Source organism: Sulfodiicoccus acidiphilus, from assembly GCF_003967175.1.
Classification (GTDB): domain Archaea; phylum Thermoproteota; class Thermoprotei_A; order Sulfolobales; family Sulfolobaceae; genus Sulfodiicoccus; species Sulfodiicoccus acidiphilus.
Window position 1 is genome coordinate 1,086,452 of record NZ_AP018553.1, and the last position, 115,343, is coordinate 1,201,794.

Annotated in this window: 98 protein-coding genes and 8 pseudogenes (2 of these 106 running past the window's edge); 55 read left to right on the forward strand and 51 right to left on the reverse strand. The window is 49.5% G+C overall.

The genetic code is table 11. The features are described from left to right. The 3 genes in view from HS1genome_RS05890 to HS1genome_RS05900 are tightly spaced (at most 11 nt apart) and all read left to right on the forward strand, a layout consistent with a single transcriptional unit that may run on beyond the window. A protein-coding gene (locus tag HS1genome_RS05890) for a COG1361 S-layer family protein (RefSeq protein ID WP_126449998.1) crosses the window boundary here: on the forward strand, positions 1-1,404 show its 3' portion. Its footprint begins 312 nt before the window's first position; the window shows 1,404 of its 1,716 coding nt (coding positions 313-1,716); its start codon lies beyond the left edge, outside the window; it ends in the stop codon at positions 1,402-1,404. Positions 1,405-1,415: 11 nt separating this feature from the next. After that, positions 1,416-2,303, forward strand: coding sequence for a COG1361 family protein (locus HS1genome_RS05895; RefSeq protein WP_126449999.1), 888 nt, complete (start codon positions 1,416-1,418; stop codon positions 2,301-2,303). Between the two features lie 5 nt (positions 2,304-2,308). Next, positions 2,309-3,487, forward strand: coding sequence for an ABC transporter permease (locus HS1genome_RS05900; RefSeq protein ID WP_126450000.1), 1,179 nt, complete (start codon positions 2,309-2,311; stop codon positions 3,485-3,487). A 373-nt stretch (positions 3,488-3,860) separates the two neighbouring features. Here HS1genome_RS05900 and HS1genome_RS05905 read toward each other — a convergent pair whose 3' ends face one another. The 6 genes and pseudogenes from HS1genome_RS05905 to HS1genome_RS12600 form a co-directional block, all read right to left on the reverse strand. Further along, positions 3,861-4,820 carry a zinc-binding dehydrogenase gene (locus HS1genome_RS05905; RefSeq protein ID WP_179950434.1) on the reverse strand — a complete coding sequence of 320 codons (960 nt, stop codon included), beginning with the start codon at positions 4,818-4,820 and terminating at the stop codon, positions 3,861-3,863. Positions 4,821-4,963: 143 nt separating this feature from the next. Beyond that, a complete protein-coding gene (locus tag HS1genome_RS05910) occupies positions 4,964-8,077 on the reverse strand; it encodes a S41 family peptidase (RefSeq protein WP_126450001.1) in 3,114 nt (1,037 codons plus the stop codon). Between the two features lie 44 nt (positions 8,078-8,121). Next, positions 8,122-9,777, reverse strand: coding sequence for an oxidoreductase (locus tag HS1genome_RS05915; RefSeq protein ID WP_126450002.1), 1,656 nt, complete (start codon positions 9,775-9,777; stop codon positions 8,122-8,124). Positions 9,778-9,873: 96 nt separating this feature from the next. Beyond that, on the reverse strand, positions 9,874-10,311 hold the full coding sequence (locus HS1genome_RS05920; RefSeq protein ID WP_126450003.1) for a MaoC family dehydratase: 438 nt from the start codon (positions 10,309-10,311) through the stop codon (positions 9,874-9,876). 409 nt (positions 10,312-10,720) lie between these two features. Next, complete coding sequence (locus tag HS1genome_RS12595; protein ID WP_232018802.1) at positions 10,721-11,101, reverse strand: 3-hydroxyacyl-CoA dehydrogenase family protein; 381 nt, start codon at positions 11,099-11,101, stop codon at positions 10,721-10,723. Then, positions 11,075-11,838 (reverse strand): annotated as a pseudogene (locus HS1genome_RS12600) (3-hydroxyacyl-CoA dehydrogenase family protein); the annotation flags it as partial. The pseudogene HS1genome_RS12600 and the gene HS1genome_RS12595, both read right to left, overlap by 27 nt. 49 nt (positions 11,839-11,887) lie before the next feature. On the opposite strand from HS1genome_RS12600, the gene guaA reads away from it, so the two are divergent. Then, a complete protein-coding gene (gene guaA / locus HS1genome_RS05930; protein ID WP_126450004.1) occupies positions 11,888-12,445 on the forward strand; it encodes a glutamine-hydrolyzing GMP synthase in 558 nt (185 codons plus the stop codon). A 520-nt stretch (positions 12,446-12,965) separates the two neighbouring features. Here the strand turns inward: guaA and HS1genome_RS05935 are convergent. Continuing rightward, complete coding sequence (locus HS1genome_RS05935) at positions 12,966-14,318, reverse strand: RuvB-like helicase (protein ID WP_126450005.1); 1,353 nt, start codon at positions 14,316-14,318, stop codon at positions 12,966-12,968. 125 nt (positions 14,319-14,443) lie between these two features. Between HS1genome_RS05935 and HS1genome_RS05940 the strand changes: the two genes are divergently transcribed. Together HS1genome_RS05940 and HS1genome_RS05945 are read left to right on the forward strand one after the other, a co-directional pair. After that, positions 14,444-15,292: a carbohydrate kinase family protein gene (locus HS1genome_RS05940; protein WP_126450006.1), complete on the forward strand. Its 849-nt coding sequence runs from the start codon at positions 14,444-14,446 to the stop codon at positions 15,290-15,292. Continuing rightward, on the forward strand, positions 15,289-16,353 hold the full coding sequence (locus HS1genome_RS05945; protein WP_126451343.1) for a Y-family DNA polymerase: 1,065 nt from the start codon (positions 15,289-15,291) through the stop codon (positions 16,351-16,353). Before HS1genome_RS05940 ends, HS1genome_RS05945 begins: the two co-directional genes overlap by 4 nt. Here the strand turns inward: HS1genome_RS05945 and HS1genome_RS05950 are convergent. Together HS1genome_RS05950 and HS1genome_RS05955 are read right to left on the reverse strand one after the other, a co-directional pair. Continuing rightward, positions 16,321-16,710: a hypothetical protein gene (locus HS1genome_RS05950; RefSeq protein ID WP_126450007.1), complete on the reverse strand. Its 390-nt coding sequence runs from the start codon at positions 16,708-16,710 to the stop codon at positions 16,321-16,323. The two genes, HS1genome_RS05945 and HS1genome_RS05950, sit on opposite strands and share 33 nt — an antisense overlap. Positions 16,711-16,909: 199 nt before the next feature. After that, positions 16,910-18,715 carry a S53 family peptidase gene (locus HS1genome_RS05955; RefSeq protein ID WP_126450008.1) on the reverse strand — a complete coding sequence of 602 codons (1,806 nt, stop codon included), beginning with the start codon at positions 18,713-18,715 and terminating at the stop codon, positions 16,910-16,912. Between the two features lie 667 nt (positions 18,716-19,382). Between HS1genome_RS05955 and HS1genome_RS05960 the strand changes: the two genes are divergently transcribed. From HS1genome_RS05960 to HS1genome_RS05975, 4 genes are all read left to right on the forward strand, one after another. Next, positions 19,383-20,492, forward strand: coding sequence for an amidohydrolase family protein (locus HS1genome_RS05960; RefSeq protein ID WP_126450009.1), 1,110 nt, complete (start codon positions 19,383-19,385; stop codon positions 20,490-20,492). 6 nt (positions 20,493-20,498) lie between these two features. Then, positions 20,499-21,293: a class I SAM-dependent methyltransferase gene (locus HS1genome_RS05965; protein WP_126450010.1), complete on the forward strand. Its 795-nt coding sequence runs from the start codon at positions 20,499-20,501 to the stop codon at positions 21,291-21,293. A 29-nt stretch (positions 21,294-21,322) separates the two neighbouring features. Then, positions 21,323-21,553 (forward strand): hypothetical protein, encoded by a 231-nt coding sequence (locus HS1genome_RS05970; RefSeq protein ID WP_126450011.1) that lies wholly within the window; start codon positions 21,323-21,325, stop codon positions 21,551-21,553. Positions 21,554-21,636: 83 nt separating this feature from the next. Further along, positions 21,637-22,890: a glutamine synthetase family protein gene (locus HS1genome_RS05975; RefSeq protein ID WP_126450012.1), complete on the forward strand. Its 1,254-nt coding sequence runs from the start codon at positions 21,637-21,639 to the stop codon at positions 22,888-22,890. Here HS1genome_RS05975 and HS1genome_RS05980 read toward each other — a convergent pair. Further along, a complete protein-coding gene (locus HS1genome_RS05980; protein WP_126450013.1) occupies positions 22,880-24,262 on the reverse strand; it encodes a cobyric acid synthase in 1,383 nt (460 codons plus the stop codon). The two genes, HS1genome_RS05975 and HS1genome_RS05980, sit on opposite strands and share 11 nt — an antisense overlap. A gap of 39 nt (positions 24,263-24,301) precedes the next feature. Between HS1genome_RS05980 and cobS the strand changes: the two genes are divergently transcribed. Next, entirely contained in the window at positions 24,302-25,027 is a 726-nt protein-coding gene (cobS, locus tag HS1genome_RS05985; protein WP_158613728.1) for an adenosylcobinamide-GDP ribazoletransferase, read from the forward strand. Then, positions 24,997-25,914, forward strand: coding sequence for a cobalamin biosynthesis protein (locus HS1genome_RS05990; RefSeq protein ID WP_126451344.1), 918 nt, complete (start codon positions 24,997-24,999; stop codon positions 25,912-25,914). The genes cobS and HS1genome_RS05990 overlap by 31 nt, the downstream gene beginning before the upstream one ends. Here the strand turns inward: HS1genome_RS05990 and HS1genome_RS05995 are convergent. Continuing rightward, on the reverse strand, positions 25,840-26,838 hold the full coding sequence (locus HS1genome_RS05995) for a zinc-dependent dehydrogenase (RefSeq protein WP_126450015.1): 999 nt from the start codon (positions 26,836-26,838) through the stop codon (positions 25,840-25,842). The two genes, HS1genome_RS05990 and HS1genome_RS05995, sit on opposite strands and share 75 nt — an antisense overlap. Positions 26,839-26,928: 90 nt before the next feature. Here HS1genome_RS05995 and HS1genome_RS06000 point away from each other — a divergent pair, with 90 nt between their 5' ends. The 4 genes from HS1genome_RS06000 (at position 26,929) to HS1genome_RS06015 (ending at position 31,550) form a co-directional block, all read left to right on the forward strand. Further along, positions 26,929-27,516, forward strand: coding sequence for a M48 family metallopeptidase (locus HS1genome_RS06000; RefSeq protein ID WP_126450016.1), 588 nt, complete (start codon positions 26,929-26,931; stop codon positions 27,514-27,516). Between the two features lie 114 nt (positions 27,517-27,630). Then, positions 27,631-29,775 (forward strand): xanthine dehydrogenase family protein molybdopterin-binding subunit, encoded by a 2,145-nt coding sequence (locus HS1genome_RS06005; protein ID WP_126450017.1) that lies wholly within the window; start codon positions 27,631-27,633, stop codon positions 29,773-29,775. A gap of 11 nt (positions 29,776-29,786) precedes the next feature. Further along, complete coding sequence (locus tag HS1genome_RS06010) at positions 29,787-30,245, forward strand: DUF1947 domain-containing protein (protein WP_158613729.1); 459 nt, start codon at positions 29,787-29,789, stop codon at positions 30,243-30,245. A gap of 699 nt (positions 30,246-30,944) precedes the next feature. Then, positions 30,945-31,550 (forward strand): protein-L-isoaspartate O-methyltransferase family protein, encoded by a 606-nt coding sequence (locus HS1genome_RS06015; RefSeq protein WP_229768228.1) that lies wholly within the window; start codon positions 30,945-30,947, stop codon positions 31,548-31,550. A gap of 1,084 nt (positions 31,551-32,634) precedes the next feature. Here the strand turns inward: HS1genome_RS06015 and HS1genome_RS06020 are convergent. Further along, positions 32,635-34,236 (reverse strand): long-chain-fatty-acid--CoA ligase, encoded by a 1,602-nt coding sequence (locus HS1genome_RS06020; RefSeq protein ID WP_126450020.1) that lies wholly within the window; start codon positions 34,234-34,236, stop codon positions 32,635-32,637. Positions 34,237-34,838: 602 nt separating this feature from the next. Between HS1genome_RS06020 and HS1genome_RS12605 the strand changes: the two are divergent. After that, positions 34,839-35,087 (forward strand): annotated as a pseudogene (locus HS1genome_RS12605) (hypothetical protein); the annotation flags it as partial. A gap of 140 nt (positions 35,088-35,227) precedes the next feature. On the opposite strand, the gene HS1genome_RS06030 reads toward HS1genome_RS12605, so the two are convergent. Next, entirely contained in the window at positions 35,228-35,872 is a 645-nt protein-coding gene (locus tag HS1genome_RS06030; protein WP_126450021.1) for a diacylglycerol/polyprenol kinase family protein, read from the reverse strand. On the opposite strand from HS1genome_RS06030, the gene HS1genome_RS06035 reads away from it, so the two are divergent. Together HS1genome_RS06035 and purT are read left to right on the forward strand one after the other, a co-directional pair. Beyond that, positions 35,872-36,543 (forward strand): hypothetical protein, encoded by a 672-nt coding sequence (locus tag HS1genome_RS06035; RefSeq protein ID WP_126450022.1) that lies wholly within the window; start codon positions 35,872-35,874, stop codon positions 36,541-36,543. The two genes, HS1genome_RS06030 and HS1genome_RS06035, sit on opposite strands and share 1 nt — an antisense overlap. Beyond that, on the forward strand, positions 36,506-37,696 hold the full coding sequence (purT, locus tag HS1genome_RS06040) for a formate-dependent phosphoribosylglycinamide formyltransferase (protein ID WP_126450023.1): 1,191 nt from the start codon (positions 36,506-36,508) through the stop codon (positions 37,694-37,696). Before HS1genome_RS06035 ends, purT begins: the two co-directional genes overlap by 38 nt. 16 nt (positions 37,697-37,712) lie before the next feature. Here the strand turns inward: purT and HS1genome_RS13165 are convergent. The 4 genes and pseudogenes from HS1genome_RS13165 to HS1genome_RS06060 form a co-directional block, all read right to left on the reverse strand. Further along, positions 37,713-39,104 (reverse strand): annotated as a pseudogene (locus HS1genome_RS13165) (MFS transporter). A gap of 106 nt (positions 39,105-39,210) precedes the next feature. After that, positions 39,211-40,083: a CoB--CoM heterodisulfide reductase iron-sulfur subunit B family protein gene (locus HS1genome_RS06050; protein ID WP_126450024.1), complete on the reverse strand. Its 873-nt coding sequence runs from the start codon at positions 40,081-40,083 to the stop codon at positions 39,211-39,213. Next, a complete protein-coding gene (locus HS1genome_RS06055) occupies positions 40,080-41,036 on the reverse strand; it encodes a succinate dehydrogenase/fumarate reductase iron-sulfur subunit (protein WP_126450025.1) in 957 nt (318 codons plus the stop codon). The genes HS1genome_RS06050 and HS1genome_RS06055 overlap by 4 nt, the downstream gene beginning before the upstream one ends. Then, the gene (locus tag HS1genome_RS06060) at positions 41,037-42,728 is read right to left on the reverse strand and encodes a succinate dehydrogenase flavoprotein subunit (RefSeq protein ID WP_126450026.1); all 1,692 of its coding nucleotides are present in this window, start codon (positions 42,726-42,728) and stop codon (positions 41,037-41,039) included. It abuts the gene before it with no gap. A 466-nt stretch (positions 42,729-43,194) separates the two neighbouring features. Between HS1genome_RS06060 and HS1genome_RS06065 the strand changes: the two genes are divergently transcribed. Further along, complete coding sequence (locus HS1genome_RS06065; RefSeq protein ID WP_126450027.1) at positions 43,195-44,868, forward strand: cation:proton antiporter; 1,674 nt, start codon at positions 43,195-43,197, stop codon at positions 44,866-44,868. On the opposite strand, the gene HS1genome_RS06070 is transcribed toward HS1genome_RS06065, so the two are convergent. After that, entirely contained in the window at positions 44,813-45,883 is a 1,071-nt protein-coding gene (locus HS1genome_RS06070; RefSeq protein ID WP_126450028.1) for an acetoin utilization protein AcuC, read from the reverse strand. The genes HS1genome_RS06065 and HS1genome_RS06070 overlap by 56 nt on opposite strands. Before the next feature lie 52 nt (positions 45,884-45,935). Between HS1genome_RS06070 and HS1genome_RS06075 the strand changes: the two genes are divergently transcribed. Next, a complete protein-coding gene (locus tag HS1genome_RS06075; protein ID WP_126450029.1) occupies positions 45,936-47,054 on the forward strand; it encodes a CBS domain-containing protein in 1,119 nt (372 codons plus the stop codon). Then, positions 47,051-47,764 (forward strand): carbon-nitrogen hydrolase family protein, encoded by a 714-nt coding sequence (locus HS1genome_RS06080; RefSeq protein ID WP_126450030.1) that lies wholly within the window; start codon positions 47,051-47,053, stop codon positions 47,762-47,764. The genes HS1genome_RS06075 and HS1genome_RS06080 overlap by 4 nt, the downstream gene beginning before the upstream one ends. 2 nt (positions 47,765-47,766) lie before the next feature. Here HS1genome_RS06080 and HS1genome_RS06085 read toward each other — a convergent pair whose 3' ends face one another. Beyond that, positions 47,767-48,567: a gamma-glutamylcyclotransferase family protein gene (locus HS1genome_RS06085; protein ID WP_126450031.1), complete on the reverse strand. Its 801-nt coding sequence runs from the start codon at positions 48,565-48,567 to the stop codon at positions 47,767-47,769. A gap of 94 nt (positions 48,568-48,661) precedes the next feature. On the opposite strand from HS1genome_RS06085, the gene HS1genome_RS06090 reads away from it, so the two are divergent. After that, entirely contained in the window at positions 48,662-49,450 is a 789-nt protein-coding gene (locus tag HS1genome_RS06090; protein ID WP_126450032.1) for a slipin family protein, read from the forward strand. Positions 49,451-49,473: 23 nt separating this feature from the next. Here the strand turns inward: HS1genome_RS06090 and HS1genome_RS06095 are convergent, their stop codons facing one another. After that, positions 49,474-49,752, reverse strand: coding sequence for a hypothetical protein (locus HS1genome_RS06095; protein ID WP_126450033.1), 279 nt, complete (start codon positions 49,750-49,752; stop codon positions 49,474-49,476). 1,212 nt (positions 49,753-50,964) lie between these two features. On the opposite strand from HS1genome_RS06095, the gene HS1genome_RS06105 reads away from it, so the two are divergent. Beyond that, positions 50,965-54,972 carry a protease pro-enzyme activation domain-containing protein gene (locus HS1genome_RS06105; RefSeq protein ID WP_126450034.1) on the forward strand — a complete coding sequence of 1,336 codons (4,008 nt, stop codon included), beginning with the start codon at positions 50,965-50,967 and terminating at the stop codon, positions 54,970-54,972. A 3-nt stretch (positions 54,973-54,975) separates the two neighbouring features. Here HS1genome_RS06105 and HS1genome_RS06110 read toward each other — a convergent pair whose 3' ends face one another. Further along, positions 54,976-56,016 (reverse strand): DEAD/DEAH box helicase, encoded by a 1,041-nt coding sequence (locus tag HS1genome_RS06110; RefSeq protein ID WP_126450035.1) that lies wholly within the window; start codon positions 56,014-56,016, stop codon positions 54,976-54,978. 647 nt (positions 56,017-56,663) lie between these two features. Here HS1genome_RS06110 and HS1genome_RS06115 point away from each other — a divergent pair. After that, positions 56,664-56,924: a hypothetical protein gene (locus tag HS1genome_RS06115; RefSeq protein WP_179950435.1), complete on the forward strand. Its 261-nt coding sequence runs from the start codon at positions 56,664-56,666 to the stop codon at positions 56,922-56,924. A gap of 522 nt (positions 56,925-57,446) precedes the next feature. Beyond that, positions 57,447-57,725: a zinc ribbon domain-containing protein gene (locus HS1genome_RS12625; protein WP_232018795.1), complete on the forward strand. Its 279-nt coding sequence runs from the start codon at positions 57,447-57,449 to the stop codon at positions 57,723-57,725. A 450-nt stretch (positions 57,726-58,175) separates the two neighbouring features. Here the strand turns inward: HS1genome_RS12625 and HS1genome_RS06125 are convergent, their stop codons facing one another. Continuing rightward, a complete protein-coding gene (locus HS1genome_RS06125; protein ID WP_126450036.1) occupies positions 58,176-59,315 on the reverse strand; it encodes an aminotransferase-like domain-containing protein in 1,140 nt (379 codons plus the stop codon). Then, entirely contained in the window at positions 59,288-60,253 is a 966-nt protein-coding gene (locus HS1genome_RS06130; protein WP_158613730.1) for an ornithine cyclodeaminase family protein, read from the reverse strand. Before HS1genome_RS06130 ends, HS1genome_RS06125 begins: the two co-directional genes overlap by 28 nt. A 171-nt stretch (positions 60,254-60,424) precedes the next feature. On the opposite strand from HS1genome_RS06130, the pseudogene HS1genome_RS06135 reads away from it, so the two are divergent. From HS1genome_RS06135 to HS1genome_RS06145, 3 genes and pseudogenes are all read left to right on the forward strand, one after another. Beyond that, positions 60,425-61,599 (forward strand): annotated as a pseudogene (locus HS1genome_RS06135) (thiolase family protein). A gap of 380 nt (positions 61,600-61,979) precedes the next feature. Continuing rightward, entirely contained in the window at positions 61,980-62,303 is a 324-nt protein-coding gene (locus HS1genome_RS06140; protein ID WP_126450038.1) for a translation initiation factor aIF-1A, read from the forward strand. Beyond that, positions 62,300-63,070: a serine protein kinase RIO gene (locus HS1genome_RS06145; RefSeq protein ID WP_126450039.1), complete on the forward strand. Its 771-nt coding sequence runs from the start codon at positions 62,300-62,302 to the stop codon at positions 63,068-63,070. The genes HS1genome_RS06140 and HS1genome_RS06145 overlap by 4 nt, the downstream gene beginning before the upstream one ends. Here HS1genome_RS06145 and HS1genome_RS06150 read toward each other — a convergent pair. The 4 genes and pseudogenes from HS1genome_RS06150 to HS1genome_RS06175 form a co-directional block, all read right to left on the reverse strand. Beyond that, positions 63,060-64,379, reverse strand: a complete 1,320-nt coding sequence (locus tag HS1genome_RS06150) for a glycosyltransferase family 4 protein (protein WP_126450040.1) — start codon at positions 64,377-64,379, stop codon at positions 63,060-63,062. The genes HS1genome_RS06145 and HS1genome_RS06150 overlap by 11 nt on opposite strands. Before the next feature lie 28 nt (positions 64,380-64,407). Continuing rightward, positions 64,408-65,466, reverse strand: coding sequence for a M24 family metallopeptidase (locus HS1genome_RS06155; protein ID WP_126450041.1), 1,059 nt, complete (start codon positions 65,464-65,466; stop codon positions 64,408-64,410). A 790-nt stretch (positions 65,467-66,256) separates the two neighbouring features. After that, positions 66,257-66,970, reverse strand: a pseudogene (cobA, locus tag HS1genome_RS06170) (uroporphyrinogen-III C-methyltransferase); the annotation flags it as partial. A gap of 627 nt (positions 66,971-67,597) precedes the next feature. Next, complete coding sequence (locus tag HS1genome_RS06175) at positions 67,598-68,122, reverse strand: TRASH domain-containing protein (RefSeq protein ID WP_126450042.1); 525 nt, start codon at positions 68,120-68,122, stop codon at positions 67,598-67,600. A 117-nt stretch (positions 68,123-68,239) separates the two neighbouring features. On the opposite strand from HS1genome_RS06175, the gene HS1genome_RS06180 reads away from it, so the two are divergent. Next, a complete protein-coding gene (locus HS1genome_RS06180) occupies positions 68,240-68,407 on the forward strand; it encodes a YHS domain-containing protein (RefSeq protein WP_126450043.1) in 168 nt (55 codons plus the stop codon). A 6-nt stretch (positions 68,408-68,413) separates the two neighbouring features. Beyond that, positions 68,414-70,654 carry a heavy metal translocating P-type ATPase gene (locus HS1genome_RS06185; RefSeq protein ID WP_229768278.1) on the forward strand — a complete coding sequence of 747 codons (2,241 nt, stop codon included), beginning with the start codon at positions 68,414-68,416 and terminating at the stop codon, positions 70,652-70,654. Positions 70,655-70,661: 7 nt separating this feature from the next. Here HS1genome_RS06185 and HS1genome_RS06190 read toward each other — a convergent pair whose 3' ends face one another. After that, positions 70,662-71,195, reverse strand: coding sequence for a MogA/MoaB family molybdenum cofactor biosynthesis protein (locus tag HS1genome_RS06190; protein ID WP_126450044.1), 534 nt, complete (start codon positions 71,193-71,195; stop codon positions 70,662-70,664). A 553-nt stretch (positions 71,196-71,748) separates the two neighbouring features. Then, complete coding sequence (locus HS1genome_RS06195) at positions 71,749-72,612, reverse strand: hypothetical protein (protein WP_126450045.1); 864 nt, start codon at positions 72,610-72,612, stop codon at positions 71,749-71,751. Between the two features lie 298 nt (positions 72,613-72,910). Here HS1genome_RS06195 and HS1genome_RS06200 point away from each other — a divergent pair, with 298 nt between their 5' ends. After that, entirely contained in the window at positions 72,911-74,404 is a 1,494-nt protein-coding gene (locus HS1genome_RS06200; RefSeq protein WP_126450046.1) for an MATE family efflux transporter, read from the forward strand. A 230-nt stretch (positions 74,405-74,634) separates the two neighbouring features. Here the strand turns inward: HS1genome_RS06200 and HS1genome_RS06205 are convergent, their stop codons facing one another. The 5 genes from HS1genome_RS06205 to HS1genome_RS06220 all read right to left on the reverse strand — a co-directional run bounded on the left by HS1genome_RS06205 (position 74,635) and on the right by HS1genome_RS06220 (position 79,424). Then, positions 74,635-75,717 (reverse strand): GMP synthase (glutamine-hydrolyzing), encoded by a 1,083-nt coding sequence (locus tag HS1genome_RS06205; RefSeq protein WP_126450047.1) that lies wholly within the window; start codon positions 75,715-75,717, stop codon positions 74,635-74,637. A 474-nt stretch (positions 75,718-76,191) separates the two neighbouring features. Then, a complete protein-coding gene (locus HS1genome_RS12635) occupies positions 76,192-76,569 on the reverse strand; it encodes an RNA-guided endonuclease TnpB family protein (RefSeq protein ID WP_232018796.1) in 378 nt (125 codons plus the stop codon). Next, positions 76,563-77,297, reverse strand: coding sequence for a hypothetical protein (locus HS1genome_RS12640; protein WP_232018797.1), 735 nt, complete (start codon positions 77,295-77,297; stop codon positions 76,563-76,565). The genes HS1genome_RS12635 and HS1genome_RS12640 overlap by 7 nt, the downstream gene beginning before the upstream one ends. A gap of 1,075 nt (positions 77,298-78,372) precedes the next feature. Beyond that, on the reverse strand, positions 78,373-78,609 hold the full coding sequence (locus tag HS1genome_RS06215; protein ID WP_126450048.1) for a hypothetical protein: 237 nt from the start codon (positions 78,607-78,609) through the stop codon (positions 78,373-78,375). 2 nt (positions 78,610-78,611) lie between these two features. Next, a complete protein-coding gene (locus tag HS1genome_RS06220; RefSeq protein WP_126450049.1) occupies positions 78,612-79,424 on the reverse strand; it encodes a sugar isomerase in 813 nt (270 codons plus the stop codon). A gap of 32 nt (positions 79,425-79,456) precedes the next feature. Here HS1genome_RS06220 and HS1genome_RS06225 point away from each other — a divergent pair, with 32 nt between their 5' ends. Continuing rightward, positions 79,457-79,924: a RecB-family nuclease gene (locus HS1genome_RS06225; RefSeq protein ID WP_229768074.1), complete on the forward strand. Its 468-nt coding sequence runs from the start codon at positions 79,457-79,459 to the stop codon at positions 79,922-79,924. A 271-nt stretch (positions 79,925-80,195) separates the two neighbouring features. Here HS1genome_RS06225 and HS1genome_RS12005 read toward each other — a convergent pair whose 3' ends face one another. Beyond that, entirely contained in the window at positions 80,196-80,372 is a 177-nt protein-coding gene (locus HS1genome_RS12005) for a hypothetical protein (RefSeq protein ID WP_158613731.1), read from the reverse strand. Here HS1genome_RS12005 and HS1genome_RS06230 point away from each other — a divergent pair. Further along, positions 80,356-81,204: an alkaline phosphatase family protein gene (locus tag HS1genome_RS06230; protein ID WP_338067374.1), complete on the forward strand. Its 849-nt coding sequence runs from the start codon at positions 80,356-80,358 to the stop codon at positions 81,202-81,204. The genes HS1genome_RS12005 and HS1genome_RS06230 overlap by 17 nt on opposite strands. Then, positions 81,197-81,748 carry a phosphoribosyltransferase gene (locus HS1genome_RS06235; RefSeq protein WP_126450051.1) on the forward strand — a complete coding sequence of 184 codons (552 nt, stop codon included), beginning with the start codon at positions 81,197-81,199 and terminating at the stop codon, positions 81,746-81,748. The genes HS1genome_RS06230 and HS1genome_RS06235 overlap by 8 nt, the downstream gene beginning before the upstream one ends. A gap of 6 nt (positions 81,749-81,754) precedes the next feature. On the opposite strand, the gene HS1genome_RS06240 is transcribed toward HS1genome_RS06235, so the two are convergent. Then, positions 81,755-83,413 carry an acyl-CoA mutase large subunit family protein gene (locus tag HS1genome_RS06240; protein ID WP_126451347.1) on the reverse strand — a complete coding sequence of 553 codons (1,659 nt, stop codon included), beginning with the start codon at positions 83,411-83,413 and terminating at the stop codon, positions 81,755-81,757. Positions 83,414-83,488: 75 nt separating this feature from the next. Between HS1genome_RS06240 and mce the strand changes: the two genes are divergently transcribed. From mce to hsp20, 3 genes are all read left to right on the forward strand, one after another. Beyond that, the gene (mce, locus tag HS1genome_RS06245) at positions 83,489-83,896 is read left to right on the forward strand and encodes a methylmalonyl-CoA epimerase (protein WP_158613733.1); all 408 of its coding nucleotides are present in this window, start codon (positions 83,489-83,491) and stop codon (positions 83,894-83,896) included. A 242-nt stretch (positions 83,897-84,138) separates the two neighbouring features. Continuing rightward, positions 84,139-84,270 carry a hypothetical protein gene (locus tag HS1genome_RS13005; protein WP_269470938.1) on the forward strand — a complete coding sequence of 44 codons (132 nt, stop codon included), beginning with the start codon at positions 84,139-84,141 and terminating at the stop codon, positions 84,268-84,270. 475 nt (positions 84,271-84,745) lie between these two features. After that, the gene (hsp20, locus tag HS1genome_RS06255) at positions 84,746-85,267 is read left to right on the forward strand and encodes an archaeal heat shock protein Hsp20 (protein WP_126450053.1); all 522 of its coding nucleotides are present in this window, start codon (positions 84,746-84,748) and stop codon (positions 85,265-85,267) included. A gap of 358 nt (positions 85,268-85,625) precedes the next feature. Here the strand turns inward: hsp20 and HS1genome_RS06260 are convergent. Further along, positions 85,626-87,223, reverse strand: a pseudogene (locus HS1genome_RS06260) (GTP-binding protein). A gap of 14 nt (positions 87,224-87,237) precedes the next feature. Between HS1genome_RS06260 and HS1genome_RS06265 the strand changes: the two are divergent. Together HS1genome_RS06265 and HS1genome_RS06270 are read left to right on the forward strand one after the other, a co-directional pair. Next, entirely contained in the window at positions 87,238-87,726 is a 489-nt protein-coding gene (locus HS1genome_RS06265) for a ZPR1 zinc finger domain-containing protein (protein ID WP_126450054.1), read from the forward strand. 2 nt (positions 87,727-87,728) lie between these two features. Continuing rightward, a complete protein-coding gene (locus tag HS1genome_RS06270; protein WP_197721542.1) occupies positions 87,729-88,289 on the forward strand; it encodes a nucleotidyltransferase family protein in 561 nt (186 codons plus the stop codon). Here the strand turns inward: HS1genome_RS06270 and cutC (HS1genome_RS06275) are convergent. From cutC (HS1genome_RS06275) to HS1genome_RS06300, 6 genes are all read right to left on the reverse strand, one after another. Beyond that, entirely contained in the window at positions 88,255-88,746 is a 492-nt protein-coding gene (cutC, locus tag HS1genome_RS06275) for a glyceraldehyde dehydrogenase subunit gamma (RefSeq protein WP_126450055.1), read from the reverse strand. The two genes, HS1genome_RS06270 and cutC (HS1genome_RS06275), sit on opposite strands and share 35 nt — an antisense overlap. Continuing rightward, complete coding sequence (gene cutB, locus HS1genome_RS06280; RefSeq protein ID WP_126450056.1) at positions 88,743-89,582, reverse strand: glyceraldehyde dehydrogenase subunit beta; 840 nt, start codon at positions 89,580-89,582, stop codon at positions 88,743-88,745. The genes cutC (HS1genome_RS06275) and cutB (HS1genome_RS06280) overlap by 4 nt, the downstream gene beginning before the upstream one ends. Positions 89,583-89,606: 24 nt before the next feature. Beyond that, entirely contained in the window at positions 89,607-89,744 is a 138-nt protein-coding gene (locus HS1genome_RS06285) for a YHS domain-containing protein (RefSeq protein ID WP_126450057.1), read from the reverse strand. Between the two features lie 102 nt (positions 89,745-89,846). Next, positions 89,847-90,356, reverse strand: a complete 510-nt coding sequence (locus HS1genome_RS06290) for a DUF3501 family protein (protein ID WP_373286758.1) — start codon at positions 90,354-90,356, stop codon at positions 89,847-89,849. A 43-nt stretch (positions 90,357-90,399) separates the two neighbouring features. Next, entirely contained in the window at positions 90,400-91,587 is a 1,188-nt protein-coding gene (locus HS1genome_RS06295; protein ID WP_126450059.1) for a (Fe-S)-binding protein, read from the reverse strand. 20 nt (positions 91,588-91,607) lie between these two features. Beyond that, positions 91,608-92,036: a rubrerythrin family protein gene (locus HS1genome_RS06300; protein WP_126450060.1), complete on the reverse strand. Its 429-nt coding sequence runs from the start codon at positions 92,034-92,036 to the stop codon at positions 91,608-91,610. 183 nt (positions 92,037-92,219) lie between these two features. Between HS1genome_RS06300 and HS1genome_RS06305 the strand changes: the two genes are divergently transcribed. Next, positions 92,220-92,759 (forward strand): hypothetical protein, encoded by a 540-nt coding sequence (locus HS1genome_RS06305; protein ID WP_229768082.1) that lies wholly within the window; start codon positions 92,220-92,222, stop codon positions 92,757-92,759. Here the strand turns inward: HS1genome_RS06305 and HS1genome_RS06310 are convergent. After that, positions 92,726-93,259, reverse strand: a complete 534-nt coding sequence (locus HS1genome_RS06310) for an RNA-processing protein (protein WP_126450061.1) — start codon at positions 93,257-93,259, stop codon at positions 92,726-92,728. The genes HS1genome_RS06305 and HS1genome_RS06310 overlap by 34 nt on opposite strands. Before the next feature lie 121 nt (positions 93,260-93,380). Between HS1genome_RS06310 and HS1genome_RS06315 the strand changes: the two genes are divergently transcribed. The 7 genes and pseudogenes from HS1genome_RS06315 to HS1genome_RS06345 form a co-directional block, all read left to right on the forward strand. Next, positions 93,381-94,370, forward strand: a complete 990-nt coding sequence (locus HS1genome_RS06315; RefSeq protein ID WP_126450062.1) for an NAD(P)/FAD-dependent oxidoreductase — start codon at positions 93,381-93,383, stop codon at positions 94,368-94,370. Positions 94,371-94,445: 75 nt separating this feature from the next. Further along, positions 94,446-95,618, forward strand: a complete 1,173-nt coding sequence (locus HS1genome_RS06320) for an electron transfer flavoprotein subunit beta/FixA family protein (RefSeq protein WP_126450063.1) — start codon at positions 94,446-94,448, stop codon at positions 95,616-95,618. 1 nt (position 95,619) lies between these two features. Next, positions 95,620-96,231, forward strand: coding sequence for an electron transfer flavoprotein subunit alpha/FixB family protein (locus HS1genome_RS06325; protein ID WP_126450064.1), 612 nt, complete (start codon positions 95,620-95,622; stop codon positions 96,229-96,231). After that, positions 96,228-96,746 carry an electron transfer flavoprotein subunit alpha/FixB family protein gene (locus HS1genome_RS06330; protein ID WP_158613734.1) on the forward strand — a complete coding sequence of 173 codons (519 nt, stop codon included), beginning with the start codon at positions 96,228-96,230 and terminating at the stop codon, positions 96,744-96,746. The genes HS1genome_RS06325 and HS1genome_RS06330 overlap by 4 nt, the downstream gene beginning before the upstream one ends. Position 96,747: 1 nt before the next feature. Beyond that, the gene (locus HS1genome_RS06335; protein WP_126450066.1) at positions 96,748-98,409 is read left to right on the forward strand and encodes an FAD-dependent oxidoreductase; all 1,662 of its coding nucleotides are present in this window, start codon (positions 96,748-96,750) and stop codon (positions 98,407-98,409) included. A 150-nt stretch (positions 98,410-98,559) separates the two neighbouring features. Further along, positions 98,560-99,303, forward strand: a complete 744-nt coding sequence (locus tag HS1genome_RS06340; protein ID WP_126450067.1) for a beta-ketoacyl-ACP reductase — start codon at positions 98,560-98,562, stop codon at positions 99,301-99,303. Between the two features lie 798 nt (positions 99,304-100,101). Further along, a pseudogene (locus tag HS1genome_RS06345) lies at positions 100,102-100,825 on the forward strand (IS200/IS605 family accessory protein TnpB-related protein); the annotation flags it as partial. 666 nt (positions 100,826-101,491) lie between these two features. On the opposite strand, the gene cutA reads toward HS1genome_RS06345, so the two are convergent. From cutA to cutB (HS1genome_RS06360), 3 genes are read right to left on the reverse strand one after another with little or no spacing between them, the layout of a single operon-like run. Next, positions 101,492-103,720: a glyceraldehyde dehydrogenase subunit alpha gene (gene cutA, locus HS1genome_RS06350; protein ID WP_126450068.1), complete on the reverse strand. Its 2,229-nt coding sequence runs from the start codon at positions 103,718-103,720 to the stop codon at positions 101,492-101,494. After that, positions 103,717-104,208 carry a glyceraldehyde dehydrogenase subunit gamma gene (gene cutC, locus HS1genome_RS06355; RefSeq protein ID WP_126450069.1) on the reverse strand — a complete coding sequence of 164 codons (492 nt, stop codon included), beginning with the start codon at positions 104,206-104,208 and terminating at the stop codon, positions 103,717-103,719. Before cutC (HS1genome_RS06355) ends, cutA begins: the two co-directional genes overlap by 4 nt. Further along, positions 104,208-105,050, reverse strand: coding sequence for a glyceraldehyde dehydrogenase subunit beta (cutB, locus tag HS1genome_RS06360; protein WP_126450070.1), 843 nt, complete (start codon positions 105,048-105,050; stop codon positions 104,208-104,210). The genes cutC (HS1genome_RS06355) and cutB (HS1genome_RS06360) overlap by 1 nt, the downstream gene beginning before the upstream one ends. A 163-nt stretch (positions 105,051-105,213) precedes the next feature. Between cutB (HS1genome_RS06360) and HS1genome_RS06365 the strand changes: the two genes are divergently transcribed. Beyond that, the gene (locus HS1genome_RS06365) at positions 105,214-106,125 is read left to right on the forward strand and encodes a hypothetical protein (protein WP_126450071.1); all 912 of its coding nucleotides are present in this window, start codon (positions 105,214-105,216) and stop codon (positions 106,123-106,125) included. 114 nt (positions 106,126-106,239) lie between these two features. Continuing rightward, positions 106,240-107,169: an ABC transporter ATP-binding protein gene (locus HS1genome_RS06370; RefSeq protein ID WP_126450072.1), complete on the forward strand. Its 930-nt coding sequence runs from the start codon at positions 106,240-106,242 to the stop codon at positions 107,167-107,169. On the opposite strand, the gene HS1genome_RS06375 is transcribed toward HS1genome_RS06370, so the two are convergent. Further along, the gene (locus HS1genome_RS06375) at positions 107,156-107,557 is read right to left on the reverse strand and encodes a peroxiredoxin (RefSeq protein WP_126450073.1); all 402 of its coding nucleotides are present in this window, start codon (positions 107,555-107,557) and stop codon (positions 107,156-107,158) included. The two genes, HS1genome_RS06370 and HS1genome_RS06375, sit on opposite strands and share 14 nt — an antisense overlap. 186 nt (positions 107,558-107,743) lie before the next feature. On the opposite strand from HS1genome_RS06375, the pseudogene HS1genome_RS06380 reads away from it, so the two are divergent. The 4 genes and pseudogenes from HS1genome_RS06380 to HS1genome_RS06395 all read left to right on the forward strand — a co-directional run bounded on the left by HS1genome_RS06380 (position 107,744) and on the right by HS1genome_RS06395 (position 111,562). After that, positions 107,744-109,049 (forward strand): annotated as a pseudogene (locus HS1genome_RS06380) (NAD(P)-dependent malic enzyme). Between the two features lie 10 nt (positions 109,050-109,059). Next, complete coding sequence (locus HS1genome_RS06385; protein WP_229768081.1) at positions 109,060-109,518, forward strand: GNAT family N-acetyltransferase; 459 nt, start codon at positions 109,060-109,062, stop codon at positions 109,516-109,518. A gap of 19 nt (positions 109,519-109,537) precedes the next feature. Next, entirely contained in the window at positions 109,538-111,118 is a 1,581-nt protein-coding gene (locus HS1genome_RS06390) for a thiamine pyrophosphate-dependent enzyme (protein WP_126450075.1), read from the forward strand. Positions 111,119-111,166: 48 nt separating this feature from the next. Further along, positions 111,167-111,562 carry an SRPBCC family protein gene (locus HS1genome_RS06395; RefSeq protein WP_126450076.1) on the forward strand — a complete coding sequence of 132 codons (396 nt, stop codon included), beginning with the start codon at positions 111,167-111,169 and terminating at the stop codon, positions 111,560-111,562. Here the strand turns inward: HS1genome_RS06395 and HS1genome_RS06400 are convergent. From HS1genome_RS06400 to HS1genome_RS06410, 3 genes are read right to left on the reverse strand one after another with little or no spacing between them, the layout of a single operon-like run. Then, complete coding sequence (locus HS1genome_RS06400) at positions 111,554-112,111, reverse strand: class I SAM-dependent methyltransferase (protein ID WP_126450077.1); 558 nt, start codon at positions 112,109-112,111, stop codon at positions 111,554-111,556. The genes HS1genome_RS06395 and HS1genome_RS06400 overlap by 9 nt on opposite strands. Before the next feature lie 35 nt (positions 112,112-112,146). Continuing rightward, a complete protein-coding gene (locus HS1genome_RS06405) occupies positions 112,147-113,871 on the reverse strand; it encodes an ATP-binding protein (protein WP_126450078.1) in 1,725 nt (574 codons plus the stop codon). Further along, complete coding sequence (locus HS1genome_RS06410; RefSeq protein ID WP_126450079.1) at positions 113,852-114,556, reverse strand: hypothetical protein; 705 nt, start codon at positions 114,554-114,556, stop codon at positions 113,852-113,854. The genes HS1genome_RS06405 and HS1genome_RS06410 overlap by 20 nt, the downstream gene beginning before the upstream one ends. On the opposite strand from HS1genome_RS06410, the gene HS1genome_RS06415 reads away from it, so the two are divergent. Continuing rightward, positions 114,557-115,343: the 5' portion of a thiamine-phosphate synthase family protein gene (locus HS1genome_RS06415; protein WP_179950419.1), read on the forward strand. It continues 149 nt past the right edge of the window; the window shows 787 of its 936 coding nt (coding positions 1-787); it begins with the start codon at positions 114,557-114,559; its stop codon lies beyond the right edge, outside the window.

A 115,343-nucleotide genomic window follows, 5' to 3' on the forward strand; every position in this document is an offset into this window, starting at 1 on the left:
CAGGTGTCTTCCTCTGCCCACCAGGGTGTCTATAATCTTAAGGTGAGTTCCTCTTTCATCGAAGATTATCAGGGAGTTAACTTCCCGGCATCAGAGTCCTTCACCGTCCCCGTTCAGGTGATAGGAAGTGTTCAACTTTCGGCGACTTCAGTCTGGGGTGTCCCCTCCTCGCAGGTAGAGGTATTCCCTGGGGAATCTGACGTTCCTCTCACTATTCTCATAGAGAACTCAGGTACAGTGTCTGCGACTAACGTTACTTTGTATCTTAGGTCTCACTTTCCAATCTACTTCAATCAGAGTCGGGCGATAGTTGGTATAGTTCCCGCTGGAGGACAGTCCGAGGTTCAGGTGCTTGCTGGCGTTTATCCTAACGCTTCAGTGGGTTCCTATTACGTTCCCCTGCTCGTGCATTTCTTCCAGCAGAACGTTAGCCTTAACGCTACTGTAGTAGTAGGGACTAACGTCAAAGTTGCTGGCTCCGTGTTCGGCCAGCAATGGGCTGATCAGGGAGAAGAAGCTGGACCAAATGAGGCTGGAGTACCGATACAATTTAGCCTAATGTACCTAGGCACTCTCCCTACTTTATACGAGACAGTGAAGGTGTACCTTCCACAAGGCTTTACAAACTCCACCCGAGGAAACTACGTTGTTTTCACAGAACCTTCAATGAGGTCTGGAGAAGTGTTTACCTTAAGCTTTCCAGTAGACATTGGTAGTGTACCCTTGGGTGACTACCAGTTCCCAGTCCAAGTGAGCTGGGTAGTTCCGGAAGGAGAAGGACAAGTAGTGGAAGTAAACCAATCAAGTAGCTTTTCCCTGTTCTTGGAAGGCCAATCCCAAGTGCAGGCCACAGTACTCAATACGTCTCTCCTACCAGGAGGAGTTAACAACCTCACCATTGTACTAGAGAACAGCGGAAGCGGGCCTACGTACAATGTTTCATTAACGATTCAGGCCCCACAGGGACTCAGTGTTCTGGAGCAGCCCGCCGAAATACCCGATATACCAGCCCATACAAACTACTCTATGGAGATCCCACTTTACGTCCCAACCTCGGATGCGGGGGAACCCGTGACCCTGACTATCTCAGGCGATTACGTTGACCCAGCAATGATTCAGTTACCCCTTACCTTGGAAGTCGGGCTCTACGTCCAACAGTCAACCCTCAGACAGGAACCGATCCTCGGTTCAGTAGATGCCCAGTTACAGTCGGGCTCCACTTCCAACGTCACAGTCTCCTTAGTTAACGTAAATCCCTCCCCCCTTTACAATGTAACTTTGGCTTTCTCCTCTAGTGAGGTGGACTGGTTGTCGCCAGCTCAACTTGAGTACCACCTCATCCCCTCTGGAGGCTTAGTTACGTTTAATGCTACAGTTACAGTTCCCCCGGGTGTTCAGGGGTAGTTCCAGTCCAGTTGACGGCCCAGTACTACAATAAACAGGGACAGTCTTTACTCGAAACGACCGAACTTACGCTCTACGTCCAGCCCTCTGTGCAATCTACTTCCCCTATTGTCGCATATCTTCATCCATCTATACTACTAACGGGGGAGCCATCCACAACGCAGCTAGTCTTAATCAACACCGCCAACTCTCCTCTCTACAACCTCTCCGTGACATTATCATCCCCATCTTCCTACCTGAATCAGACGTTGATAACCTCTAGCTTCGTCCCACCAGGTGGTGAATTGTCTATACCACTTCAGGTTTACGTTCCTGTCTCGGGCTCAATCTCCTTCCAGTTCCAGGCTCAATACTACGACCAGCAACGGACGTTGCATGCGGAGAGCGGTAGCGTAGGCGCGCTGGCTACAGGTTCCATTGACATCGTAGAAACTGGTATATCAACTGTCCCCTCAGTTGCTTTGCCGGGTTCACTGGTGTCAGTTACCGCAACGATAGTAAACTACGGGACTGGAACCGCTGATGGTTTGCTAGCTTCGGTCTCTCCCCCTCGTGGATTAACTGTAATAAGTGGCTCTACTTACTACGTGGGGGACGTAGCCCCGTACACTCCTACTACCTTCACGTTCGCCTTCCAAGTGACCAATTTCACAAAACCTGGAACTTATATCATTCCGGTCAACTTGACTTACACCAACTCGCTGGACGAGCTGCAGAACTCCCACCTCAATATCTCACTTACCGTGGCATCTAACGCCACCGCCTTCTTCCACAACTTCCACAGTTTCTCCAGTGGTCACTCCTCGTTGCCCAAGTTCGCACTCTACGTCTCGTTGATAGTTATTGTTATCGTGGTGGTTGGCGTAATCTTAGGTAGGAGGTGGAGTAGACGAACCTAGCGGACATGACTTGGTTGGGGTTGAGGGGATTAACCTCAAGGAAAATGGTGGCAGCTCTAGCGATATTGTCAGTGGCTATAGGAGTCACCAGTGTGGTTTCCCTTGTAGCCTACACGACTGGAGTTAGTGACTCAATAATTTCGGCCATAGAGACCTTAGGCCCAACGACAATCTTGGTACTTCCCAGCCACGGTTCCCTGCTGACCCAAGCTACGGTTACAAGGCTCGAGACCCTTCCATACGTGAAGGTAGTTTACCCTGTGGTAGAAGGTGGCGCAACTGTGAGTCTTGGAGGACAACAGACGTTCGTTTCCGTGGTGGGAGTGGATAACCTAAGTACTGTATTAGGGCAGGTGAATTTACAGTCTGGTAACGTGTACCCAGCGGCGATGGCCCCACTAGCGGTGATAGGTGCAGATGTAGCTAATCCAGGCAACGGAATTAGACTTCAGCCAGGAGACCAGCTGATTCTTCACCTCCAGGATGGAGCTGCTACAGTGGAGATCACTGGAATTCTGCAACCTAGTGGATTCAGTCCAATATCTGACTCCGACACTTCCGTTTTCCTACCACTGCAAGAGGCCATGGTTATTCTTAATAGAACGACCTACAGTATAGTGGCCTTGAAAGTGGACTCCGTCAAGGATGTCCCAATTGTCAGCAACTTAATCACCTATCTTTTCGGGAACAGTGTAACGGTAGCGTCGGTCCAACAGATAATTAACACCGTCTCCACCATAGTGTCAGGGCTCAGTTTCCTGCTCACCGCGGTGGCCTCTATATCTCTTTTAGTGGGTGCCATAGGGATCGCGAGCACTATGATAACCAAGGTGTATCAACGGATCAGAGAAATTGGAATCATGAAAACTGTTGGTATGAAAAATAGAGACGTATTGGGCGTGTTTCTCATGGAGTCTTTGATCGTGGGTGCATCGGGAGGTGCCTTAGGTGTAGTTCTGGGCACCTTCGGATCTATTGCTCTAGCTGCCCTCTTGAGCGGCGGAGCGAGGGCAGGGAGGAGTGCAAGCGGAGGTCTAGTCTCCGGTCATATAACGCCAGTGGTGACGCCTGAACTCCTAGTCGGAGCGGTTGCAATAGGCCTCGTGGTCAGCCTAGTGGCTGGGATATATCCAGCGTGGAGGGCGTCCAGATTGACGCCAGTGGAGGCTATAAGGAGGGAGTAATCCCTTTTTACTCTTCTACCAAGTGAACTACCACGCCCTTAAGGACGTGACTTCCTGCCCTGTGGTCCCAACTCATCAAGGGTAGAGGGTGAAGCTCCACAGGCACTGAGGGTCACCCCCGCATATTTGGATCTGCGCGTGATCCGTCTCACCCCTTTCTGGTTGATGGTTAGAGCATGGGCGTACTTCGCGGACCCTCGCCTCGAGGCGTCTCGGCGACGCTCACTACGTTGGTAACTGTCTCGATATGCCGTCTGGCAACTGTATTTGAGTAGAAGGGGGGCTGTCCCCCTCACGGGTGGTCTTCCCCCTTAACTCCCGTTAAGATAAATTCAATGGACTGTAGCCACACATGAAGCAGCAGTGATACGTTTTAGTGAATGAGTACGGCCCTTCCCACTACTTTTCTCTCCTGAAGTTCCTTATAGGCCTTGTTGACCTCTTCTAGAGGGTACTCTTTAAATACCGCTTTCACATCCTCTTCATGGACCATTTTGACTGCCTCCAGCACTTCTGTTGGCGTATAAGAGGCCGAGCCAAGTAGTGTTATCTCTCTCATCACCAATAACGCTGGCCTCACTATGTTCAGGGGTTCTCCTGTGACGTTACCTACTACGACTATTGTTCCTCTCCTCCTCACAGTCCTCATACTCTCATTAATTGTTGGAGCTCCGACTAACTCGATCACCGAGTCCACACTATCTACAGCCTTAGAGAACTCGCTATCAGTGACGACTTCGTCAGCCCACCTCTTGACGAACTCACTCTTGTTTTCTCCAGTCTGCGCTATTACCTTGGCTCCCATCCTTTTGAGTACTTGGATAGCATGTATGCCTACTCCTCCGCCTGCCCCCGTGACTAGTACACGATCTCCAGTCTTAACTCCTGCCAACTTTCCTGCATGTATGGCTGTGGCTACAGGGCATACAGCACCAGCGTATTTTCCGTATTCCCTATCTGGCAGTTGAAAGACGTTGGGTGTTGGTATTGGTACATCATCGGCATACCCTCCAGGCCTCCCCTCCCCTAGAAGTACCGCTTTCTCGCATAAGTTGGACATCCCTGTCTCACAGTAATGACATGTGCCACAGCTAACGTTGCCCATAACCCCTACCGGCTCTCCTTCCACCTCACCGTAGTTCTCGTGGCCCAAGATGAGAGGGGGTCTCAAGTTCTTGAACCCGCCCTTCCATATTACCAAATCCCTTCCACAGATTCCAGAAGCCTTCACCCTAACTATCGTATCTCCTTCTTTCACGTTAAGTTTTGCCTTCTCTATAGTAAAATCCCTTCCAAACTCCCTTAGTATTGCCACTTGGGTTTGTATTTCCATAAGATCGCGCTTAGTTAACAAGGTAAAAACTACATCTGAGGTTGTCGCGGCTACGAGCGGTACGGAGAATTTTACCTATAGGTAGGTAAAGAGAAGCTCACTGCAAACAGGGAAAGAATCTTACTTCCCAGTGACAGCAAAAACTACCTTCCGCTTGCCACGAGCTTTAACGGATCTTCCTCATCGAGTTCAATTAACTTCATCGCCTCCTCGATGGCTCTGTCCAACTGTGGATCCCTTCCCTTGGCGTAGTCTTGTGGGGTTACTTCTACTTCGATTGTTGGATCCGTACCGTAATTTTCCACTTTCCAACCCACGTCCTTGAACCAGAATGCGAACTGAGGTTGGGTCACTATGGTACCATCCACCAACCTATACCTAGGGTCTATTCCTATTACTCCTCCCCACGTCCTAGTGCCAACAACCGGACCAAGACCCAGTAGTTTGAAAGAGTGAGTGAATATATCACCGTCAGAGCCCGCATGCTCGTTAGTCACCGCGACCAAGGCCCTGGTTGGAGAATATGGAGGATATGGAACCGGCTTGCCTCTCCTAGGCACGTCGACTCCTATTCTCTTTCTAGATAGTTTCTCCAAAATTAGGTGGGAGACGTGACCTCCCCCATTGTACCTCACGTCTACGATCAGGCCATCCCGCTGAACTTCGAGTGGATAGAGCCTGTGGAACTCTGCGAATCCCCGTGGTCCCATATCCGGTATGTGAACGTAACCTAGCCTGCCTCCGCTCTTTTCATGTACATATCTCCTTCTTTCCTCAACCCAGTCCCTATAGATCAGGTACCTCTCGTCCTTCAGAGTTTTTACTGAAACCTTTCTCAATCCTTCTGGGGTCTGAAGTTCTAGAACTACCTGATCCCCGGCTCTATTAACTAGAAGGGACTGTGGAGGAATGTCGGGGGTTAACTTCACCCCGTCAATTGAGATTAGACAGTATCCCTCATCCGCTTCAACTCCAGGAGCTCTGAGAGGAGATCTCTCACCCTCGTTGGAGGGATCTCCCTCGTAAATCTTGGTAATCCTATAGCACTGGCCATCGAACTTGAAGTCGGCACCAAGTCCTCCCACTAGGTACGGTCTATCCAAGTCGTAATCGCCCCCCATCTCATAAGCGTGGGATGTACCTAGCTCCCCCTGCATCTCTTTTATGAGGTCAGAGAGCTCATACCTCGTGTTTATTCTTACTAGTAACTTTTCGTATTTCTCCAGTACCTCTTTCCAATCTACACCTCCCATATCATCTCTCCAGAAGTTCTCTCTCATCAACCTCCACGCCTCCCTTAACATTTGTCTCCACTCTAGCTCAGGCTCTACCGACACTTTCGCCCGGCTAAGGTCGATCACTCCGCTCTTTCTACCTGGCTCAGAGGAGTTTTGCTCCGGTTTCTTATCGGTGCTCACCACCCTGATTTGCGATCCCGCCCTCACCAGTATCCACTTGCCATCCCTTGAAAGTCGGAAGTCGTTGACTCCGGTAAGAAATTGTTCCTTGGTTAGGTTCTCTAGATCGAAGGACTCTATTGTACCATTCGGCTTCGAAGAAGCCGACCAAAGCCACGAGCTCAGGGCACCTTGAACTGGGAACGAGAGGAGGAACACCTTTCCTTTACTCACCTCCACCTTTGCGTAGTTCCCCTCCTCTATAGGGAAAACCTCTACTCTCCTTTGAATTCCTTTCAGATCTATTTCCTTTTCTTCCTGATTGGAGAAAACCTGCCTGTTGAATGGCGAGTCTGCTCCTCTCCTCAAAGTCACTAGATAGGGCTTGGTGGCCTTGGGAAAACTGTAGTCGAAGAACACTTGATCTAACGATGGATCTAAGGTCCTCTTTGAGAGATAGACGAGGTACCTTCCCTCTGGGTCGAAGGCTGGAGAGAAATCCTTAGCGGATGGAGTAGTGACATTTACTACTTCTCCTGTATCGGCATTGGCTAATCTGATCGACTGCACCTGTCGTGCCTCAGGAAAAGCGTAAGCCAAGAATTTCCCCTCAGGATGCCAAACTAAATCGTTAATCACACCATACTCCGATCTGTCCAACAATCTTGTCACTCCAGTCCTGACGTCCACAAGCCAGAGCTCGAACCTGTTGTTAGAAACTGCTACTCTCTCATCAGTTGGGGAAGGAACCAGCTCCTCTATCCTCCCTAGATCTAGGTCTAGCTTCCTTACTGAGTTGGTTCTGAAGTTGTGTACTTCTATCCGTTCCTCTCCACTGGAGTCCGAGACGGTGATCACGTTCTCGCGATCTAGGAAGGTCGTTAGTCTGTACCTAACGCCGTCTCTCTCCCCGATTTGGATAGCAGGACCATCCCAGTTTCTCATCACGAAGGGTTTTCCCCTTACAGTCAAAATCAATGTGTCCCCTATGTCTGAGATTGCGTATCCTCCGAGGTTCTTTTCTACCTCTACGAACTTCCTAGTCCTCTGCTTCCTCGTTATAGGCGCGGAGATCTCGATCTTCTTGAGGTTCTCCTCTTCACTGAAAAGGTATATATCTCCTCCGACCTGCATTACTATGCTCCTACCGTCGGAGCTGGCGTTCCTAGCGTAATATTTCCTGAAGTCCGTATGCTTCCTAAGGTCCTCTCCCCTTAGGTCAACCGAGTAAAGATTTCCTCTTCCCTCGTGATCCGAAAGGAAGTAGAACCTATCCCTAATCCATATGGGAGAGTTGAGGTTCCCATTGAGATTTAGGAATTTCTCGAACCTCCCAGTGTAGTAATCTATCCAGAACATTCCTCTAGTTCCTCCTCTGTACCCCTTCCAGTAAGGCAGGTCTATAGTGTTCCTCCCTATCACTACCGCCTTTTCACTCCACGCGATAGAGTTGGCCGGCCCGTAGGGAAGCCTCTCTGGATCGCCTCCCTTCACATCTATCTCAAACAATTCCCTCCATCTGGAGAATGGTCTGTGAAAGTCGGAGGACACTACTACCTTACCTTCCCTTGACCACCCTACCACCTCTGTGAATGGACTTCCAAAGAAGGTTAGCCTCCTAGGTTGATCACCTTCACTCTTCATAATGTAAGCCTCAGAGACTGTCTGATCCCCTACTTGGACTCTAGTGAAGGCTATCCACTCGCCATCTGGGGAGAACCTTGGTTTCATCACAACTCCGAAGTCTGAAGTGAGCCTGATAGCCTTACCTCCTCTACGATCGACCTTCCACAGGTCGTCCTCAGTAACGAAAATTATCTCGTCCTCGTGGACGTCTGGATGGGAATAGTAACCTAACACGTTCTGCACAGGACTAGAAACGTAAATAAGGGTTGCATCTAGACTTAACTGAAGTCTTGGACATTAGATTCCACGAACTCCGTCACTACTCTCCTACCGGAAGTCATCGCCCTCATTATGTCGTATTGATCCCTCAGTACGAGGGAGAACTTGAAGTTGTAATTGCCGACGAACTTGACACCCTTCGACTCCGCTATCCTCTTGAAGGACTCGGCCCTGCTCCTATCCATGAAGGCCAAGCTCCTCAAGCTCATTATCACCTCTCTCCTCTCAGCTTCCTTCAGCGCCAGATCGTGATACTTGTAAATGTTGGAGTCTATTGAGAGTTGGTCGCTCTGTGGAAGATCGGGGTACACCTCGTCTGGAAGGCAGTATATTCCCTGTCCCCTGTATTTGGTATTTGTGATTACTTCTACTCCTCTCCTCCTGAGGGAGTTTTGATAGAAAGAGATCAGTCTGCTAAACTCCGTCTTTTTCCAAGGATCCACTACTTCAAGCAACTGTCCTCCAACAGACTCCTCTTTCTCATATAGGGTGACCTTTAGACCATAGGACCTAGCAGTCAGTGCAGCCTCCATCCCCTTGATACCCCCTCCCACTATCACTATTTCTCCGCTTAGAGGGAATTTCGGCGTCTTCCTGTTCTCAAACCCCGTATCTGGGTTAACGGTGCATCTAACTTCTCCGTAACTTAGATCTCTACAAGCTTGGTTACACCTTATGCAGGGCCTTATCAGTTCTGGTGCTGTGACAGCCTTCCTCACGAAGTACGGATCAGCCAGAAGGGCCCTCCCCAGTGACACGAAATCTGCCACTTTAAGGACCTCCTCTACGTCGTCTACAGTAGTGACGGATCCAACTATTATGGAAGTCTTATTGGGCCTCCCTGGAAGCTTCCTGAACACATGAATGTGCTCGTAGTAGAAAGGAGCCGAGGATCCTGGAGGTGCGTTCCTTCCTGCCGAGAAATGGACATAGTCAACTCCCGTCAACGAGTTAGCTATTGCCAGTCCGTATTCCGGCCCATATCCATCTTCGTCGTACTCGAAGAGACTGAGCCTTATTCCGAGTACAACACTAACCTCGCTCTTAACGGCTTCGATTATCTCCTTCACGAACCGTAGTCTGTTCTCAAAGGAACCTCCGTACTTATCGGTTCTCTTGTTTGTGGCAGGGCTGAGGAATTGGTGGATGAGGTAACCGTGAGCTCCGTGGAGCTCTATCCCGTCGAAATTTGATGCCTGAGCAAGCTTTGCGGCCTTAACGAAGCTCTCCTGCACGTTTGTGATGTCCTCTACCGTCATCTCTCTAGCCACATGGTTAAAGTACCTCATTGAGCTAGGAGCCATGCTCTCCACACCGTTGATCTCTGGGCTTGCCTTCCCACCTGCGTGAACCAGCTGGACGAACACCGCAGCTCCGTGTCTATGTATACCTTCGGTCAATCTACGTAGTTTAGGGACCATCTTGGTGTCATAGAGGCCGAGCTGATTCCTCGACCCTCTACTATTGAGGTTGTCGATATAGGTATACTCAGTTATCACGATACCTACCCCTCCTGCTGCTCTCTCCTCAAGGTACCTCATGTGCGCCTCATTCGTGGTGCCGTCGGGATTAGCGAGGTTACTTATCATGGGAGCCATGACTACTCTGTTCCTGACTTTAAGATTCCCTATGTATCCAGGCTCCATTAACTTCATGAAGCGAGTCGGCCTCTCATTCGGACTTTAAGCATTTCTTAGATATTGACTAAGGAATAACTTCCCTCAGTTCTTCAACGCCCTAGAGAGGTGTCATTAGCTTCCCTTCTTCTTTGCTAGAATTTCCATCTCCATGCTCATCACTTCCTCCCCTCTTTGGTTTAGGGTAGTAAGAATTAACCTCACTCTCCCTTTATCTCCCTGATCTTCCTTTCCCTGCACTTTCACTCTAGCCCTTATTGAATCACCTATCTTGACAGCCTTTTTAGCTACACCAGAAAACTTATGGAGAGCTATGAAGCCCTCGCCAAAGGGATCCTCCCTTAGCTGATACGCAAGCCCTACAGTCAGTGAGGCCGTGAGCATTCCTGGAGCTATTCTAGAGCCATACCTGGTAGTTTTCCCGTATTCCTCGTCTAAAAATAATGGATTCAATGCTCCTGTCATGGAGGCGAAGACTACAATGTCTGCCTCCGTTACAGTTCTCCCCTTGGATTCCCAGACTTCTCCTTCCTTAAACTCCTCGAAGTACACGCTCGTCCTCTGGTTCGGTTGCTTAAAGAATTAATGAGTCTCCAGGTCATTTACAAGAATGGGGGTTGGGGGTGCGGGGCCTCGCCCTTCAGGGCGATGAGGGATAACCCCCTCATAGAAGTTAGAGTAGTGTAAACTATACTCATTCCTTCGCGGAACTATGATGCCTAACTCTGATTTCCTTCTCAAGTTAGAGTAGGTCTGTGATTCTTCCTTTCGTTATGGACATTCAGTCGTTAACGGTAGGAATGACTAACCATTACGAGGGAACCACTAAGGGGACAAAGTGAGTCGATCCTCAGGCTGATCATAAATAACACATCAAGAAACGAAATTTGTGTAGCTGTTCCCTTGGTGATACCCCTAGTTTTATTTGGTAATTTCTTCAGCCTCCCTTGGTTAAAAGGACCTAGCGCGAGAAGATCCCAACAAGGTTTCCTATCGGCTCATAAGCAGCGAATCCCCTTTTGCTTATCTCTCTTAAGTGCCTTTCGACCTCTGAGAGTCCTAGCTCTCGTCCTATCTGTACCAGTCCTTTAGGAAAGTTGAACCCCAGCCTCATCACTGTATCTACGTCCTCAGTCTTCACCACTCCCGTCGACACCAGCCAGGCTGCTTCGTTTACTGCGAGGGAGATCAATCTGGCGAAGGGAACCTTAGGAGGTGTCTGGATATTGGGCTTAACGAATTTACCTGGGGTGGGATAAGAATAGAAACCTCTGCCGGATTTCACTCCTAGCTCGCCCCTTTTTACCTTGTCGAAGTAAAGGGAGCAAGGAACGTCTGTCATCCCCCTGTCCTTTAGAACCCTCCATATATCGACTATCACGTCTATTCCGGTGTAATCCGCGAGCTCAAACATGCCCATGGGTAGACCTAACGCCCTAGCCGTGGCATCAACCTCTTCTATGGTAGCCTCTCCTGCTTCGACTTCCCTGCACGCCTCCTGAAGTAGTCTTATGAAGACCCTGTTGGAGACGAATCCTGGAACCTCGTATGCAAGCTTAACTGGGACTTTTCCTAGGGACCTAGCGAATGATACTCCCCTCTCCAGCGCGGTCTCCGACGTAAACTTGCTAGGGATGATCTCCACCAGCGGCATTAATGGGGGTGGATTGAAGAAGTGAAGACCAACCACTCTTTCTCTGAACTCAACGGAAGACGCTATCTCGCTTATGGGAATAGAGCTCGTGTTGGTAGAGAGAAGGGCCTCAGGGCCTAGGATCTCTTCCAAATTTCTGAACACTTGGACCTTGAGGTCTAACTTCTCAGGTACTGCCTCAATAGCCACGTTTGCCCCTTCCCAGCACTATAGTCCTTGGAGAAGGTGAGCCTACTAACTACTTCGTTTACTTCCCTCACTTGACCCCTCCTACTCAGCCTATTAAGGGAGTCTAGTATCCGTTCTCTGCCTCTTGCCAGGAACTCTTCGGCCACATCCACCACAACTGTGTCGTAACCGTTCATGGCTGAGACTTGTGCTATTCCAGCCCCCATCGTTCCAGCTCCAACAACCAGGACCTTCATTAAGGGGAAGGAGAGGTACGCTAATTAAACTTAACTGAGAGTTATTTTCGTGAGGGTCGGTCTAGTATACTTTGGAGGACAATACAATCACCTCATAATGAAGGTTCTTGAGTGGATTGGAGTTGAAGTGACGAAGCTAGAACCACACGCTGCTAAGTTCGATGACTTCGACGCGATCGTTTTGAGCGGCGGACCTCAATCTGTTTACGAAGGTGGCCAAAATGTAGAGAGGATTTCCTCCGCGGTGAGGAACTCCTCAGTTCCTCTTTTAGGAATATGCTTTGGACATCAGCTCATAGCTCACGCCTTAGGTGGAAGAGTCAACAGGGCCTCAACTCCAGAGTTCGGACTAGTGAAGGTGAGAGTAATAGAGCAGGATACAATACTGTCTGGGTTCACTGACTTTTCCGCTTGGGAAAGTCATAACGACGAGGTAATAGAAGCCCCTCCAGGCTTCATAGTATTGGCGGAGAGTGACTTCGCCAAAGTTCAGGCTATGGCAGAGCCTAAGTCCATGAAGTTCGGTGTCCAGTTCCACCCAGAGGTGAAGCATACTGAGGGAGGTACTAGACTGTTCGAGAACTTCGTGAGGGCCGTGAGGAAGTGAAGGACCGAAGGACTCGAACTGTTACGGTCCCATATCACTGATGAGAGATTAACAATCGCCTCTGCGATAGAAGTGAAGTTGTGATGTGATATTTGAGTCGACTTCATCTCCGCCCCAAAGGGCTAGGCCTTTCCCCTTAACCCCCCTCTTTTGTAAGCTGAACGAGATAGAAGTCCTGTTCAATGTAAACATTCTTCGCTGCGAAGCAATCGCCAACAGTCTCAACTAGCCCATAGAATTAAATTCTCTAGTTTCGAGAATTAAGAATAAGCACGCTAAACTAGGGTTGACTCTCGAGGAGTTGTAGTGGTAAGGAAATATAAGTGGGTCTCATCAAGAGAACGAGGAACATTTCCAATGGCCGCTGTAAAGCCCGAGACGCGAGAACCGTTATTAAACCCGAATACTACGAAGTCTGAACTCTATTGACAGAATGTAACGATCAGAGTGAGAACTCTCAATATTTCATTAAGATTTGTAAAAATTTAATTATCTATTAGGTCAAAATATCCTTAAACTTTCATTTCAGCAGTAGCGACTCATACTCCTTGGCGAACTTGGTGCTTGTCCTCACGTCCGCGAAGAGCTTAACTGCCTCCTTAATGTCTTCTGGAGTTATCGCTGACCTGCCACTCCTCTCCGCTATAACTTGGAGAGGTTCCAGTAGCTCCGAGATGTACCTCAGGCTCGTGCTCGTACCCAAATTCGTAAGCTCCTCTATACTTTCCTGCGTTAACTCCACGTCTAACTCCTCGGCCCTTATCTTGAGTATCTCTCGTATCTCCTCCTGGTCGTAGGGACGAGTAGGAATTATGAGCAGCCTATCAAGGAGATCTATAGGAATTCCGTGAGGTGATTCTACATCAGTACCTCTGATCTTGGTAATTCCCCTGTTGGTCGCCAGAATCAGTATAGGCGAGAGCTCCGCCTCCAGGGCCTTGGTGAGGAAGGAGAACGCCTCAACGTCCAACATGTGAGCATCATCTATGAAGAGCACTCCAGGGACAAGCTCTGCGCTGTTTTCCTTCAACATCTTACTAACTAGCTTATCCGTCTGCTGTCTGACGTCCTGATTGACTTCACCTCCAAACAGGGAGGATAGTATGCCGAAGCCGATGTTTTGTGCCGCTAAGTTTAGGTCGATGTCACTTAGGGTTAGGGTATTGACTATTTCCTTCTCTTTCTTTACTGGACCGCTGGGTACTTCCACGTACTTTGTGCTCTCTATGTCGTAGTACTTAACTCCCTCCACACCCTTTGCCCTTCCGGTCTTGACAACGTCTCCTGTCTCCGCATCTATCCATATCACATCCCCTTTCTTCACGTTATACTTATAGAGTTGGCTGGCTACTAAGTCCCCGACCTGGATGGTCTTCTGTTCGTCCTTGGTGGCCAGAGTTAACTCTGCCTCCCTCGGTACAACGGCCATTGGGTTAGCCCTGCTCCTCGCTATCTTGACTTTGACGTCCTTAACCACCCCCTCGTAGACCTGTCTCTTCTGTCTGACCCTTATCCCTATGGACTTCCTCACAGCCTGTGTGAGGACTTCAGTCTTCTTGACTTCGGTTGAGTATATTTCTGAGGCGTTTATTGCACTGAATGGCGTGTCCTCTCCCAACTCCTTGGCTATGGCGAAGGCCAGGGCCGTCTTCCCTGTACCGCTAGGACCCACGAAGAGTATGCCTCTTCCACTCATCTTACCTTTCCTGACTAGCTCGACCACTATTCCAGCGGCCTCCCTGGCCTGTACTTGTCCCACTAGACCGTCGGCCACGAGCTTGGCTTTCCCCTTCTCGTCTAGCCCAAGTCCCTTTATGTGGCTGTGTATACTTGCTCTCCTTTCTACCTTCTTTACTTCCCTGATCTCCGCCATGACGATTTCGTGATCACTTATAAGAGGGGCTTATGAATTTTTCACATACGTGGCCGGTGATGAGGACCTTTGGGTGTGAGCTTGTGAAGACACGGCGGCTGCCTGAGGTCGTATGAGGTGAGCGCTTGAGGCACATACACCTATCGGTAGGTAAGCTTAGTGTGGATGTCATAGTCAGGCTAGAGAGAATTCCAGACGAGGAGGAGAACGTCAATACTGACCTGTTAGAGGTGGGTCCTGGAGGGGCGGCCACAAACTACGCTGTGACCGCATCTAAGCTAGGTGACTCCGTTAAGCTCCTAGCAAAGGTTGGGGAGGGGGAGCTCTCCACCATGGTGATGCGTCGGCTAGCATCAATGGGTGTGGGGCTTGATTACGTGGAAGAGGTGGAAGGCCCGCAGAGCGCAGCCCTCATTATATTAGGGAGTGATGGAAAAAGGAGGATAGTTCGAAGACCAGGTGCTGGTAGTTCGTTGAAGAGGGAGGAAGTAGAGAAACTGAGTGGCCTCTTCGATGTAGTCCACTATGCGTCGGTTCCAGCAGGAATAGTGGTAAGGGATCATAGGTCCAAGCTGACAACCTACGATCCAGGACCTTTGGCCCAAGAGGCGAGAGAGTTCGAGGTGGACGTGGTGTTCGTCAATGAGGCAGAGTGGAGAAAGCTGGGGGGCGGTAAATTCAAGTCTGCTGTAATTAAGATGGGTGAGAAGGGAGCCACCACCACCGGAGAATTGGGCGAGTGCAAGGTCGAGGCACTAAAGGTCGAGCCTGTGGACACCACTGGGGCAGGTGACTCCTTCGACGCGGCATTCAACTACGCCCTAACTAAGGGAAGGAGTGTGGAGTGGTCCCTTCAGTTCGCCTCTGTAGTGTCTGGGCTCAAGGTTACTAGAGTAGGGGGGACTAGTTCTCCTACGATGGAAGAGGTGCTGCACCTGATGGCCAGGTCCCCTCCTAGGGTGAAGTGTACTTGATAGTTGCTTTCGTGGACATTGACTACTTCTTTGCCCAGGTGGAGGAGATTCTCAACCCCTCCTTAAGGGGGAAGCCGGTGGTGGTATGTGTTTACTCTGGGCGATCCCTAGACAGTGGGGCAGTGGCGACGGCGAATTATGTGGCTAGGAAGCTCGGTGTAAAGGCTGGTATGCCAATAGTTAAGGCTAAGGAAGTTGCCCCTCAGGCGATCTACTTACCTATGAGAAGGGAACTCTACGAGGAAGTGTCCAGGAGGGTGATGAGCATCCTCAGGAGGGTATCTGCGAGAGTTGAGGTTGCAAGTGTGGATGAGGCTTATATAGATCTCACAGAAGTGGTGGAGGACTTCAATGAAGGGGTGAAAGTGGGAAGGGAACTTAAGGAGGTGATAAAGACCGAGACCGAACTCAGCGTTACGGTGGGTCTTTCTATAAATAAAGTATTCGCCAAGGTCGCAGCCGAGTCTGTCAAGCCTGGCGGTTTTAAAGCGGTGGGGCCAAACGAGGTCGAGAGGCTTATTGAGGAACTTGACGTAAAGGACATCCCTGGAGTTGGGCCAGTAATAGCCGAGAGGCTACAGAAACTCGGAGTGAGGAAGCTCACGGACGTGAGAAGTGCGGTTCGATTCGTGCTCTCCAAGGCCATAGGAAGGGCAAAGACCGAATATTTGCTGGCCCTCGCTGAGAACAGATACTTCCCTCCGGTGGAAGAGAAAGTAAGGAAGACGAGTGGGAGATATCTAACGCTCACCTCCAACACGAGGGACTTCGATGAAATTGTGACAGTCCTGAGGAGATCTGTAGAGGAAGCCTATAGGAAGACGGAGGGGCTCCCTACTAGAGTTGCTGTAGTCGCAATAATGGAAGACTTGGACGTAGTAAGTAGAGAGAGGAGCCTAGAGCACGGTCTTACTCAAGACTCAGCTTTCGAGATAGCGAAGGAATTACTGAAGGAAGTACTCAGAGACGACCAGAGGAAACTGAGAAGAGTGGGGGTGAGACTCGGCAAGTTCGTTAAGCCCGGGGGTCTAGACAAGTTCCTTAACCTCCAGCGAGATTAATCCCTTCACAGCCTTGGTTATCTCTACTAGCTCTTTCACCGATCCCAAAACCTCAACGTTAGTCAATAGTGGGATCTTCCTCTGGGGAGTCACGTAACTTCTCCATATTACTTGGCGTAACTTTTCAAGGTCTTCAGACACGCCTTGAGCTTCCACTAGAACCCTAATCCCTCTAACTAGAGATCCATGATCGCGTGGGACTGACCCAGTTCTGTCTAACAGGGCCACGAAGAACGGAGAACCCTTATTCCCTCTGAAGGAGATGCAAAGGACGTAGTCTCTTCTACTGGCAATGGGAGCCACAGCTAATGTCTCAACACCCGTTCCCTTGGCGACCTTTGGAACCAGAAGAAGCATGCTTCCGAAAAAGAAATTATGGAAAAAAGGGATTCGGTTTAACCTTATAATATAGCTGGGGGCATTATAGCTTTTCATATTTGATATTAACCCTCAGTCATTTGTCTTCCTCAAGGTCGAGCATGAATTCATCATTTTCTTCCCATTACCCAGAGGATCTCAACTCACACGTCTTGACTACAAAATATTCATATATGATCTAGTGGGAACTGTTCACATCTTCGTAGAGCATCAAATCATAGATCATATTATAGGCGTTGTAGGTTCCAGGACCAGTAACGTAGTTCCATCCATAATGAGCTGGTGTTGGGTTAGCTCCTCTTGTTACTGGTATCCAAGCTGGAAGGCCCTCCTCGACACCGTGGGGAGTCTCAACTATTCCGTTGTAGGAGATGTGGTAAAGTACGTAGTTCAGAGCACCTATTCTTTGTCCAGTGAGTGCTACCATGGCCGCAGTCATGGGAGCTGCTCCACTAGTTCCGTACCACAAGTAAAGTTGCCCCTGATATATCAATGGTAGACCAAAGCCGAACTCTGGTATGTCGTATCCTCCCGCTGAGACGAAAGCTATGTCTGGGTACGTTCTCACATCAGTGGGGGTTAAAGGTATCAGAGAGGTGAGTTCGTATGATTGGACTGGGAAGACTAGACTGGAACCCCCCGTACTGTAATCCCAGCCTGAAATGGAGTCCACTGAACCTGAGGCGGAAGCGTTGATGAATATCCCGCCCACCGACGTAACTAGAGGGTCTGACTCTGGGTACCAAATGGTGTTGTAGGTGTCTATGACGAAGTTAGGTGGATGGTGATCTGTCTCGTAGCCCCAGTCTCCTGACGCTGCCAGAACCGACGTGCCTTGTTCTGCGAACTGCACCATCAGGTTGTGTATTGCGTAGAGCATGGCAGGGTAGTAAGCAGCCAAGAAGGACTCGGGAAGTGTAACCGAAATAGAAACCTCGGTGGGATTTATGTAGTTCGCCATTATGTAGTACTCATAGTAGTAATTTAGCAAGTTTCCGACCAAGGCTTGTCCTCCCACATATCCGTCGCTAAACACGAGGACAACGTTGGCGCTTGGCGCGAAAGCACCGGAGTACTCGACATCTAATTCGTTCTCTCCCGACTGTCCGGAGGAGGTGTCGTTACCTAGGGTGAACACACTAAGCGCGCCTGTTCTAGAGGGAGAGAAAAGGCTCCAGAAGTAATAAGCGTCGCTCTCGTTTATGTAAGATTCTGGAACTCCCTCTATGGCTATCACGCTCCCCTCCCCTGTTTTCCCCTTGTCGTAGGCCTCGGTGAAGTTGAAGTACTGCTGCAACGTGTTGGGAAGAACGAGCACCTTGGAGATGAGGCCATTCCCGTTGGGACCTCTGGTAGAGGTGATGTTCAGGTGCCATGGCTGGGAGATGGCTTGGTAGACTTTGGGATCTAGGTTATCTATGCCTATTATTCCTAAGACGTGTTCACCTACTGAGTAGGGCAAAGATGGAGTGACGTTGTTGGTGAAATAGTAGAATGGACCTACATCGACGAACCCCTTCTCACCGAACCAATAGATGTCCTTCAGTGGGTAATAGTAGATGTTTATGTGAGTGTTGAAAGCCCTTTCTATTTGTCCTACAGTTCCGTTAAAGGTGAGGATTAGGCCGTAGTCTCCAGTGAGCCTAATACCGTAAGAACGCAGGTAGTCCTCTAACGACCTCTTGTAGGAATCGGTTGGATAATAATAATGCCTGAACTGGGAAGGTGAGAGATAAGGCGACCTCTCCGAGATAATAGCGTTCAGTTGGAGGTATAGAGAAGAGTAGTTAGTGAAATTCAATATTACCGCAAAGGGGAGATCCTGAGAGGAGGGAAGTGGTTCCACGAACTGAGAATCTGGAAGTACACTGTACTGTGGAGAGGAAGTAGTGATGTAGTAGGTGGTGTTAGCTGACAAGAGGAGTCCAGATCCCAAACCAATTAGAAGAGGTAGAAGGATTAAGGGACTTAGTTCGCGCCTCATTTAACTGAACTGAGTGAGCAAGAATAAATTCTTTGGTTAAGAATCTGCATCTATCTCTACACTAATGTGTGACCGACAATCCGAATTCTAGAATGTCGCCAGACCCGAGTAAACTATCTCATCCTTAAGAACGGGGCTTCTAGGTTTCCGGTGACTTTCACGGTACCCTCATTCCTCATTTGTGGAGCTTACGTACCTAGACCCATGCCTCTCGTTGAGACACGGGCTTCGTTTACGGTTCTCTTACGTTGTTACCTTTACCTCCGCTTTCGGGGTACGTCCGAGTCTTTTGAATGTTAGTTCCTAATTTACAAACTGGGGGTCGAGGGGGCGGAAACCCTCGCCCTTCACGGGGGTGTAGCCCCTCCACCCCTCCGTCTAAATTTCCCTGGTTGGCGCCAACGACGCCCCTCCCCCCAGATCGATCGGGGTTTCGACGAAAACGAGGGAGGGGCGACCCCGTTCTCCCTCAATGGACTTCACGGAGGAAAGTCCCACCTTCGAGTGGGGTCCCTCCCCGATCCACTCTACTGCCCACCAGGGACGTGAACCCGAACAGAGGGTGGGAAAGACGAGCCATAGGAGGGGAACCCCCGCCCTTTAGGGCGGGGAGGAAGTCAGTCAAATCCCCGTAGAGTTAAATTACTCATCGTTGCAATGGGGTAGGATGAAGGTCCTCCTAAAGGGCGAAATGATAGTAGACTCCGACTACACGATAGGTCAGGGATTCGTCGGAATAGATGGGGGACAGGTTTCTTACGTAGGACAGGACCAACCAGAGGCCTTCGATGATGTCGAACTCTTCGTTGGAGGCGAGGGGAGGGTGATCCATCCTGGTCTTGCGGCGTTAGGTGTATATCCCGTCTTCTTTCCGTTTAGGTACAGGGTGCCCACTGGTAAGGTCAACGTTAACGAGGTGATTAGGAGTATGAGCAGATCCGACGCCTACTACTTCTCACTTCTAGCGGGATACAGGTTGATGAAGAAAGGCGTCACCACTGTTCTGATCAATGGTCCTTTCTTAGATCAGGCGGGAAGGGCCATGAAGTCTCTGGGTCTAAGAGTGGTAGTATTAGCTCACATAGGCTGCGACAGGGAAGAGTGGGGAACTTACGGTTCCTTGAGGGAGAGATGGGGCTCAGAAGGTACCTCCCTCGCAATAGATGTATGTGGTAGGGAATCCCTGAAAGAGGCCCTCGAACTAGCGGAGGCAGGTGGTCATACAATATTCGTGGAGAGATGGGTAGATCTGAGCGGACTTAAAAGAGGGGGAAGGAGGGTAGTTGCCATGGGAGGGGGATTCAGATGTGACCTCGACTCGGTTAAGTCCCACGGACTTGGCCTGACTTTTGTTCCCTCCTACGAGGTCTACAAGTTTTCCCTAGGGGAGATGAGGCCTTCCATATCACTAGAGTCGAGTCCGCAGATGAGCGTTATTCATGAGGCAGGGGTGGCAGTCTCTAGGTACCTCCTTAAGGCCGACGAAGCGTTTAGCTCCATCACTAGGTGGCCTCATGAACAGTTAGGTATACAAGGTGGTTCGCTAGAGGTGGGAAAACTGGGTGATGCAGTCGTGCTCAACTTTCACGATTCCTTGACGTACCCAATAGATCCATTGGCTAGCAGAGAAATGGTGATTTTCTCCGAAGCCGAAGCTGAGACCGTTGTAGTAGGTGGAGAGGTAGTATTAGACGGCGGGATTCCTATATCTGGAGACCCAGCGGACTTGGAGAAGGCTGAATCGAAAATCAGGGAATTTGGAAGGGCCTCTGGGTGACCCAGCTTGGGGGTCACAGAGAGAGCAAAGGAGGTGGGCCTCTGGAGGAGAGTCGAGGTGTTGGGAGATGTAGGGATCCTGAGCTTGCCCTTCCGATTCCAGATGGAGTCCGCCAAGGAATTTGCACAGGAAGTAATGATGAGGATGAATCTCAAGTCGGTGTGGGGGAGGTTCAGGGGAGTGAGGAGTGAGTACAGGCTTAGCGAATACGTGCATCTCGCAGGCGAGGAGAGATCCGAGGTCACCTATAGGGAAAACGGCTGCACCTTTAAATTGGACTTCACTAAGGTGTTCTTCTCTCAGACCCTGTCTTTTGAACACCTGAGGGTAGGAAAGGAAGTGAGGAGTGGGGAGGTGGTAGTCAATATGTTTGCTGGCTTTGGACCCTTCTCCGTGATCGCGGCTAAGATAGGACGGCCCAAGGTCGTCTACTCTATTGACCTGAATCCGTACGCCTACTACTACATGCATGTGAACAGAAGCCTCAATGATACACCAGAGGTTGTGCCCATATTTGGCGACGCATTTGAGAGACGAAGAGAGCTGAGGATAGCAGATAGGATCATAGCTCCGCTTCCAGAGAGGTGGAGAGACGTATGGAAGGTCGTTCATAAACATGCGAGATCTGGGACTCAGGTTCATCTTTACGTCCAGGTAGAGGTGAAGAAGCGGGAGAATCCTTTGGCTAAGGCCGAAGAGCTAGTTCCAGAGGGGGAAAGATATAGGGTAGTTAGGAGTCTGAAACCCACCCTATATCATGTAGCTGTGGACCTAGAGGTTACGAGGAGGACCTATCCTTAAAAGCACTACATTGCACATTTACTTTGTAAATGGAGGACGATCCTTTCGAACTGTTGCTAGGGTTCAACGCCTCTCAGAGGAGAAGGATGGAAGTTGGAGTGCACGTCCTAAGATTTAGGAGAAGGAAGTTCAGGGGAGAGTACTTCTACTCTGTTGAACTGAGCAAAGAGGGAAAAGTGGAGACTTTAGGGCTCTTTACCGATTACGCTCCAGCGGTAAGGTACGCCGGCAAACTAGTCAAAGCCATAATGTATGAGTAAGATTAGGAGATCCAACGGGGCTCGATTAATGACCTCGACGGCGTTTTTAACCCTCTAACACGTAAAGCTAAGGAGGATGAAGATTGTCCTCTGAACAGATAATGGAGTTACTGAAGACTGGAAAGATCGATTACGTTAGGGTACTCGTGGTTGACGTTCTAGGGAACGTCAGGAGTAGGTCTCTGCGAAGAATGGAGTTTGAAAAGGCCGTGGACATGGGTGTTAATTACCCAGAGTCTATCCTTTATTTAGACATCTGGGACAGGCCAATTAAACACAACTTCGACGACGTGATCGCCCATCCAGATCTCACCACTTTCATGACTTTCCCTTACTTAGAAAGGACCGGTGTGGTACTCTCCGCACTCACTGACAGTGGTGGAGTCCCATCTCCTCTCTGTGTCAGGACTGTTTTAAGAAAGGCCACCGGCAGGTTGGAGGGTCAGGGGTACAGGATGAGAGTGCTCTTCGAACCGACCTTCTACGTGCTCAGGGGTGATTCTCCTGCCGACAGTAGTAGGGCGTTCTCCTCCGAGGGCCTATTGGTGGAACAAGAGTTCCTGAAGGAGGTGGTGAAGTACTTAGAAGAAATGGAGGAGCCGGTTCAGAGGCTTAACAAGTACTTCGGGCGTGGACAATACGAAATAACGTTCTCCCCAGCCGAGGCATTAAGGTCAGCAGACTTCCTAACCGCTGCCAAGGAGGTCGTAAGGGATGTTGCTCTTCTTCATGGACTTAAAGCCACATTCATGTCCAAGCCCTTCAGCGACTCTCCAGGAAACGTCCTCCATGTTTACTTCTCACTCCTAGATGAAGAGGACAACAACGCGACTCTAGATCAGACGACGGGGCAGCCTTCTAAAATAGCCCGGAACTTCCTCGCCGGACTTCAGGTGCACATAGGTGCGCTTTCGGCTCTGGCCCTGCCTACAGTTAACTCATATAGGAGGTTAAGGGAGGACTTCTCACCAACCGTGGCGGCCGCAGGAAGGGAGAGGAGATTCCTCCTGAGGTTTCCCGCTAACTTCAAGGACACGGGAATGTTGGAGTTCAGGCTCCCTGACACCACAGCTAATCCCTATCTGCTACTTACGGGGATGATATACGCCGGTCTTGAAGGGGTGGAGAGAGGGCTCGAATTGATGGAGGGTATCGAGAGTGAAGAGGTTCCTACGAGCCTTGAGGAGGCGCTGAGGAGGTTGTCTAACGACAGATTGATGAGGGAAGCTCTAGGAGAGGAACTCCTGTCCCTCTATGTAGAGTTGAAGCTTAGGGAAGTGAAGGAGTTTGAACAACAGGTGACCCAATGGGAGAGGGACGTCTATCTTAGGCTCTAGCTGGATTTCCCTGTTCCCATGTTGATCGGATGGCATCGAGGTCTAGTTGACTCCTGAGAGCGCTACTTACGGACTCCACCTGTTTCCTGACCTCCTCGATCAATGAGGAACTATCTACTTTTATTCCAAATAGACTCGCAAAATTCTTGCCGAATTCCGAGTATAGACTACCATGCACGCTTAGTCCAACTACTTGGTCCTGAAGTGCTCCGTCCTCAACGTCACCCAAGTTAATTATTGGACTGCTCCTCCCATAGATCAATCTCCCTCTTCTGATTTCGTAACCCTCGAGCCTTCCGAAGTATCCGTCTCCCCTAGTTAGTCTTACTCTCTTAGTCTTATCGTACCTCACTTCGATATCAAAGAATCCCAACCCCTGAAACTCATTCGCTGGAGACTCTAGCCCAAACGGATCCACCAACCGACGGGCCAACATCTGGAAACCCCCACAGATCGCGTAAACCGGCCTGCGCTTCAGAACGTCTACAAAGCCTGCATCAATCAACCACTTCAGGCTAGCGAACACGCTCTTTGAACCCGGCAGGATCACTAGGTCCGCCTTTAGGGCCTCCTTGGGTCTCCTGACGAACCTGACAGAGACGTTCGAGGAAGCGAGGGCCTGAAATTCATTGAAGTTGCTCATGTATGGGTAGGCGACTACGGCTACCGTTAGTTCCCCGTCACCGAAGTCATTGACGTTCATTGAGTCCTCTGGCATTATTTGAAGGGAGTGAGAAAATTGAATAGTCCCCATATGCTTCATCCCTGTCCTCTCTTCTAACCACTTGATGGCGGGTTCTATGAGCGCGGGATCACCTCTGAACTTATTGATGATAAAGCCCTTTAGGGATCCCCTTACTGAGGAAGGAAGCATGTTATATGCTCCGAACGCAGAGGCGAAGGCTCCACCACGATCCACATCAAGAACAAGAACAATTGGAACCTTGAGCTCCCTCGCAATCAAGAAAGCTGAAAGGTCCCTCTCCATAAAGTTAGGTTCCGCAACACTTCCGGCCCCCTCTATTACTGAGGTCTCCCTCACTAGTTCAGCAATTTTGGGCCAAACTCGGCTTACTGTATCGTAGTAGGCTGATGGCCTGAACACACCGACGCTCTCACCCATTAATACCACCTCTACGCCTAATGGTGATGGTTTGAGGAGAACTGGGTTGTGCGATCTAGATGGTTCAACATCCGCTCCTATTGCCTGATAGGCCTGGATGAACGCTATCTCCCCACCATCAGCTGTAGGATAACTGTTGAGGGACATGTTCTGCGCCTTGAAGGGCGTACCACCGAGTAGCTTCACCAAGGCAGCTGAAATCATCGACTTTCCTGAGTCGCTCATCGTAGAGGCTAAAATGACAGCCACTTCTATCACTATGTGAATGGGGGAAATAAGGCTTGGAAAGTGATCAGCTCTCTGCTCTCGTTCTATAGCACTATACCGGCAGGAGGGGATTTAGATACAGCGGCCTCGTGGAGCTTCATAGCTCCGATCTTAGTAGGTGTGTTGGAAGGGATAGTACTCTTCATCGTCCTCTTTGCAGCATGGAACATTTTCGACGAACCCGCTGCAGGCTTATTGGTTGCTGCAGCTGCGGAAGGACTGAGGGGATTCCATCACCTTGACGGTCTCCTCGACATAGGGGATGCACTAATGGTTAAGGATAAAGAGAAGAGGCTCAGGGCACTAAAGGACTTTCAACTAGGAACTGGAGCCGCTGGAGCTCTCTTGCTCTACCTTTTCCTAATAGTTCCGACTGTAATGTTGTTGAGACCTACGTTCACTGAACTCGGGATCCTCGTTGCGGCCTCAGTTACCTCGCGCTCTGTAGGACTACTTCAACTTGCGCTGGAGCGTCCCATACAGGGAAGTTTCCTAGGCTCTAAGTTTAGCGAGGGGTTGAGCGGTAAGGCTTGGGTGTTGATGGTTGAATCATCTCTCTTCCTCACCTCTCCGTGGGCGGTCACGGCCTTCCTCGGTCTCACTGCCCTTTGGTTGCAGGTAAGCAGAAGGTCCTTAGGGGGTTCCTCTGGAGACGTGGTAGGAGCGGCGATTACCTCTTCCTTCCCTCTGATCTTACTAGCGGAGTTGAAGTGGCCTTGGTTCTGGTTCTTGCACTTGCACTGGTGATGGACCTGGTAGTGGGGGAGCCTCCCCTTCTCTTACATCCAGTTGTCTGGACAGGTAAGCTAGCGGAGAAGTTAAGCAAACCTCATTCTTCTAGACTGCATGGATTTGCCCTCTGGTTTATGTGCGTTCTGCCAGTATTAGTTCCACTTTCCGTCATCAGTTGGCTATCCTTTTCTGTCCCGTTTTTAGGAATAATAGTTGGCGCTGTATTATTGAAGATTTCCTTTTCAATAGGCATGCTTCGTTCTTTGGTTAAGGACTCTTTTCCACTCAGGGAGGACTCAAGGATTTACGTTAGTCAGTTAGTTAGAAGAGACGTCTGGACAATTGATTTGGGACACGTAGCTTCTGCCTCTATAGAGTCGCTCTTCGAAAGCATGGTAGACGGTATAACGTCTCCACTCATCTGGTACCTATTACTTGGTCTCCCTGGGGCCTTACTTCAAAGATTAGCCAACACGATGGACAGCATGGTAGGTTACAAGACAGAGGAGCTTCGAGAGGAGGGGTATTTCTCGGCTAAGATAGACACCTTATTAAACTACGTTCCCGCCAGACTTACCTTCGGTGTCATGATTTTGGCGGGCCTAATATTAGGCATGAATGTAAAGAAGGCAATCAGGACGCTCAAACTGGCTAGAATGGACAGCAAGAACGCCGTTTATCCCATCGCAGCAGCAGCTGGACTCCTTGGAGTGAGGTTGGAGAAATTGGGTGCCTATTCCATAGGTGAGGGGGAGTTGCCAACCTCTGAGGATATTAGGAGGGCATTGAGGCTTTTCGATCTGACTCTAGCAATCTTCGCCATAATGTTAGTTTGCCTCGATTATTACCTTTACGGACTCTCTCTGTTTAGCTACCCTTACGGCCTCGTAAAACTCCTCTAGTCTGAAGCGGTGGGTGATTAGAGGATCGACGTTGACTCTCCGTTCTGTTATTAAGTGCAGCGCTTCCATAGTGTCCTCCTCTACGGCGGCGTTACTGGGAATGATTGATATCTCACTGTTCAATAGCTCGCTAATATCGTAGTCTAGGACTGTGCCCTTGTACGGAACGCCGAAGAGCAGCACTCTACCTCCCTTCCTTGTCAACTTCAATCCCGACACTATGGCCTGAGGAGAACCTGAGGCCACTATAGTGAGATCTGCTCCCCTACCTTCAGTGAACTCACCGATCTCGCCCTTAGGAGGTAAGACAGCGTGGCCTAGTCCTTGAGCGAAGCTCAGGCGAAACTGGCTTACGTCGGTGACAACAACCTTTGCACCCCTCTCTTTAGCTAACGCAGCATGGAGTAACCCCATGGGTCCTGCACCAACCACTAGTACATGCTCATTAGCTCGAAGCGAAGCCCTCCTCTGGGCCCTCACAACTGTCGCTAGGGGTTCAACGAAAGTTGCCTGCTCGAAAGTTACGTTGTGTGGCAACTTGATTACGCCACCTCTCTGGACGTTCCACGACGGTACCTTGAAGAACTCGGCGAAACCTCCAGGATAGATGTTGCTCTCCCTATAGTGAGGACACATGGTGGGACTACCGTTCTTGCAGTAGTAGCATTCGTAACATGGAACGTGATGGTGGACAAAGACTCTGTCCCCAGGGCTGAAGGCTGGGTGACGACTAGCCTTTACTACACCTGCTGGTTCGTGTCCCAGAATGGGCTTAGAGGCTGTGTATTTTCCCTCCATTTTCTCTATGTCTGTTCCACACAGTCCGCAGGCCTTCATGGCCACCAACAGATCTCCATCCTCTAGTTTCGGTTCCAACACGTTCATTAGAGAGGTCCCCTGGTCTGTCATTACTACAGCCTTCATCAGACTTAGGAAAGATTAGGACCTCTAATAAGGTTGAGGGTGTCGACCGAAACTACAAAGTTAATATGGTAATATCGTGTAGAAATTAATGTGATAGTAGAATTCATGACCTTCGCCTTTGCCTTAGGGAGTCTCCTGCCTCTTGGAACCGACTCGTTAGTCAGAATAGGGATGCGGCTCAAACCAATCAGCCAAGAAGAGAGGGTGAGAAAGATGGCGTCCATAATGGGCGTCAAAGTGGATCGGGTTTACTTGAGGGAAGGCAAAGGGATAAATGCCTACTCTCTAGGGGGATTGAGGAACGTGCTTATACTCGAGAGAGAGTCTATGAACCTTCCAGACGATCAGTTCCGGGCAATGGTGGCTCACGAACTGGCTCACATAAAGATGAAGCACACATTAAAAAGGTCAATAGTATTGGCCGTTGGGTTGTCGGTGGTTGCTGCACTATCACTTATAGACAAGTTGCTACTTCCCTCCTTCCTCCTTGTCTTTCTCTTTGATATGGAGATCTCGAAGAGGATGGAGAAAGAAGCTGACGCCGAGGCGACTAGGTTTGTGGACCCCAAGGCATTAATATCTCTTATTAGCAAGTATGGGGAGGTAGGTCCCCTCTCCGACCATCCTTCAGCTGAGGACCGGATGAGGGCAATCGAAAGGGTAACAGGTGGGCCCTGATGAATGGCGACGGCTTTGATTGGTGAAATAGACTCCAAAAGCCTCCGCTGAGCCCCCACACGAGTTCGGCTGGAAGCTAACCATTAAAATGGAAAGGTTCCACCTATCCTCGCAATGTATGTTGGAAAGGCCATAAGGAGGATAGAGGATCCTAGGTTGATTACGGGGAGGGGGAGCTACGTCGATGACATCCAGCTGCCAGGTACCCTTTTCGTCGCTTTCCTAAGGAGTCAGTATGCTCACGCCAAGGTGAAGGTCTCTGCACCTAAGAGCAGCATGGGAGTGTTTACAGGTCAACAGTTGAATCCTGGTCAGGACTTTCCCGTGGCCTCGACAGAAGTAACCTACGTAGGGCAGCCAGTGGCCGCTATTATTTCGAAAGACCGGTACGAGGCATATGATGCCTTGGAGTCCATAGACGTAGAGTATGAGAGATTGTCACACGTCCTTAACCCTCGAGACGCACTTAAGAACGAGGTGAAGGTTTACTCTAAGGCCGAGTCTAACGTCAAGTTTGACTACACGTGGAAGTCGGGAGACGTGGAAGCTGCAATGAAGGGAGCAGAGGTGGTTCTAGAGGGAACACTGGAGAATCAGCGAGTAGTTGCGAGCCCTTTGGAGACCAGAGGAGCCTTAGCGTTCTTCGACGGTTCCAGACTTAATTTCTGGTCATCTACTCAATCAGCACACTACCTAAGGAGGAACTTGACTAAGTTTCTTGGCATCGACGTTCACGTAGTTCAGCCAGACGTAGGAGGAGCTTTCGGTAGCAAGATCATTACTCACCCAGAGGAGTTCGCTCTGGGTAAGATAGCCTTGATAATCAGGAGACCCGTAAAGTGGATTCCCACCAGATCCGAGGAGATGCAGACTGCTGGTCACGGTAGAGATAAGACGTTAGAGTTCAAGGCTGGATTTAAGAGAGACGGAACCCTCGTGGCCCTCCATGGCACCTTGATAGGTGACTTGGGAGCACCTTACGAGGAAGCAAACGGGGACGAACTGGGAAACATCAAGAGCTCCTCTAGGATGTTGTCAGGACCATATAAGGTCAAGGATGCACAAGTTAGGGCGTTCGGGGTCAACACGAATAAGACGCCCACCACTTCCTATAGGGGCGCAGGAAGGCCGGAGGCCACGTACTTCATAGAACGAATAATGAATATGGCATCAATTGAGCTGAAGATAGACCCCATAGAGCTCAGGGAGAGGAACGTAGTGAGTGAACTGCCCTACAAGAACCCATTCGGGATAACCTATGATAGTGGCAACTATAGCGAGGTCCTGAAGAGGGCGAGGAAGTACTACGATTCGCTTTCCTTGGAGGCTCGGGCAATGGGGGGATGTGTAGGGGTGGCTATGTACGTCGAGATAAGTGGGTTCGGTCCGTGGGAGACGGCTAGGGTCTTCGTGAAGAGTGATGGAAAAGTGCAAGTTTTCACTGGCGCAGGTCCTCATGGACAGGGAGATGGGACAGCCTTTGCCCAGATAGCTGCGGATGAGCTTGGGATTCCTTTAGAGAGAATAGAGGTTCGCTGGGGTGACACCGACTTGATAATGGATGGCATTGGTACGTGGGGAAGCAGGACAGTTACGGTAGGAGGTTCGGCAGTCAAGGGAGCTTGCTCGGAACTGAAGAGGAGACTGGTGGAGGTGGGGGCAAAGTTACTTCAGAGTGATGTGGAAGAAGTGGAGTTCGTTGAGGGAAAGGTAAGGAATAGGAAGGATGGTAGGGAAGTTGACTTCGATGAAATAGCGGCCAAAGCGTATGAGCTGGGTTACAGCTTGGACGTTAGTTACTCCTACCCAGTGAGACAGATCACTTCCCCTTATGGGGTTCACCTAGCCCTACTTAATGTGGACAAGGAGACTGGGGAGGTTAGAGTGCTCAAGTATGTAGCCCTCGACGACGTTGGAACAGTGATCAATCCTCTCTTAGCTGAAGGGCAGATCCACGGGGGAGTAGTGCAGGGGATTGCTCAGGCCCTGACCGAGGGGCTTACCCTCAACGAGGATGGCCAAGTCACGAACACTAGTCTCAGCGATTACGGTTTGCCGAAGTCAAACGTTACGCCTAGAATAGAGTGGGTAAGCCTTGACTTAGCTAAGTCGGCTGCGCTCACTGGAAGTAAGGGGATTGGGGAGGCTGGGGCCATAGCGGGAACGCCGACTATTATGAATGGAATCGAGGTTTGTATAGGAAGGAAGTTGATCAGGATGCCAGTAACTGGAGGGAAAATCCTAGGGGATCTAAAGTGAGGAGATATGTGTTGTCTGAGAAGGAACGAGAGGAGCTTGAATCGAGGCTTTTCGAGAAGTACGGCTTTCAAGGTGTGATTAAGGCGGAGATTGTTAAGGGAAAGAGAACCACTTTTTATATAGTTAATGAGATTCTGGCCTTCGTCGGAGAGGAGCTGGTTCCAACAATATGTGCGGTGAACAAGTTAGGTGTAAGGCTACCGAAAGTCTTAGTAGATGATGGTGCTGTGATGGCCTTAAGCAAGGGGGCAGATCTCTTCGTTCCAGGGATAAGGGGTACGGAAGGAGAGTTGAGAGTGGGAGGACTGGTGGTGGCTACTACTTTGAAGGGCATCCCCGTCGCCATACTCAAGGTGAAAACTATCCTTGGTCAGGAGGTCACAAAAGGAAAGTTCGGGGAAAACATTCACCATGTAGGAGACGAACTCTGGGAAGCCTGCAGCAAGAGTAAGTTACCTAAGGAAAAGTAATCGTTCACTATTCTCCTTATTTGCAACCTCTTCCGGTTAACTCCTTGAGGAGCCAACCTCTCCACCGACGCTGGAGGAAGTCAAGTATGTTAGCCATGTCATTAAGTACGGCAAGTCCAAATACCTAGCATTTCACGATGTTGAGGTTGGAAGGTATCCTAGAGGTATCGTTAGCAGTCACAAAGAACACGAACTACCCCGTCCCGACCAGACTTCCCGCTTTGCCACCATTTGCCCGAAGGTGGCGCAGCTCCACAGGAGGACCATTTCGGCTCTACGTTGAACCGATCTTCACCCGCGAGGTGTCAGACGAGGGGTCCACCACGATAGGCCCAAACTTAGGCTTCTCGGTGGAGTTCACCATGCGGGCCACCATCGTTAAAGGTATTTCGCGAATTCGTGTAAACTCGAGGGGGCCTCACGGGAGTGTCCCACTGACCTCATTAGGATAAAATCCATTGGAACCCTGAACTTTATGTTAAACATTATGAAGAAAGCGGTCGCAGCCTAGTCTCAGCCATCGAGAAACTGCTTTCTTTCATTGTAGGCTACAACCTAGTAGCATCAGTAAAGGAGTGTAATCTTCTGAGACTTCACGAACCTTCGTCTGTAAGGGGGAGGGGGAGAGACAGAATTATATTCCAAGCAACCGTATTTAAAAAGTAGGTTGGGAGATCTCGTTCAGCCGGGGTCGTGTCGGTGAGCATAGGAAGTTTGCCTATCAGAAGTAAGGAACTTCAAGCCGCTCTCAAAAAGGTCGATCGAAGTATGTTCCTTCCTCCTAACGTGAGACACTTGGCTTACGATCCGAACTATATCGATTCGCCAATTCAGGTCAGTCAGAAACACTCCACGACCGCACTCTCTCTTGGTCTCTTCATGCTAGACCAACTCGAATTGGAGAGTGGACATAAAGTGTTGGAGGTGGGAACAGGTACGGGATACTACACCGCCCTTATGATACAAATGGGGTGCGACGTGGTCACACTAGAGATGGATGATGAGATGTATCAACTTGCTTCGAAGGCCCTAGCTGGAATGAGAGTAAAACTGATTAAAGCCGATGGAAGTTTAGGCTTCCTTCCTGAGGCCCCTTACGATAGGGCTATAATTTGGTCTGCCTCTCCTTTTCTTCCTTGTGGTCCCTTGTCTCAGTTAAGGGAAGGAGGAGTAATGATAGTCCCACTACAGGTGGGAGAGCGTCAGTACCTCTACAAAGTGATAAGAACAGAACCTCCAACTATGTTAAGATTGATAGAGGTGCTCTTTGGTAAGATGGATGGAATATGTGGATTTGGAAGGTGAACTACCCCACCATCATGGACGACGTCCTCGCCGTGAGTCCCGTAGCGACACCCTTTCGTAGAGGAGTTTCAATGCAAGTGTAACTACTCCGTGGTGTCCCGTGCGGAATGGAGATTTCAGGACTCAAGACCCTCCTCACCAACTCAGAGGCCCACACTCATCATCTTCTTTCCATTTTATCTACATTTTGGTTAGCCCTTTGATCCTTATTTCCTGCAGACAGCCTTACCCAATTAAGGACCTCAAGAGAGAATTAAAGCTTCCTCAGCGAGATAAATGGTTCCATGTAAGCTCGAACTTTTCGCCAGATATATTCTCAATAGTTAGGTAAAGATAACGCGATCGGTGGAGTAGAAATGGCAACAAAACGGGTTTTATCGGCAATTCCCCTCTTCAACCCCTTTGATAGTGACGCAGTGGATTCGCTATGGACTTGTTGCTTGAACAGTTGTCATAAGGAAAGGCTAACCTGATGAACCCATGGGATTAGAAGGAGGACGTCAATTCCTACCTCGAGTCTTGAGGCAGGAATCGTATAACGCGTAGCTTAGTTTCTACACGCCGGATCCATTTATGGTCTGGCTAGTGTGGTAGTCGTTATATTTGAGTCTATGTAGAGAGCTTTCATGGTGTGATGGTAGTAAGTAAGAAAATTCACCTTCTTCTACTTTGACATCCTCTTCGTTGGAGGATAACTAAGACGGCGTTGTAGCTATGACACCAAAAGGGAGCCTCAGACCTCGACTACTTTCCACATATAGGGATTTAAACATAGGCATGGACGGAAACTGCATGAGGTAATCCCTTACAAAAAGGACCGCTACGTTATCGCAACTTATGGACTTAAATAGGAAGGGTTTTCTGACACTCCAAATTGCCCCCAAATGAGAGGTGTAAACCCGAATCATTGAAAGGGATCCTCGTCCTGAAGAACGAGGAGTAGCTCAATTTAAGGGATCAGAAACATAAAATGATTAAGCGATAATCGCGACTTACCTCAAACTGTAGACGACAGGGGAGTCATGAAGTAAAAAGCCTTCTCCTTAGGAGAGATGGAGTCCACTTCCAACTAGTTATTAGGCATTCATATTAATTTTCTAAGTTCCTTCTTGTCCACCTTGTTGGTGGAGGTCTTAGGGAGAGCTTCTACAAACAGGAATTTGTCTGGTATCCACCATCTCTGTATCTTGCCTTGTTTCACGGCATCCTCCAAACAGGAGCCAATGTCTCCCTCCTCGAGGGTTCCAGCCTTAACTATGAATGCCACTGGTCTCTGTCCCCACTTCTCATCCTTGACACCCACCACGGCGACCTCGCCCACTTTATGGCACTCACTAATTACGCTCTCAAGGATGAGAGTGGATATGAACTCCCCGCCGCTCTTTATAGCGTCACCCTCTCTGTCCATAAAGGTAACGTAACCAAACTCGTCAATCACGCCTAGGTCTCCCGTGTGTAGCCACCCGTTCCTCCACAGTTTAGAAGTTCGTTCTGGATCCTTGAGGTAACCTTCAGTAAGCCACGGGGCCCTAACTACTATCTCTCCTACACTTCTACCGTCGTGAGGTAGTTCCCTTCCTTCTGTATCCACTACTTTTATCCTCACCATAGGAAGGGGCCTTCCTCCCGTCAAGGCATAGTTAAGCCTGGCGTTCTCATTCATCTGAGATACCCTATCGCTAAAGAAGGCCACCGTCACAGGGCCGTGGGTTTCGGACATACCGTAGCCACTAGCTACCGTTATTCCAAACTCTTTCGCCTTTAAGGCGAGGCCGCGGGGAATGGCAGCCCCTCCCATAACCACTCTCCAGCCTCTCAAATATTCAGCGTACTCCCTTATCCTAGGATGATTTAAGATCATGTAGAGTACAGTCGGTACGGTTGCTGTGTAAGTTACTTTCTCCTTTCTTATAAGCTCAAGTATGTTTTCAACGTCGTATTTTCCAGAGAGAACGTACTTATTTCCACTCAACATGACGGTCTGTGGATAATCCCAGGAGTGAATGTGAAATAGAGGAACAAGAATCATGAAAACGTCATCAGGATTCACATTGAGAGGAGGTAGTCTCCCCACGGCCGTCAGCACCATGGTATGTAGCGCGATTTGTTTATGGGTGAACCAGACTCCCTTAGGCATACCTGTCGTCCCAGAGGTGTAAAAGACCATTGCTACTGACTCCTCGCCGAGTTCAGGGAAGTCGAAGTGGGTTTTAATCAGGAGGTCATCGTAATACCTAACGTTGGGCAGAGCCGAGTTTGGCCTATTTCCACTTTCACTGTACACTATCCACCCCTTCACGAAGGAGAAGGCGTCCTTGAACTTCTCTATCAAAGGTAGGAACTCGTCCCTCACTATTACGTAGCTGTCGTCGGCGTGTTTCATGGTGTAGAGCACCACCTCCGGCGGGTACCTCACGTTCACCGTGTGGAGGGTGGCCCCCATCATGGGTACGGCGAACATGGCCTCCATGTACCTCATTGTGTCCCAGTCTATCACAGCCACCACGTCACCTTGTCTCACTCCTAATTCCGTGAGACCCATGGCAAGCCAGCTCACTCTTTCCTTGAATTGGCTGAAGGTAACTCTCTCGTTCTTGTAGACGATCTCAGTTTCGGACCACGCTGTGGCTCCGAACTCTAAGATGTCCTTAATAGTCAAGTCTTGAGTCGATACGGGATTGGACACAGAGTAGTGTAACGATAGCTAGTTAATTAAAGTAACAGGTGTAATAACGCACTTGTTCGTGGATTCGACAAAATGAAAGACAAGCCTCGTTCATTCCATGAGTGGGTAAAGTCTTTAAATTGTGAATAGTAAGAGTATTATTGAATTACTAAAGCCATAAAGTGGTACATTAGTGAAATGCGTCCAATACACATTTCCAAGTATCTGGGAGCTGCTGGGAGTCCTTACCTGTGGTGAGGGGTAACGGACTGAAGACCTGGCTCACGGTCTACCGTCAGATGAATGGAGGGTGGTCTAAAGCCATCGGCTATCAAGCGATGAAGGTGGAGGCAGCGAACCACAAACCTGTTATCTGCCCTGAGGGAACCATCGCCCCTCAGGGGGTGGTGAAGAGATCAGTTCCACATTAAACAAAATGTGCCGACTTTATAGCTCTAAAGAACTGGGCCCTCTGGCCCTTAACTTCGAGGGCAAGCTGCTGTGTTCATAACGCTGACAACTGATTTACAAAAATTGGGGTTAAGGGGGCGGAAAGCCTCGCCCTTCACGGCGGGGACGGATAGCCCCCTTGTATTTATACTTCTTTGTTAAAATTTCTCTTAGTGGTACTAACGACGCTCCTCCCCAGCTCGAAAGAGGGCTTAATGGGACTGTGGGAGGAGCAACCATCGTCTCTCTTCTCCCTTAAGGGACTAGAGCTTTGCGATGAAAGTCCCCTCCTCTTCAAATGGGAGTGGATCTCTGATCCACTCGACTGCCCACCAAACGAGACATGTAAACCCGAACCGATGGCGGGAACGACGATCCCTCTGGGAGGGAACCCTCGTCCCTTCCAGGGCGGGGAGGAAGTCAGAGATAGTGTATCTGCTGAGTCTGAGTTCAACGCATGGATTCTCGATTTTACAAGGAGATGTCGAGTTGAACTCAGTCCTCTGTCTGTAGGCATACATCAAGGCCTGGTAGGGGTTCTACTAACCCCTGAACAGCCAGCTTAACGAAGTAGTAGGGACAAGTAGAGCACCGCGAAGGAGGAAAAGGGAACGGTGAAGTTATCGTCTAACCCAGGAATAGCCTCCACCGCTGTTGCTACCACTGCAGCTAGAACACCGAAATAGGAAAAAAGGAAATAACCCATCGGGACTGAGACCGCCAGCATTGCTATAGAACCCCAAAGACCTTTTTTCCTCTCTCCATAAACATAATTTCTTACTATTCCAGTCACACCGTCCCCGAAACTCATAAACAAAATTGGTAACAAACCAATTGAAAACGTGTTACCAGGATCGTTCCATAGATTCAGAAGATAAAGGAGCAGCATTAAGGTGCCGAAAGAGAAAGTGAAGGTTATTTCGCCGAAATCTCCAGATTCCTGAAACCACCCCATTAACCTACCTCTGATCCTCCTGATAACTAGATAAACCATCATTCCGTAGGACAGAAAAGCTGGGAACAACGGCGAGCTGAAAACTAAGGGGGATGCAGCAGCGACCACTCCTCCCCCCATTATGTGAATGAACTTCCTGCTTACATACTGGTTTGACTTCGTCTCTACTTTGCGAGACAAGTAAATTACGACGAACCCAACCCATATCGTGAAGACTACGCTCCAGACTATGTCGTTCAATGTTATTATCATTGGGCTGCAGGATAGCAATGGGGGTAAATATGGATGTCTTTAGATATGCCGAGAGGGAAGGCCTCCTCTTCCCCGATCCCCAAGGAAGTTACATAGTCGCAGTAGATGGAGACATATGTCTGGTGGATGGACCTAAACGAGAGGTGCAGTTCGCCGTCTTGGGAACGGAGGAACCTTACCTTAAGAAACTCACTGCGTTCAGCTCCCTCTCAGGTATGTTAGTAGATGTTACGTGCGCCATGGCCGTCCCAGACTCCAAGGCTAGAACGAGAAGGCTGGCTAGGCTATTTGGACAGACCTTCGAAGATTACGTCTTTAACATTCTCTCGGCGAATTTCATAGTTGAAAAGGGGAGGGAAATCAGACCAAGCCTTGCCAAGTTTACTGGAGAGCGTGACTTCGTCAGGCCGGACTTCGTGATAGAGGGGATAGCGGTAGAAGCTAAAGTAGGATCCTACGAAAGGGCCCAGCTTGACGCTTATGCCTCTTCTTTTAGAGCAGGAGTGCTAACTACCCCATTTTCCTCCCGGTGCGACGTGCCACGCGGATGGGTGTGCGTGTGTAACTTAGTTTACAATCCTCCCAAACTGGTTGAGTCAATAAGGTTATTAAAGGAGAGGACCAGGGGGGACCGTGGAGATAGGTACACCTCTCTTAGAGGGATCCCGTAAAATTTTGATTTTGGGTAGCGGAGAGTTAGGGAAGGAAATGGCCCTAGAGGCCCACAGGATGGGCCTCGAAATCGCAGTAGTGGATCGTTACGACATGGCTCCAGCTATGCACGTCGCTCACAGAAAGTACGTGGTGGATATGACCAACCAGAGGGCCCTTCTTTCCATAATCAGGAGGGAGTGGCCCGACGCAGTTATCGCCGAGGTCGAGGCCATAAACACTGAGGCCCTTCAAGAAGTCGAGTCCGATGGAATCAGAGTAGTCCCTAATGCCGACGCAGTCAGGGTGTGCATGAATAGGCTGGAGCTCAGGAAACTCGCTGCTGAGGAGCTGGGGTTGCCGACTACTAACTTCGGATTCGCCGAGTCTCCCGAGGAGGTGAAAAGCATTTGTGTAGATGTGGGTTACCCATGCATAATAAAGCCCGAAATGAGTAGTAGTGGGCACGGTCATGTGTTGATACGGAGTCCGGCCGAAGTCGAGAAAGGTTTCAAGGATTCCATAGCCGAGGCTAGAGGTAAGAGTAAGAGAGTTGTTGTGGAGGAGTTCCTGAAGCTAGATACCGAACTGACTATACTAACCTACAGGTACTCAAGTGGAGCTACGGTGGAGACCAAGACATTGGAACCTATTGAACATAAGAGACCAGGATACTATTACGTTGAATCTTGGCACCCCTCCACAGTTGGCGATGAGGTGAAGGAGAAAGCCAAGGAGATGGCCAAGAGGTTCGTGGAGAGGATGGGAGGCCTCGGGATATATGGAGTGGAGATAATGGTCAGTGGAGACAGGGTACTCTTTAATGAAGCGGCTCCGAGGCCTCACGATACCGGGATGGTAACAATGGTTAGCCAAGATGTGAGCGAGTTTCAGATACACGTGAGATGTGCTTTGGGCCTTCCAGTACCTGAGCCGAAGTTGGTTAGCCCGGCCGCATCTCACGTGATCCTAGCTGAGAGCGAAGGGTGGGCACCTAAATATGTTAATGTGGAGAAGGCTCTCTCTATACCAGGAGTGCAGGTCAGGCTCTTTGGAAAACCGTTTATGTACGAACACAGGAGAATGGGAGTGATCCTGGCCACCGGAATCTCGGTCGAAGAAGCTAGAAGGAAGGCCAGAGAAGCTAGTGCGATTATCCAAGTGGTTCATTAAAAAAGAGTCGGTAGATTTAGGTGGTAGTTGGTTTCTCCTTAGTAATCTTCTCAGGTTCTTCTGCCAGTTTTGTCCCCAAGGTCTCAGGACTTATAAACATCCCTATTCCCACTATTACGGCACCCAAGAGGAGGACTGCCGTGGAGAACCAGACGTTGTTGGGGGTATCCAGAGAGTAGAAAAGGTAGTTGTGCATGAAATAGACGGAAAAGCTGAACCAACCACCTAAGAATATCCCTGAGGAATAGCCGAAGCCTCCCCGAAGCCCTCATGGGTGCCCTGAATCTCTCTGAAAGATAGATAGGAATTATCCCCCACGGGGCCTGTGTGATCACGCCTATTGTGAGAGACGATGCAAGAGCGAGAGGGAAGTTACCTGTCCTCGCCCCTAGGAATAACCCATAGTATAGGGGAAACGTGAGTATTGGTGTCAACAGCGCCCATATGAGTGTCATTCTCCTTCTCCCCACTATCTGTGGGACAGTCCCGAAAACCAGAGCCCCCAAAGAAGGCTGCTACTGTTCCGGGAGTGTAGATGAAGTTGGCAGTTCCTATCGAAAATACTGATGGAGAGTGTTCTAAGATCTCTGTAACGAATGCGAATAGCGAGTAGGCATAGAAGAACATGCCAGTCATCCAGAGCATCACCTGGAGGAAGTCCCTTCTGTAAGGTCTCTTGAACAGGTCGAGAAGTGAAGTCTTTCTTATCGATTTCCTAGGACTTCAGGTCCTGAAAAACCGGCGTATCATCAATGGATAAACGCGCAGCAAGCGCGATCACGGCTGGAACTATGGATGTGAGGAAGATATATCGCCAAGCGAAGCTCTCTACCCCACTAACTCCATAAATTGATAAAAAGACACCCTCTACAGCGGCGGCCGCTGCTGCCCCAAAGGAGAAGACTCCCTGTACTAACCCGCTCACCAGACCTCTCCACTTGAAGGGAGTCCACTCCATCGCAAATGGATGTCCGGCGGAATACTCTCCGCCTGCAAATATTCCAACATCAACTCTAATAAATAAGGAAGAGTATGAAAGATAGAATGCCTACTTTGGCATATGTGGGGAGAGTAGAAGTCAACGCGCTTACGATTCCGAGTCCGGCCACTGCAATTATGAGGTCGTTTCACCTCCCTATCTTATCTCTTAGGTTGCCGAATATGGCAGAACCGAGGGGACGAAAGAGAATGATTAGTGTGTAGGAGAAAATTATGGTGAAGGCGGCAAAAATGGGTTAGAAGGGGGAAACAGCACCTTTGCTATCGCCGGTGCTATAGTTAGAATCGTGGTTAAGTCATACGAGTCCAAAAGAAATCCTGTAAACTGAGAGACGATCGCCTTCACGCTATTGGAGCTGAAGGCTCCATGCCTCGGATGATCGAGTGTGAGGCAAAAATATACCTGCAATTATACTTATGACTAATATAAACTTTTCAAAATATCGCTCTGGTATAAGTATAATATATAGAAGGCTCCACATACTAGAAGTTCAAGAAAAATTATAAAAATGGACTTAAATAAGTCCTTTCTGACGAAGAACTTCTGCTGCGTTCCTCCCCAACTGAACCTCCTCTGGGGAGAAGCCGAAGGCCAGTGCAAGGAGTTGAGTAGCGTATATCGCCGGCATAGTCCAATCTAAACTGAACATGTCTCTCACCTTCACTTGAGTGACGTCCAACTGGAGGTGGCATAGTGAGCAAGGATGTATTAATAGGTCCGCTCCAGCGTCCCTAGCCCCCTTCATTATATTGTAAGCCAGTCTCAATCCTCCCTTCTCGTTGCTTCCCATCAATGGAAACCCACAGCAGTAAGTCATAGCTGGGAAAGTTACCGGTGTCGCCCCGACTGCGGCGACCAAGTCCGCTAGACTGTGGGGGCTGTGGGGATCCTCGAAGCCCATAACCTCCCCTGGTCTAAGCATCTGGCAGCCGTAGTAAGTGGCTACCTTAAGTCCAACCAAAGGCTTCTTAACTGCGGCCTTGATTTTCTCTAATCCTACGTCTCTCAGGAGGACCCACACTATGTGCTCTGCGTTAGCCTTCCCCGAGTACTGGACCGTGGTACCTTGAGTTCTCTTGTCCACCTCCTCCTTCAAGACCGGGTCCTCCTCGTACTTGTGAACTGCCAGCCTGTGGCTGTGCAGGCAGACACTGCAGGGCGTCACCATCTTCTCGAGTCCCATCTTCTCAACCTTAGATAGGTTCCTCAGGTTTATTGCCGCATGTCCAACTGGGTCGCGTTCGTCTAGGAATCCCCCACCACAACAGTTCCAGTCTTCCACTTCCTTTAGCTCGACCCCCAATGTTTGGGCCACCTTCCTTGTGGCTACGTCTATCTCCACGGCGGAACCGTGGGCTGTACAGCCAGGGTAGTAGGCCAGCTTCACTGCTTCTCACCTAGGAGCTTCCTCAACTCGTCTATCCCCCTGACCTTCTTCTGCCTCTCCATAATTAGTTTTGTCGCCTTTCCATCCTTCATAAGCTCTATCATGGAGATTAGGGAATTCACTAGCCCGTAAGTTTTAACGTAGACCTTTCCTCCCTGGAGCATTCCGGTCTCTGCGATAGACTCCTCCACCGCCTTAGAGTGCCTTTCTCCGAATGACGACGCGTCGCCAGTGGGCCCGAACTTAGTGGTGTAAGTTCTAGTTAGCTTTATGGCCTCTACGGGTTCGATGTCGCGCGGGCAGACCTCGTAGCACATGTAGCAGTAAGTGCACCTCCATGCACTATCTATTAGGACCTTAGCTCTTTCCTCGAAAGAGGTGTCTCTGGGATCTGAAAGGAACCTATAACCTTTAGCGTGTGCAGCGGGACCCAAGAACTCTACGTCTATCCTCACAGCGGGGCAAGAAGAAACGCAGAGTCCACACCATATGCACTGAGCGAACTTCCAGAGCCTAGACTGATCCTCCGGTTTCAGTCTATGTTCACTCTTCCCCTTAAGCACGTCCTCTGAAGGATGAAGTCTCGGCTTCACCTTGTACATCCTGTTGTAGAAGTCGGTGAGGTCTACCACTAAGTCCTTCAACACAGGGTAGCCATCCATAGGCTCCACAACTATAGTGTCAGAACCAGTTCTATCGACTTCTTCCAGAGCGATCGTTCTACACGCAAGTCTGGGTGCCCCGTTAATCCTCATCCCGCAACTTCCACACACCGCCATGTGACACGATGCCCTATAAGATAAAGTAGGGTCCTGTTCCTCCTTTATTCTCTTCAGGACCTCAGTCATTTGAGTGTACTTATCTACCTTTACTGTGTATTCCTGCCACCACGTTCCCTTCTCTTCAGAGAATCTCTTGACTTTTACCTTCACTTCCTTATCGAGTTCCTTCATTTAGTACACCCTCTCCTCAGGCATCCACTTAGTGATCTTAACGGGTTTATACGTGATTTCCACTGTGTTTCCTCTCAGGTAGGCCAATGTGTGTTTAAGCCATTGTTTGTCATCCCTCTTTGGAAAGTCGAGTCTGTAGTGGGCGCCGCGGGACTCTGTTCTATTCAGAGCAGTGGTAGCTATTACGACCGCTTGGTCTAACATGTTCCGGAGTTCCAATGCATTGAAAAACTCTGTATTGTAGGTCTTGCTCCTGTCGGTAACGTACATGTTGACAGCAGTCTTCCTGAGCTCAGTGACCTTTGAAACCGCCCTCTTTAGACGTTCTTCGTCCCTGAAAACGCCTACGTCTTCCCACATCGTTTTTCTTAACTCCTTCATGACTTCTCCGAAGTGCACTCCACTCTCCCTCTTTACGAAGGAATAGGCATCATCGACCACCTTCTCAGGGTTAGGAGCATCTCGAACTTCCTTACTATTCTCGAGGAACTTGACTACTGCCTGACCCGTCTCCCTCCCGAACACTAAAGTCTCCAATAGGGAGTTAGAGCCCAGTCTGTTGGCTCCGTGCACTGATACACACGCAGCCTCCCCGGCGGCAAAGAGCCCAGGAAGGTCTGGATTGGCCCCAGACACGTCTACGTCCACTCCCCCCATGTAGTAGTGCTGCGCAGGCCTCACCGGTAGCGGTTCCTTGACTGGATCGACTCCAGCGAAGTTCCTTCCCGCTTCAACAGCGAGGGCGAGCCTCTCCTTTATGTACTTCTCGCCTAAGTGGGTGAGGTCCAACTGAACGTAGCCTCCTGGAAACCCTCTACCTTCCGCGACCTCTGTAAGTATGGCCCTAGAGACGACGTCCCGCGGTGCTAGGTCTAACTTCATTGGAGCGTACTTAGTCATGAATCTCTCACCTTTGTTGTTCTTCAGTATACCTCCTTCTCCCCTAGCTGCCTCGCTGATTAGAATATCCGATGGATATAGGGCTGTAGGGTGGAACTGAACAAACTCTGGGTCCTTAAGGGCCGCTCCAGCCCTCAGGGCCATAGCATACCCATCTCCGGTGTTGATGTAGCTGTTAGTGGTGTGTTGGTACAGCATCCCGTTACCACCTGTAGCTAGGACCACTGCCTTTGCCCCGAAAGTCGCTGGTGACATACTCTTCATCTCCATGGCAACTACTCCCGTAACTCTCCTGTCTGTGACTAGGAGATCGAGCGTGAACCACTCCGAAAAGAAATCGACGTTAAGACCGGATACTCTTTCGTAGATCGTGTGAAGTAGCGCCATTCCAGTCTTATCACCCACGAAACGGGTCCTCGGGTAAGTCTGCCCACCGAAGTATCTCAGAGCCACTCTCCCATCCGGCTGCCTATTGAAGAGAGCCCCCCAACTCTCCAGTAGCCTCACTATCTCTCCCGATTTGTAGGAGAGTATCTCAGCAGCGTCTTGGTCCACTAGGTAGTCCCCTCCCTTCACCGTGTCATATACCATGAACTCAGGGCTATCGCTTGGATCCGAGTTTCCATCCATGTATGCTGCTATTCCCCCTTCCGCACAGGCTGAGTGGGACCTCGTCGGGAACACCTTAGATAGAACTGCCACCCGAAAGCCAGCACTAGCCACCTCATGTGCAGTCATCAGTCCAGCGAGTCCTCCTCCTACAACCACAACGTCGTAATTGAGCTTCTCCATAGTGTGGAGGTGGACGAATTGGTATTAAGTCTTAGCTAAAGGATCAATTGAAGAACGATTGCAGAGATAAACGAAAGGTTCTACAGACACCTATCCACGTTCAGAGCTCCTAGATTCTTGAGTCTGGACATCCCTACCCTTTCAGCTCTAAAGGGAAAAGTTCTTAATTTGACCACCCTTAGTTAGGGAGAGCAGCACTTTACCTAAGTCCAACCGTTTCCTTGTCTTATTCAGATCGAAGTTTCGTGTATGTTTTAAGGGAAATGAGAGGGGTACTTAATGGAGTCTCAATTCGCGTCTCAATATCCTTAAGACTACAAATGAACAATTGAAGTTCTGGCTTTCTCTTAGGGAAATCCCCGATCTAAATTTGGATACTTCATATAGCTAGGACACCTCCCACTTCTTCGGCCCACAATCTATAAACCGGATTTTAAGGACAAAAGTGCAGATACAGGCTCGATAGATGACAGCGACAGTTGACCTGATCACGTTGAGTGCGCTCTTCACATTAGGAGGGCTACTAGGCTACTCCATGAGACTCAGAGGTTTTTCGGCCGTCTTAGGATATATAGTAGCAGGAATTCTGTTAGGTCCTATACTTCACCTCGTGAATCCCTCCTCCTCTCTCTTGCAGTTAATGAGCGACCTCGCGGTCACGGTGATAGCCTTCGAAATAGGAATAAGACTGAACCTGGAGTACGTTAAGGCTGAGCTACCGAGATTAATTCCGATAATAATATTTGAGATAATAATAGTCCTTGCTATATCCTTTGGATTAGGAGCCCTCCTAAAGCTCACTTACGGAGACGTTCTGACCCTAGCTTTCACTACTGTGAATACCAGTACTGCGATCGCGTTCAAGCTCCTTGAAGAGAAGGGAATGCTTGAGCTCTCAGAGGCTCGAAACGTAATTCTAGGGATGGCTTCGATGGAGGACATAGTCTCCTTAGTGTTTCTGGCGATCTTTCCCATTGTGAGCGAAGGAGGCCAGCCCCTCAAGGTAGTTGAACAGGCTAATTACGTGGCCCTCGGCCTGATCTTCGCAATCGCCTTCGGTTTCGCCTTTGCTAGGAGGATAATGAATAGAGCCATGAAGAGTGGAGATGACATGATAGTTATTGCCTTTCTGTCCTTAGTGACGGTGTTAACTGCAGTATCACCTGTCCTGAAAGTGTCCCCCGCACTGCTGGCACTCATGATCGGTTATGCAATTTCTACACTTAGGGGAAATGATAAAATATTGGCTGCCATAAAGCCAATCAGGGAGTTCTTCGTTGTCATATTTTTTGTGGCCGCGGGGGCTGCTGTTCCAGCTTTAGCACCCAATGTCACTTTGGTACTGGTAGCTGTCCTAGCGACCTTGATGGTATTCGTCAAGGTTGTGGCCTTCATGACTAGTGCCTGGCTAACTGGAGTAAGACCCATCACATCAGTGAAGCTCGGCCTCTACATGGCTCCCATAAGCGAGTTTGGTATAATAATTGCGTCCATCGGTCTAGCTGACGGTGTGACCACCTACCCAGTTTACATAGCCGTTACCTTGGTTGTTGGGGTATCCTCTCTGATAGCCTCTGTGATCACTAAGTACGATAATCGGATCGCAGAAGGAGTGGCACCATTACTTCCTCAACTACACCTCTTCAGACCTCCGAAGGGGAACGGCGACGGAAGAGTAGTCACTTTAGCGGTGTTGAGGAGGTTTGTTGGACTGTTCTCAGTCCTGATATTGACCCTGTACTTAAGTCTTGTAGTCTTGTACCTTCTCTTCATTTATAGGTTCGCTTACTTGGGGCTAGTGGCTGAGTTCGCTTACTTATTTGATTTAGTCATCCCAATATACTTCATAATATATGCTCCAAGGTATATCAGGGAACTTTACGATCAGCTACACGTGAAGCTAAGTAAGTATAGCAGTGCCTACCTTGCTATATTCTTGTATCTAGCTTTCATAGCACTAGGAAGTCAGCTCAGTGGGGCTGTGGCCAATACGGCGGTGGGAATAGGCGGCGTAAAGCCGGCGCTTGGCAGTCTGACCTATCTCATTTCCCTAGCTCTTTCTGTGACTGTTGTATTCTTGGGTGTCAGGAGGCTCGAAATGGTGTTGAGAGAGGGGGAAGCCTCTTCATCTTCTCAATAAGTTCCATAACCTTGTTGTAGGTGAAGGGGATGGAGCGAGTTGGTTCTGGATCGTGAAGTATGTTTACCTGAGGAGACAAACCTAGGACTTCGGCTAGTCCCAGTATCCATATCCTGGCCGTAGCCTCATAGTTGTATCCCCCTCCACCAAGTAGAATGAGTCGTCCGTCTGCAAAGGTGTGTGCTAGCTCGTGAATCATCTTGACAACCTCCAAGTAACCGAAGGTGCTCAACTTAAGCTCCACCAACGGATCGGAGTAGTGAGAGTCTCCTCCTATAACGACGAATAATAGCTGAGGAGAAAATGACAGTAGCCTCGGTAACACGACCTCCTTGAAGGCGGCAACGTAGGCGTCGTCTGCCGTACCAGGTGGTAATGGTACGTTAAGTACTAGCCCCTCTCCTGGTCCCTCTCCTCTTTCATTTACGTCTCCACTTCCAGGGAAGAAGCCCCTGTGGTACATGTGAAGCGAGACCTTAAACGATTTAGGATCGGAGTAAAGGATTTCTTGAGTGCCGTCAGCATGATGGCCGTCCAAGTCAATGACGGCGACCCTGTTGAACCTCTCCTCTGCCCTTTTGACGCCTATTGCGACGTCGTTAAACACACAAAAACCAGAGGCAGCTGATGGTTTTGCGTGATGAAGTCCTCCACCTATGTTCATAGCGTGACGAAACCTCCCCTTCGAAACGAGATCGAGCGCCTTCAGGGTAGCTCCAACTCGCACGAGGGATGCATCGAATATTCCCTTAAAGGCTGGAGTGTCTCCTTGGTCTAGGAAACCCTTTCCCTCGTTGCTCACGCTTTCGACGAACTTGACATACTCTTTCTTGTGGACGATGAGAAGATCCTCCTCTCCTGCTGGATCTGGCTCCAATATTTCAATCTTATCGACGAGTCCCATTGTGAAGAGCAGTTCCCTCGTAATTCGCTCCCTCTCTGCCTTGAACGGGTGATCATCTGGAAAGCTGTACTTGAGAAAGTCGTCACTCCACAGAAAAGCAGTCTCGTGCACGGCTCGTACTAACGTTTTATACTTTTAAATGTTGAAGTGAAGTAGAGAATCGATGGCTGACTTCGTAGTAGATAGCAAGGTAATTGCCTCGCCTTCAGACACCATAGGTACTCTAGTCGCTAGGATGAGAGAGACTGAGCAGTGGGTCGTTCCCGTGGTTAATCAGGGAAACCTTCTAGGACAAGTGACCTACAAAGACCTATTGAGAAGAAGGATAAGTCCAGACAGCAAGGTTAACTCTGTCATGACCCCAACTGTCACAATCAGTGATGCGGAGGATGTACAGAGAGTGGTCGCCAAGTTCTACACCAGTAGGGCTCGTGCAATTCCGGTGGTAACTAAAGAGAGGAAGTTCGTTGGTTTGGTAACTAGGGAGTCTCTCCTTTCATACCTGATAAGGACTGGCATGATCCCCCAGGAGCGAGTCAGGAAGTACATGGCTTCTCCCGTATTGACGGTAACCATGTCGGACTCGGTAGCTAGGGCGAGATGGCTAATGGTGAGAGATAACGTTAGCAGACTGCCAGTCATGGAGGGTGAGAAGTTGGCGGGAATAGTGAGTATGAGGGACATAGTGTCTAGGCTCTACGAGGCTAGTAGCAGGAAAAGAGAGAACATCTTGGTTGAAGAAGAGAGAATTATGGCTATGCCTGTGAAAGAGATCATGAACTACCCAGTGATAACCCTTCAAGGATCATCAACCTTAGAGGACGTAGTCAACACCTGTCTCACGAAGAAGGTATCTGGAATTCCAATATTGGAAGGAGGAAGGCTAGCTGGAATAATTTCCACCATAGATGTGATAGGTGCTGTGGCTGAGAGATTCAAGATAGAGATGCCCATACAGGCCAAGTTGCCTAGGACGATGAAGAACTCGGACGAGAAGTCGGTTATAGATGGGATCATTGAAAGGCACCTGAGCAAGGTGGAACGGATCACCGAAGTGGATTCATTTAAGGTCTCCCTTAAGGAGAGTGTGAGTGGAGAGAATAAGAAGATGTATGAGGCTAACGTTAGGGCCTCCACTAGGTTGGGGAACTTCGTGGCTAGCGACTCGGACTGGGACCCCGCTACAGCCCTTCGCAAGGCAGTTGAGAGACTCGAGAAAAGGATAATAGACAGGGTGAAGACCGTACAGAGGAAGAAGAGAGGAGAAAAGGGATCTCCTTGAAACTTGCTATAGTGCAACCTAGGGACGTTCAAGGAGCTCTTAAGCTGACTGAGTCTGCTTTGAAGGAGGGGGCGGAGCTAGTTCTTCTGCCTGAGAAATGGGTTAAGGACATAGAGTTGGCCCCTTTGGATCAACTTCGTCTTCTCGCCAAGAATTTCACGGCCTGGATAATTCCAGGTGCGTTTGAGGACGGCGTGTCGGTTGTGGCCCCAATATTTGATAGCAACGGAGAGATAAGAGGGGTGGCCAAGAAAGTTCACCTCTTCGGGCAAGAGAAGGAGAGGTTGTACCCCGGTGACAGAATCCTTTCGTTCTCCTTTAGGGGAGTGAAGTTTGGTCTCTTGGTATGTTACGATGTGGATTTCCCTGAGACTGTGAGGTCTCTCTTCCTCAAGGGTGTCGAGGTTCTATTGGTCCCCTCTAAAGTGTCTACGGAGGGCATGGGCATATGGAGGGACTACCTCAGGGTTAGAGCAATAGAGAACAGAATCGCTGTTGTCAACGCCAATGCCCTAGATCCCCCAGAGTTCAGGGGAATGAGCTCAGCCTTCGTCCCAGTGAAGAAAGGGAGGGTGATTGACGTAGAGGTCGCGGCCTCCTTGGAGGACAGGGAACAGTACTCCACATTCGAGGTCGATCCTTTGAAGTACTTAGGCTTCAGAGCAGAGAGAATGAGGGAATATAGGGAAGTCGAGGTAGACGAAATCTAAGCTCAGAGGCCGCTCGTTTTGCACTGTTCCCCCCACTTCCTCCTGAGTCCGTCTAAGATCAATTTTAGGTACTCTGAAGAGGGCGTACCCTCTTGCCCACCCTCGGAGAAGTAGGCAGTAGCGAAGTACCTTCGGCCCTCCTCATCCAAGACAGGTATAGAGTCCCTGAGGTACCTACTCATGTAATGCTCGGCTCTGTCTAGCACAGCCAACTGATCTGTAGTAGTAAGGTAGATGTAACCACAGACCTGCCCTTCTCCCTCCCTCAGACTGGCACAGAGACCCCATTTACATGGGACGGAGAATACTATCCTGAAATTGGGAGCAAAGACTCTGAGCTCCTTCATTATAACCGTAAGTCCTCTCTGTTTCATGACCTCTGGATTTGTGTTCTCCGCGTAGGCGAAGTAGTTGATGATTCTAGGCATCCCAACATAGGAAGAGAAGTCCCCATCTCTTACAACGTACTTGTCTTCAACAGATCGGCGGTATACATACATCTGTACGTTACTCAGTCTATATCGTCTCTTCTGATCGAAGTTAACCGTCACTGAAGCCCTCTCGTAAAGATCTTCTGGAGTTCCGGAATAACCCTCTATTTCGTCAAGCTTTCTCAACAGTAACTCGTTCACTTCGTAAACTTCCCCCCATACAGTTCCTTCTCCTCTGATACAACCTGGATATCCTCCCAAGTCATACATCCTGAAGCCGTCCACGTACCCTAGTCCAACGAACCTAGAGTCTTTTAACAGGTGATTGAGTTCAAATCCGTATCGGAGGGTCCCATAAACGAATAGTAGCACAAGACTATGTATCTCCAGACTAGTAAAACTTTGAGGGCGTTGGGTCTAAATGAAGTTTACGAGAGTTTTTATACGCAGAAACGTAATACTACATATGGCCTTAATCGCTGACGTAGTTGGAGTAGTCTTCGCACTAATTATAGTGATAATCTTCCTCTCTCTCGCCTTCAAGGTGGTGAAACAATGGGAGAAGGCGGTGGTGTTGAGGTTAGGAAGAGTATTAGGGGCTAAGGGACCAGGTATAATATTTCTGATTCCCTTCGTAGATAGGCCATTGAAGGTGGACATGAGAATAGTTACAGTCGATGTGCCAGCTCAAACCATAGTCACTAGGGACAACGTTACTGTCACCATAGATGCAGTAGTGTACTACAAGGTTGTCGATCCAGTGAGAGCAGTGTCGGCAGTATATAACTATAATGTGGCAGTACTCAACATAGCCCAAACTTCGTTGAGGGACATAGTGGGAATGATGGAGCTAGACGAGGTATTGAGCAAGAGGGAGGAAATCAATAGAAGACTTCAGGAGATCTTAGACAGTGTCACTGAGCCCTGGGGAATCAAAGTGACTGCGGTAACTGTGAGGGACGTAAAGCTAAGTCCAGAGCTCCTCACCGCTATGGCGAAGCAGGCAGAGGCCGAGAGGTTGAGGAGATCGAAAATAATTTTAGCAGAAGGGGAAAGACAGTCTTCGACGATCCTTGCTGAGGCTTCGAAGTCTTACTCGTCAAATCCTATTGCCCTTCAACTTAGATTCATAGAGGTGCTCTCTGACATATCACAGAAGGGGAATCTGATAATGGTCGTACCTGCAGGAAACGAACTATATCCGACTGTGAGCACCGCCCTCTCTACCTACGTGAGAACCAAGGAAGCCAAGTGAGAGTTTGGACACTCTCTTCAAGCTCAACTCTGGCTGATGTAATCTAACCAAGGTTCTAACTGACGAGGATCCATAGGCCTTCTATCCCCGCCTACCTCTATCCATGCCTGTTCCACTAACAACTCTTGTCCAACTTTCGCAAAGACAACCCTAACTACAGCGTTCTCACCCTCTACATCCTCTTCAGCTGCCTCGGAGATTGGTGGAGCTGTGAAAGTGAGTTCGACCTTATTGTTAAATTCGTTTAGAGAATAATTTGGATTTCCCTCAACGAAACTCATAAGTTTATCTAGGGATACCATACCGATATGTTGGTATGCTCCATAATGAAGCTTAGTAGTGAAGAGGTGCATTTCTTCATGCACTTCAGAGTTATGTATGGGGATAAGGTAGCAGTCGTTTAAACATTGTTAAGAGAACTAGCAAGTCCCTAGCTCTAGGTTGATCAACCGTTAAACCGTGTTAGTTAATGACGACACGTCCCCTGAATCTCTAACCTAATTCTGTAGTTTATAATCTTAATTATAAGGAAAACTATTGCAAGGAGCATAGCTCCTGCTTGAGGGACGGTTTTCGTCAACGGTTAGAAAGCTCCTCCTGAACTCGATTGGTGATTTGATGTGAGTGTGAGAAGGTGTGAATCAGAAAAGGGTATTCGAAGGCGTGAACTACCCTGCCCTAACGGACGGGGCTTCCTGCTTCCTAGCCCCACCTTGCCAACGGTGGAGGGCTCCACGGGCACTGAGGGTCGTTCCAACCCCGATCTCAGTCCTCGGTGTCCCAAATGGGACTAACGATTGGAGCAGAGGCCGTACCACATAGACCCTCGCTTTAACCGAGGCGTCTCAGTGACGCTTACTCCGTTAGTAACTGTCATTAATATTGTAATCTGCAAACTCACACTTAACTGTTTCTATGAGGGGGCCCATCTCCACCCTCACGGGAGGGGTCTTCCGCCCCCTCAACCCCCGTTAAGACAAAACTTCTTCAGGACGCACCCACACTTTTTACGAGCCTAAATCTAGCTCAGTCAGCGTGCCTCGACGCTCGCTAGGAAGTATGGTATATGAGTCACGTCTCCTTTCCAAACGAAGACGATCGAGTCCACAGAACTAATGCAGAGTGGGAGCGAGCTTCTTAATCATGGATCTTCACCCTCAATCATTAAGAGTAACGTGTGCCTAGAAAGTGGAAGCTCTTTCCTTGAGGACAGGATGATTAACTTATCGTTAGGGCTTTGAGGATCTAAAACGAGCTATTCCCACTTATGAAGATTATAGCACTCTCAATCCTGCCAACTAAGTTGCAGTCCTGAACTCTTAGTGGGAATTGACGGAAGGCTCTGAAAGCAAAGTCTCATCCGAGGAGATAAGTTTGTTTTGAGTCGGAAAAGAGGAGGACGAAGCTCGTCTTTCAGGACAGGGAGGAAATCGATGGCTCAAGCTAGAATCAGACAACTCCTACATCATTAGTATAACAAGTTTTTAAAGAGCGATAGTAAGTGAGGAGAAATAATGAAACCAGTAAAGGGTGAGAGAATACTCATCCCTACTTTTTTCCTCACCGTCTTGCTTATGTCGATCTTGGCGGGACTTGTGGCGATTCCTTCACAAGCTTACACTTCACAAACCGCCCAGGAGATCCCTATACCTATTTCGGGATATCACTACGCGGGTACGTTGTCTGCGACTACGCCTGTTGTGATCTCGGTGGACGTTCCTCTGCGTAACATCGATCTTCTCTATAGCTACGCTGAGCAAGTTTCCACACCAGGCTCGCCCCTATATCATCGTTTTCTAACAGCAAACGAAGTGAAGAAGTTGTTCTATCCGACTTCTCAATTCAATGAAGTCATTAAGTACCTGAGGTCCCACGACTTTAAGGTGTTACTGACTGCGGCAGACTCTGAAATAGTTGCGACAGGAACAGCAGTACAGGCAGAGAAGTACCTAGGTGTCCACTACGATCTGTACACCAACGGGACGTATACCTACTATTACGGGCAGGGAAGCATAATGGATTCCACAGTGTTCTCGAGCAATGTGAGCGACATAATTTTCTCACACCCATCGACCTTGATCTTACTAAAGAATCGAATTTCCCCCTTAGAGAGTACCCTCAGCTCTCAGCCAGTGAACCTCACTTTCCCACTTGATGGGTACTCTCTGAAGGTTTTGGAACAAGCATATAACGCCTCCTACTTTTACGATCACGGGATAGATGGAAGTGGGTACAATATAGGTATACTCGACTTCTTCGGGGATCCGACAATATACCAACAATTAATTTACTTCGATCAACACTTCGGAATTCCAAATCCCCCGTCCTTCCAGGTCGTCCCAATAGGTCCTTACAATCCACAATTGGGAATAACTCAAGGATGGGCAGGAGAGATCAGTCTGGACGTTGAAGCTTCACACGCGATGGCTCCAGGCGCTAACATAACGCTCTATGTAGCGAGTGACTCTTTACCTCTTCCCGCTATAATTGCGTACATAGTTTCCCAGGACACGGTAGACGTCCTATCTCAGAGTTTCAGCATTCCCGAAACACTTTATTCTCAGTTGAGCGGAGGTCTATTCTATCAATGCGTTGTATTGACCGACCAATACTACGCCATGGGGACAGCTGAAGGAATAACGTTTACGGCCTCTTCAGGAGACGCTGGTGGGAGTGGATATAGCGCTGGGCCCTTAGGGACTGTAGGATACCCCTCTTCTTCTCCCTTCGTACTTTCGGTCGGAGGTACCACAGTGTACCCAGAGTTTGGACCCGATGGCATGAGCTTTAACACTACTGCGTGGTCCAACTACGGTTTCATTCCTGACGACGTGAATTATGGAGGTAGCACTGGAGGAGTGAGCGAAATAGAACCGGAGCCTTGGTATCAGTGGTCTCTAGGAACACATGAGAGCTTCCCGGCAGGAAGGCAGGTACCAGACCTTTCGGCCAACGCTAACGTTTACCCAGGAGTGTATATAGTATTGCCAGGAAACGTCTCGGCCATAGGCGGGGGAACAAGCGAGGCTTCCCCACTCACTGCGGGGCTCCTTGTATTGACTATGCAGTACTCTCACAGTAGGATAGGCTTACTTAATCCGGCCCTTTACACAATAGCTCAGAACTCCTCTGAGACGAACGCATTCGTTAGGCCCACCTTCGGTTACAACATACCTTGGACGGTTAGTCAAGGCTATAACTTGGTGACTGGCTGGGGATCTCTAAACATACCTATCTTTGCTAAATACTTTGCAGAGTTGGAGACCGCTCCGTCGCTCCTCATTAACGAGACCATACTTTTCAATGGAACCGAAGTTCAGCAAGTCTACCCTGGAGAGACGATTAACGTTGAGGTCTCGATAGCTAGGCAAGGCGTATCGGTGTCGTCCGGTGACTTCCAGGCATTGTTGGAGTCAACGCAGGGAAACCTTACCTCGGTTCCATTGACGTTCAATCCATTAAGTGGAAGGTGGAGCGCTAAGTTGACTGTTCCCGTCAATGCTTCAGGAATAGTTAACGTGGTGGTGTATGGGGAGTCGGATGGAGTTAAGGGGAGTTCCTTCGTGGAACTATTCTCGGGTTACTATGGACAGTTTCTGAGCCCCGCGCCTATGACGCCTTACATGCTGTCATTGGGTGTACCCATTGTTATTAACATCACTTCACCTAGTGGAACGCAGGCTCCTCCCTTGAACTTCACAGTTTTAGTTTACTCCTACAACCTAACCAACAATCAATACGTCCTCGTTGGAAAGGTGAAAGTAGTTCCTGTACCTGCTTTACTACTTGTGCCATTTGCTCCACCTAACACTTTGCTATGGGTAGGAGTCCTTTCAGGAAACTACAGCGTTGGCGTGATTAGGCTAGTCCTTCAAGGAGCTTTCGGGTACATCTCCTTCTACAACGGGATCGACCTTCAAACACTCTTCATTTTACCCCCGGTCGTCGCGGAGCCTGGTTCCGTACCTGCGGGAAGCTACATATACATCTTTGGCTCACCTGAACCGCCAGTAGAGACTGAAGGCGTGACTTCATTGGTGGACGGGCAACTACTATCTCAAAACATAATCGTCGGATCTAACATAACCGCTGAACTGTATGGTGTTAACGGTACTGTGAGCGAGACACAATTGGTTTTCAATAACACAAGCTTCCAAGGTTACCTACACGTTCCCAGTAAATTAAAGCCTGGTCTCTACGACGTCCTTCTCTTCGCCAACTACAATTCTACAACCTTATCCCAGTCAATTTCAGGCTACTTCTACGGACAAATATACGTGAGTGCGGCATCCATCCAACCTGAACTTGAGGTCTCGAGTTACTACGCTTTCCAAGGGCAGACTATCTACGTCTACGCCAATTTAACAAACCCTGAGACGGGGACTGAGGTGACAAGTGGGATGTTCACTGCAACATTGTATCCTAGGGTGCTTTCTTATGAGTACAGCACATTAACTGGGGTAATGGAGGTACCTCTGTGGTACAACGAGCCGATCCACATGTGGGTAGGTAACGTCACTCTCCCTTCAACCTTTAATCTGAACAACTTCACTTACTTGGGTAACCCAGACTACTTCGCCACTCCCTTTGAGATCTACGTTTCAGGCCTAACTCCCAACGGTATTCCAACCACCACTTTACCCTCCGCGCAGTTCACGTTCTTCGTCACACCATACACCGAGGTTCAGGGAACCTTGATCACTGATCCAGTCCAGCCATACTACACGGCGTTCTCAAATGATACAATAATATATAACGGTACTCTAACTAACGACCTCTTCACTGGCCACGACTACCTTTTGAACAGTGTCTCTACTATTACTTCATCTAACGTCAGTGGTGAGCTGATCATTGCGAACAGCTCGGTCACTTTGGTTGACGTGGTAGGTAACTCGGTGACAGCGGTTAACTCCCACATAGTTCTAATAGGGACCACATTGATGCATCTTGATTTAGAGAATTCCACGGTATCTATACAGCAGTCACACGTGGAGAGTCTGGAACCCTCTCTTCCTAAGCTAACGTTCATTTCACCATTACCAGGACAGGCGGTGAATGGAACCATTCCAGTGAAAGTAAACGTTGAAGGTGAGGGGATATCTAACGTATCCCTCTACCTGAATGGGCTCTACGTGGGCTCCGCAAACAATAACGGAACCCTGACATTCGTCCTCAATACAACGGCTTTCCCAGATGGAAGTTACACGTTGACTGCGGTCGTTCGACAGACAGATGGACTTGATAACAGTTCATCCGAGGTGGTAGAGTTCAATAATCAAATAGTACAATTCGATAAGCAACTCAGTGGTCAGATCTCCAAGGTTAACGAACAATTGGCCAACACTACCTCGAGCCTAAGTTCTCAACTTAAGAACGCTACCTCCTCTCTTAGTGGGCAAATAGATCGTATAGACCTCCAACTGACGTCACTTGCTACTACAGCACAGGAAGTCGCATACGTAGGTGTGGCTCTAGCGATCGTAGCTATAATCACTGCCATAGTAGTAGTGAGGAGAAAGTGAACGCTAAGCATTGATTACTTGTTTTATTTTTTTCACGGCCTCCTCGTCTTCTCCTGTGTAGTAAGTTATCGCCTCTCCGCTGTTGTTTAGCCTACCGGTTCTTCCTATTCTGTGGATGTAAAGTAACGGATCTCTAGGCACATCGAAGTTGATCACTTTACGTAAGGACATCACGTTTATCCCTCTAGCGCCTAGGTCAGTAGCCACTAGAACGTCGTATCTGCCTGACCGGAAAAGGTCCATGTTCCTGTTCCTTACCGTCTGTGGGAGGTCTCCATGCAACTTAGTTACTGATAGTCCTCGACGCCTAAGTTCGTAGAAGAGTTCCTCCGCCCTAGCTTTGGTATTAACAAATACTACGGTGTTAGGTTCAACATCGCTGACCAGAGCAGTAACCTTGCTTGTCCATCTATCCCTCACCCGCACGAATCTTTGACCTACGTCGGCTACCTCGTAGTCTGTTCCTGCAGTAAGCCTCACCACCTTGGCCTCGGCGTACTTCCTAGCTACGCTCTCCACTGGTCTAGGAATAGTGGCTGAGAAGAAACCCACAACGTCCCTAGCGGTGTTCACGAGAATCTCCTCAACGTCCTCTATGAAACCCATATCGAGCATGGTGTCCGCTTCATCGATTACTACAAAAGAGAACCTCTGAAGGTCCAACCACCCTTTACCCCAAAGGTCTAGAAGTCTACCTGGAGTGCCCACTACTACTTCAGCTTCACATTCCTCAGCCTGTCCTCCGTAGCCGACCCCTCCGAATACTGTTCCTACCTTAGTTCTCGCATATTTTCCTATCCTTTTTATCTCAAAGGAAGTTTGTCTCGCCAGTTCGCGGGTGGGAACTACCACTAGCCCAGGCCTACCAAGTTCGACTAACGGAACTCCATAAGCTGCGGTCTTACCGCTACCAGTTCGCGCTTGAACTAGAACGCTTTCGCCCTGCAGAAGCATGGGAATCACGACCGACTGTACCGCAGTTGGCTCTTTGAAGCCCATGTCCCTAAGAGCTCTCTTTACATTCTCTGAGAGGTTTTCTATCATAGCGATTCCTAGATCTCGAGGATTTTAAGCCTGCCTAGGTCGTGATTCCGTATCTTAATATTAGGTTCAAAGAGATGGGTGACTCCACTATTCACAATTGAAAACCCATTTACAGAAAAATATGAATTATGGATTAGTCCAATATCTTCCAGTGCCTCCTTAGGATGTGCTCCAGAACATATATTGACCAGAACATATATTGATGTGAGGAACGTTAAGGACGCTGAAGCGATTGAGAAGTTGGCGTCTCTCCACTTAGCCTTCCCCAGGTATTACGAGACTTCCTCCAGTACGTCCTAGCGTCTTGCTAGAGATTACTCCTTCCAGCAAGCACCCCTAAACGGGTCCGGCCTCCAGCTTCAAGCTAGCGAGACCACGAACTGGTTACTGGAAGGGGGCTCCTCTTATACTGAATCTAGTGTAACCTCGTCTCGCTTAATCGAGAGGGTTTATACTTCAACTCAGTTGGGATCGGACCCCTTCTATTCCGCTGATTAAAGCAGACGTCAGTCTACCTCGGGTATTGTAAATTTCATACATCGTTGTCAACAGCTTCAGATAAGTCGTGAAGTTTACAAAGGATCGAAAGCCTCGCCCTTCAGGGCGGGAATGTCAATTTAAACATCCTCTTCGTTCCAAACCCCTCGATGTCTTGGAGGGTCGAAGGATCGGAGCTACCGTTTCCACGAAGGTCACCCTCGGAACCCCTCCTAGCCCCCGTGAACGACTACGTCGAAGCGATGCGTTCCACCCCGTTCCGGTCGAAGGAGAACGTGGAAAACCCGAATGAGAAGGGAGTGTTAGGAAGAGTCCACGAGGAGTTGTACAAGAGGTTGAGGGAGGAATTCAACCTACCTTCAGAGGTCGCCGAGGACTGTTATAGGGATGCACTCCGCCCAGAGCTATAACCTAGACCCAGGGACAGTCTAGGGTGGGAAGAGTCAGCGAGCTTCAAATCTCTGGCCACCCCAGGAACTCGAGCAGCACGTGAGCCGGAAGACGAGGGAAGCCAGAGTCGTAGTCTAGGACAGGAAGGCCTCCCTCAGGCCTTAGGGAGGGGAAGGTAACCCGAGTCGAGTGTCGCCGTAGACGTAAACATGGCTAAAGTAGCCTGTAAGGACGACGCCCAACACATCTGGATACCCCCGCGCCTCCCCGACGCCCACCGTTTGAAGTAGCTAGCTGAGGGCTTGCGAGGGAAGTACCCCACCAGAACGAAGGGATCCTCAGCGGGGCTCCTTCCACCTAAAGGCCAAAAGGATCACAGAGATGGCCAACAAAGGGGAAGTGGGTCGTCGAGGAAGCCACAAGGCTCGGGGCAAACGCGACGAAGTTGGAGAACTTAAGAACTTGATCAGAAACGTTGGTGAACTACCGAGGAGTTTAACGATGGGTTGTGGGTGCAGTATCATCTCTTGCGGTGTTGGATTATGTGGCAAGCGAAGAAGTGTGGCGTTCTAGTTGAGTTCGTTAACCCTAAATACTCTTCCGTCTCGTGTCCCAAGTGTGGGCAAAGAACGGAAGAAAAGGGGTACCTTTGGTTTAAGTGCACTTGTGGTCGCGAGGACGACCGCGATGTCGCAGCGGCGAACCTGAACGGGAGGGGTCCTCCGACCCTCTCGACCGCCCCTCAGGGATGTAACCCCGAATCGGTGGGGGGGAACCCTCGCCATTCGTGGCGGGGAGGAAGTCAGATTCTTCGAAGCTAAACATAATACACTTGGTCTAGATAAGGTGTGACTATCTAGACGAGATGCTGCAGTAAACTAAAGGTGTACGTTCCTCATCCGACAGTAACACTCAGTTAGGTGGGGTCATCCCGCTAATGGGAAGGAGATGAACGGGTTCCCCCCAAGACTCTGGTGAAGTTCGATTGTAGAGAATTGAATACACATTCGTAAGAATTGAATGAAGTTCAAACCTTCTCCACTGGCACCTTCACTAGAGGTAGACTGAAGGTGTATGTGCCGAGCGATCCTCCCAATGGCCTAACCCCGACAGAGGTCCCAACTCCTCCTCAACTTACTCGGGAGGGGAAGTGAGACCCCTGAGCTTCTACCCTTAGGTCAAGTTGAGTCGCGAACCAGGAAGCCCCTCCCGTGAGGGAACGGTAGTTCACAGTGTAGTGGAATAAGACCCATACCCCACAGGAAGTCAGATTAGTCCTGTGAAAGGACTTCTTTCAATACTCTCACTCCCTTAACAATGTGCTCCTCTTGTGCTACTGCAACACTTAGTCTTGCGTAAGTCTCTCCCCCTCTAAGAAAGAACGGCCCAGCTGGAACGAAAAGAAGTCCTTTCGTCAGCGCAGTATGAAAGACACTATCAGCGTCCTTATGTAGATTTAGGAGCAAAAAGAAACCACAGGACGGAGGATTGAAGTCGTCCAATCTGTTTTCCCTAAGAGATTCTACAAGGATCTTCATCTTCCTTCCGTAGTGAGAGCTTAGTTGCTCTGTCCTGCCTTGGATCACTCCCCTTTTCAAGAGGTCAGCTACAACGTATTGATTGATGGTGGACGTTGAGAAATCGTTCTGCTCGAGCAGGGCTAACTTCTCAGCTACTTCCTGATTTGCTAAAATGAAGCCTATCCTCAGCCCTGGCGCGAGAATCTTACTGAAGGTGCTCACGTAAATCACTCTACCGTTGTTATCGAAGGACTTAACTGGAGGGGGAACCCCAGTGGATATTGGCCTGTAGGGATCGTCTTCAAGTATGTAGAAGTTCCGCTCCTCTGCCAACTCCGCCAACCTCTTTCTTCTCTCTAAACACGTCGTGACACCTGCTGGATTGTGGCAGTTGGGAATTATGTAAACTATAGAAACTTTCACAGTCCTAGTTAGAGATTCCAATTCATCTACTGACATTCCCCTTTCATCTAGAGAGACAGGTAGGACTACGGAGCTCCTTAACTTCATGGGAGTGAGGGTCTCTACGAAGGTTGGATTCTCGGCGACTACTACCTCGTTCTCAAGCAGGTACTTAGCGATCAACTCTATTGCATGTTGCGCACCACTCGTTACGACGAGCCTTTCTCCCTTTCTTATCGATAGTCCTAAGAAAGGCAGAAAGTTCTCTATTTCCTTTACTAGAGATTCCTGACCTCCGGCTCCTGGATAACCTAGAGCTCGAGGCCCGAGGTCGCTCAGGACCCTGTCGTATGAGTTCATTATTTCTCCCACTGGGATGGTCGAGGGATCGGGCGAGCCTGCAGCCAAGTTGTATAGCGCCCTAGAGCTATACCTCGACGCCATCTCCACAGGTGATAACTCTATTTCCTTACCGATCCTAGAGACCATGTCCCCCTCACCTTTACCTCCTCTCGACCCCCACTTTTCACCGCCTTCTCAAGCAAAACCTTCATGACACTTACGTCCTCTAGCCCTATCCCCACCGACTTAAACATGGTCACTTGCTCTTTGGAGCTCCTGCCTACCTTCCTAGCTACGACAGAAGAGAAAGGAACAACCTTCTCCCACTCCATCATATTCATCTTTTCGGCAAGTACGAAGTCTCCTGACTCTAACCTCACCTGCTCCAAGTCCTCCACTGCTATTACACTTGACGCTTTTATTAAGTCTGGAAAGACCTCAGCCCTAGACGGTACGTTAGACCCGAAGGCGTTGACGTGAACTCCTTGAGGTAACATGCTACTTTTCAAGAAAGGTGCTTGGGAGTTCGTTATTGTTACTACTACATCGGCCCCCTCACAGGCATCGGTGTAGCTGGACGCCACCTTTACTCTTATTCCTTTCTCCTCGAATACCCTCTCGGCCTCGAATATCCTCTCCTTGGTCCTAGAGAAGATCTTTAGACTTGCTCCAGTTAACTCGTGAAACGCCTCCACCTGGGCCATTCCCTGTCTACCAAGTCCAATTATGGAGACCGAACCGAGGTTATTAGCCATGTACTTAGCTCCCAGCACAGATAGGGCGGCGGTCCTCATTCTTCCCATTAAATCCGACTCGACCAGGGCTACTAACTCCCCACTAGATGCGTCGAATAGTAACGACACGAAGTTGGGCTGAAACTTGCCGCTAATGTAGGCCTTGAAGCCCAAGTAATTCCAAATTCCCGCAGCTTGGATACTTAACGTAGCTCCAGCTATGGACGTTCTGGTCCTAGGAGTATTAATAGTGGCACCTTCAGCTTGCTCTAAGAACGCCTTCTCGAGCACATCAAAAATCTCCTTATAGGTAAGTAGCTTCTCTACGTCGGTCTCCCTAAGGACTATCAAGTTAAACCACACCTAATGCACTGGGCCCACAAATAAGCATTGAATGGAGGTCCTCGAGCTCATGACGTCAAGAAAATGTTAAGAAATGAAGAAGACAATTGCTCTCACTCGTATCAGTCAACTGTCGAAATCTGTACTAATGATTTAAACTCTCCACTCGAGAGTTGGAGTATGAGGGAGGTGTTTATAGTATCAGCTGCTCGCACACCTATCGGTAAGTTACTTGGAACTCTGAGCAGGCTTTCCCCCGTGGAGTTGGGGGTCCACGCAGTTAAGGCAGCCCTTTCCAAGGGGTCAGTTCCCCCTGAAGCGGTAGATATGGTAATTATAGGGAACGTCCTTAGGGCAGGCCACGGACAGGACCTGGCTAGACAAATCTCAATCAGAGCTGGGATAAGACCTGAAGTGGATGCTTACAGCGTAGATATGGTTTGCTCTTCTGGAATGATGAGCTTCATAAACGGCGTACAGCAGATAAAGAGCGAGGACTCGGAGTTGGTAGTGGTTGGAGGAACTGAGAGTATGAGCCAGGCTCCCTTCGTCACCGATCCCACTCCAAGACAGGGTGTAAAGTTTTCAAGGACCGGCCTACGTTTGAGTGACTCTCTACTTGTGGATGGTTTGACGGATCCTTTTAACCAGAAACTCATGGGGAAGAAGCTGATATGGTAGCTAAGAAGAACAACATCTCTAGAAGGGACCTGGATGAAGTCTCGTTAGAAAGCCATAGGAGGGCCGCTAAGGCAACAGACGAAGGACGGTTCAGGGACGAGATAGAGCCACTTCACCTAGGAGGAGTTCTCGTGGACAAGGATGAAGGTATTAAGAGGGATACTTCGATGGAGAAACTGTCTAAGTTGCCTCCAGCCTTTGGTTCCGACGGGCTTCACACAGCTGGCACGTCATCCCAGATGTCGGATGGCGCTGCTGCTGTAGTACTTGCAAGCGACGAAGCTTTGAGGAAGTACAGACTGCAGCCAGTCGCTAGGGTCCTAGGTTACAGTTGGATAGGAGTGGAGAGCTGGAGATTTACGGAGGCTCCCATAGCGGCGGTTAAGAAGCTGTTGAACAAACTGAACTTGAGCTTGACTCAGTTTGACTTCTTCGAGAATAACGAGGCATTCGCGGTGAACAGTGTTCTGTTCAATAGGTTTCTTAACGTTTCATATGATGTACTGAACGTCAACGGAGGAGCTATAGCATTGGGACATCCGATTGGGGCCAGCGGATCGAGAATAATAGTTACACTCCTTAATGTTCTAAAGCGAAATGGTGGAAGGAAGGGGATAGCTGCTCTCTGCCATGGTATAGGTGGAGCGACTGCAGTGGCTTTAGAGCTGCTTTGAGTTGTGAACTTACCTTGCTCTCACGGACAGGGCATCGTGCTTCATAACCCCACCTTGCTTAACGGGTACGGATGGAGCTCCAAGGCTCAGAGGGCCGTTCCGGCCCTGGTCTAGATCTGCCGGTGTCCACACGTCGCCAGATGGGGCAGAGTGTTACCTCACGGACCCTCGCTCGGAGGCGTCTCGGCGACTCACTCAGACTCAATGACTATAGTCTAGATATTATCGCGAGAACTTACATTTAAACGGGTCTTCCGCCCCCTTAACCCGCTTTAAGATAAAGGATGTGAGTTCCGAGGAGGGAGTCAGATTCCCTGGGCCTGAGTTTCTAAAACCTTAATAGCTCTACTTCCCACTCCTTCTAAAGGTGAAGGAAAGGGTTGCCTAAGAAAACACAAGATAACACTACTCCCCGCGAGATACCAAGACCCGCTGAGGGAGAAGTCATTTGTGTAGTGAAGAAAACTCTAGGAGGAGATCACCTGTCCGTGAGGTGTTTCGACGGAGTGGAGCGTCTAGCCAGGATACCAGGGAGAATGAAAAAGAAAGTGTGGATGAGGGAGGGAGATGTCATCTTAGCTGCTCCCTGGGACATCCAAAGCAACAAGTGTGACGTTGTGTACAAGTATGGTAATGATGAAGTAAGGAAGTTGATAGAGTTCGGGGTAATAGACCCCAATATACTCGATCAACTTAGAGGTTGAACCCCATAGTAAAGAGGAGCCAAAGAAGGAGGAAGGACGAGGATAATGTAAAGGTAGTTGACTCTGCACTCGATAGCAGGACCGCTCAGGCTATCTTGGAGATCATGCGGAAGCTCAGGTTGAGGAGGGTCTTGGGATCAATAGCCTCTGGTAAAGAGGCGCGAATCTATCCGGCAATAGACGAGGCAGAGAAATACTATGCTCTGAAGGTTTACTACATGGCAACAGCCACGAGTAAGAGAAGCACTATCAAGTATATCCAAGGAGATCCGCGATTCGACGGAGTGAGCCTTGGAGATACGAAGGAACTGATATATACGTGGGCCAAGAAGGAGTTCAAGAACCTCATAAGAATGGCTGGAGCGGGAGTGAGAGTCCCCCAGCCCTTTGTCCTCGTAAGGAATGTCGTAGCCATGGAGTTCCTAGGTGACGGGCCTGCTCGGGCTCCTCTCCTAAGGGAGCTTGATCCTTCTTTGATAGACGCCGCACTGTATCTGAAACTGATAGAGCAGGTCGAACTCACAGTAACCAAAGCTAGGCTGGTCCACGGAGATCTGAGCGAATATAATGTTGTGATTGTCCGGGGAGAGCCTTACCTCATAGACGTTGGTCAAGCTTTGCCAGTAGAACACGATAAGGCAGAGGAGATGTTGATAAGGGACCTAAGTAACTTAAACAGGTTCTTCGAGAGGCTAGGTATAGAGACCGTTGAAGTCGAGGAGACAGCTAAGGACTTACTGAAAAGGGCGGGGAGTCTTACCTCTTAACGTATCCAGCCATTGCATCAGAGAAGACCTCCTTTAACCTCTCTAGCGCGGCTTCAACAGAACATTTCCTTACCGTTTCTTTACCTACCTTTCCCATCCTGTCTGGATCTTTGAAGGCTAGCTCCAATTTACGGGCCAGCTCTTCATGATCACCAGCCCTGAACACGTAACCATTGACTCCCTCTAAGACTAACTCACTGACTCCGGCCCCAGAACTCACAACAGCAGGTTTCTCGTAGGCCCAGCCCTCACAAGCCACTAGCCCGAAACCCTCTACATTAGAGGGGAGGAGAACTACGTCAGCTCTCTGGTATAGGGCGTTGAGTTGATGATCCTCGACGTAGCCTGTGAAGATCACTTTATCCTCAAGTTTAAGTTCCCTAACTAGCGCCTTTAGCTTAGAAGCCCATGAACTAGCCTTATTGTATCCTAGGGACTTCGACGTGAAACTACCGTTCCCCACCAGCACGAGTTTGCCCTCCACTTTGTTCATCGCCTTTATCGCGACGTCTTGACTCTTTATTGGATCCATTCTTCCTACCACTACTATTACCTTGTCGTCTGGTTTCAGGTTGAACTTAGCCGACACCTCATCCACCTCAGCTCTATTAGGAGTGGTCATCTGGTCCACGTCAATAAACGGATACACTTGCCTCGCCTTTACTCTGGCTCCAGCCCTCACTAGGCTCTCAAGGTCTCTCTTGGTGCTTACTATTACTTCGTCGAAGCCCTCAAAGGACTTGAGCAGGAAATCCCTTATTTTTGGACTTAGTCTCTCTACGGCAACAGGTATGTGGTACCATAGGACTGTCGGAGCCGAGGGTCCTATTATCCCCCCTATGAGGAGCTGTTGAAAGTCGTTGATGAAGTATAGGTCTGTATCATCGTAGAACTCGAGCAGCTTCTGGGACGACATCCAGTTGTAGGTGGCGTACGCTATGTAGTCCTTGGGGCTCATATCGTATCTCCTTACACCGTGGGCCTCATTGTAAAGGCCCTCTTTGAAATTAGTGTAGTGCCTTAACGTAGAGGGGTCGAGGTCTATGAAGTGCACTTCGACTTCTCCCATCTTAACTGACGGAGGGTAGCCTGGTCCTAAGGAAACCCACCTAACTCTAGAGAATCTTCCTTTGGATATCATACCTAACATCATTTTCGCGACCCCCCCAACAGTGAGGGTGTAGTCAGATGGTTCGAGTTTAGAGACGTCGAGAGGTAGGTCTCTCGCATCGTACCTTTCCAAGATCTCTCTATAGTTTACGTCGAACCTAATTGGAGGAGTCTGGCTGTTTATTGCAATTGAAGACATACTATGAAGTCTCACTCCAAGTAAAAAACTAGAGAACAAGGATTTCTTTAGATAGAGAGTTCATCACTTGCGCTCTTCCCCTTAGAATAACCATGTCCTCTATTCTAACCCCTAATTTCCCTGGCAAGTAGACTCCCGGTTCTACCGTGAACACGTTGCCGTCTACAAGGGGTTCCTCGTTATCCTTAGAGATGTAAGGTGGCTCATGCACGTCTATTCCTATCCCGTGCCCTGTTCTATGAATGAAGAACTGTCCGAGGCCAGCTCGAGAGATCACTGTCCTAGCGAGCGAATCGGCCTCGGCCCCACTCATTCCAGATCTCACTCTTTCCTCAGCTATAGATTGAGCCTCCTTTACTACGTTATAGATCCTTTCAACCTCTGCGGACGGCCTAGAGAGAAAAACCGTCCTAGTTGTGTCGGTGTTGTAGCCTTTCCACCTTATCCCGTAATCTAGTACTATGGGATCTCCATTCTTTAATTTTCTATCAGTTGACCGCATGTGAGGCATTGAGGTGTTTGGCCCTGAAGTCACGATGGGCTCGAACGAGGGGCCTTGACTTCCCAACTCTCTTGCTTTGTTCTCTATCAACCTTGAGACATGTTTCTCCGACAATCCCTCCTTTATGGTAGGAAGAACCTCCTCCAGAACCTTTTCTGACACCCTCACTGCAGTTTCCATTAACGCTATTTCATCTTCGTCCTTAACAGCGCGCATTGGAGAAAGTAACTCAGACGCCCGACCGACCTTGGATGGACCGTAACGCTCTACTATTGAAAGTGAAATAAACGTAGGGAGCCAATCGTCCAGGTAGACGCTCCTTCCCCGTTCTAGGGTAAGTTTAGAAAAGGGATCTTCACCATCTCCGTATGCCTCGACTCTATAGCCGAGCTGCGTTATCTGCTCGTCGTAGAGTTTAGGAGCCAGAAAGAAGTGGTCATCCAGTGATACCACGAAGAGGAGAGGCCTCTCCATCTGCTCTTCTCTGAAGGACGTCAAGTAAAAACAGTCGCTATTAGGGCCTAGCAACACATAGTCAATCCCCTTCACCATCATCTTTTCCCTAAGTCTGGCTATCCTGTCCACGTAATAATATCTCCTAAGGAGTTAAAATTGAGTTCTGTAATAGGCTTTTTCCGACTAGTGCTCTTAGTTTCGACTTTATGGGGGACCAAGCCCGAATACTTCTTACAAAGTCGGGGGTTAAGGGGGCGGAAAGTCTCGCCTTTCACGGCGGGGACGGATAGCCCCCTCATATTTATACTTCTTTGTTAAAATTTCTCTTAGTGGTACTAACGACGCTCCTCCCCAGCTCGATCTAAGGTTTAATGGGACTGTGGGAGGAGCGAGCAGCGGCTTCGATTTCCTTTAAGGGACTAGACGTAATGGGTGAAAGTCCCCTCCTCTTCAAATGGGAGTAGATCTCTGATCCACTCGACTGCCCACCAAACGAGAGATGTAATCCCGAACCGACGGTGGGAACGACGATCCCTCTGGGAGGGAACCATCGCCCTTCCAGGGCGGGGAGGAAGTCAGTGAGAAATACATTCCTAACAAACGGACTTAACCTCCCCCTCAGGAAAGTTCTCCTTCGGAGGGGATTCCTCGTTAACGTAGTCGGTTGGGTTACGTCTCTAGTTTGGTAGATAGTCGATGGGCTCAGAGAACATCCCCACCTGATGGTGGAATCGTCGACATTCTCTGATCCCCCTATATTTAGAATAATATGTTGGTTGTTCCTTCCCCAGTAGGCCTAGGGAGGAGAGTCGTCACTGAGGATGTGCTAGGCAAACTACGTCTAAACTACCTTTGACGCCCTAAGGGATGAGGCTTTGGTTGGTGTGTAAAGAGAGGCACGCTCAATATTCAAAGCAACTTAGCGTGTTAAAGCCGATCTTAACTTGACTACTTCCCCTACTATAAATATGGCCGGCGCTCTAACTTTGTTCTCCCTTACAACTACGTCTAGCTTTTCGAGGGTCGAGACGAACACCCTTTGTCCAGGTAAAGTCCCGTTTTCTATTACTGCCACAGGCTCCCCAGCTGGTCGTACCTTCAAGAGTTGCTCTTTGAGCCTGTCCGCGACGTGAACCCCCATCAATATCACCAGGGTTCCCTTCTTGGGCACGTAGTCTAAATCAATGACTTCCCCTGTCGATCTAACCGCAGTTAGCACAGTCACGCCAGAACTCATCCACCTACTTGTGACAGGTATACCGGCGTAAGCGGGAACCGCAAACGCGCTGCTCACACCAGGCACGACTTCACAACAAATACCCTTCTCAACAAGGTAGGCACACTCTTCTTCTCCTCTTCCGAAGACATAGGGATCTCCTCCCTTAAGCCTGACTACAGTTTTACCTTCAGAAGCGTACTTGTATAAGAGCTGGTTTATCTCTTCCTGCTTCTTAGATTCCCCCATCCCCTTCCCAGCGAAGATCAGGATGCAGTCCCTCCTAGCCCTAGAGAGGAGGTCGTGAGAGACAAGCCTATCATAGACAATGACGTCCGCATCCTCGATTAGGCTTATGCCCCTGCATGTAACTAGGCTGGGATCGCCAGGGCCAGCACCTACTAAGTAAACCCTCCCCGGTCCATCTTAATGGCATGGGCTCTCGAGTTAAAGTATCTAATTGTTGATTGCTACACTCGCTCTCAGAACGATTGTTGTCCATCTTTAGAGGGTTTTTAAAAGAGGAGAATTCCTTGCGAGGGGTTCCCTTGCGAACTCACCCTGCTCTAAGGGGTGTGGCTTCCTGCTTCATGGCCCCCTTTGCCCACGGGCAAGGGCAGAGCTTCACAGACGCTGAGGACCGTCCCAGCCCTGCACGAGATGAGTGCCCACGGAGAGCCATGGGCCGGGGCGGCGACGTGTCTCGCGGACACTTGCTTCGAAGCGTCTCGGGGACTCACACCGTCTATGAGTACCATGGTAAGTTTCTTGAGGTTGAATTCAAAAGAGGGGGGCTATCCATCCTTCCGGTAGGGGTCTTCCATCCCCCGTTAAGATAAATAAAGCGCACATCACTAAAATCGAGACAGTAGTAGAGCATGTCCGCAGGAGCTGATCCCACACTCTCTGAGTTGGAGTTAGTGCCGGTGGAGTGTCAACCGTCAGCGACTTCACTTCGCTGAACGGTTACGTGGAACCCCTCTAGGAGAGGTCCTCTGCTGGGCAAGAAACCACTATGACGCCACCTCGCGAGGGCGAGGTAGTTCACTTCGTTTTAATGTTCTTTGACCTATGGGAGTACTTAGACCTTATCTCGGATAGGCAAGTCCGGCAACATAAGTAAAATACCTTTCTTCCTCTTCTATAAGTCAAGGGGTCACCTCTTATCTTCCCTCCACAGTAGTCGCAACTCAATCCCGCGAGTGCGAATCCGCTCTCCTGTCTAGCAACTATCACTGCCCTTTTTCCCTTTATTTTGCCAAGCTTTTCAGTAAGTTCTTCTAGCGTCTTGGCTCTAATCAAGTTGACCACCCTCCCGTCTATGGCTCTGTAGGCCTCGCTAGAGACCTTGCTCTCGATTATCACGAATGCAACAAAGCCTGGCTCTGGAACGTTAACCGTAAACTTGATTCCTTTCTTTTTGAGCGCTGAAATCACCCTTGCAGCAGTAGATCTACTCACGTTGAGCTCTTGCGCTAATTTCCTCAAGGGTATCCTAGAGTCGTTCCTGAGAACCTCGATAGCTCTTTGCTCCAATTCACTCACTTCTACCTCGTCATTATTCCCCATATGTCATTCTTACCTGCGGTGAATATGAGTATTTTGTCACTATAAAGCGCATAGAGCAGACATTTTGCTCGTCAAAAACCTGAAATATGTAAGATGGAGTAAGGTACTTAGATTACAATGGCCCAAGATCCGGTATGTGGTATGAAAGTAGACGAATCCACTAACCTCAAGACCATGTACAGGGGAAAATTGTACTACTTCTGTTCTCCGGCCTGTAAATCCGCGTTTCAGAAGGATCCAGAAAGTTACCTGAGAAGTGGACCTAAGGGGATGCCACATGGGTGAACCGAATTGTCTCTGAGGTTGAAACATCAAGAGCAACTGCAGATAGTAGGGATGCATTGTGCCACATGCGCCATTACAGTACGGAAGGCTATAGTTTCGACTCCTGGAGTAGAAGAGGCGGAAGTTAACTTAGCTTCTGGCGAGGCTAAAGTGATTCTAGCAGGAGGTTCGCTGAAGGACGTTGTAAAGAGCGTAAGAAGGTCTGGTTACGATGTGATACTGGGAACAGCGTCCTTCCTCATAGATGTTAGGCCGGAGGAATTCGGTAAGGTGAGACAGCGAATAGAGGAAATGGAAGGAGTGGTATTGGCGACGATCTCAGCAACAGGTGTGGTGAGAGTTGAATACAACCCCTATTCGACTTCGGCTTCAGAGATAGAGAGAGAGCTAACCAAGATGGGTTTTAAGGTGGAACGGGCAGGACAGTTGAGAGTTGCCAAGGCTGAGGTAGAGTTTAGATCACTCCTTCAGCGGCTTCTGGTCGCCTCGATCTTCACTGCTTTGGTGTTGGCACTGCGAGGCCTTCCCATCACATCTATATTGAGCAGCGCGGTAGTAGTATTTTATGCAGGAATCGGGTTTCATAAAGGTGCACTAAGGGCACTAAGGAACAGAAGCGCTAACATGGACACCCTTGTTTCCTTATCGTCCCTTATTCTTTGGGCCTTCAGTTCAGTCTCACTTCTACTAAATCATTTGCGACCTTCCATATACTACTTCGACGGGGCGGCCATGTTAGTTACGTTCATCCTCGTAGGAAGAAGCCTGGAGTCTTATCTTAAGTTCAAATCCTCAGAGGAAGTTCCCTCCATGGTTAGGCTGAAGGCAAGAAAGCTGAACGGTGAGTTGGAGGAAGAGGTGGACACGACTGAGTTGAACGTTGGAGATTTGGTCGCAGTGAAGTCTGGGGAGAGAGTTCCAGTGGACGGAGTGGTCAACTATGGTGAAGGAGAGGTAGAGGAGTCCCTATTGACGGGTGAGTCTAAACCTGTGTTGAAGCGTGTCGGAGACCCGGTCTTAGCTGGAGCTATGCTAGTCAACGGCTATCTTCAAGTACGTGTTACGCGCAGTCCAGAGCGGGGCTACTTGGCTCAAGTTGTGAGAGCAGTGAGAGAGGCCCAAGCGGCTAGGTTACCAGTACAAGACTTGGTGGATAAAGTGTCGGCCTACTTCGTTCCATTGGTTATGGCGGCGTCTCTACTAGCCTTCTCTGTTTGGTACTTCCTTCTGGGGACGGGGTTAGTTCAATCGATCCTGATAGCGGTCTCTGTCCTGGCCGCGGCCTGTCCTTGTGCGCTAGGATTGGCAACCCCTTTGGCGGTTCTAAGCTCGATTAACAGGGCCACCAGAAAGGGGATTGTTATAAGGAGGGGAGAGGCTCTACAGAGCCTACGTGAAGTAAAGGCGATAGTCTTCGATAAGACGGGAACGCTTACTGAGGGGAAGCTGAAAGTGATAAAGGTGAACGAGCTCATTCCTGGTTCCGCGGAAATGGCGGCTGCAGCTGAGGAGCGTAGCTCGCATCCAGTAGCAAAGGCTATAGCATCCCTTCGCAGGACTACCCATGAGGTCACAGACTTCGAAGAGTTCCCAGGCCAGGGAGTTTATGCCAAGGTAGACGGAGTGGACGTGATAGTAGGAAGAAGGGACTTCATTCAGTCCAACGCAGATGGGGAACCGCTTGAGGATGGAGATGTTTTATACGCCTTAAATGGAAGGATAGCAGGCTCATTTACCGTAAGGGATTCCCTGAGAGCCGATGCACTAGATACCTTAGGGCGTCTACTATCTCGCGGAATTAGGGTAGTTGTTGCAACAGGGGACAGTAAAGGTGTAGACATAAACGGCGTCGAAGTCCATACTGGTCTTCTCCCTGAGGAGAAGGTCGAACTGGTGAGGAGGTTGAAGTCGTCGGGCAAGGTGGCCTTCGTGGGCGACGGGATTAACGACGCCGCCGCTATGGCGGAGGCCGACGTTGGGATAGCGTTCTCCAGTGGAACCGATCTCGCAAAGAAAGCTGGAGACGTAATTGTTCCTAATCTTCACTCTGTTCTTGAACTCTTTAGACTTTCCGAGAGGACCTTGAGGAAGGTTAAACAGAACTTAACGTGGGCATTTGGTTACAACGCCCTCCTTCTTCCCTTAGCAGCTGGGATCCTATACCCCGAGCTGTGGCTTCCTCCACAGTACTCGGCCTTAGCCATGTCTATGAGTAGCGTGATAGTGAGTCTCTGGTCTTTTCTGTAGACTAGCCTTACGTCTTAAGAAGTCCTAGTAAGTGGCCCACCTCTGGTAGAACCAGCTCTCGCATAGCTAGTTTAACCGCTTGAGGCGACCCCGGGAGGGCATAGACTATCTTCCCCTCTACAATGCCCGCTGTAGCTCTTGTTAGGTACGCCGCCGCCCTGACGTCAGGGTCGCTGTAACTAACCGACCTGAAGACGTCAGAGAAACCTATTATTTCCTTGTCGAAAATCGACCTAACCACCTCGTAAGTGAGATCAGTGGGGCTATAGCCAGTTCCACCTGAGGTAACTACAACGTCCACACCCTCACCCTCCAACGCGTCGAGTAGGGCTCTTAATATTTTAACTTTGGAGTCTGGCACTAAGGAATAACCAACCACTTTGTGACCAGATTCTATGACTAGTTGTTTTATTAGGTCGCCCGACTCATCCACTATCGGCTCCTTATTCACCATTTTCCTATACCTCGAGCTGCTGATAGTGACGACGTAGAATCCGATTTCCTTGGGACCTCTCTCCGAATGTTCCTTCCTAGAGGCCATCGCTTAACACGTGTAACAAAGAATAAATAAAATGCCTTCACCTGTGTCCACGTGAGGAAGTGGTTATCCACCCTGGCCTTCGTTTCACATGGGGCAGTAGGCTACGCTTCAATCATCTTGTTAGCGTTTGGATATCTTACATATGTTGGAGAACTTTTCCTATTATACTCCCTCACCTCGATCTTCGTTGCCTACTTCACGTTCGTCACAACTATGGAATCGACTTCAGCTGTGAGAACGCTCGCGGACAAACTAGAGAAGCTCATCGAGGAGAGAAAGGCACTGGACCCCACCAACTACAACCTATACCTGCTACATTCTGACATTCCCGCTCGCTTGCGTAGGATTTCCTCCATAAATAACATGAGGATTCTCATCCTAATACTCGTTTTTGGGGTGATGCTGGAGATTCCTTTTCTTAATCTGCTAATAGTACTGTATTATCTAGCTAGATCTTCTAATCTCCTAGCCGAGGCCACCAAGGCTGCTAGGGACTTGGGTCTACTAAGTGTAACTTCTAAGGAGGTGGGTCTACAGCTGGCCTTAGGCTTCATTACAATGGGAGCCTCTCTGCCGACTGTAACTCTGTATCTCTCCAACTTGGCCTCCGCGGTAATGTCAGCACCTTTACCTCCGCCGCCAAGTCAAGGTTCAGATCAAGGAAGTCCCGCTCTAGGAGGAACCCCCTGACCACTAGTTTAGTTCCATTAGGAAGCTCCGTAAACCTCGTCCTGAAGCTAGTAACTTCTACTGACGTGCCGTCCTCCAAGGTTCCATTATATTTGACGGGAATGGTGAATGTTTTCCCGCCATTCAATTCAACTACTCCTTCGAACTTCCAGGTTCTCCTCACTTGTTCCCATTTCTCACACTCAACTATTTTGAACGTGTACTGGTGGCCTAAATACGTTCCCTCTAGGGCTCTCAAGGATTTCAGAGAGGCCATATCATCTCGATTTAACACTTCTATGTCCTCTTCTTTAGTTGTCGAGAGGGGTTGAGTTATACCTCGCTCTCTAAGATCTTTCAAAATGGAATAGTCCTCCGGTCTGAGGCTAATCAAGTCTATATCGCTTCCACTGCCCTGATAGAGCAAACTTCCCGTAACTCCTGCTTTCGGAAATAATCTCCTCAATTCCTCTGCGATAGACGCTTCTTTCGATTCGTTTGGGTTCCAGCTGAAAGGATCTAAGATCTTCGCTTCGTCGAGAGGAACAAGTGGAACCTCTCTCCCTATTTCTGGTAAGTACTTGAGGGGGGCAAGCCTCCTCGCTAGTTGTAGAGAGTCCCGCATGGTCTTGATCTTTCTTCCCATGAAGACTCGAGGTAGGGCCACCACTCTATTTGGGGGATGATAACACCCCTTAACTGTCCAAACAGCTCCTTCGAATTCTAGGAAGTAACCTTCAGTTATCATCGCGTGTTATACGTTTTCGTACAGTCTAAAAATTAGAAGCAAATAACCATGTCGTAGGACAATCTCCTACTAGACTCTTAAAAAGATTATAATTGATAAATCAATATAATTTTTAATTTTATGTCTATTACTTCATTTCGAATTGCACATGAACTAACAACGCTTTTCTCCTTCAGATGATTTCACATATAGATTTCACAGATAGCTGAGAGCCGAAGCTCTTGTTGAGTTCGCTTAATAGGGATCGAGTAAACCATAACATGGCACACTTGCGGGCAAACTGCGAGAGTGAAAAACTGTGAGTAAAAGAAGTGCAGTCTACATCGGACTGTTCAACTTCGGTCTCCGGTTATTAATTGCCCCACTCTCCTTTCTCTTTACGCTACTGGTAGCTCGCTACCTCTCTAGCATGCCTGAGGGGACTCTAGTTTTTGGTTCTTGGCAATACATATTCGTGTTAGTAACGACTTATTTCACACTCCCTGGTGATATATTGTCCTTCATTACGTCACGTTATGCTGCTGAGGACAGACCTGTGGGCGGCGTGGTGTTGATGAACGTGGCCTTGGCTGCTATTTCGTCCATTCTCTTCTTTGCGCTGTCCCCTATCTTCGTCGCTCAAACGAAATATGTCCAGGGGACAATATTCTTTTATATTTCTCCTATTCTAATAATACTTACTTATCTTCTAAAGGTTACCAGTTCAATTGCAATAGGTAAGACCCCAGCCGTATATGGGGTATCAACCGTATTGTTTCAGGTAGCGCGTCTGGCCTTTGCTGTAGTAGCTATGTATGTACTTAACTTATCTGTAGCAGGAGTAATTCTGGCTTACTCTGTTGGGTATATAATTCAGACCTTAGTGAACCTAAGGTATGTTAAGGCTAACCTGAAGGTGGACATGAATATCGCGCTGGCCGCGCTGAAGAAATCTTTCGTGTTCGTGGTAAGCAAGCTACAGGGTCTAGCTGAAGCAACAATAATTATAATTGCAGTAGCCTATACGGGAAGCGCTGTAGTAAACTCGTACTTTGAGTCAGCCATAATTGTTTCCAACATCGCGAATTGGGCTGCATCCTTACCTAGTGGGGTAATAGCAGAGCTCAAGGACGAACCTAAGGCCTATGTCGTGGAATCTTCAGCCAAAATATTTGTCGTCTCATCAATGCTGCTTATGGCTCTCATAATCGCCGAAGCCAAACCTCTCCTTCATTTGATTAGACCTGACTACGTTGGCGCTCTCCTTGCGACTTACGTCATAGCTGCGTCAAACCTGTTAAGGAGCTTCGCCAACCTGTTCTATTACGCAGTAGGAATGAGGGATGAGACGTTAGCAGTAGAAGGAGGTAACTCGTTTAAGGGTCCAATGGGAACTATGGTTAGGAACAATGTACTTTTCTCAGCTATAGGAGTTGCGGTAAGCGTGACGTTGGGCTACTTGTTTAGAACCTCTCCCTATTCGGTGGAAGTGGCTCTACTATCCATAGGCCCTGCGATAAACTCGGTCTACATGATCTACAACAGCGTGTCTAAGTCTAGACAATTGTACTCATTTCCATTTCCTTGGAGAGAAACGCTGGTCTCTACGGTGGGCGCCATAATCGCGGGAATCCCCTTCACACTGATCCCTATCCTCCACATAAGTCAAATGATTGTCACAGGCCTCGGCGTGGTTGGGATTTACGCGATCTTGACTTACCTATTAAGCCCTTACGTCAGGAGGTTAGTATCAAGGGGACTAGGCCTGGTGTTTGAGGCAATATCTAGAGCTCGTCCAGAGGATACTCCATGAGGGAAGGTACGCAATTTCCCTGAGCCCCTCCCGCCCTAAAGGGTGTTGTTCTTCTTTTTGTCAATAAATTACGCGATTAGCTGTGTCTAGACTCTGCTCACCTGAAAGGGTTTCCAGCAAAACATGCCTTCAATAACGTCAACTGTTTTGAGCCTTTGCTGGCCATCGCCTCTATCTCAAGTTCGGCCTTTCTTTTGGAGGAAGTTTTCTATCTCGTTCTGCCGGCCAAACTACTCGAGCTCTATAGTTGCCGGGGGCTTAGACGTCACGTCGTATAGAACCTCTCCCACTTGAGGTATTGACGCCAAAGCTTCTCCAAGTTCCATGAGACGTTCCTCAGGAATCTTAGCGAAATCAGCTGTCATGAAGTCGTCAGTAGTAACGGCCCTGATGCCGATCGCGTATTTGCCTTTTCCCTCGGCCACTTTGATCATCACGTGGGTTACGTCCCCTGCACTCAGTTTCATTACAAGCTGCCTCACTGACTCCAAGTCCTTGTGATTCCATCCAATTGAGACAATTTTTCCATATACCCTGTTATCTCCCTTCACACCTGTAGCCCTAACTCTGTAAAACTTTACACCATCTCTCAATTCTCCCTCGGCCTCAAACACTACCGCGAAATACTGCGAGAAGTTTAGGTCAGCCAAATAGTTCTCAGTGAGATAGTTAGCTTCCCTGCACAGTTCAAGCTTCTCCTCGCTTATAGTACCTAACACTCTTACTAGCAACCCTGGACCAGGGAAAGGCTGTCTTCTCACTAGTTCCTCAGGCACTCCTAAGTACCTCGCCACAGCTCTAACCTCGTCCTTATACAGTTCTACAAGTGGCTCAACAACACTGAATCCGTAGAGTTCCTTGGGATCTAGTCCAAGTTGCAAGAGAACGTTGTGCTGCGTCTTAATTCCTCCGGCAGTTTCGACCCAGTCTGCGGCTATGGTACCCTGAACTAAATGGGTAGCTCCGACTTCCTTAACAACCTCTCCAAGTTTCCTGTAAAAAAGCTCTCTGAACGTTTTCCTTTTTTCCTCGGCATCGCTTTTTCCATATAATTGAGATATGAAGTCCTTTCTGGCATCGATCACCCTAATTGGAATCAATGGCCTTAGAGCGGTGCTGACCGAGTTTACCTCTCCTTTCCTCATGAATCCCGTATCTATCATGACTGGAGTTAACCTCTCTCTGAGAGCTCTGTAGGCCAAAATTGCGGCAGTGGTACTATCAATACCCCCACTCACCGCGGCCACCGCCCTCCCTTCCACGCTTCTGAGCTTCGCTACGGCTTTCTCCACAAATGCTTTCGGCTCGATCAAGTTGAGTGTACTATCCTGTACGATATTATAGGTTTGGGGGATTCGTTATACGGAGAAGTTCTTCGGAAATACGTGTTGTAGTATAAGTTCTCGTCATAACGCTCTCCGAATGATCAGTGTAAACTCAGAACGTCAGTTGAAGCCCCGAACGCCATAAAGAAACCCCTTCAGAGTTAGGAGGAAATTAGAACCAGGACTATGACTGATAGAAAGGATTTCCAAACCCCTGACCCCCTCCTTTTAGAGGGGGTTCCACTGGATCTCGAAGGTTACACCTCTTTACGGACGCTAATTTCGTTGTGGTCTACGACGAAGGACAACCGTTTCTCGACCATTGACATCACGCCTCCAGTGGCCTTCCTCAAGATGTTTAGCGTTCTATTCGAGTGTAAACTACCCCGTCCTCACGGACGGGGCTTCGGGGTTTCCAGTACCCTTCGCGGTGCACCTTCATCTCCCCTTCGGGTTGTTTACCTACCCCCGACCCGTACCTCTCGTTGAGGCACGGGCTACGTTGATCGACGCGTTCAAGTCGCGGTTACGTACCACACCGCACTTACGTCTGTATTCCCTTCCGTCCGTGCGGGCAACGTGCCCGCATCTGTGACAAGTTCTTGAAGTATTTCTAGGGTTAATGTATACCACTTTTATACCGTTGATCTTCGCTTTGTACTCTATCATGCTCTGTAGCCTTCTAAACGGCAACGAGTGAAATCTCCTATCGAGTTTCTTGCTCTCCTTGAATTTCTCCCTAATTCCTGTGAGCTTCTCCACGACTATCACTGGGGAAGGGAACTTTTTAGCGTAATCGACGACCTTCTTGGAGATAACGTGAAGCTCATGATTTACCATTCTTCTTTCCTTCCCCTTATCTTCACCACGTCGAGCCTCCTCTTTTCCTGGAGCTTCTTCCTTATGTTGAAGTACTCGTGCCTAATTTCCTTAATCCTTGACCCTTCGAAGAAAGTACCTCTGACGGGTTTTCCGTTAACTAATGCGACCACTGTAGCTAGGTTTCTCTCACCTAGATCGATGCCTATAGGAGTTCGTAGTTCGTATTTAACGAACGGTTTCTCGAGGGTGAAATAGGCGTACCATTCTCCATCTCCCTTTACGAGTTCAACTTGTTGTGTAGACCACTCGCTGTTATCGTTGAGTGCGTCGTTCATTAACTTGCCTTGTCTCTCTCCTAACTGTATTGGGTACCAAACCCCTTCACCGTCCAATTGTAGGTACAACCAGTAAGGTGTTAATTTAGTGTCCCTCTTCACGAGCTTGAACGCACGGTAGTTCACCCGTATGGATGTACGGTTTATGTGAAACTCTCTTCCCTCATTTAGTTTCACTAGCTCTACTGCCTTATCTCTCGCTGTTAGTGTAAGTGTGGAAGATAGACCAAACCTCCTTCTAGCCTCTTTGTATGCTTTCTGTTGAAGGAGTTCCTTATCCCTTATCTTAAAGGAGACGAAGAATTTAACAGCCTTCAAGTATCTCTCTAGGACTACGTTTAGCTTACGCCTCTTCTCTTTATTAGGATTCAAAATTTTTCCTTTTATAGATATCTTAACTTCGGATTTCAAGGAACATCCCAAATCTTTTTATGTCTGTTTTGGTATTTAATTTATATTTACACTCCCCGCCCTTACGGACGGGGTCTCTGGCGAGAAAGATGAACGGAGTTTTGTCATTGATTAAGGATATTTCACTACTCCCCTTGGGTGTCTCCTGACCTGAAGAGCGTGGCGAGCATGATACCTGGACGTGCTGTTCTGCATCGCCTCCTACACAATGTCATGGAGTCAACGAGGAGACTCCACCGCTACAGGAACTTCTCCTCCAACCTGCTGAGGACTTCCACGGTCCGAGGCTCTTTGTCATGTACCTGGGCCACCCTCAACATCTCTCAAAATAGAGCAATAAGTTCACTGTGGATTTGTGGTCCTATCGAAAGTCGATTCAGTGCCTAGAGTTGAAGACGGTGGAGTATGAACAGTCTCTTCTTCCCGCTTAACTCCTGATGGATGTCAGGCTCATCCAAATCCTTGACCCTGTCTCCCTGGGAGCACTTCTGCGATCCTCTCCTGGAAATGGACGTAGGTCTCCTCGATCTTCACTTTCTTGTAGGGCAACAAGGTGCAGTTGTCCACGCTGGGTTAGGCGTTTATGCCGAGGTTCATGGAGACAGCTCTGTCCCCTCGTGTTGTTTAACCCCCGTTAAGTTAAATTTGGATTACTTTTATTTCTCTCTCTGGAAATGCATGTTCTTCTTTCCCGTCTCCCTCCTTAGCCTCCACCAAGAAACCATGGAACAGGAGACGAACCCACGTTTGTCCTGTTCTCGAATTGTTTGGTGGACGCTTTCCTTCGGTATCGCGGAAGGGATCGGCTGCTCACTCCTTCGTAGTTGACTAGAGGAAGAAGCCTCACGCACCTGTGCCACCACTATTTAAAAAGAGCATCTATCTTCGCCGGCGAGACCTTCCGCCTCCTCCTACCACGTTAAGGTAAAAACAGGGATATAATGTGACGCGAGAAGTTGAAGGTATGAAGTTGGCCGAGGAGTTGCGTTAATTACTCAGAGTCTATGACTCTGTTTAGTCCCATGATGTCCAGCGGATCGGCTGAGGTGTGATGAAATTGTGAAAAAAGCTGAGGTCAAGGCAAGTGAACTAAGTATACGACCCTGTCGCCTTGCTCTTGTTTACCTAGTATCTTGACGCCCTTATCCCTCATTGCCTGAGCCCACATTTCAACCACGTCCGTCTGTATTCCCTTGAGGGCAACGACCTTGATATCTCCTTCTCCGATTTCTAACCACTTTTTCATCAGTCTGACTGAAGCGGAATCGGTACTACATTTAGCGTCAGCCTGTGTGAGATCTAGCTCGCTCACCATTATTCACCATATATCATTACGGAACTGGCCTCTAATATTTCTTCGTCAGTGAGGAAGTAAGGTTTCTCTCCTGCTAACCTTAGGACCGCTCTTATTACGCTCAATGAGTTACAGAAGGGATCCTCGGAGCCTGTCTCCAAGATTCTCGCAAACTTCACGTACCTTTTTAGCGCTTCCCTTCTCTCTCCCCGATCTAACAGGACTACATCCCTCCCTCTTGTTGTGAAAATAGGCGCGTGACAGAATTGCTCGAATCTCTCGTAATTTGTCCATTGTCCAAGGAACTCAGCCCATTTCAAATAGGAGAAGTAAGCTACCCCATAGTTCTCTCCAGAACCTACAAAGAACGGATTGAAACCGAGCTCTAAAGGTCTAGTTTCACAGCTCGTGGTAGTGGAGTACCCTCCGATACTGTAGAGTGCACTCAACGTCATCATAAAGGACAAAGTTCCAGGCAGTCTATCTCTAGGAGCGTATGGAAGAATTACCAAATCGTCTGCCAGTCGAGCCAACTCGCTGGAAGTGTTTGAAGTCACCACCACTACTCTGGCCTTACCTTTAAACTTCCTCGCCACTTCAACATTCAGCTTTGGCCTACCGGACACCGACACTATAACTAACGGCTGCGCTAGATCTACTTCCAATAATTCTTCCGGATCCATTGCTCTAAACTTTCCCCTGCTCTTTCCTTCTAAGGATAGGGCAGCGGCGAAAGAGTCACCAGCACCAGTTACTATGCCCCCGCTCAACTTGACGTGAGTCTTAACTTCGTAAGGTCTAGAGAGTTCTTCTTCCACGAGTTCTTTGAGCATAGGGATATTGCCGAGCACAATTTCAAAAGTAAGTGTATCAATTGGGGAACGTGGAGCTACTGATTGGTTTACACAACACAACTAGCGTTCAGAGACTCGTTGACTTCGCTAAACTAGTGTTCTCTTCTAGCGTAACTAGATATCTCGTTGTCACCAAGGTAGGTGGAGTAGCGGCTCAGAGCGGAGTTCCAGAGGTCAACAAACTGGCCATAAAGTCCGGAAAGTCGTTCTCCGTTTTGCCTGACCTTAAGGATGCGATTGAACTATTGAGGCCGTCAGCAGTATACTTAGTTACAGCACAGTCGTCTGAGACCCTAGATCCAGTGGCGTTGAAGAGGGAAAGATCGTTAGTTGTTTTCAATGGAGTAGACTCCGGTTTTGGGAAAGTGGACTCCTCGCTAGGTAAGCCTGTAAGATTAGAGGGGCTAGAAGTGGATGTGGGACCTGTGGCGGCTGGAGCTCTGCTTCTTTACTGTAATAAGTGGCTGGTACAGTCCTAGTCAGTTCTATTCAACCCCAGGAGCAAAGCTTCTCAGTTCATGTCTCCTAGCCTTGTAACTCTACTTTCGTTCTCCATATTCAAGAGGATCTAAACATCTTAAGGATAGAGATACACCTTATCAACAGAAGCGGAGGTGTAACCACTCTAGCAATCCATGCCTATAAAGCTAGGACAAAGCAGAGAATAGAGTGATCCCAACTGGAGAACGTTAAGTTGTCGAGGCCATCCTATGGTCCTGAGAGTCTGCTTGGCCTTGGTTGCTACCTTTCTCACCTTTTAGAGGTAGAAAGGAAATGTGAACCCATAGACCTTAGGTTCGAGAAGCTAGGTCTTGTCTTGATTGATGGTTTTTCCTCTTCTTTAGCGGAGCGCATTGGGATAGAAGCTAGACGTATCAGTTCAACATTTCCATCCTCAACAGCCCCCGCTATAACAACGATCTTCACGGCTCAACCTCCCTGCACTCACCGCGTGGTGGGAGAGAAAGTTTGGTCAAAGGAGCTGGCCGGGCTCATAAACCCTCTTAGGTACACATACTCAGCCTTGAAGGTCAGTAACGAACTCAGGGACGTGAAGAGGGAGAAAGACCTCTTTCGGCTTAGGACTTTCATAGCCGAGTCCAAACACGTAGTTACTGCAGTACTCCCTTGGTGGCTCAGCAGCTCGGAGCTTACTTCGACCTTGTATGGAGGGGCAGAAGTAGTTCCCTGTTATAACGTGTGGGACTGTCTTCACCTCTTTCAAACCTCGCTCGGGAAAGGAACGCTAACCATCCTCTACTTAAACGATGTAGACGTCCTCTCTCACAAGTACGGACATGGCACAAAAGTGGTGACTTCTGCAGCCTTCCAAATAGTTGAACAGTTAAGGAGAATGTCGTCGAAGATCCCTGTGGTCCTAACTTCGGATCATGGATTTGTGGATGTAGAGAAGCGAGTCTTCCTAGATCAGGATGCTACGCTGTCTCAGATGTTGGAACTTCCTCCGTTCGGGGAACCTCGGGCCCTTTTCATGAATAGCCGATTCGATCTAAAGACCTTCCTTTATAACAGATATCCTAAGTTGGAAGTAATGTCCAGAGAGGAGGTGGAGGCCCATCAGCTAATGGGCCAGTGCACAGATTACTCAAGGTTGGACTTCGACTATGTCGCCGTTCCTGTGGACCTGTCCTCGTATAGATATAGGTTAACGGAACAAGACAACATACTTTTTAAGGGAGAGCACGGTGGGCTCACGAGCGAGGAGCTGGAAGTACCCTTGGTGACACTAGGTGGATAAGTTCTATGTTCCCTCGTGGGACGACATAGAGAGTGCAGTAATAGAGGTTGGAAGAACTCTACTCTTAGATGGATTTGTCCCCGACGTATTAGTGGCAATTGCTACAGGAGGACTCATACCAGCTAAGCTTCTCTCTGACCTGCTTGACGTTAATTCCATAAGGGAAGTAGAGGCTAAGTTCTACAAGTCCGTTGGAGTAACTGGAAGCAAACCTGTCATAAGGTCAGCTCACTTAGATGGTATAGAAAATAGAAAGGTGTTGGTAGTTGACGACGTCTCGGATAGTGGAGAGACACTTAACGCTGTAGTTAATTTGGTGTCAATGTTTTCTCCTAAGGCTGTGAAGACAGCTACTCTCTACGTTAAGCCGTGGGCCCGGACAGTTCCAGACTATTATCATAGTAAAATAGATAGATGGATAGTTTTTCCTTGGGACAAGTGGGCAGTGGTTAGGGAGAATCCATCTGTCGATGTAGCCAACATTGAGAAGTTCAAGCAGATAAACGAATTGCTTCGTTCCTTACACAAGAAAGAGTCCGGTTGACGTTTTTCAGAACACGCCCGATTCAACGTATTCTCCCCATACCTCCCTCAAGGTACCGCTGATTTCTCCTACTGTAGTCCCCCTCTGTATAGCGGCCATTATATAAGGTACTAGATTAACACCGTCCTTCTCTGCTGCCTTCCTGATCTCGTTAAGGGCGTCTCTCACTTTCATCTCGTTTCTCTCGCTTCTATACTTCCTTAGGCGATCTAGGACTTTCTCTCTCCCCTCGGGGTCTGGCTTGAATACCTCTATGTCTTCCTGGCCTTCCTCCCTGTAGGCATTCACACCAACAATTACTAACTCCCCAGCCTCAATTCTCCGTTGGGTTGAGTACGAACTTTCTGCTATTTCTCTTTGTGGGAATCCGAGCTCTATCGCTCTTACCATCCCGCCCAGTTTCTCTATCTGCTCTATCTTCTTCCATATTCTTTCCTCCAACTCATCGGTCAGCCACTCGACATAATAGGAACCGCCCAGCGGGTCTACGGTGTCAGTTACCCCACTTTCATGTGCTATCACCTGCTGCACTCTAACGGCTAGCTTTGCCGCCTTCTCTGTCGGGAGCCCTAGGGCCTCGTCGTAGGCGTTAACGTGGAGACTCTGGGTACCTCCTAGAACGGCTGCCAGAGCTTGGATTGTGGTCCGGATCAGGTTGACCTCAGGTTGCTGAGCTGTGAGTTCTGCCCCTCCAGTTTGCGTATGGAACTTCATGATCATGGATTCTGGCCTCTTGGCGTGGAACCAATCTCTCATGATCTTTGCCCACACCCTCCTTGCGGCCCTGAACTTGGCCACCTCCTCGAACAGGTTCATGTAAGCGGCGTAGAAAAAGGAAAGAGTGGGGGCAAAGGAGTCTACATCCACTCCCCTTTCCACCGTTCTTCTGACGTACTCGATACCATCGGCTATGGTAAAGGCCACCTCTTGAACCGCGTCTCCTCCAGCTTCCCTTATGTGGTAACCGCTTATGCTTATGGGGTGCCACTTTGGAACTTCCCTGCTCATATACTCTATGAGGTCTACAGAGTACCTCATGGAGGGTTTAGGGGGATAGATGAAGTTCTTCCTAGCGATATACTCCTTTAGTATGTCGTTTTGCACGGTGCCGTCCAACTTTCTCCTATCAATGCCTCTGGCTTCAGCCGTGGCTACATACATCGACGCCAGTTCAGCTGCAGTAGCGTTTATGGTCATACTAGTGGTGACCTGATCTAACGGTATGCCTTCCATTACTAGAGACATCTCCCTCCAGTGTGGAATAGAGACACCTACAACTCCCACCTCGCTGTAGGCTAGAGGGTGATCCGGGTCAAGCCCCAACTGGGTGGGAAGATCGAAAGCGACACTAAGTCCAGTCTGACCAGCCCTAAGCAAGTTCCTGAACCTCTCGTTTGTCTGTTCTGCTGACCCGAAGCCCGCGTATTGTCTCACAGTCCATAGTCTCCCTCTGTACATAGAGGGATACACTCCCCGTGTGTAGGGATACTCACCTGGGAATCCCAGTCTTTCAACATAGTCCCCTCTCCAGTCCAGCGGTGTATAGAGTGCCTTCACCTGGATTCCCGACTTAGTCGAGAAGGTCTGTTTCCTCTCCGTCTTCTTCGAGGTCCAAGCCTTGACTACTCTCTCGTTCCACTCCTTGAGCTTCTCCTCTACATCCACTAATTTCCCCACCTCACCACCGTAACGCTGGGGTAAAAACCTAAGCTTATTTTGTCTTCCAATAAGTTCTCGAATGTGTTCTCCTTCCTTGAACTCGACCATGTGGGCGTGGCGGTTTACAACCTCGACGAGGCCCTCAAGCCCTATCAGGGTGCGGGAATGAGTCTGATTTGGAGAGGAGAGTTAGGCTCTCACGGGATTAAGGTAGTCTTTGTAGGGACGAGTAAGGGAACTAAGGTAGAACTTCTCGAGCCTACCTCTCCCGACTCTACGGTGGGAAAGTTCCTCGCCAGGAGGGGACCGGGTTTGCATCACATCGCTTTTCTCGTGAAGGACGTAGATAGGGCCCTCCAACAAGCGAAGGAAATGGGTTATGAGCTAGTGGATCAGTCCTCACGCCTAGGTGCGATGAACAGAAAAGTAGGATTTATACATCCTCGCTCCTTCGGTGGAGTGTTAGTAGAGTTGGTTCAATCCACCTAGCAGTTGAACATGGCTTGAGGAGGGAAGCATTTATTCGCCTTAGTCAATACTTTCAGTCTGAAAATGAAGTCTATCTTTACGGGGGTTAAGGGGGACGGAAGACTCCATCCGTGAGGGAGGGGATAGATAGCCTTCCCTATATTTGAATTTTTAAATTAAGATATAAGTTCGCAAGTGATGTATAGATGACAGTCACTGACGGAGTAAGCGTCGCCGAGACGCCTCGGTTAAAGTGAGGGTCTGTGTGGTACGCTTCTACTTCAATCACCAGTCCCATATGGGATACCTTGAACGTCACGTCTATTGCGGGGTGGGAACCACCCTTAGTGCCTGTGGAGCTCTGCCCCTATCCATTGGGCAAGGTGGGGCTATGAAGCAGGAAGCCCCGTCCTAACGGACGAGGTAGTTCACATTATTTTGAGGATAAGAAAATGTAACTGCACTGGATGGTAGTCATCGTCCGAAGACGTGTAATGGCGAAGGACGAAAGACGTGTGAGTTTCCCTGTCCGGCTTTAACGCTCCAACAGGAGGATACATCCTGCTAGAGGATGAACGTTTCCCGCGACTCCTGCGAAGTCCAGGGCATCTTGGTGAAGATCGTGTGTCTCTTGATCTTCTCACCTATGAAGTCCCTAGGGTAGAAAAGTCCAGCGGAATCGATAAGGACACCATTGAGAGTTATGGTAACGGAGTCAGTTCTATGAAGGAGGTCTCTTCTCAGCTCGACAGTTGGAACATTGACTACGTTTCGATAACTCTACGCAAGTGTAGCTGCCACTAAGCACGGACTACCCATTGGAGAAAAAGTTTAAACATGACCTCGTAGAGATAGATAGTAGGTGATACCTTGTCTTCTAAGAAGCCTAGGGACATATTCGATTACTTTGACGAGCTCTTTAAGGAAATGGAAGAAGAGATAGCAGAGTTCGAGCGTAGATTCTCTAGATCCCTGACTAAGGGAGACGTGGATCTGCCTAAAGAAGGTCCCTACTTCTACGGTTTCAGAGTCACAATAGGGCCGGACGGAAAACCTAAGATACAAGAGTTCGGAAACGTGAAGAAAGCCAAAGGAAGACCCATACTGAGCGAGGATATAGAGCCCGTAGTCGACGTAATAGAGAGGGACGACGAAGTGAGGGTGATAGCTGAGGTACCAGGCGTAGATAAGGATAAGATAAAGTTGACGGTATCAGGTAGCGAACTGCATCTAGAGGCCAGGGGAGATGAAAGGAACTACAGTACCGACGTGGATCTCCCCGCTGAGGTCGACGAGAATTCAGCCAAAGCCTCATACAAGAACGGTGTTCTAGAGGTAGTACTGAAGAAGAAACAAAAGAAACCTACTGGGAAGGAAATAAAGATAGAGTGAGAGCATTTTTGCTTTATATATTGTCGAAAGGCATCTCCTTCTTTCCGGGGAGAGTTAGTTCGTGAACTACCCCGCCCTCGCGGACGGGGCGTCCTCGCGGTGAGTCCCGCTCCTCGGAGCGATATCGATCTCCTTGCGTAGCGGAGGTTCAGTGGAACCGTCCTGTGAACAGTACGGGAGAGGATCACGGAGGGTTTCCTATCGACAGGCGCGAGTTCCCCCAGTCCCGAGGGTGCGACCCAGCTCTTTCAGTTAGGGTCTTAAAATTGTTTTTATTATTATAAAAACCTTTCTATAAGAGAGGTTGTCCACCCTCACGGAAGGGGACTTTCCCCCTTAACCCCTAAAAGTTAAATCTTCAACTTTCAACGACTCCTACTCCCCTAGTTCTCCCCTCCCTGAAAACGAATACTTGCCCTTTTTCTAAGTATTCAGGCCTGTAAAGAAACTCCAGGGTAACCAAATCCGAGTCCCCAGACCTAAGAAACTCCTTGCTCATATCCATGAACCTCACTGCCTGTCTTACAGTGTATGCATGTAGTGTAGCTACGTACCCCCTCTTTATGGTGGTGGGATGATGTAGTATGTAGATCTTGGCCTTAAACCTCCTTTTTCCCACAGGCCGTCCATCCGTTATTACCATCCCCTTCCGTAACTCGTCCCTTCTCACCCCCTGAATGGCGAAGGTAGCTATTTGACCCGCGTCCACCCTGTCTACGAAGACCCTGTTCACTTGTATGCTCTTGACCTTAACTTCCCTGAACTCTCCCCGATGTTAGGTCCCAATAGGTAGACGTCGTTTTGCTCTAGGGTACCGCTGACTACAGAGCCCAACACCACGACTCCTGTGCCCTGAACGTTAAAGACGTCATCTATGTAAACGAGGGGATGTCCGCTGGGAGTTCTCCCCTTGGGAGGAAGCATGTTAATGAATCTGAGCAAAAGGTCTAGTCCGCTTCCCGTGACATTAGAGACCCTGAACACCGGCACAACCCTGGCAGTCCTTATTGCCATCAAAGCGTTGACCACGTCGTCTTCATCGTCCACCTCTATCGATAGTCTGTTTATTCCTGGTACCTTCAGAACCGCCTTTATGTCCTTCATGACATGCTCGACTCTCTCCTTTGACATCTTATCTACCTTGGTGATGACGACAAAAATTGGGAGCTTTAGAATGGCAGCTACGGCTAGGTGCTCCTTTCCCATCGCACTCAGGCCGTCATCTGCTCCCACCACTAGACAAACATAGTTTATCTCGTAGCCCATTAGCCCCTTTAGGGTAGTCCTTAGATATCGCTCGTGACCTCCGAGATCTATGAGTCTCACTACCTTGGTGCTCTTCATCATGACTTCAGCCTCATCAGTGGGGTCCCTGAGACTCCAGTTAACTACGCTGTTAGACTCGTCGAAGCCCAGTAGTCTCATGGTGATGGATGAAGTCCTCCCTGTCATTATCTCGTGGAGGTACCTAGAAACAAGACTCCTGAGCTTACCGTTCCCGTCGTCTAGCTTTCCGTGAACTAAGGCACCAGTGAGCGTACTCTTCCCAGCGTTTACATGTCCCATAACCGCCACGTTCACTTGAATTGGAAGGGATTCCCTTGAAAGTCTCACCAACACCTCAGCTATTTTCCCTCCCTTTCTTACCTCGGCTACTCTGGTGTAGGCTATCCTAGCCCTGACCAGTTCCGCCGCTCTACTTAATACCTCTACAGTGTCTCTTAATTCATCATCACTTATTCCTACCACGTCCCCAGAGTCAGCGACCCCCAGAATGTAAAACGCCTCTCCTCCTCCTTCTTCAAGCCTAAATCGCATTTGGGTGGCGAGTTCTTGGAGTCTAGAGTCATCCACATATCTCAGCTTTAGCTTGTACTCTACCTTTCCAAACTCGTTCTCCCGAGGAAAGTCCCGCGAGACCGTGTGCCCCCGTGATAGCTTTTTTAGCGTGGAAATAAGATTTGCGTAGAATGAGCGAGCCGGAGCTCATCTCTGAGAGTAAGGAGAAGTGCTTCGTTTGCGGTGCAGAGGAAATGGAAGTGAGGAACTACGTCCACGATGCAGGCTTGGCTGGTAAGTTACTGATCTCGGTGTGGCAGTGTGGAGGTTGTGGCTATAGGAGCGTAGATGTGAAACCTTGGGAGGGGAAGTTGCCTGTAACCTTGGAGTTCAAAGTGGAGGACCCTGATGATCTAAACGTACTTGTTTACAGGTCAGCATTGGGAACTCTCTCAATACCTGAACTGGGCCTAGAAATAACTCCTGGCTCCTCTTCTCACGGTAACATAACCACCGTGGAGGGAATACTAGAGGAGGTACTAGAGATCTTTCCAGAAGAGCAGGTAGAGGCGATTAGGGAGGCCAAGGAGGGGAAGGTTAAGTTCACGCTATTAATAAGGGATCCCAGCGGATCGAGTTTCATAAAGAGCGATAGAGTCAAGGCCATATCTCAGGCTTGAACATGTTGGACGTGGGCGCAGTAGTGCTAGCTGGAGGAGAGGGAAGGAGGTTTGGTTCTAATAAACTCCTCGTTGATGTTGATGGAAGGCCTCTGTTATGGTGGGTCCTAGAGGCGGTCTCCCACTTGGACAGGGTTGTAGTTGTGGGGAAGTACTATAGAGAGATAATAGCAGCATTTCCTTCGGAGGTGGCCATTTACAATCCACGTTACTCCGAGGGGATGAGTTCCTCCGTGAAGTTGGGCTTGAACTTCTTTGCTAGGAAAGAGGCGATCCTATTCGTTCCTGGCGACATGCCGTTGCTCAGGAGAGATACAGTAAATAGAATTCTCTCCGCTACCTCGCCTGAATGCGATGCTGTGGTTCCAGTGCATGAAGGGACGCGGGGAAACCCAGTTTTAATAATGAAAAGGCTCTTCCCTGAACTCCTCCTGATTTCTGGAGACGTGGGAGCCAGGAACGTGATAAATAGGCATAAAGCCTGCTATGTGGAGTGTGGAAGAGAAGTTATCATAGATGTTGACTATCCTACTGACCTTTCATCCTTTCGGCAGCCAGCTTGATCGCATCAATTATGTTTTGGTACCCAGTGCACCTGCATAGGTTACCAGATATGCCCTCCTTAATTTCCTCTTCCGTCGGATTCGGATTGTTCTTCAATAACCAATAGCTCTGCATTATCATGCCCGGGGTACAGTAACCACACTGCAGACCGTGTTTCTCCCAGAACGCCTCTTGTATCGGGTGTAACTTCTCCCCCTCTGCAAGTCCCTCTATGGTAAGTATTTCAGCTCCGTCCGCCTCAACGCCTAACAGCGTACACGACTTGACCGATTTCCCATCCATTATTATAGTGCATGCCCCACAGTGGCTAGTGTCACAGCCGACGTGAACTCCCGTGAAGCCAAGCTCTCTAAGTACGTGCACTAGTAACCTCCGGGGTTCCACTTCCGTTTCATAGTCTTGCCCATTTATCCTCAACTTAATCTTGGCCTTTTGATCCTGCTCTATGACCTTCATTGTTTACCACCTAGAGCCTCCATGAGAGCTCTCCTCGTGTAGACCTTTACAAGCTTCTTTTTATATTCGCTTGAAGCTCTGGCTGAAGGTATCGGATTAACTGAGTCCATAGCCTTCTGAGAGGCCTCTTCTATTAATTTCTCATCTCCCTTCGAATCTTGCAGCACTTTCTCTGCCTCCCTCAGTCTCGATGCTACTGGTCCTATCAGCGCCGTTGCTATCCTGACGTCCTTAATGACCTCCCCTTCCTTCTTGAGCAAAACCGCCACGGCTGCGATGTCCTCCATCCTCTTGTAGGAGAATGTGTAGCCTTTTAATATTGGAACCTGAACTTCGGTTATGAGCTCTCCGGTCTTAAGGTCAGTGGTGTAGATATCCTTCTGGAAACCCTCGAAGGGTACTATCCTTTCGTTTCCTTTGCTCTTGACTCTCACCTTGGCCTCTGTCACTAGGAGGCTGGCAGGGTGGTCAGTTACCGGATCCGCCTGCGCTAGCTCCCCTCCTATTGTGCCCATGTTCCTTATCTGGGGGTCGGCTATCACCGACGCAACCGAGCTAACTACTGGAACGTTCTTTTTCACTATCTGATTCGTGGCTATCTCGAAGTGTGTGGCCAGCGCCCCAATGTAGACTGTCTTCTCGTCGTTCTTGATATAGTGAAGCTCCTTAAGCCTCCTCAACTCAACCAAGTAGGTAGGTCTGAGAAGTCTGAGTTTGAGCATGGGAATGAGGCTGAAGCCTCCGGCCAAAGGCCTTGCGTCCTCGTTCTTTTCAAGGAAGTCTAACGCTTCGTCCAAACTGTCCGGTATCACGTAGCCGAACTTCGGAGGATACATAGTAAAGAGTGAAACACGTCACAGTTAAATTTGTTTGTACTTCCATGGGTTCTTCTTGAACTCGGCCATGCACATTGGACTGCAAAAGTAGTAGTCCCTTCCGTCTAAGGTTAATTTATACTTAGGGCTCCTTACCTCCTCTCCACACACGGGGTCCTTCATTAATGTTATCACGCTAAAACGGAATTAAAACATTTTCAACCTTGGTGATCATGAAAAAAGTTAGAAATAGCTTCCAGAAGCGATGTAGATGGTCGTCCCTCCTTACAATTTGTACTTCTGGCATGGTTCCTTGGCTTCCTCAACTAACTTCTTAGCTAGGTCTTCAGGCAACTTTACGCTGACCTTGTAGTTTGGGTGGTCGACCACTATCTCCATCTCTCCACTGCTCTCTCCAACGTCGAATGTGAGGTACTGAACTGTGCTGAACTCGTCTCCCTGCTCCCTTCCCCCCTCAGGTTCACCGTGAATCAGTTTCCCACCGATTTTCAGGTAAATCGAGTTGTATATGCCTTTGAGAGTTTTGAACACCTTCCTCAGGTCCTCTTCGTTTTCGGCGTTTATGTAGAGGGTGGCCTTGACCTTTCCATCGCAAGGAAGAAGGGTGGAGTATATTCTGTAAGTTCTGGCGATTTCTTTCTCATCTTCTAACTTGTCCAAGTAAATCATCTCCTGAACCTGTTGAGCCACAGTATCGACGTTCTCGAAAAGCAGGGTGAGTCTATCTCCAAGCTCGAACCTCCTACCCCGCTTTATCTCTATGATGCGTTTTATACTCTCGCTTCTGACCTTTTCGTAATCCTTCCAAGGAATGAACTTATCTAGCGTTCTCTATCGCCTCCTTCAACAATCTCAATGGGTGCTCCGCTTTGCGCCCTGAAGCCTTCCTTATCTGGAGTCCAGCTAAAGGACACTCGGTTGAGAAGTTCTGAGCGTCGCTCACACTGAAAGCCTCCATCATCTTCGCCCCCACCACCTTAGCTTTGGAGTAGTTCCTGAGGCCCCATCCCCCGTCTATCCCTGAGCAACCCTTGTCTACCGTTACTACCTTTGCATTAACAGTCCTCATGAGTTGCACTCCTGGGAGGCCGACCTTCAGGTGTTTGAGGTGGCAAGGTGTGTGGTAGAGAACCTGCCTCCCCCCTAGGTTCCCCTTTATTTCTACTTTTCCCTCCTTTTTCAATTTAAGAAGGTACTCCATGGAATCGTAAACCTTTTGGGGTTCCCTATCCAGAACGTACTGGTACTCCCTGGTTAGCATCATAGTACAGGTGGGTATCGGTGTCACTATCTCATACCCCTCCCTCTGATACTTCTCGATCATCCTTGAGTTATATTCCGCGTTATCGTGGAGCCTCCTAGCGTCCCCTGCGTCTAGCATGGGCGCACCACAGCACTTGAACTCTCCTTTACGAACTTCTATACCTAGCCTATTGTAGACTTCAACCAGATCCTCGATCACGTCAGGGAAGAAATTCCTTCCTAGGCAGGTGGGGAAGAGAACAACCTTGGCCACAGGGTTCTCAACTTTTCCTTCCATCTTTGGTTCCCTCTCGGCCACTTCAGGCATCGGGGCTCCTTCCTCCACACCTAGGAACTTGCTGCCGGCCTTCAGGAAGCCCTTAGCTAGGGGCCTCACGAGTGGGAGCGCGTCTAACGATTCCCACAACAGATCCCTGAGTTTCAGCCCTGACTGTGATTTGTGGTAAAGCCAGGCCCAATCCATTAGGTGTGCGAAGTCCATGGCAAACTCGTGTGGAGGGGTATAAGGGCAGTTAACGTAACACATGTTACAATGAAAGCACTCTGAAGCCACCACGTTTAAGTCGTCTATGGTGAGCGCCTTTGGGCCCTTTTGGTCAGTCAACCTGAACAGACTTGGGAAGGCTGGGCAATAATTGAAGCAAAGCCTGCACCCGTGACAGATCGAGGCTTGCCTCACAAACTCCGACTTGAGCTTCTCGGAATCTAAAAAAGATGGATTACTTGGATTTAGAGTATACATTGGCTCACCAACAATAGACTTTATCCCTTTAGTTTCTTTAACGCGTCTGTGAACTTTTCGGCGTGGCTCTTCTCAGCTCTCGCTAATGTTTCGAACCACTCCGCCAACTCGCTGAACCCTTCTTCCCTGGCAGTCTTAGCGAATCCTGGGTACATCTGAGTCCACTCATAGGTTTCTCCTGCCACGGCAGACTCCAGCATTTCCTCTAGCGTTCTGATTGGCTTGTCGGTAGCCGGATCCCCTATGTTGCCTTGTCTCACGAAGTCCAAGTGACCGAATCCGTGGGCTGTCTCGCCCTCAGCTATACTTCTAAGTAGCGCAGCTATCTCTGGATAGCCCTCCTCGTCGGCCCTCTTAGCGAAGTACAAGTACCTTCTGTTGGCCATTGCCTCTCCAGCGAAAGCGTGTTTCAGGTTTTGTTCTGTCTTGGTTCCCTTCATCTCCTTCATTTTTGGTCGAATATGATACCTCACCTAGAGTATATAAGGTTTTACTTCGTAGCAATTCTTACTTTGATGTATTAGCAGCTATCATGTGATACTTCTTCTGTCTAAAGGCATCGTTTTTATTCTCTGATTCAAATTCAGTTCGTGGACCCCTCAGATGTGCTTTCACCCCTCAGAGAGCTAGGGATGACCGACGAAGAGATCTCCTACGCCCTGAAGAGGGCTAGGGGAATAATATTTGGATTCGGCATGGAATTCAGGGCCAAGTCTGTACTCGAATCCATGAACTTCGAGGAGGTCAGAGGCGTCGATCTCCCCACACACGATATAGAGGCGATAAGGGGGGGAGTGAAGTACTTCATAGAGGTAAAAGCCACTCGTAAGTCTCCTACGAAAGGGTACAGCGCTCACAAGATAGCCCAACTAGCTTTGTTGGACGGACCTCACATGACTTTGGTGATGTACCCCGAACCGAAACTCTATCTTACGGAGGAGGTTCTGAGCGAGCCTAAGAGGATGCTCCTTTTTCTCCTAAAACAAGTCAAAAACGGCAACTTGGAAGCAGTTAAAAAAATAGTAGAGATTGGAGGGGACTTCCTCAGACCCTATGAGGCAGTAATCATGGACTTCTCTAGGAAGTACTCAGGAGAGGAAACTTCCACTTACCTTACCTACCTCCTTCGCAGCCAACCTCAAAGTGACGGACGGAACTTGGAGATCCTATAGGTCCTCAGCTCCTTCTCTGCCCTCTCTAAGTACTTATAAACAGCACTGTGATCCTTACCTCTTATTAACATCTCTACTGCTTTCCTAGTTACCTGAAGTTGATCGTAGAATCCAATTAGCCCAACGTAATGGTCGTACACTGAGACATGTACACCCGTATACTCGAAGATAATCCTCTTAGTCTTACCTTTTTCACCTATTACTCTTCCCTTTAATCTCCTTAGGTCCTCCGGATCGTGTGTAACCTCCTTTATGTCTATTACATCTAACATGATATCGTCGGAAAGTAGCTTCATTGCGACTTCAACGTCGAATCCCAGCCCTATGGCGTTGATGATAGACTGCACTTTCAGGGCGCCGTACGAGTTATTTCCCTTTGGGCTAACGTTGAACATTTTATTCCTTTCATCGAACTTAACCTCGACTTCCTCTTTCTTGGAAAGGGAGGGAAGTACAGACTTCACCAATTCCAACCTCTCGTCTGGGACAGTGATAAACATCGGCCCACTGTGTAGTTAATTGTACTCCAAATTTTAATCTCACCTCTCGAGGAAATAAGGAGGGTCACTGAACTCAATTAACGCTATTTTTCCTCCTGCGGGACGTCGGGAGGAGATCTGGATGAAGTTCGTCGTCATAGGTGCGGGGGTTATCGGTTCAACACTTCATAGGTTACTGAAGAGGGCTGGGCACGATGTGATTGTGGTGGAGGCGGGAAAGAGAAAGGTATATCCTACCCTTATTCATTCCCTCCTCTTAAAGGGTGAGGACGTCTGGCTGGCTAGGAGGACCTTGGAGCTTTACGACCAGCTGAGGGTTAAAACTAGGGAGTTCCCAGCCTATACCATATTGCGGGATAAGGGGGAACTCCCGCACCTTTGGGAGGAAGTAGGAGTAAAAATTGAAGAGAAGTACATTGACTGGCTCTCAAGTGAGGCCATAGTGACACGAGGGAGCGACCGCCTGGTTTGGATAGGAAGTTTCATCAAGTCCACGCCGGTTGTGAAGGGTGAAGCCAGGCTCTCAGTCAATGGAGGAAAGACTAGAGTGACCGTGGAAGGCGTCCAGTTGAGTGCAGACTACGTGATCTTGGCAGCGGGTGCGTGGAATTCTAAGTTATATCCAGAGGTGAGATCTAAGTCCTACTTCTGCTGGGCTGTGGCTGCCTACGGCCCTCGACAGCTCGACTCCTCTTTTGTTTACGACTATGAACTTGGGTTCTACTCAAGACCCCTTTTAGGTTTAGGACTTCCCCTAGGTATCCTTGGGGATGGTGACGTGGTGGAATGTGAGCCTGAAGAGCGTCTTAGGGTGGACTACAGAAACTTGGTGAGAGAGGCCTCTAAGCGTCTAGGCAAGCTAACTCCACTCTATGTTGGGTGGGGACATTGCGAGGGTTCGCCCGACATGAGGCCAGCCTACGGGAGACTTCGGGACGATCTGCTCTACGTAGGGGGACTCGACGGGTATGGGGCAGAGGTCGGCCCTGCTGTGGCAGAAATGGTGGTAGATCTAGTCTTAAAGGGAGAGGAAAAAGCCGGATACCTCGTGGATCGTTTCGACGACGTGCAGGACTTCCGTCTGGGTCGAGAACCTCACGAACTTCCATGATCGGGTCTTAAGAGGCCGGTTTATATCCTGAACGAGTTTTTTATATCGCTCCTGTGCAGTTAGAGTTGACCTTGAATGTTGGTTTTCGCGTTGGTCAAGGGCGTCCCTGCTAATACGGCTAACGTAGTTAGTGTGGGTGGCATTCTCAGAAGGGAACAGATGGACATAGTAATGAACCCGTACGACAGGAAGACCATCGAGGCAGCAGACTACATGAAGAGACAAGCCGGTGGGAAACTCGTGGCGGTTTCCATGGGTCCTCACGTGAAGATAATACCGATAATGCAGAAGCTCTTCGACGCTGAGGTTTCGGGGATCGATGAGGCCTACATCCTCAGCGATAGAAAGTTCGCCGGAGCCGACACTTTGGCGACCTCCTATACCTTAGCTATAGGGGTGAAGAAGGTCCTAGACCTTCACGTCCAAGCTCTAGACAAGCTAATAGAGGCGTCTCACAGTTCGACCGAGGAGTTCGAGAAAGTCGCGAGGGACCTATATTATTCCAACATGGTCCCCAATTACGTTTACTCTGACAAACCGGCCGTGAAAGACTCATTGGTCCAGAGGTTGAGAGAGGGAAAGGTGAGTAAAAGTGATCTAGAGCAGGAACTTACACAACTAAGGGAATCAGTTTACAGGGATTTCGTGGTTTTCGCAGGCATGAAGGCCTCTGACGGTGAGACGTGGAACACGGGACCGCAAGCGGCGGAGGCCCTCTCAGAGATGCTCAATGTCACAATTCCTCACGCCAGTTCCGCCCTAGGGTTCGAATACTATCAAGGCTCACTTATAGTGAGGAGACGAATTGGACAGTTCCTACAGACAGTTAGGATGGAGCTGCCAGCTATTATAACAATCAACCCAGACTACTACGTTGCTCCCCTAACTCTGGAGATGAGGAGACAGGCTAGGGCCATGACCTACATGGGAAAAAGGAAAGATCCAGTAGTTTGGACCGCGGCTGAGGTAAACCCAGATCCCACGAGGATCGGCTTAGCCGGTTCGCCCACTGTGGTGGGACCTGGAGTGGACATCGGGAGACCACCTCAGTTGAAGATTGTGGGAAAGTCTACCGTACTCACCGAGGATGTGGATAAGTTCGAAGTGGATGGGAAGTCTTACGGTCCTTTCAAGAAGGGAGATCCTGTAGACTCCCTTCCAGAGAATGTCAAGACCAAGTTGGCAGGCAAGCTTAAGGTCTTTGAGTATGACGACCTAGTGGACGAGTTGTTGAGGGAGTTGAAGTGAAATGAGTCAGCCCCAAGTATTGCCGGACACGCCTGACGCCTCAAGCTACAGAGATGTGTGGACCTTCACGGAGTACGTGGAGGGTGAGCTTTTCCAGACCTCCTTCGAGGCGTTGGCTGCGGCTAAGAAAATAGCGTCCTTAACTGGGATGAAGGTAGGCACTGTTGTGATAGGGTACAAGATCCCCGACGAGGTACCTCAAGCGCTAATAAGACGAGGGGCGGACTACGTCGTAATTGTAGACGACGTGGAGCTGGAGAGGTACAATCCACTGACTTACGCTAGCGCGCTGGTTCAAGTGGCCCAGGAGAGGAAGCCTTGGGCGTTCGTCTTCGTCGCCGACGATATTGGGCGGGATGTGGCACCCCGAGTTGCTTATCGCCTCAAGACGGGACTCGCCACCGATTGTATAGATTACGAGATGGGTGAAATATATCAGGGCGTGGTGGGGCAAACCTTCAAGAACGTACTAGCTCAGGTCAGGCCAGACTTCGCGAGTAGAATAGCCAAGATCTTCACACCACGTCACAGGCCGCAAATATCCTCCATGAGACCTGGGTACTTTAAGCCTCTCCCGAGGACCCTTCCAGGAAAGGAGAAATATTCAGGGTGAAATGGAGTGCCAAGGAGGAGGAGCTGAACAAGTTCAGTGTGTTGGAAGTCAAGAGACTTCCAGAAGAGGAGGGGGTCGAGCTCCTATCCGCTGACTTCGTCGTAGGCCTAGGACTAGGCATAGTGAGAAGGACCAGGGGAGACCCTGACCCCAAGTACGTCCTAGACATGGCTCGCAAGATAAATGAGTTATTAGCACAGAGGCTGAAAGTGAAGACTGCTATAGGAGCTTCGAGGGCCCTCGTATGGGCGGAGGTTAGGGAACTCAAGGACTTCATAACGCCTGGGAGACAGATAGGTCAAACAGGTAAGACAATATCCCCCAAGGTGTATGTAGCTGTGGGGATAAGTGGAGCAATACAACACAAGGTGGGTATAATGAGGAGCAGGAAGATAGTAGCGATAAACACCGACCCGGAGGCACCCATAAAGGATATGGCCAGCTATATGATAAACGAAGACCTATATGAGGCTCTACCCAAGCTTTACGAGTCTCTCAAGAGGAGGTTAGAGTGAATTGACGGATAAGTACGACGTAATCGTAGTTGGTGCAGGGGTAGGAGGATCAGCAGCTGCCCTCTACCTCGCCAAGAAAGGGTACGATGTGATGTTACTTGAGAAGGGGATGGTGCCTGGGCAGAAGAACCTCACTGGGGGCGTTCTTTACGGCTCGTTCGTCGAGGGATACGGGCTCATTGATCTAGTCCCTGAGTTCGAGAAGGAGGCGCCCCTAGAAAGAAGGGTCATCGATTACAGGCTCGTCCTTCTCTCTTCTCCGGTGAAGTCAGGTGGTAAATTCCAGTATAAGTACCTGGACAGTAAGGACGTTCCACTACTTCACTCTATGGCACATAGGCTGAAGGGAACCGGACACGATTACACAGTACATAGAGCTAGGTTCGATAAATGGCTGGCTTCCAAAGTCGAACAGGCTGGAGGCCTCGTGGTCACGGGGACTGCTGTGGAAGATCTACTATGGAGAGACGGTAAAGTCGTTGGGGTGAGGACAACAAAGGAGGATGTAGAGGCTGACGTCGTCATAGATGCCAGTGGTGTCACTAGTAAGTTGGTAATCAAGGCCGGGCTCAGGGAGCCACTCTCACCCGAGGACGTCTACCACGGAGTCAAGTTCGTGTTTGAGTTAGGCGAATCAGAAATAGAGTCTAGGTTCGGCCTAGCGAAGGGAGAAGGGATTGCCATGGCAGTGATGGGAGACTTCCTTCACGGCATGAAGGGTGGGGGTTTCCTTTACACCGATAAGTCTACCATTTCCTTCGGTATCGCGGTAGATGCCGTATCTATGCTGAAGAGCTTGAGGGACAACGTCCCGATCCTCGGGAAGCCAGTTGATGTAGTCGACGAAATGGCCTCCCACCCTTACTTTTCCAAGTATTTAGAAGGAGCGAAGTTAGTGGAGTATGGAGCTCACAACATACCTAAGGGGTACAGGACCTTCTTGGAGAGGCCTTTCATTCCAGGATTTATGGTGGTAGGCGACGCGCTAGGGGCCTTCGTGAAACTTGGGGCCGTCATTGATGGAATGAGGAGGGCTATAGCGTCTGGAATAATGGCGGCAGTCACTTACGAACAAGCGCGTAAGAGAGGTGAGTTCTCCCAGTCCCTATCGCTCTACAAGGAATTATTGAAACCCTTAGAGGCTGATATATCTCGGTACAGGGCTGAGACCCTAGTATCTGAGAGCGACTTCCTCTACGGAAGAGGTTACACTTCGCTCCTTCAATCAGCAGGCAAAGTGGGATACGCCGACATCATCAAGGAGCCCCCAACAGTAGATTCACAGCAGAGAATCCAGTCCCTTACTGCTACCCTTTCTTACAACGAGGATAAGGAGTGGGCACACATAAACGTAAGTGAAAGGGCTGATGAGGACCAAATGAAGATGTGGATACCTGCATGTCCGGCCAACTGTTATACCCTCCTAGTAGAGGGGAAGGGGGTCTTCGCCTCTTTTAGGGATCTATACAAGGTAAACCTATCCAAGGTGAGGGATCCGGGAGAAGCCGCGAAACTCACTTGGTCTGACGTAAGACAAGGAAAGGTGCGGTTCGACTATGTGCCATGTGTCGCCTGCGGAACTTGTTGGGTCATAGGTCCCAAGGACGTGATAGACTTCAACCCAGAGAGACAGGGCCACGGCGTCAAGTACTCCTACGGTTAACAACATCCTTAGATTAGGAGGAAGTCGCCCTCAGACTACCTCTCCCACTCCAAGGGCGAGGGTATATTATTGTCTTAAAACTCTTTTTCTGCCCTCTATAAGATTGGGGAGAAGGGAACTTATTACCTGGGTTCAAGTCTAAGCCCAGACATGGATCTCTCTGGGAAACTGGCCATAGTCACTGGTGCCTCCGGCGGTCTGGGCGCAGCGACAGTAAGGAAGTTGGCCTCCCTAGGAGCTTCGGTGGCTGCAGTAGACGTCAGGAAGGAAGTGGAAGAATTAGCTTTAGTCGTGTCTAAAGAGACGGGCTCGTTAGTGATAGGCTTGATCGCAGACGTCAAGGACCTCTCCTCTTGTGAAAGAATGTACGCTGAAGCCAAAGGAAGGTCTGGGAAGGATGTGGCGGAAATTCTGGTAAACAATGCCGGGATTAACAGGGATGCCCTATTCGTTAACATGACGTATGAGCAGTGGGACGAGGTAATCAAGGTCGACCTCTACAGCATGTTCAACGTCACAAAACAGGTGGTCCCAGATATGATACGGGCCAGTTGGGGTAGAATAATCAACGTTTCCTCATTGAGCGCCTGGGGAAACGTGGGACAGGCGAATTACGCCGCTGCCAAGGCAGGTGTGATAGGTTTCACTAAGACTCTAGCTAAGGAGCTTGCTAGGTACAACATAACAGTTAACGCTATTGCTCCTGGCTTCATCGATACGCCAATGACTAGGAGTGTACCTGAGAAAGTTAGGAAAATGATCTTAGACAAGATCCCCGCTAAGAGGATAGGAAAACCAGAGGAGGTCGCCAATGTAATTGCGTTCTTGGCCTCGGAAGAGGCATCTTACGTGACCGGGGAAGTCGTAGGGATAACAGGAGGGCTCTCTTTCTAACTGCTCACTACCGGTGAACCTATCCTCGGCGAGGAAATCGGGAGTGAGTTCGTCAAACCTTCGAGGCCTAACACCTACCTTCTCCCTGGGACAATACTGTACTTTTCCCACCGTGCTGAGTTCCTCGTTCCGACTTCTTCCCCATCCTAAAGGTTTCCCCTCAAAGGGTTAGTAGTTCTCACAGTCGATTCTAAACTAAGCCTCTCTTTCGATCGGGGCAGTCGAGTGATTCGGAGGTCCCATTCGAAATTAATGAAGGGACCTTCCTTTTCGGCTCTGGTTCCGTCGAAAGGTGCCACTATAGTTGCTCCTGCTTAGTCCTATTGGGTCCTAGGTCGAGCCGGGAGGAGCTCGGTTAGCATGGTTGAGAAATTGCCTAACGATGTTATTATTACCGTTGCCCTGAAGGGCGAGGCGTTTTTATCTGCCAAGGCAACATGACACATTGGAGATTTGAGATCGCGTGTATTTTACACAGAGAAGGGGTTGAGGGGGTGGAAAGCCTCGCCTTTCACTGGGGTGTAGCCCCCTCATATTCAAGCACTTCTTTGTCGGGATACATTGTGACCCTAACGACGCTCCTCTCCCCAGCTCGATCGAGGACTTAACGAAAATGAGGGAGGAGCAGCCAATATCTCCCTTGAGGGACCGGACTTCACGGAAGAAAGTCCCACCTTCGAGTGGGTTCCCCCCGATCCACTCCACTGCCCACCAAACGAGGCGTGTCAACCCGAACCGGTGGTGGGAACGACGAGCCCCCTGGGAGGGTTCCCTCCCAGGGTGGGGAAGAAGTCAGCATTTCGTTATAAACTACCTTGGTCAACCCCCATCAATTTTCTAGCAATTGACAGCAACCTCTATACCCTAGATGCTTATGACGGCGAGAAGTTCGTCACGTTCTCCATCAAAGAGTTGTATACTCTGAAGTACGGAGTGCAGTTGAGGAGGAGTGAAATACAGTCATTTGCATCTAAGCACGGTAAAAAAGGGAAGGAGTTGATGAGGAAGTATTCCCACGGCGAAAGGAACCGTGTAATTGATTACGTCTACAAGTTCGTGAATCAATTGCTGAAGATGTATCCCTTGATAACATTCGTTATAGAGAAGTTAAATAAACAAGGGATGTTTAATGACGCTAACGATAAATTCTCTAAGAAGATTTCTAGGACTGTCTAGAGGAGTATTCACAGCATACTTAAATACAAGGCTCCCCTTTATGGTTACTTCGTAAAAGAGGTGAACTCGCACCTCACATCTAAGTCCTGCCCCAGGTGTGGACGTGTTTCCCGAAAGGTCGGCGGGACCTTCACGTCTGAGAGATGCGGGTTCACCCTAGATAGGCAGTTGAACGCGTCCCTAAACATTTTCCTCAAGGTGTGCGGGTTTCCCCACGTCCGCGACATTCCACGGGTGTGGGTCGGGGTCACCCCGCTAAGGGGCGGAGGGTGTGAACGAGTTCCCTCGTGACCCCGGTGAAGCCCAAGGGCTGAGGATTGATATGAAATATTATGAAATCCTATGAAGCCCAAACCCCAAGTCTCACCAACCTGATTAACACTAAGGACCGATTTGTCGTATAAAGGCTCGTGGAGACTTCTCGAAGATGGTGTTTAATTTATATTTTAATCTATAAATCTATATAAGACTATTGGACCGAACCCTCTTCCACGTAGACTGAAATTTTTTGGTTTACGCATCTTCGTCGATCTTAGACGGCCTCACACGCGGACGTGGGTTTCCGCCCAGGAGGGAAGACGCGTCCCTCACCGTCGGGCTCCGAGAAGTCCCACCACCCAATCTGTCAGGACGACCGCCCGGCCGAGGGCTCGATTGCGAATCAAGGTGAATCGAAATGGGGGGAGGGATAAACGGTAGTGAGGAGAAGCCCATGACAGTTCTATGAACTACCTCGTCCCGACGAGGCTTTCCGCTTCATCGTACATCTCGCCTAACGGTGGAGGGTAAAGCTTCAGGGCACCTAAGGCCATCCCAGCCCCGATGCTGAATCGCTCGTTACCTACGAATTACCTTTATGGGGAATAGAGGCGTAATACGTCAATCCTACCTTCGATAGAGGGTCTCACTGATCACTTAGGCCGCGGCTGCCGTCGATGTAGTGTCTTGGAAGTTGGTATTTGAACGGGACAGTCCTCACAGGAGGGGCTTCCCCCTTAACCCCCATATAAAATTATTTCGTTTTAATCTTCTCAAAGATTTCTTCAGGCCTAACGGGAGTCTTTGTGAACCTAGCACCAGTGGCGTTCTCGAGAGCCCTCACTACTACAGCAGGTCCTACGATCAGACCAGCCTCTCCTATTCCCTTACTCTTCGTCACATAGGGGGAATCGTGAGGTGTATCCGTGAACTGGCTCTTTATCTCTGGAGCTTCCATGAACGTGGGAATGAAGTAATCGGAGAAAGACACAACTAGCTGTCCATTCTCATCTAGCTTGGCTTCCTCGTAGAGTGCCTGTCCAACGGCCTGAACTACCGCACCGTGCACTTGTCCCTCTGCCAGCAACGGGTTTACCACCTTTCCGATATCGTCGTAAGAGAGGTATTTCAGAACCTTAGGTATACCATAGTCGTCCACCTCCACTATCGCCACTCCCACTCCGTAGGGGAAGGTTACGTTGGCCTCATAAAACTGATAGGCCACTAGACCTGGGTCCTTCACCTCGTAGGCCTTCTTCGCGACTTCGTTCCAACCAACAGACTTACCGGCTGCGGTGAACTTCCCATCTTTGTAATCGACATTCTCTACACCCAACATTGAAGCGGCAACTCTCTTCATCTTATCCATGACCTTTCTCGATGCCAGGGCAGCAGCGGATCCCGCCAAACTTATTGTCCTCGAGCCGTAGGTGCCAAACCCAGCCGGCACTATCGCAGTGTCTCCCCAGATCACGGTAACTCTCTCCATGTCAACACCGAGCTCGTCGGCCACTATTTGTGCTATTCCGGTCTCAGTCCCTTGGCCGTGTGGTGTGGCACCCGTTATTACACTTACGTTACCATTTTCGTCGATTCTCACTTCAGCGTATTCCCAAGGGCCGAACCCACAGATCTCCAAATAGAAGGCCATTCCTACCCCTACCCTGTGCCCGCGCTTCTTCTCCTCCTCTGCCCATTTGATCAGTCTCTCGTACTCAAGCTTCTCTATCGCCTTCTTTAGCAGTCCAGGATAGTCTCCAGTGTCGTATTGGAGGCCGAACGGATTTTTGTAGGGCATCAAATCTGGAGGCACTAGGTTCCTTAATCTTATGTCCACATCACTCATCTTCAACTCGTCCGCAGCTATGCTCATTATTCTCTCTATGATGAATGTGGCTTCAGGCCTGCTCGCACCTCTGTACATCGTTATCGGTGGCGTATTTGTGTACACGGCCCTCGATCTTATGGCTAGGTCCTTCACTTTGTAGGGGCCAGGGATCATTGGTGGAATGATCTGGGGTTGTATCATGCTAGTGTAGGTTATGTAAGCTCCCATTTCCACGTCCAAGGTACCCCTTATTCCCAGTAGAGTGCCGTCCCTCTTGAGGGCGACCTCTCCCACGAAGTGATTGTGCCTAGCAGTAGACGCTAATAGTTCCTCACTTCTAGTTGCGACCCACTTGACCGTGGAGTTTAGTTTCATTGATGCCGCTATCACGGCTAGCTCTTCTGGAATGATGTGGGCCTTACTTCCGAAAGCTCCGCCTATGTCTGGCATTATAACCCTTATCTTGGAGCTCTCCAGTCCCAGCATCCTAGAGAACTCGTTCCTAAGAATGTGGGGGATCTGAGTAGATGCCCACACCGTTAGGTATCCAGATTCGTACCTAGATACAATTCCACGTGGTTCCATTGGCGACGGACTCAATCTCTCGTTAGCGATCTCTATTGGGACAACCACTTCGGCTTCCTTAAACGCCCGTTCGACGTTCCCTGCATTGAAGTTTGAGTCGTACGCTACGTTAGTTCCTAGGTTAGGATGCACTAGCACCTCGTCCTTCACCGCGTCCTCCATCTTGGTCACTGCCTTCAGCTCCTCGTAGTCCACATTGACCTTTTCCACGGCGTCTCTGGCTAGATACCTATCCGTCGCTAATACCACGGCTACAGGCTCTCCGACGTACTTCACTGTGTCATGGAATATGTATCGTGGAGCGTCCTTCAAGTGTGACGTATCTATGTAAGTCACCCAAGGCCTCATGGGTTCCTTTAGGCCCAGGTCCCTCTTGGTGAAGACCGCCACCACTCCCTTACTTTTGACTGCGTCACTTGCGTCTATAGACCTCACTCTGGCGTGAGGGTATGGAGACCTCACGAAGGCTGCGTGGAGTCCCTGGAAGTTGATGTCGTCTATGTAATTTTGCCTCCCCGTTATCAGTCTAGGGTCGAAGACTCTCTTTATGGGCTTTCCGACGTAGGTCATGCTCCCATCCTCTTAGCTGCCTCCCTTACGGCCTTTACTATGTTCTGATAGCCAGTGCACCTGCACAAGTTCCCATGCATGTAATTCCTTATCTCCTCCTCGCTCGGGTTCTTGTGTTCCTTTAGTAGGGCATAGGCGTTCATTATCATACCAGAAGTGCAGTATCCGCACTGCAGGGCGTGGTTCTCCCAGAACGCCTCTTGGAGCGGGTGGAGTTTACCTTCGACTGAAAGGCCCTCTATGGTGGTTATATCCGACCCGTCGGCTTGGACAGTCAATACGGTGCAGGACTTAATCGGCTTACCGTTCATTAAGACTGTACAGGCCCCGCAGACCGATGTGTCACATCCCACCTTAGTGCCAGTCAGTCCGATGTCTCTTAGGGTGTGAACTAGTAACTTCCTAGGCTCCACTTCAACCTGGTGGACCACGTTGTTTATCCTCAGACTGACCTTCGTTGTCTCTCCTGGTCTAACCAAAGTGGACATCACGATGCACCTCTCAGTCCTCTCATTGTCACTAGCTTGATCAGTTCTTTACGATAGGACGAACTGGCCCTCACGTCAGAGGGCGGAGACGCACCCTTCAAGGCGAGTTCTGCGGCCTCCCTCAAGTTCTCTTCGTTTAGCTTCCTTCCCTTTAGAAACTCCTCGGCTTCCTTAGCTCTGTAGGGTCTGTCAGCGGCGCTGGCGTAACTGAGTCTCACGTCTTCCACCTCCTCTCCCTTCATCTTCAGCATTACAGCCGCGGAAACTATAGCATAGTCTCCGGCTCTCCTCACTAGCTTCACGTATGTCGTCTTGTAGTCTGCGTGGGTTGGGATCTTTATTTCGCGCAGTATCTCCCCCTGCTTCAGTTGGGTAGTGAATGGACCCTTGAAGAAGTCTGAAGCCTTAACTTCCCTCTCTCCGTTAACGGACTTAACTACGAATCTGGCCTCTGCTGCAAGGAGGACAGCTGGGGAATCTGAGGCAGGATCGGCGTTGCAAACGCTGCCCCCCAATGTCCCCATGTTCCTTACCTGCGAGTCACCAACTTGTGAAAGCGCTTTAACGAGAAGGGGAGTAGCCTTTCTCAGCTCTGTTCTGGACAGGATCTCTGAGTACTTGGTGGTAGCCCCGATCCTTACTTCATTATCTGACAGGTTAAAACCATTCATGTTCAGAGGAGTCAGGTCAACCAAATAGGAGGGGTTGGCAACCCTTAGGCGCATCATGGGAATTAGACTCTGTCCACCTGCCAGTGGGCGACTATCCTTCTCTTTCTCTAAAAACTTTAGGGCCTCTTCTATGGTGGAGGGTCTAAAGTATCCGACCTCTCTAGGGTACACGCCTAAATAGTATCATTATGGAATATAAACATGTTTTAGAACTGAGCTCACAGTAGTCCAGACTCTTGGAACCTTGCCAATTCATCGTGTCCTGCCGCTTTCCTAACGAAAGGTTTTATGTCACCGTACACAACCGTCCTTCACGTTAAAGGTAAGCGGACGTTTGAAGAACACGATCCTTATCGCCCTTCTAGCTCTACTACTCTGTCAGGTCGTCTTCGGTAGTACAATACACTTCAACTGGACCCAGAATACTCTCACTTCCTCTAGGGAGTTTGCTGGCCTCGTGGCTGCTGGAGCTAACATTACTGGGGTATCTGCTGTCCTCACCCTTCCTGAAATGAAAGAGAACAGCTCCTCGCTTGGTCAGTTGTCTAAGTTCCTCTTAGGCTACTGGATAGGATTGAGTGCAGGGGGATCCTTCGTCCAGGCCGGGCTCATACCGGTTATAACTACTGAGCAGATCGGAACTCAGAGCTTTTACACTTTCGTAGGGTGGGAGTCCTTCTTCATGTATATGCAAGATGGGGTCTACCTTTGGCCTCAAGGCAATGTGACGTTCTATTCTCAGGGTTTTCCTCCCTCAGAGATACGAGGTCTGGTAGATGCCTCTCGAGTCGTCGAGGTTAAAGGGGGTGAAGTAAACGTAACCGTCAGAGAAGTTAGGTCGGGAGAGTTGCTGGCCACCTTTAACGGTACTCTAGGAGGAAAAGTCGTGGTGCGTGGATCGTTTGATCAGGCCATGTTCGAGGTGGAGCTCTACCCACCTACTTATCCGAATGGAACTCAAGTTCCCGCTCCTCCACCTACTTACTTTCCTAACATCACTTTCTACGATCCGCTAGTTTTCGAGAATGGCTCTTGGATCACCCCAGTGGTTTTCACTGGTTTTTCCCAACCCTTAGGAATAGAGGTCACCTATACAGGAGAGTCAATCGAGGTGTACAGAGCACCTCTAGGGGGCAACGTAAGCTCATCGCCCTACATGCTTCGGGAACTTCTAGCCCCCTTACCGCTAACGGCTACTTTGGTATTGGCAATAGTTGTATTCCCTCGGAGACTATCTGGAAAGTAAGTCTTGGGTTGCACAGCTTCGCCGAAATCGTTCACATCTACTCAGAACAGGCCATTGAACCCGGACTTCTCTTGAATCCCCAAGATTTAACCTCCAGCTGCTTTATCTCAGCTCGTGAGTGTTGAGCTACGATCGGTCACCAAGAGGTACGGGGACTACAAGGCCGTAAATGGTGTTAGTCTTCATATAGAGAAGGGAGAGCTCTTCGTGTTCCTAGGTCCTTCGGGTTCCGGTAAGACGACCCTCCTCAGACTGGTAGCGGGACTGGAGAAGGCGGATGAAGGCAAGATAATATTGGACGGAACTGACGTCACATCTTTACCCCCCTCTAAGAGGAACGTCTCCATGGTCTTTCAGAATTATGCTCTCTTCCCTCACAAGACCGTCCTTCAGAATCTCTTGTTACCTGTGGAAGGAGATAGGGACGCTCTATCCAAGGTGAGGGACGTTGCAGCCAAGCTAAAGATAGATGACCTCCTCGACAGATACCCAAGTAGTCTATCAGGTGGGCAGCAACAAAGGGTAGCCCTGGCTAGGGCTCTAGTCAAGTTACCCAGGCTTTTTCTAATGGACGAACCCCTCTCCAACCTAGATGCTCCACTAAGGTTCTCTGCTAGACACCTAATAAGGGAACTCCAGCGAGAAAGTGGGATAACTACGATCTACGTCACCCACGATCAGGGAGAGGCCATGGCAATTGCTGATAGAATTGCTATCATGAATAGGGGGAGGATAGTCCAAGTCGGTGCTCCAGAGGAGGTTTACAACGAGCCCACCGACCAGTTCGTGGCCTCCTTCATAGGGTACCCTCCGATGGTAATAGTGGACAGTGTCGGAGTTAGAGCAGAGGACGTGGTGTTGGGCCAAGGCGAGAGGAACGGTGTAGTGAAGGATGTGGAGTTCATGGGAGACCGATATTTGGTTTATGTTTCTGAGGGAGAGAAGGAAATCATGGCCTTCTCCAGAACCAAGCCGAAGATAGGGGATAATGTAAGGTTTTCTATAACTAAGTTCTTCAAGTTCGAAGAGTTCAGAGCTCACTGAGGACCCGGAGAGTCTCCCTCACGTGGCTCACTGGATCGAAGAGCGAACAGTACCTGAACCTCTCCTTCCCTACACTATCCACTAGTACGGTCGCCCTGCATTTCATGAAGTCCTTGAGTCCGAATCTTTGTCTCAAGGCATCCTTCGGATCGCTAACTAGCGTGAAGGGGAGCGAGAACTCCTCGGAGAATTTCACGTGGGTGTCGACAGGATCCTTACTCACTCCTATTACTTCGGTCTCAAAAGAATGGAAGTATTCTATCTTGTCTCTGAAGGCTATCGCCTCCACCGTACATAATTTGGCGAAGTCCTTGATGTAGAAGAACAACACCAAGTTCCTCCCTCTATACGAGTTCAAGTCGAAGTCGCAAACTTCCTTAACTTTCATGGGTTGGGCCAATAGTTCCCGATTATAACTTCATTTTTCCTGTTTTAGTTGTAGAATATGCGTGGGAGGAATTGACAGGATCTGTGTATATTAACAGTCATAACCTTGTCAAATACTATTCTCATTTTCAGAATATTGTAGAAAGTGTATGGTAAGGTTTAAATCAGGCTAGGAGTGATGCAGGTCATGAGCGAAGGCTGGTACGAGATCTCCCTTAAGATGCACAGGAAGTACGGTGGAAAGATAGAGGTTCTGCCGAAAGTTCCAATATCCAGCCTCAAGGACTTCGCCGTCTGGTACACCCCAGGTGTGGCCGAGCCATCTAGGAGCATATCCAAAGACCCTGACCTCAGTTTCGAGCTCACCTCCAGGTGGAACACCATAGCTGTTGTGACGGACGGTACGCGGGTCCTGGGTCTGGGGAACATAGGCCCAGAGGCTAGCTATCCAGTGATGGAGGGAAAATCAATGATATTCAAGTACTTGGGGGAGTAGATGCTATTCCATTGCCTATCAGAGTCAGTAACGCGGATGAGTTCATAGATACCGTTAAAAGACTTGAACCCGCCTTCGGGGAATAAACCTCGAGGACATCGAGAGTCCTAAGTGTTTCCATATTCTCGATAGGCTCAGGAAGGAGATGCAGATACCAGTGTGGCACGACGACCAGCAAGGCACCGCCACGGCTATACTTGCTGGCTTAATCAATGCCCTCAAGTTAGTTAATAAGAAGCTCAATGACGTGACCGTGACGCTCATAGGAGCAGGCGCAGCAAACATAGCAGCAGCGAGGCTTCTCATCAGGGCTGAAGTGAAGCCTGGGAACATGATCCTTGTGGATAGGGTAGGGATATTGAACTCCTACAGGGAAGACATGGATAGAATGATGTTCGAGAACAAATGGAAGTACGAACTGGCCCTCCAGACTAACTCAGAGAACAGAACGGGAGGAATCGAGGAGGCCATGCGGGGAGTTGACGTGGTCATCGCTACCTCCACTCCCGGTCCAGGAGTAATAAAGAAGGAATGGGTAGCTAAGATGAACAAGGATCCAGTGGTGTTTGCTTTGGCCAACCCAGTTCCCGAGATATGGCCCCACGAAGCCAAGGAGGGAGGGGCCAAGGTAGTGGCAACCGGTCGTAGTGACTTCCCCAACCAAGTCAACAATAGCTTAGTGTTTCCCGCGGTGTTCAGGGGCGTGTTGGACGTCAGAGGCAGGACAATCACAGACGACATGGCCGTAGCCGCAGCTAGGGCACTTGCAGCGTACGCCGAGGAGAAGGGTCTCAACGAAGACTACATCCTCCCCACTATGGAGGAGACTGGGGCTTATATAAGGACAGCGGTAGCTGTTGGGGAGAAGGCCATGGAACTAGGGCTTGCTAGGGTGAGCAGGACGCGGGAGGAGCTACAGGCATCCGCAGCTAAGGCCATTACTTCATCAAAGGCTAAATACGAGGCCCTAGTTAAGGCCGGCTTAATAGAGGTGTGATAGGTTGGCCGTGACGGTCAGGGAAGCAAAGAAGGAAGATGCCGAGAGAATAATTGAATTGATGGTGCGATTAAAGAAGTTAAATGAGGAGTTCGATCCCCTTTACACGGTGAGGCAGGACATATACGACGTCGTTAAGAAGTTCGTGGAGGCCTCTATGGGGAAAGAGAACGTTGCTATGATTGTAGCAGAAGATCAGGAGGTGATCGGATTCGTGAGGCTCGAGATTAGATCGAGGATGTTCTATGAGCCCACCATGGAGGGAGTTATAACCGACCTATACGTCCTCCCTCCGTATAGACGCAAGGGAGTGGGGAAGGTCCTTATAGATGCTGCGATAAAGGAGCTCAAGTCGCGCGGGGTCTACTTGGCCTCCGCCGAGTTCCCTCCCATGAACAAGATATCCGTGGACTTCTATCAAAGGAGAGGGTTCAAGCCGTTACTCTACACTTTCTTTAAGGAAGTCTAATGGCCTCGAGGAAGCCGAGTTGGGTCATAAAGTGGCTGACGAGCTGGTGAGGCAGCTCCTTGTCGCGGGAGTCAAGCGCTTCTACGGTGTTCCAGGTGACGCGATAGATCTGGTAGTTGACGCAGTCAGGAAGACAGGGGCCACCTTCGTTCAGGTAAGACATGAAGAAGGGGGTGCTCTGGCTGCCTCTGCAGAAGCTAAGCTAACTGGAGGTCCGGGTGTCTGTTTAGGAACTTCAGGTCCTGGGTCCATCCACCTGCTCAACGGCCTATACGACGCGAAGCTGGACGGGGCACCGGTGATAGCTATAACCGGCCAAGTACCCACGGCTAAAATGTGGAGCAACTTCTTTCAGGAGGTAAACTTAAACAGACTGTTCGACGACGTAGCGATTTACAATGCCCAGCTGGTTAATCCCCAGGAGACGCCCTACGTAGTGGCCAGGGCTGTGAGGGAGGCTGTGACAAGGAAGGGAGTATCTCACATAAACGTTCCGGAGGACGTGTTGCGCATGGATGCTGTCCCGAGGGAGGTTACAGTGAAGGTGCCTGAAACTAGATACACATTTGCCCAAAGGGAAGTTATAGCTGACATAGAAATAAGTGCGAGGCCTGTGATAATTATAGGCAAGGGAGCTCAGGGCCTAGGGGAGGAGGTGCTCTCTCTGGCACGGAAAATAGGTGCCCCTATAGTTCACGCCCTCAATGCCAAAGGGGTGGTCCCAGACTATGTGCCCCAGGCCTTTGGGGGACTTGGGATGTCAGGAACAAGGGCTGCTAGAGAAGCTTTGAGTCGAGCGGACCTTCTGATTATGATGGGTACCTCCTTCCCGTTCGTCGAGTTCCTCCCCGACGTAAAAACCATACAGGTCGACGTTGAGCCATGGAAGTTCGGACTCAGGGCACCCGTCGTCCAACCTGTACTATGCGACGTAGAGACCTTCCTCAAGGAGGTCACACCATCCGTCAAAGAGAAAAAGGAGAAGTTTTACGACGAGCTTCAGAACGTCAAGAGGAGCTGGATGGAAGAGTTGACCGCTCTAGAGAAGCAGGGCACTAAGGTCAGACCAGGAGCCCTGGCCAAGGCCTTGAGTGAGGAAGTGCCCGAAGTGCCCGTCGTGGTGGACACGGGAAACGTAACTGTCTGGGTGAATAGACACTTCAGAGTCAAGAATCCCCGGAGGTTCCTCTTCTCCTCTTGGCTCGGAACGACCGGCTTTGGCGTCCCTGGCGGACTTGGAGCGGCCTTCGCCTCTAATTCTCAAGTACTCTCTGTGGTGGGGGACGGCGGGTTCGTAATGACAATGCAGGAGGTGTTAACCGCGCGGAAGTACGGTGTCCCCGTCAAGGTAGTGATCTTCAATAACTCCTCCTTCGGCATGGTTAAGGAACAACAGCAGGAAGCCGGTCTTCAACCCTTCGGTGTGGAGTTGGACAATCCAGACTTCGTTGAGCTAGGGCGTAGCTTCAATGTCCCGTCGAGGAGAGTGGAGGAAGCCTCAGAGTTGACTGACGCCCTGAGGTGGCTTCGTCAAGAGAAGGGGCCAGCGATCCTGGAGGTAGTACTAGATCCGAGAGATGTCCCACCCAAGGTATCGTGAAAAGGAGAATTCTCAACACAGTTAAATCTCCCAGAGGTAAGGCCACTTATGTACAGGTTCTCCGTCTCACGAAAGTTTAACTGCGACTCGAACTCGCTGTGGCTGAAGGTGAAGGACATAGATTCCGTCACAAAATATTGGAGAGGCCTCCGTAGCGTCAAGAAGATACAGGGTGACCTTTTCGAGGTCCGCTTCGCCTTTCCCGCGTCGGGCATAGTTAACATAAAGGCCGAAGAAGAGGCGAGGACACTCACCTTCACCTACATCAAGGGACCATTCAGAGGAACTAACGAAGTCCACGTCGGTGATGGAGAAATCACGTCCAGCTGGGAAGTGGAGTTCAACGGCCTCTACAAACTCATCGCTAGGAGTAACGTTCAGCACTTCTCCACGGGGGCCTCTCATGCCCTCCAGAGGTTGGTGGAGGAATGTGGGTCAGATTGACCTAGGCCTCAGGAGCGCCCAAGACGACGTGACTCCCTGCTTAGACCTCAGGACTTCGAACTGAGACAAGAGTTCCCTCCACTCGCTCTTCTTCACGTCTCTAGGGTCTTTAGAGAAGGGGAAACTCCTAACGGATATGTAGATAGTTCCTCCTGGTTTGACTATCCTCGCCAACTCCCTCACCACCTCCTTATGCTTCACCGTACAGCACAGAAGGTCTTTGGATAGAACGAAGTCGACTGAGGCTGAGGGAATGAAGTCCAGCTTCTCCGCAGGAGAGACGTAGGCCTTAACGTTCTTCAGTCCCTCTTTCTCCGCCCTCTCTCTGAGCACCCTTACCGCGGCCTCGTCCGAATCCACAGCGAAGACTAGGCCTTGAGGTCCTACCACCTTTGCTAGCGGCAAGGTGTAATACCCAGCTCCACATCCCACGTCTGCTACCACCATGCCCGGACTCACGTAAGTTCTTGCGAACTTCTCTGGAGACTCCGTTAACCTACGGAGTGGGTTGTTGAGGATGAAAACTGGAACGTGTCTGTCCTCGATCACACCAGGGTTCTCACTCCCGAGCTCAAAAGTCTTGGTTAAGTAGTTCCTAATGCCCTCCTCAGCTCGGCGAAGTTGTTCTCAGCTCGGAAGAATACAGGTATGTCGTAGGGGGTGGCCGACTTGAAGCTAACCAGCAGCCACTCCCCCGTCTCCAACTCCAAGGTTCTATCGAGAAGCGCATCGCTTATGGCGAACGTTTCTCCCACTAACTGCCTGTCGTAAGGCCTGGGTAACGTACTTATGAAGTACGTATGAAGTTGCTGGAGCGCGTTGGTGTTGAGGTAGGCCAACCTCTGCGAGCTTATGAGGGAGTGAAGGTGGTACTTCCTACCTTGCCTGAGGAGCTTCTCCACCGCCTCACTCGACTTCTCACTCATGTTCTTTTGTCTTGTGTCGAAAGGAATGAACTCCTGCGCCTCATCGAGAACGAAGAGCACTGATGGGGAGGCGGAGAACATCTTCTTCCTCCTGTTCATAACCTCGTTTATTACGTTGGAGACGACGAACCTGGCCTCTTCCACTTTAGGACTCTCGACCACGAAGAGTCTGGGCGACACCTCCGAGTCCTCAAGAATTTCTATTGCTAACTTCTCAATGTCGTAGTCCTCGCTCACCGGCTCCACGTTGGTGGAGGAGAGGTACGACCTGAGCCCGTTAATGAAGGAGAATATTGAGGACGTTTCCCTGAGCTTGGACCGGTTGGCCACCTCCTCCACCTCGTCCAGCAGTCCGTTCACTCTCTCGTCAACGATGTCGTCCTTACTCAGCTTGTTCTCCCTCATTAACGCGTCCAGTTTTTGAAGCATGGTGAACAGCACAGGTTTCTGGGAGGCCGCGTAGTTGTCGGAAATCTGGCCGTTCACTAAGTCCACCAGGTCCCCGTAGGTCATAAGCACCTGCGAGCTAGACGGCACATACATATACCTGACTTTCTCCTCCTCTATTAGCCTCTGGGTAGTAACCCTGAACTTGTCCCTGAGGTCATCTAGCTCCTCTGGGACTACGTGGAGTCTCATGAAGCGTCTAGAGGCCTCCACTGGCGATGGTGGTAGTCTCTCCGCCGTCAGGACACGCGAGTTATACCTCACCAACTGATCGAAGAGGAGCGTGAAGTACTCCATGGATATGTCGAACACCACTACCTTGAGATTCCTCATGGTGCCTAAGGCCCTCCTTACTAGTAACGAGACCAGGTTCGACTTCCCAGAGCCAGTGAACGCGAACACTCCAACGTGATACCTCACTGCCTTCTCTAGGTCAATTCTCAGTTCTACTCCGTCCCCTAAAACCCTTCCGAGGGGTTCGCTGGAGCTCGAACACACCAACCTCTGGTAAGCTTCCCTACTCAGCTGATACACCGCGGAAGCGGGAAAAGGAGGCGAGTATCCCCTCCTGAAGGTCACCTTAGAGGAGTCCATCAGATACCCAACTGGCACAGCGTACACTTCTACCCAGCTTTCGGGAGACCCCTTCTCCCAGCTCCTCTCCACTTCATCCATGACCTCGTCCCTTATTTCCTTGGGGATGGATCCCTCTAGGTTTATCATGGAGTAATGGAGTGGCAGGAAGTCCACGATCTCCAGGAGTAACATCTCTCCTCCCATCGACTTCACTGCGAGAACCCTCCCCACGCTGAGCTTGAGTTCTGGGGTGTAGGGAACCTCGATCACGAAGCTCCTGAAGCTTATAGTTCCTCTACCGTCTGACGTCGGTCTCGTGACTACTCTTACTTCCCTCAGTCTACCTATTGGGCCTTCCAAAGGCCCTTGCCGACTCGACGATCCTCCTGAAGTCCCTATATCGCACCTGCCTCCTTGTCAAAAGGAAGTCCATCGTCCTTTTGAATTTGTCCCTCTTGAACTTGGCCAGTTTGTCCGCTAGGAAGAGCGGGTAGTTATATCCCAAGGCCTCCGGAACGGGCTCGTTCCCCATCACTCTTAGGAGTCTGAACACCTGTCCTGCAGAGAGTTGCTTGGTCCACTCCGTCATGAATATCCAGGATGACTTCCTAAGCTTGAAGAAGGCCCTCCTAGGCGCAGTTGTAGGATCCTCTACCATCCATGGCACTTCCCTTCCTAGAAATCTCTCCCTCCCTGGGAAGTCCTTCACTACCGCAATAGCGTTGGCCGGTAATCCCAGTTGAGCGTCTCTGGAGAGCATCCTGTCCATCAGGACGAGGTCTACCTGCTCCAAGGAGGCCTGAGCGTACTCCATTCTCCTCATGGCATCCTCCCCATTTCCCTGAAACATACTGTCCACAGACGATAGACCCGTGAGTCTGAACCCCTTATTATCGACCTGCCCGTAGACTATGGCAACTACAACGTAGGATAACTCCCCTTCGTCCGTCTTGACGGTATGGAGACTGCCATCTAGGGCGGCGAAGCTCATGGGAGATAACTCCTCTTCCCCTACATTTATAAGCGACCCGACTTCACGGAGCAAGTGCTCAGGACCCCTCTCACACTCCTCACTGACGTTTTTATGCCTTCTCTCCGCGTACTCGCGGCCAAGAGGTTGAGAGAACTTGGAATGAGTCAGACTAGGATAGCGAGTCTTGTAGGGGTGAGTCAACCCGCAGTTAGACAGTACCTCGACGAAGATGAGGAGAAGGTGATAGAGAGGCTGATCAACCTAGGCCTCGCTAAGGAAGAGGTGAATGAATTAGTGGACCAGGTAACTCAGTTGCTGTCGTCGGAGGACGTTGAAGCTGTAATGTCCTTCGTAACTACGAGGGGACTGAAACTACTTTCTGACCTTAGGTTTTGTCAGTTCCACAGGTCCCTTGATCAGGAAGTCCCCCCCACCTGTTCTATTTGTTCATCTCTTTACATAGAAAGTGAGGAGGAGCTCATGCGGCAGGCCTTGGCCATGATACAGGACGAGGACGTTTCTGAGCTCATTCCTCAAGTGATGAGTAACATGGCTTTCGCTAAGTGGGGAGCGAAGGGACCGAACGACGTAATAGCGGTCCCCGGAAGGATAACGAAAGTTCACGGCGTCCCCAGGCCAGCGTCCAGGCCTGAGTGGGGAGCTAGTGCACACTTGGCTAAGATACTCCTAAGGGTGATGGAGAGCAGACATGGACTAAGGGCTGTCATGAACCTAAAGTACGACGATTCTGTGGAGAGGGCGTTGCTGAAGCTTGGACTTCCCTACGTCAAGGTGCGAGGCGAGAGTGGAGACGACGACGTCGTCGCAAGGGAGATAGCTGAGGCCATGACGGGGGAAG

Excerpts from the sequence above, each read along its gene's own strand:
- HS1genome_RS05900 (WP_126450000.1), top strand. The coding sequence starts at position 2,309 with ATGACTTGGTTGGGGTTGAGGGGATTAACCTCAAGGAAAATGGTGGCA.
- HS1genome_RS05905 (WP_179950434.1), bottom strand. The coding sequence starts at position 4,820 with ATGGAAATACAAACCCAAGTGGCAATACTAAGGGAGTTTGGAAGGGAT.
- HS1genome_RS05915 (WP_126450002.1), bottom strand. The coding sequence starts at position 9,777 with ATGAAGTTAATGGAGCCTGGATACATAGGGAATCTTAAAGTCAGGAAC.
- HS1genome_RS12595 (WP_232018802.1), bottom strand. The coding sequence starts at position 11,101 with ATGACAGACGTTCCTTGCTCCCTTTACTTCGACAAGGTAAAAAGGGGC.
- HS1genome_RS05935 (WP_126450005.1), bottom strand. The coding sequence starts at position 14,318 with ATGGCGGAGATCAGGGAAGTAAAGAAGGTAGAAAGGAGAGCAAGTATA.
- HS1genome_RS05950 (WP_126450007.1), bottom strand. The coding sequence starts at position 16,710 with ATGCTTCTTCTGGTTCCAAAGGTCGCCAAGGGAACGGGTGTTGAGACA.
- HS1genome_RS05955 (WP_126450008.1), bottom strand. The coding sequence starts at position 18,715 with ATGAGGCGCGAACTAAGTCCCTTAATCCTTCTACCTCTTCTAATTGGT.
- HS1genome_RS05960 (WP_126450009.1), top strand. The coding sequence starts at position 19,383 with ATGAAGGTCCTCCTAAAGGGCGAAATGATAGTAGACTCCGACTACACG.
- HS1genome_RS05970 (WP_126450011.1), top strand. The coding sequence starts at position 21,323 with ATGGAGGACGATCCTTTCGAACTGTTGCTAGGGTTCAACGCCTCTCAG.
- HS1genome_RS05995 (WP_126450015.1), bottom strand. The coding sequence starts at position 26,838 with ATGAAGGCTGTAGTAATGACAGACCAGGGGACCTCTCTAATGAACGTG.
- HS1genome_RS06005 (WP_126450017.1), top strand. The coding sequence starts at position 27,631 with ATGTATGTTGGAAAGGCCATAAGGAGGATAGAGGATCCTAGGTTGATT.
- HS1genome_RS06030 (WP_126450021.1), bottom strand. The coding sequence starts at position 35,872 with ATGATAATAACATTGAACGACATAGTCTGGAGCGTAGTCTTCACGATA.
- HS1genome_RS06055 (WP_126450025.1), bottom strand. The coding sequence starts at position 41,036 with ATGAAGGAACTCGATAAGGAAGTGAAGGTAAAAGTCAAGAGATTCTCT.
- HS1genome_RS06060 (WP_126450026.1), bottom strand. The coding sequence starts at position 42,728 with ATGGAGAAGCTCAATTACGACGTTGTGGTTGTAGGAGGAGGACTCGCT.
- HS1genome_RS06065 (WP_126450027.1), top strand. The coding sequence starts at position 43,195 with ATGACAGCGACAGTTGACCTGATCACGTTGAGTGCGCTCTTCACATTA.
- HS1genome_RS06075 (WP_126450029.1), top strand. The coding sequence starts at position 45,936 with ATGGCTGACTTCGTAGTAGATAGCAAGGTAATTGCCTCGCCTTCAGAC.
- HS1genome_RS06090 (WP_126450032.1), top strand. The coding sequence starts at position 48,662 with ATGGCCTTAATCGCTGACGTAGTTGGAGTAGTCTTCGCACTAATTATA.
- HS1genome_RS06095 (WP_126450033.1), bottom strand. The coding sequence starts at position 49,752 with ATGGTATCCCTAGATAAACTTATGAGTTTCGTTGAGGGAAATCCAAAT.
- HS1genome_RS06105 (WP_126450034.1), top strand. The coding sequence starts at position 50,965 with ATGAAACCAGTAAAGGGTGAGAGAATACTCATCCCTACTTTTTTCCTC.
- HS1genome_RS06110 (WP_126450035.1), bottom strand. The coding sequence starts at position 56,016 with ATGATAGAAAACCTCTCAGAGAATGTAAAGAGAGCTCTTAGGGACATG.
- HS1genome_RS06115 (WP_179950435.1), top strand. The coding sequence starts at position 56,664 with ATGTCTTGGAGGGTCGAAGGATCGGAGCTACCGTTTCCACGAAGGTCA.
- HS1genome_RS12625 (WP_232018795.1), top strand. The coding sequence starts at position 57,447 with ATGTGGCAAGCGAAGAAGTGTGGCGTTCTAGTTGAGTTCGTTAACCCT.
- HS1genome_RS06125 (WP_126450036.1), bottom strand. The coding sequence starts at position 59,315 with ATGGTCTCTAGGATCGGTAAGGAAATAGAGTTATCACCTGTGGAGATG.
- HS1genome_RS06150 (WP_126450040.1), bottom strand. The coding sequence starts at position 64,379 with ATGTCTTCAATTGCAATAAACAGCCAGACTCCTCCAATTAGGTTCGAC.
- HS1genome_RS06175 (WP_126450042.1), bottom strand. The coding sequence starts at position 68,122 with ATGGGGAATAATGACGAGGTAGAAGTGAGTGAATTGGAGCAAAGAGCT.
- HS1genome_RS06180 (WP_126450043.1), top strand. The coding sequence starts at position 68,240 with ATGGCCCAAGATCCGGTATGTGGTATGAAAGTAGACGAATCCACTAAC.
- HS1genome_RS06190 (WP_126450044.1), bottom strand. The coding sequence starts at position 71,195 with ATGGCCTCTAGGAAGGAACATTCGGAGAGAGGTCCCAAGGAAATCGGA.
- HS1genome_RS06195 (WP_126450045.1), bottom strand. The coding sequence starts at position 72,612 with ATGATAACTGAAGGTTACTTCCTAGAATTCGAAGGAGCTGTTTGGACA.
- HS1genome_RS12635 (WP_232018796.1), bottom strand. The coding sequence starts at position 76,569 with ATGGTAAATCATGAGCTTCACGTTATCTCCAAGAAGGTCGTCGATTAC.
- HS1genome_RS06220 (WP_126450049.1), bottom strand. The coding sequence starts at position 79,424 with ATGCTCAAAGAACTCGTGGAAGAAGAACTCTCTAGACCTTACGAAGTT.
- HS1genome_RS06265 (WP_126450054.1), top strand. The coding sequence starts at position 87,238 with ATGAGCGAGCCGGAGCTCATCTCTGAGAGTAAGGAGAAGTGCTTCGTT.
- HS1genome_RS06270 (WP_197721542.1), top strand. The coding sequence starts at position 87,729 with ATGTTGGACGTGGGCGCAGTAGTGCTAGCTGGAGGAGAGGGAAGGAGG.
- cutC (WP_126450055.1), bottom strand. The coding sequence starts at position 88,746 with ATGAAGGTCATAGAGCAGGATCAAAAGGCCAAGATTAAGTTGAGGATA.
- cutB (WP_126450056.1), bottom strand. The coding sequence starts at position 89,582 with ATGTATCCTCCGAAGTTCGGCTACGTGATACCGGACAGTTTGGACGAA.
- HS1genome_RS06285 (WP_126450057.1), bottom strand. The coding sequence starts at position 89,744 with ATGAAGGACCCCGTGTGTGGAGAGGAGGTAAGGAGCCCTAAGTATAAA.
- HS1genome_RS06295 (WP_126450059.1), bottom strand. The coding sequence starts at position 91,587 with ATGTATACTCTAAATCCAAGTAATCCATCTTTTTTAGATTCCGAGAAG.
- HS1genome_RS06300 (WP_126450060.1), bottom strand. The coding sequence starts at position 92,036 with ATGAAGGAGATGAAGGGAACCAAGACAGAACAAAACCTGAAACACGCT.
- HS1genome_RS06305 (WP_229768082.1), top strand. The coding sequence starts at position 92,220 with ATGACCGACGAAGAGATCTCCTACGCCCTGAAGAGGGCTAGGGGAATA.
- HS1genome_RS06310 (WP_126450061.1), bottom strand. The coding sequence starts at position 93,259 with ATGTTTATCACTGTCCCAGACGAGAGGTTGGAATTGGTGAAGTCTGTA.
- HS1genome_RS06315 (WP_126450062.1), top strand. The coding sequence starts at position 93,381 with ATGAAGTTCGTCGTCATAGGTGCGGGGGTTATCGGTTCAACACTTCAT.
- HS1genome_RS06320 (WP_126450063.1), top strand. The coding sequence starts at position 94,446 with ATGTTGGTTTTCGCGTTGGTCAAGGGCGTCCCTGCTAATACGGCTAAC.
- HS1genome_RS06325 (WP_126450064.1), top strand. The coding sequence starts at position 95,620 with ATGAGTCAGCCCCAAGTATTGCCGGACACGCCTGACGCCTCAAGCTAC.
- HS1genome_RS06340 (WP_126450067.1), top strand. The coding sequence starts at position 98,560 with ATGGATCTCTCTGGGAAACTGGCCATAGTCACTGGTGCCTCCGGCGGT.
- cutA (WP_126450068.1), bottom strand. The coding sequence starts at position 103,720 with ATGACCTACGTCGGAAAGCCCATAAAGAGAGTCTTCGACCCTAGACTG.
- cutC (WP_126450069.1), bottom strand. The coding sequence starts at position 104,208 with ATGTCCACTTTGGTTAGACCAGGAGAGACAACGAAGGTCAGTCTGAGG.
- HS1genome_RS06375 (WP_126450073.1), bottom strand. The coding sequence starts at position 107,557 with ATGAAAGTTAAGGAAGTTTGCGACTTCGACTTGAACTCGTATAGAGGG.
- HS1genome_RS06395 (WP_126450076.1), top strand. The coding sequence starts at position 111,167 with ATGTACAGGTTCTCCGTCTCACGAAAGTTTAACTGCGACTCGAACTCG.